Here is a 114,305-nt window from a genome sequence, read left to right as displayed (position 1 = left end):
TAAATTTAAGACTAATGGCAAGCAAATACCTTTGATCCCGTTAAATGGACAAAATGACTTTATCTTTGAAGATGATGAACTTGCTTTCTTTCCTGGGCAACTATCACGTATTGCGGATTTATATAACGGCGGAATGGATGTACCGGAAATAGCTGATGCGGAGGATAGGACGATTAAGGAAATATTGCTTGCATTAATTGATCTGGCTTATAAAGAACAAATCACTCGACCACTTGCTTATATCTATTGAAATTAGTAACGAGAGATACCTTATTTAAAGAGATTAACAGATTCGAGACTAGATATACTCATAAGTGTTAAAACGTCTCAGAAATGGCTTATTTTGATTGGAGGGATTAGGTGAAACAAAAGATATTAGATGCTGGATTGGCTGTTTTGTTGGTTGGGGCTGTTATTGCAATGGTTTACATGGCTAATGCGGTGAAGGAAGTGCATGCGGAGAATGAGCAGTTAAAGCAGGAAAATGCTGATTTGCTATTGGATAACATCAATTTGGAAATTGATTTAGATAACATTACTGATGCTTATTGGCAGTTGAGTAATCGGTTGGAGAGGAATCAAACAGAATGAAATCCATTGAATTGTTTGCAGGTATTGGAGGAGTTAGTCTTGCTGCTGAATGGGCAGGTATTGAGACAGTTGCATTTTGTGAAAGAGAGCCATTCTGCCAGAAAGTGTTACAGAAACATTGGCCTGATGTACCGATATTTGATGATGTGAAAACATTTAATAAACAAGCATTAATTGATGGAGGTGTAGACGTTGGAACAATTGACATTATTTCCGGGGGGTTCCCTTGCCAGCCTTACAGTATTGCCGGGAAGCGAAGAGGCACGGAAGATGACCGCGACCTCTGGCCAGAAATGTTTAGGATCATCGAAGAAATTAGACCCATTTGGGTTGTTGGAGAAAATGTTGCTAACTTCGTCAACATGGAGCTCGACAGAACGCTTTCTGACTTGGAAAGCATCGGTTACACCGGGGGGGCGTTTGTTATACCGGCTGCAGGTGTCGGTGCCAAACACAAAAGGGAACGAACCTTCATCGTGGCTTACTCCAACGACAGCAGATGTGTACACCGACAAGCTGAAAAGCAGTCAGCAGAAAGAGGGGAGCATGCACAGTGTGAACCTATCACAATCTGCGCAAATGTGGCCGACACCAACTGCGAGCGATGCATGGAATACGAGAGACAGCAGGAAGAGATTCAACAAGGAGGGAACCAAGAATTACAACGAGAAGAAGGCGAAAAATCCTTCCTGCAACAATTTATATACAGCTGTAACGAAATTATGGCCGACTCCAGTTGCAAGGGATTATCGGGGAGCAAGGACACCGGAAAAACTAAAAGAAAAGGGACGCAGCCTGAACAACAGTCTGCCAGACGCTATCCGGGCGGAGACTACTGGGCAATTGAACCCGATGTGGGTCGAGTGGCTAATGGGGTTTCCGATCGGGTGGACAGAATTAGAGGATTAGGAAATGCAGTAGTACCACAGCAAATATATCCGATATTTAAAGCAATAAAAATGATACACGAGGAAATGATCTAACCTCATAAATGTTCGAGGAATTAAGCTAACTAAGGAGTGAATTGTGATGGATGAAAGACTGGAAGAATTTTCAGATTATATCAATAGTGGTAATGGTATTCCGCGCCACAGAATTACTCAAGAAAATTTAAAGTGGCTTATCCAACAAGCTGAAAAGGCACAAGCTCTGAAAGAAGATAACGAACGCTTAAAACAAGAAATTCGGGGTTATTCATCACAGTTATTTTATTTAACAAGCAGATGCTACGTGATAGCTCATGAAGGCAGACATTTAACCAATAAAATGATGGAAGGTGGAGAATAACAATGGATGACCAATTAAAATCCATCATCGAATGGAGAAAATCTATATATGAGCGTGCCCATCAAGGAAAACTGGTCAGCTTTAATATTGATCCAGATGATTTGAAGTATTTGATTGATAAAGCTAAACAGGCTGATGCATGGCAGTTCGCTTTTCAGCTGAGAACAGATAAAAACAGAAAATTATACGCACAAAGCAGGCAATATAAACACGGACTTATCATTGCGCGTGGATATATAAATAAGATTCCGTTTCCGGATGAACACACAAAAGGCATCCTGCAAGATATTGATGATGCATTAAATGGGGAGCTACTCGATGATTAAAATCTGCGTCAGAGAATCCACTTATAAAAATAGTGAAGGCGATAAATTACAGGTGGTCGAGACGTTTAACAGCAAAGTCAAAAACTATGATTATATTATTTTTAAATAGGAGTGAATCAGAATGAATTTAGATGATTTAACACAACAAATCAGAGTATGGGCAATGAAAAAAGGACTGGATAAAGCAGCGCCAGAGAAACAGATGTTAAAAGTCACGGAAGAGATTGGTGAGTTAGCGCAGGGTTTAGCTAAAGGAAATGAGGAACAAATTATGGATTCCATTGGTGATGGTTTTGTTACTTTAACTATTCTTGCACAACAAAAAGGCTGGTTGATTGAGGATTGTGTTGGTCTGGCATATTCAGAGATTGCAGGCAGGGAAGGCGAGATGGTTAACGGTGTGTTTGTTAAAGAAAGTGATTTGCAATGAATAAAAAACGACAAGCCATATGGGATAAATCTGGCGGTAAGTGTTGGTACTGTGGTAGTGATTTACCGGAGAAAGGATGGCATGCAGACCATTTTGAACCGATACAGCGTAACTGGTGGGATGGAACATGTGAGCATCCAGAGTTGGATACAGAAGATAATAAAGTGCCGGCATGTGCTTCCTGCAACCTCAATAAGCATTCAATGCCATTGGAAAGCTGGCGGAAGATTATTCAGGGATATGTTTTTAGTTTAAATAGAGATTCGACTCAGTACAGGCTGGCTAAGCGCTATGGATTGATACAGGAAACAGATGTAAAGGTTACATTTTGGTTTGAAAAGCATGGATGCGAAGAAGGGAAGCCCTTTAGTGAGGAGTGATTGATATGAGCATGAGAGCCGTTAGCAGAGTGAGACACGCCGATAAACGAAAATGTCTGATGTTGTGTATCGATAAAGAGCGGTCGGGGTTTGAGTGTGTGCGCCCTATCGAGTATATAGGCTCACACGAGAAGGTTTTTAACAAGAAAGGGCAATTTATCGCGACGATTGAAGATGGCTATTACGAGGCCGTTTATGTGAAGGAGAGAGGGTGATGATTAAATTCGTAATTCCATTAAAGCCTGTTCCGGCCGTCAGAATGACTCAAAAAAGCATGTATGCTAATAAATACGCTAAGCGTTATCTCCAGTATAAAAAGCAAGTCTCCTGGATAGCTAAGGCAAGCATGAAAACGCAGCCGATTGATGGGGATGTAGGTGTTAAATTAACACATTATGCGCATGGTAATAGGGCTGATATTGATAACCTATTCAAGGGAGTAACAGACGCTCTTAACAAGGTCGTATATAACGATGACAGGCAAGTCAAGCACATGGAATCTAGTATTATAAAGTGTGGAAAAGAGGAAGAACGCACAGAGGTTGAGGTGTACAGATTGGAGGGTGTTAAGTGATGGAAATTATATACGCTCATCCGTGGTGGACAACTGTTTGGATAATATTAATCGTTATGGGCATTTCAATAATTAAGGAACAAGGGTGATTGTGTGGAAACAAGCAAAGTAGAAATCAATCTGAGGGAAGATGCTGTTCTTGTGGTGAAGAACGGTGAAATAGAAAAAGTACCAAAGCCAGACAGCGGTTTCGGGGAGACGAGTATTACGTGGCAGAACGGAAAGATTCATGCCAAGAAGGTTAGTTATACGATGAAATGAGGTGAATATATGAGGTTTATTGAAGCGCTCTGTTTATATCGCCATTTCAAAGGCGGATTATATTATGTTATCGGCATTGCAGGAGACCATGAAACATTTGACGAATTTGTTGTTTATCATTCTATTGAAGGCGACTGTGAAATGTTTATAAGACCAATAAATGACTTTTTATCAGAAGTTCCAAACGGTAGGGAAAATCCGACAATGCAGAAATATCGATTTGAACGGATTGAAAAGATATAAAGAAATACAAGCATAACTAAATAACAAGCTACTGAAACAATCAGGGCAGATTTGGATTTGAGGGAATCCAGTCTGTCCTTTTTTATTTGAGGGGAGTCGGTGAAATGTACAAAATCCTATGGAAAATAAGCCCATACAGACGCGACAAACGCACGGGAGTATTAAACCCTGTTAGGCCTAGTAAATACTACAAAGAACTGCTGAGAGGGGCTGGAATTAATGAATAACAAGCAAATCAAAACTGAAGTGATAAATGACCGAAAAATGGTTTGGTGGAGTGAAGAAATATACGGCGGAGAACTAATGGGTATGAGGATGTTAAGAAAGAAATCATTAAAAGAAATGGAAAAGGTAACAGGTGTTCCGGCAGATAATTTAAAAGTAATAGAGAAAGATGATGCCGTTCCTGCCCCTCCACCAATAGCAGGGATATATATGCAATATTTATCGTGCACAACGCATCACGTCAATCAATTCAGAGAGATACTGAGTGGAAAAAAAGAAACATTCAAAGAAGGCAGGTATATCAGTGCCAATTTAAAGAAGCAAGTATATGAGAAATGCAGCAATAAGTGCACTTCTTGCGGAGCGAACGATAATCTTCATATTCATCACGTGAAAGAATTTGCGAAAGGTGGTACCACGGATATAGATAACCTCATCCTGTTATGCCAAGGTTGTCACGCTGATAATCACAAAGATAACAATGCTTATTACATGCTGAAGAAAGGTGCTGAATCAAATGAATAAGCACGAAATACATGAAACAATTAAAAATTATCGTTGGATGATGAAATTGCTGATTAATAAACGCCTGGAAAATGTTGAACAAACTAATACTCTTGTATCTAAATACGGTATCGAAGCGACTATGCCCAAAGCGCAAGGAAGTACTAGTGACCCTGTTTATCAAGAAATAATAAGGATGGAGAAGCACGAAAGGAAAACGAAAAAAATAAGAAATAAAATCATTTTGATTCAAAAGCACTCTGCAGCAGTTAAAAATGAGCGTGACCAATTAATACTTGATGAATTGTTGGACGGCAAACCCTTAAGAGAGATTGCGATTGAAATGGATATGTCTTTATCCGCAGTTAATCGAAGAAAAATCAATATAGTTAATCAAATATATTCGTCGATACAAGCGGAACAAATGGCACAAACGGAACAAAAAGAAAGAATTTGTAACTAGGAAATCCTTTACTGTAAACTGGATGGCAGGTGGGACAGGTAGGGATACCCTGGTTGTTCCGCTAAATAAAATAAACATCGGTTATGTATGAGCAGGACGGTGTTTACCTATATCTTATTGAGGCGCATTTCCTGGTGAGGGGAGTGCGTCATCTTTTTACAAAAATACATAGAACATAACGTCAAATATCGGGAGGGAGTGCTTATGTGATGGCAAAAGGAAAATACGCTGAATGGATAACAGAAGAAGGTTTAATCAAAATAGAAGGTTGGGCAAGAGACGGTTTAACTGACGAGCAAATAGCTTTAAATATGGGTATAGGTTATTCCACTTTACAAACATGGAAAAAGAAATATCAAGACATTCAAGACTCCTTAAAAAAAGGTAAAGAGGTAGTTGATCGTCAAGTGGAAAACGCGATGCTTAAAACAGCTTTAGGATTTCATTATCAAGAAGAAATGGTAACCCAAGAAGGCGAAGTGGTGGAGGTCACTAAATACAATAAACCTAATACTACGGCGCAAATATTCTGGTTAAAAAATCGCAAAGCAAATGAATGGCGAGATAAACAAGAAGTTGAGCAGACTAATAAAAACATCGATATCACTTTAGGTGATTATGATGACACAGATTAACATCAATATTCCAAAACCGCATAAGGTGTTTAACAAAAAGATTTATCAAGTGCTTTTTGATTACTCTCATTTTACAGAAGTGCATTATGGTGGTGCTTCTAGCGGTAAAAGTCATGGAGTTGTCCAAAAAGTAATCCTTAAAGCATTGAAGTCGTGGAGCGAACCCAGGAAGATACTGTTCACCAGAAAAGTGGCTGCAACCATTAAAGATTCTATTTTTGAAGATGTAAAATCATGTTTAAGTGATTTTGGAATACTTGATTACTGTAAAATAAATATGACTGATTATCGAATTGAGTTGCCTAATGGAGCAGTGTTTTTATTTAAAGGGATGGATAACCCGGAGAAAATAAAATCCATCAAAGGCATTTCTGATGTCGTGATGGAAGAAGCAACAGAATTTAATTTGGAAGATTACACACAACTTACTATCCGTTTGAGAGAAAGAACTCATAAAAATAAACAATTATATTTAATGTTCAACCCTGTCAGTAAACTCAATTGGGTATATAAATATTTTTTTGAAAATGAGCCGTCAGATGATATAGCCATTATTCATTCTACTTATACAGATAATAAGTTTTTGGACGAAACCGTGTATCGAACCCTTGAAAATCTTGCAGATCGTAATCCTGCTTATTATCGCATTTATGCTTTAGGTGACTTTGCGACATTAGATAAATTGGTGTTTCCTAAATTTACAAAGAAAATCATAGACAGAGAAGGCATAAGACGGTTGCCTTCTTTTTTTGGACTTGATTTCGGTTATGTGAATGACCCGAGTGCTTTTGTGCATTTAAAAGTGGATGTGGATAACAGAAAACTGTACATCCTGGATGAATACGTGAAGAAAGAAATGCTAAATGACCAAATAGCAGAGGTTATAAAGAATTTGGGATATGCAAAAGAAAAAATCATTGCTGATAGTGCTGAAAAGAAAAGCATAGCAGAGATTCAGCAACGGGGGATTAATAGAATCATCCCAGCCAGAAAAGGGAAGGACAGCATCATGCAAGGGATACAATTCATACAACAGTTTGAAATCATTGTTGATGAAAGGTGCTTCAAAACGATTGAGGAACTGGAAAACTACACATGGAAAAAAGATAAGCAGACCAATGAATATGTCAATGAGCCGGTAGATACCTATAATCATTGTATAGATGCTATTAGGTATGCCTGTGAACCAATCAGGCCAGTGAAAAAAGACAAGCGAAAAAAGTACGAGGCGTTCAAAACGCTTGGCTTGTAAGGAGGTGCGCAAATGAAAGTAAATGAGTTTGAAAAAGGGTTAGTTTCTACAAGATCTGTTAAGCGTTTTTCTAAAGAATCCAACATGCATTATACGTACAGAGGCATTAATGCATTGTTAGATAACTTGGATGACTTATCAGAAATGATACAGCATCATCAGCTGCATCAACGTCCGCGCTTGGAGACATTACAGTCGTACTATGAAGCTGAAAATACAAATATATTAAGGCCGAACCGCAGGCGCGAGGACCATTTGGCAGATAACAGAGCCGTTCATGCATTTGGTGAGTACGTATCTGGATTTATTCAAGGCTATATGGTGGGTATTCCTTTAAAAACCAACTATCCCATTGATTCAGTTGATGAACAGCTGCGGGAGATTAATAGAGTAAATGACGCGGATGAGCATAATAGTGAGTTGGTACTTGACCAATCAATCTATGGCCGGGCTTATGAATTGCTATATCGTTCGCAGGCAGATGAAACAAGGTTCACAGTTTCAGAAGTCCAGCATACATTTGTTATTTATGATGACACGGTGGAACAGAATCCGATAGCTGGTGTCAGATATCTATACAATGCTTTTTCCGAGAAGACGACTGTTTATTTATATACAAGCAGCGTGATTAATTCCTATGATTTAAGAGAAGATTACAGTCTGACTTTATTAAGCGAACAGTCACATGCTTTTGATGGCGTGCCCATTATCGAATACAGCAATAATCGTTTTCGTCGTGGAGACTTTGAAAAGGTGCTGTCATTGATTGATTTATACGATGAAGCTGAATCTGACACAGCAAACTACATGACAGATTTTAATGATGCCATGCTGAAAATTACAGGCAATGTGGATATAGACGCGAACGACGCCAAACAGATGAAAGAACACAATTTAATATTGTTACAGACAGAGCCGGATGCAGAAGGGAAACAGACTTCTGCTGACGCGGACTACATCTATAAAAAATATGATGTGCAGGGAACGGAATCGTACAAGGATCGAGTGAAAAATGACATTCATATGTTTACGTACACGCCGAATATGGACGACGATTCCTTTTCCGGAAATCAGTCCGGCGAAGCTTTGAAATATAAATTGTTCGGACTGGAACAGAAAAGAGCCACAAAAGAAAGGCTGTTCAAAAAATCCTTACGTGAGCGATACCGTTTAATTAATAATATTATGACGCTTGCGAGTGAGGGTAGCTTTGAACCAAACAGCATTTCTATTACGTTTACGCCGAATCTTCCGAAGTCTATTAAAGATGAGATTGACTCTTTCACAAGTCTTGGTGGTGAGTTATCCGATGAGACCAAACTAAGCCTGTTGTCATTTGTGGAAAATCCGCAAGAAGAGATAGCTAAGCGTGAAGAAGAACGGAAACAACAGCGACAGACTTCAAGTTATATGGAGGTAGAAAGTTGAGGGATTGAATTATGGTCATAGCGTTTCAAATTGTATTATTAATCGTAATAGTTTTAGGCTTCATGGGTGTAGTTGGTGAAAAGCAAGACACTAAACTTAGAAAAAGTTTAACAGCTGTCAGCATAGCTGGAATGGCTTCATTTATTATAAGCGTCTTGTGGTTATAGGACGGTGATATCAAATGTCATATTGGCAAGATCGTGAACGTGAAAACATCAAACAGGAGCAAATGAAAGACGAGGAAATTGTGAAGGAAATACGCCGAATTATCAATGTGGCTCTGCGCGAGGCGGAGAAGGAAATTCAAAGCTTTTATGCAAGGTATGCTGTTAAGAATAAACTAACTCCTGCAGAAGCTAAAAAGCGGGTTTCTGAAATGGATGTACAAGCTTTCCAGGATACTGCTGCAAGATACGTCAAAGAAAAGAATTTTAGCGATAAAGCGAATCGAGAGCTGTCCACCTACAACACGAAAATGTATATCAACCGCCAAGAATTACTGATGATGTATTTAAATGCGCATCTTGTTGCAATGGCAAATGATATAGAGACTACCTTTCAGGAATACCTGGAACAGGCCGGGATTGAGGAAGTGGCAAGACAGGCAGGTATATTAGGTGCTGATATGGTTATTTCCACAGAAACGCTGCTATCACTCGTTGGCGCTTCATTCCATAGTGCGACATGGTCCTCACGAATTTGGGATGACATGGAGAAACTGCGTGATGAACTAGATACGATTATGAACAGCACCATTATCCGCGGTGTTCATCCAGATAGATTCGTACCAGATATACGGGAGCGTTTTGATGTTACCACTTTTGAAGCTAGAAGGTTATTAATTACAGAAACAGCTAGGGTGCAGGCAGGGGCTCAGAAGCTAAGTTATGAAGCCTTGACCAAGGATGACCCGGAAGCTGAATATGAATTCATCGCGATGATGGATGGCCGTACCACAAAGACATGCAGAAGTTTGAACGGTAAGAAGTTCAAAGTGAAAAATATGATGCCAGGCATTAATGCTGAGCCTATGCATCCTTTTTGTAGGTCGAGTACGGTGCTGCTTGCAGGAGCATGGAGAGAAGCTTTCTTTGCAGAACGGAAAGGTAAATACACTTTATAGGAGTGGTTAATTTGGATAAAACAGAAAAATATCTAAAGTCAATTGACAATAGCTTGAAGCGTATCGCCAATGCATTGACAGAGAATAATACTGTTACAAAAGATACTCCAATTATAAAAGGAAAACCACCAGATAATAACATAGAAAATGTAAAGCCTTCTGAGGCAGAAAAGTAAGGTGGTCCATCTATCTCCTAGCTACAGGTAGTAGCCTTTGTAAATGATGGAAGGAGGGATAACATGAACTTTGGAGAAGCATTTGAACAAGTGAAACAAGGTAAAGGCATGAGATTGCCACAATGGAGTGATGATGTCGTAATTCGTGCTCAATTTCCGGATGAGCATAGCAAAATGACTGCACCGTATTTATACGTTGAAAGTCGTTTCGGTAGGGTGCCGTGGAAAGAAACAAATATCGAATTATTTTCAGAGAAATGGGAGGTAGTAGAACATGCCTAAACATCATATCATTTTGTCTGAAAAAGACATTGCAAGGATAATAAATGGAGAAGAAGTATCGGTCGAAGTAAAAGGCGAGGTGGTAATAATTCGTCAAAGTTACTTGAAGGATATTGCTGCCGATATGCTCATTAGAACAAACAGAGTAATGAATACAGCATCGAATACGTTTGAATATTAACCGCACCTAGCAGACAAGCGTTAGGTGCTTTTATTTTGCCTAAATATAATACTGTGTGGGCGTTAATTATTAATTGAATAGTTTTATAGGGATAAGCACTGGACGGGCTGTGAAAGGACTGTACGGGGCTTGTTTTTATTTGATGAAAGATTGATAGGCAATGACTGCATGGGATTAGGAGGATATGAAAATGTTGAAAGAAGATTTATTGAAATTGAACTTACAGTTTTTTGCTGACAATCCGGAAGATGACCCAGAAAATAAAACGGATGACCCTGAGGATAAGGATAATCCGGAAGATAAATCTGGTAATAAAGATACTTTCACAAAATCCGAGGTAGACAGTCAAGTCAGTAAAGCCGTCGAAACCTTCAAGCAAAACCAGGAGGTTAAACAGCAAGAAGCTATCGATAAGGCTGTTAAGGATGCCCTAGAAGAGCAGAAACGTCTCTCTAAACTTTCTCAAAAAGAACGAGAAGAAGAACAGCTAACTCAACGTGAAAAGGATATTCAGGAACGAGAAGCAAAGATTAAACGTTCTGAATTACGTTCTGAGGCAGTGGATGACTTACAGAAGAAAGAACTGCCTTCTGATTTTGCTGATTTCTTACTTGGGGAAGACGCAGAAAAAACGTTAGAGAACATCAATAAATTTAAAAAGGCGTTTGATGATGCTGTGAATGGTGCTGTTAAAGAAAAATTACGCCAAGACACACCACCAGCTGGCAACAGTGGAACGTCAAGCAATAAAATACCTTCTGTTGCTAAAATAGCGCAGGAAAACAGATTAATTAAATAGGAGGATGAAATCAATATGAAAAAAGAAAAGCTATTAAATCTTAACTTACAGCATTTTGCTGAATTTGACCCGGACAATGTGCTGTTGCAAGACGCGAAAAATGGTCAAATCCCAAAGGAACAAGGAACATTAGTGCTGAAAGACATCATTTCCAATTCTGTCATGATGCAACTTGCGCAGTACGAGGAAATGACTAAACAGGAAAAAGAATTTCAATATCTCGCTGAAGGCGTTGGAGCTTACTGGGTTGGTGAGGGTGAAGTCATCCGTACTTCTAAACCACAATGGCTCACTGCAAAGATGACCGCCAAGAAATTGGGCGTTATAGTACCGGTGTCGCGTGAGTTTTTGCAGTACACACTATCTGACTTCTTTACGCAAGTGCGCCCATTAGTCGCAGAAGCATTTTATAAAAAGTTCGATGAAGCGACTATTCTTGGAGTGGACAATCCGTTTGAACAATCATTACAGGATTCTATTACAGATGCAGGACATGTAGTGCAAGGTGGAATTACAAATGAAAATTTCTTTGATCTTTCCGATTTAGTGAATGAGGACGGCTTTGACATTAATGCTTATGTATCAAAAAAGCAAAACCGTTCTGCATTACGCCGGATTGTTGATGGTTACGAGCAAGAGGACGGAACAATCACAGACCCGGTACGCTTGTATAGCCGTAGCGGAAATACGTTAGACGGTTCACCAGTAGCTGATTTAGACTCTGCCGAAATGGATAAAGGTGAGTTGTTCGGCGGGAACTTCAATTATGTTCGATATGGCATTCCGTACAACTTGAGCTATGCCATTTCTGAAGAAGCACAATTATCTTCCATTGTGGATGAAAACAACGAGCCGATTAATTTATTCGAGCGTGAATTGATTGCAATCCGTGCCACTATGGATGTTGGTTTCATGGTTCTCAAAGATGATGCATTTGCTAAAACCGAACCAGGCAATGGCGGTGAAGATGGTGGGGAAACTCCCTAACGAACCCCAACCAATTGGGGAAGCCGCCATTGGAGAAACATTTCAAATTGGATAGGAGTGATTAAGTAATGGCTACGAAAGCAGAATTGAAAGAGCGATTAGTAAAAGGCCACGTCATCACGGAGCAAGATGTGCAGGACTTGATAGACGTTGCTGGAGAACAGGGTCCTGAGGGTCCACAAGGCGAACAAGGACCTAGGGGTGAAAAAGGTAACAAAGGAGCTGTTGGTGAGCAAGGTCCAGCGGGGGCAGATGGAGAAGATGGGTTTCCGACTGAAACACAATGGAATGAACTTATTGCCCGCGTCGATACGCTTGAAGGCAATACGGAGGGTGAATAATTATGGCTAAAGGAAAACCTAGCAAAGGTACGAAAAAAGACGGTAGATTGAAAAGTAATAAGAAAAAGTGATGTGATTCCATGATTAAAAATAATGTAAAAGCCATTTTAGGCATTGATGATACATTACAGGATAAAGTCATTGATATCATTGTCAAAAATGTTCAGTCACATTTAAAAATATGGCTGAAACAACATGCGGACTTGGATAACATACCTTCTGAACTTGATTTTATTGTGGAAGAAATGGCAATCAGTCGTTTTCAAAAGTTAGGTTCAGAGGGTATGGCATCTGAATCCGTGGAAGGACGTTCTGTCACTTACAATGAGGATGACTTTCTGCCTTACCAGGGGATTTTAGAAACTTATATTCCACATAAGGAACGTCGGGGGAAGGTGTTTTTCCTTTGAATTATACAGATAGAATCACCTTACACGAATCCAGCGGCAGGCAGTACACTCCGGAGACGGGAAAGACGGAAATTGTTGTAGATGAGGGCGTCACTTTACCTTGTAACGTCTCTGCTGTCAGTTTAGATAAGACAGAAGCCGTCTTTGGTTCATATAAAAGAAACGTTGCAACAGCAAGGCTTCAAAGGCCATATACAGGCGTTGCTGATAAGGCAGTGATAGGCACTCAAAAATATAACATTCTCCGGCATGTACCTCACAGGTCAGAGAGTGTTTTTTATTTAGAGGGTGTGAGCGAATGGACTTAGATGGATTTGATGACTTATTAAAAAACCTTGATAGAATGCATGATGATATTGACGACGACGTTGGTGAGGTTGTTAAGAAAAATACGATTGAAATGACTCGACAAGCCGCCAAGAATGGCCAACAGCGATTTAATAAAGGGTATGCAACTGGCTATACGGTTCGTAAATTAGATACAAACAGGGTGAATAAGATGCACTACAAAACACTGTCGCCATCTGAACATAGTGGCTTTATTGAATGGGGCACTCGTTTTATGGAAGGAACAATGTTTTTGGGCGACTCTTTCTTGAAACAACGCCCGCAATTCTTATCAGACCTTGAAAGATTGGTGGAGTGATATGCAGGCACCAGATATACAATTATTTAATGCTGTGTTTAGTAAATCACTGGCATTGGGATACACCACGATTGATTACTCGCATACGAAATATGACGGTCCGTATCCATTCGTGCATGTGGGAGAAACCACAGACAATGATATTGTGGATAATAAGCAGGTTATCACTGCTAATCTAGCACAGACCGTGCATGTATGGAGTTATGCAAATAATCGGGCCAGACATTCCGAAATGGTTTTCGCGTTAAAGCAGGCATTAAGAGGTTTGTCAAAACTAGAAAACTATTATCTGCGATACGACACACTTAATGCGAATACAATCTATGACAATTCCACGGATGATGACTTGTTACACAGCATTATTACAGCAGAATACAGAATTTCTTAAGCACTCTAATGAGTGTTTTTTTAATGTAAAAAGGAGGACAAATAAATGGCTAAAATAGCAAATGGCGTACACAAAGTGCTATATTTCCGTAAGCTTGGTGAAGCGTCAGAAGCAGCTAAGCTAGTTTTTCAAACAGAACACAGTAAATCATATTCCCGTGACAGGGAGTCCACACCAACAAAAGATGGAGCGGTGCAAGGTTCTGCAGCACTGGAAGATGAAGTATCAGTAACTGCATTGCAGTCTGTAAAAGACCCGACATTTACAATGCTGGAAGACTCTATTGTGGAAGACTATCCAGTAGAAATGTGGGAAGTAGACCTTGCAGATCGTGATAGTTCTGAGGGTAGCACAAAGTTCGGAGCTGAATACAGACAAGGGTATATCAGCGAATGGGAAGCTACCAACGGTTCAGAGGACAATCCGGAAGTTGAAGGAACTTTCCTAACATCAGGTACCCGTCAAAAAGGTAGAGTGACTTTACCTGACGGAGATATTGAAACGCTGAACTATGTTTTCCATGACATTTTGGCTGATGACCCGGCAGATGATGGCCTGGCTTCAGATGATGAAGAGGAAGACGAAGGTGGCGGAGAAGAAACACCCTAGTCAGCCCCTGCCAATAGGGGAAGCTACCATTGGACAATCATTTAAATTAGGATAAAAGGGGCTATTTTGCCCCTTTTTTTAATATAGGAGGAATTTTATATGCATATTACATTTAACGGACGAGAAATTGAATTATCTTTTGGATTACGTACATTAACAGAAATTGATAAAGAATTAGGGTTTGAAATTGAAGGTGCGAATCTAGGTGAAGGCTTAGAAATGCTTGTACCTAAATTACAATCCGGAAATATCATCGGTCTTTCCAAAGTAATTAAAGCTGCATCTTCTCATGACAAGAAGTCGCCTAAAACTTATGAAGAGTTGGAAAAAGTATTGGATGACATTGCCGAAAAAGAAGGTTTTGAAGCGTTTGGGGAACAGGTCATTGAAGAGTTGGGAAAGCGACCTATGACCCGAAATCTAGTTCCGGACGATCTCAAGAAGGAACCGAAAATCAAAGCAGTGGAAACAGCAGAGACGGATTAACTTATAACGAGGTTGTCATTTATGCATTACGAAAGCTCGGCATGAATCGATTACGTGATGTAGAAATGATGACTTTATCGGAGTTTCATTACAAGCGGTATGCACAGCAGTATAAAGAAATTGATGAATTACACAATATGCATTTATCTGCTTTTTTAAACAGAAACGTATCCGCAACGAAAAATGTCGGTACTGAGAAAAAGCCTAAAGAAGAATATGTATATGAAAATTTCGAGGACTTTTTTGATTATGAGAAGGTATTGAAACAGATTGATGAAGACTTTACCAAACGAAAAGAAAAAACAGAGTCAATCAATGATCAGCCTTCTCCGGCAGAACTTGCTATGAACCTGAATAGAAAGGAGTGACATGATGGCCAATTACAGTATAGAGGCGGAGCTGAAAGCAAATGCTAGTAAATTTAAACGGGCAATTGATACAGCACGAAAAGTAACCCAAAAATTCAAAAGAGAATCGGAGTCCGTTGAAGATACAGAACTGAACGCTGATACAAAGTCTTTTAATACGAATATAAAAAAAGCTAAAAAGACATTGGATAATTTCAGCAAAGAAGATGCGACAGTAGATATTGATGCGGATACGAAACCATTTAATAAATCGGTAGAAACCGCCAAACGAACTGTAGAGCGCTTTGATAAAGGAAAATCTGAAAAGACGATTGATGCAGACACAAAGCCTTTACAGCGTAATATCCGTAAAGCCAGGAAGATGATGCAAGCTTTTACTAAGTCGAAAAATACTGTGAACGTAGATGCTGATACGTCAGAAGCAACCCGTAAAATGGGGATGCTCCAAGCCGTTAAACAAGCTCTTGAACGACGGGTCAATATTCCAATTCGAGCAAAAGCGAAAAGTGCTTTAGCAAGCCTAAAATCATTTGGAGACATGAATAAGAAAGTATTCAACACAGCTGAATCCGAAGTACAACGATTCCAAAATGCCATTAAACGGATGGCAAACTTTATGCAGTCATTCGGAACCGTCACTCGGAGCATGGTTGGCGGAATCGCGATGGCATTTTCATCTACATTAGTGCCAATCATTGCATCCTTAGTTCCGGCTATCATGGCGGCTGGTAATGCTATCGGCGTATTGGGAGGCGGAGTTTTAGGATTAGGAAGTGCTGCCACGTCTGCCGCCGCAGGGTTTGGTCCTTTTGCTGTCCTGATGGGCGAAGTGGCCAGTCGAGCGATCGGCTTGGAACAAAACCTTAAAAAAGGCGGTGAAGCATTTAATAAATTGCCGGGCTACATGCAGGCGACGATAGAGGCTATTAGTGAATTCAAAAGCGTTTGGAAAGATTTCCGTACCGAATTTTATGAGCCGATATATGGAATCTTTACAGCATTTATGGAAGGTGCAACAGATGCACTGAAACAACTTAAACCTGCCGTGGCATCAACTGTGGGTGCGATGGAAAACCTTGCGAATTCATTTAAAGAAGCAATTAATGGCAGCGGCGCTCAAGCGTTTTTTGAATGGATGGGGAATACAGCAGGATTTTATGTAGAAACCTTGGGAAAAGCAATTGGCAATCTGATTGCCGGCTTCGGAAACATGATGGTGGCGTTTGATCCACTCGCGAAATCAATGTCCACCGGTTTCTTGGAAATGACCGAAAGTTTCAAGGAATGGACGGGTGGGCTAAGTGAGTCAAAAGCATTTCAGTCTTTTGTGGATTATGTAAAAACTAACATGCCAACAATCAGAGGTATATTTGGCGACGCTATTAACGGAATTATCAACCTGTTTGTTGCGTTTAGTGATAACAGCGAAATTATATTTAATGCATTAGGACAGATGATGAAAAGGTTCCGTGAATGGTCATCTACAATAGCGGAATCGGACGGGTTCCAGAAATTTATCCAATACGTGCAAGAGAATGGCCCGAAAGTAATTGATCTGATAGGTAACGTTATTCAGTTTATTATAGACTTGGGCGTTGCACTAGCTCCATTAGGTTCCAAGATGCTAGATCTAGCAAACGGATTCCTTGAATGGGCTAGTTCCATGATGCAGAACAACCCAATTATAGGTAAATTGATTTCACTTGGTACGTTACTAGGCGGAGCTTTACTAGCTTTACTGCCATTTATCACGATGGTTGTCACTGCATTTTCCGGATTCATCAATATACTTACTACAGTTGGACCGTGGATATTAAATATCGGCAAATTCTTGTTACGTTTAATTAATCCGGTCACTATCGCAATATCAATTGTAATCGCTCTGGCAACTGTCATATACCAGAACTGGGATAAGATTAAAGCTGTTACCCTTCAAGTATGGGGAGCAATTAGCAACTTCTTATCTACCACATGGGAGAAGATAAAGAGCATTGCTTCAACAGTTTGGGGAGCAATTACGAATTTCTTCAGCTCAGTATGGGAAGGAACGCAAAATAAAGCTTCCGCAGCATGGACTGCAATTACTACATTTTTATCCAGCGCATGGCAGTCTATTAAAGAAATAGCTACAACCATATGGACTGGAATTGTCGATTTCTTTGTTTCAGTATGGGACGGAGTAAAAACAAAAGCAATTGCTGTATGGACAACCATAACTTCTTTCTTATCATCTATTTGGCAAGGTATACTATCGGTTGCTATTCCAATATTCCAAGGCATTGCAGACTTTATTCAAGGTGTATGGACATTTATAAGTACAACTGCTAGAGCAGCGTGGAATGTTATTAAAACTATTTTAGTTTCAGTGTGGAACGGAATTGTTTCGATTGCGATACCAGTTTGGAATAAATTGTCTACGTTCTTCACCGAACTATGGAACAAGATTAAGGAAGTTTCAACAACTGTATGGAACTTTATTAAGACAGTCCTCACAACTGTGTGGAATGGTATCGTTGCGATCGCTACGACAGTATGGAATAAGTTGTCGACATTTTTCACAGAGTTATGGAACGGGATAAAAACTGTGGCTGTAACGGTGTGGAATGCTATCAAAGCTGCATTGATGACAGCATGGAATATATTAGTAACTGGTGCAACAACGGTTTTCACTGAATTGAAATCCTTTTTCACGGAATTGTGGAATGGAATAAAATCTGTTTCAACGACTGTGTGGAACACAATTAAATCAGTACTGACAACCATTTGGAACACGTTGGTTTCTATCGTTTCCCCGATATTTAATGGCATTAAGTCATCAGTAACAACAGTGTGGAACACGATAAAAACCGTATCCAGCACAGTATGGAACGGGATTAAATCAGTCCTTACAACTGTCTGGAATGGAATCAAAAGTATCGCAACCAGCGCATTTAATAACGTTATGAATGTTGTGTCCACGGTATGGAATACGATTAAATCTATTTCAAGCGCTGTATGGAATGGAATAAAATCGGTACTCACTTCCATCTGGAACGGGATCAAAACACTGGCAAATACGGAGTTCAATGGAATTCAGGATTTGATATCTACCGTTTGGGATATCATCCAATCCGTTTCTTCTGCAGTGTGGAACGCTATAAAAGGCGTACTGAGTTCCGTTTGGAATGGAATAAAATCCGTCGCAACAAGCGTATTCAATTCCGTTAAAAGTTTCATATCGGATACCTGGAATACAATTTCCAGTGTGACATCATCAGTGTGGAATACGATTGTATCGACTGTATCAAGCGTGCTAAGTAGTATATGGGATACGGTAAGCAGTATATTTAACAATATTCTAAGTACAATCAGCAGCGTTATGAATAGCGTCTGGGATACGATATCAAGCATTTGGGATAGCATCAGCTCTACTGTATCGGACGTTGTTAGTTCTATTTTCGATACGGTGTCTAATATATTCAGTGATATTATAGACGCAGTGAGCGAAGCTATGGATTCCGTTTTTGATACGATTTCAGATATCTGGGGTAACGTGATGGACTTTTTCGGAGAAGTTGACTTATTCGACGTTGGAACGGATATCATACAGGGATTAATTGACGGTATTAAAGACATGGCTGGAAATGTCGTTGATGCTGCAAAAGGCGTTGTAGGTGACGCTGTTGAAGGTGCTAAAAATCTATTAGGGATTAACTCACCATCCCGTGTATTTCGTGGATTCGGTATCAATACCTTTGAAGGGTATATCAAAGGTATTGATAGGATGAAAGGTAAAGTCGCCAATACCAGTGCGGGTATGGCATCTGTGGCAACGAAGTCATTTAATCCAAAGATGGACATGAAATCATCACAGATTAGTTCCAGCTTGAAAGGCATAAAGCGAAATGCTACTGCTCAAGTACAATCTGGAGTAAATGCAAATGTAAATGTTAGAAGGCAGCCTATTGAAATAAACGTCTATGATAACAAAGAGGGCGTTAGGGCATATGTCAATGAACAGAACGCAGTAGAAGCAACCATAAGGAGGTTTTAATCGATGGATGCACAAATCATAAAACAGAATGGAGATTCTTTTAATTTTGAGGATTTCGGTGTGATAGTCAAAGATTTTATCGTGTCATCCATACCTATAGAACCTCAATATGGAGAAGTTGAAGGCACAGACAGGCGTGTTGATTATGGATCAACATATGGCGTGAGAACCATAAAAGTGCCATTCATGGTTCGAGCTAGAGATTATCATGACTATCCATTATTACGAGATTTATTGTTTGAAAAAGTGTTGGATAAAGAATCTTATTATATCAGAGAGCGTAGGCGGGCAAAGCAGCTTGCTTACGCTTTTGTTGATTTGAATGAACCTGCAAAGATGGACGAATCTACAAACAATAAATTTATCGGAGGAAAAATATATAAGGTCCGTTTACAAAATACGTTTGAGTTAGAACAAATGGTATATGACGGTGAAGGTGAATTGGAATTCGAGACTACGGAATTGCCGTTTGCTGAATCCATTGGAACTACTGCGGATATAGACACAGGAAATCTAATCTCTTATGCAGACTTGACTGTAGCAAGCCATTATGATTTTTGGTCTACTATAGGCGATACGAGTTTTTCATCATCAAGTCCTGTAAGTTATGAAGGTTACGATAAATCATTTTTACGAGTCTCTGTTCCATCTGCTCCGCTTGGTGATAATCGAAGAATTCGGACTAGATATAATATCCATCTCATTAAAGGCAAGGAATATAAATTGTCTTTTATTGGTGCAACATCTGATTGGTTAAGTAGTGATTTTAATTATACAGGTATATTAAGGTCAAACGGTACTTTTACTAGTAGGCTTTCATTAGACAAAATAGCCGTTGGGAGTGCAGATATCAGTGGGTATACTAAGACTGTCTATAAATACACGGCAACATTTATCCATGAGGATGACACTGGGGAACATGCATTGATGATTGGTACGAAACAAACGTCAGAAAAAGGTGCTTATTTTATCGTTGCAGAGCCTTCCATTAAAACAGGAGGAATTGGTATAGATGATGGGTTGTGGGGATACGGAATGGGATTGTTATATGACAATGAATCAATGTCTTTTACCCATAACGCTAAAGAAAAAACTCCCTTCCGTATTTATAACGCCGGGAATGTACCAATCCATCCATTTGAACAAGATTTGAAAATGATAATTACAGATGTAGTAGGCAGTGATGAAATGTTTCAAATCACAAACCACTCTAACGGCAGTAGAGCAAGGGTTAACGTACCTTTAAACTCGACAGACACTGTTATCTATGACGGCCCTGACGTTACCAGAAATAATCTAGCGTTTTTGAGGGATACACGAAAAGATTTTGTGGAATTATCACCGGGGTGGAATACTTTAGAAGTCTATTATTGTAAGAGTGCAAGAGTATCCTTTGATTTCCCTTTTTATTATAAGTGAGGTGATTACATGATTGAAAGAATAGGAAGTCCGTTAAACCGGGATGAATTAGAAAAGATTAATAGTAATTTTGAAAAGCTTGATAAAATAGATTATAAAATTATGCAAGACTTTTTATCGGCAGACCCGACTAGGTTGACACCAGGAGTTAACGGGATTGTAAAACCGACAGAATTGGATACGAGGAATCTTAATAATTATGGAATTAACTTCCGGGCAGGTGTTAACGGCATTATTTATAAAGTATCTATTTACGCTAACCGAGCTGGACAATTAGGAGTAGGATTAGCGGAACAAGAGATGAACAGCGAAGCTACTGCGGAACTGTATTATAAAATCGTTGATTTAAGACGCGGATGGAATGAGGTAGAACTCAATTTCCCGGTGGAACAACAAAAACGATACACAATTTTTAGGAGAATCGTAGCGGAATCTATATTAAATGCAGGTGTTACCGTCTTCCCCTGGAATGAATACCCATTTGAAAATAACGGACTAGAAAATTTCGCGGGTGGTATGTTTTTAGATCAGTCTAATATGTCGAGACACTATTCTACGTTTTTTAATATTCGAGTTATAACCAGTATTGCACAAGTCTATAAAATTGCGAATGATAGTGTAAAGCCTCCACAGCAATTTTACGTTGGGAATAATCCTCCACAAGACGCTCAGTTTTGGTTTAAACCGGTAGGTGAAGATTGATGGAACTATTAAAATCGACAGTAACCTATGCCCATCCGAAATTACGTATTGACGACTACTGGAATCGAGGTATTACCGGTCAAGGTGTAAAAGTCGCTGCTATTGACGACCCCATCTACGAGCATGAGGCGCTCCCTATTGTTGATGGAATGGCCTGCGGACCTTTAACAGCGTGGAAAGGAACCAGCGAGCACCCTACGCATTGTGCAGGCATTGCTTGCGCTAAGAACTTGCAAAACGGACAGCCTGCTGGAGTCGCGCCAGATGCAGAATATTATCATATACGGATGTTTCTTCGGACTTACGGCGACCGTATTAAATCGCTCGTCGAGGCGATAGATTATAGCCTCGAAAAGGAAGTAGATATATTATTTATGTCTATCCATATCGCAGAAAATAGCATCAATTACGATGATGGTAGAGGTAGCTCGGCCGGAACCCCTAAACACCTTCGGATAAAAATGCGCGAAGCGTTCTTTAAGGCGTATAAAAACGGACTTATTATCGTAGTTGCAGGAGGAAATCATAACGACGGAAGAGGCGAAGATAATATCGAATTTGAGGAATTACTTCCGAAAATGCCAAATGTTATCACAGTTGCTAACCTTACTCCAGTTAATACAAGACGTGAAGCGAGCGGAGTCGGGAAATGGGTTGATGTTGCAGGATATGGCTCTTATATTAAATCGACTATAGTTAACGATAATTACGGAAAACTGTCTGGAACTTCTATGTCAACGCCTCAGATAGCGGGAATAATTGCATTGTACAAACAGCTATTCAGTGACCTACCCTCGCAAGAGATTATTGAAAAAGTCTTCGACAATTGCGAAAAGGTACCCGGACTAAATTCGGAGCAACAAGGCAGAGGCGTACCAATGCCGCCCGCTGAATTATACTCTTTGCCGATATTAGATGAGGCGAATAATCAATTCAGACGCTATACCGACTATACGTGGCAGGCAACAGAAGCATACGCGAAAAAAGATGGAAAATGGATAGAAACGGAGGCGATGGGTTATGTCTAATGCCTTAAATGTAAGATTAATTAACAATGTAACATCCATTGCGCAAGGTGATAATGCCAGTACAGTTATTGTCGAGCTGCTAGACAATAATAAGCTTATAATGCCATATCTTAATGGCAGGACTGCGCTTGTGAACTTTATCAATTCAAAAAATGAAATTCAGTATCAAACTACGTCACCGGTCTTTGACAGTCGTATTGAGTTTAATATTGATGCTGTCATTCCAGCTAATAAATATAATGTAGAGATTCGAATAGAGTATGATGATGCATCTTATGTATTTCCTTCTAGTGTTAATTACACGCTACGTATCAATAAAAGTGCCAATGATTTTTATAATGTCGCCATTAATATAAATGGATTAGATGTCGTCGCTAATGAAGTTTATCAAAAGTTAGAAAGTGATAACCCAGGGTTGTTAGAGCATGTTGGTCGGAAAGATAACCCTCATCAAGTCACAGCGGAACAAATCGGGTTAGATAATGTGACTAATGTGCAACAAGCTCCTAAGACAGATTTTGATAATCATGTATCAAATAATGATGCGCACGTGACAGTTGACGATAAGAAACGCTGGGATGATAAGGCTACACAGACTGATATAGACGAAAAAATTGGTGATTTAAATTATGTGACACGACAAGAGTTTTCGGGTCACGTTGGTAGTGGAGATATGCATTTTTCTGATGGAGAAAAAGCGAAGATGCAATCGGATATTAATGACAAGGCAGGTTCGGGGCAGCTTAAAAATCATGTTGACGATAAAAGTAATCCTCATAACGTCACTAAGACACAGATAGGATTAGGGAACGTTAAAAACGAGGAGCAAGCTACTAAGACAGAACTGGATTCACTGAAAGATACCGTGGAAAGTATACCTCGAGAGCCTTCCGAGGATATTTCGCTAACTTTAACAAGTGGCATCGAAGGTGCTGATTTTTATGGAACTCTGGCATTCATCCGTAATAACGTAGCATATATGACGTCCATGCTAATCTTGCCAGAAGAAGGTAGTTTAAGTGGGACACCGGTTGTTGTCAGTGGCGTTCCAAGCGATAAAAAATTCATGACTACGTATGGAGTGGGTACTAAAGATGCGGGGGCAGGAGATTTAACACCAATTCAACTCTCAGTCAGTTCAAGCGAAAGTGCTAATGAAATTTTAATTAATACTCATGATAAAGAACATGGTACCGCGAATACTTTTTCTGTAGCAGTCCCCCTCTTGGATAAATAAGAAGAAAGGAGGTGCTCCATGTACGTCAGAGACTTAAATAACAAAGAATATGTTGTTATGGCAACAATCGAAGTAGACCATGACTTAAATAGTGATAAAATATTAACGGCTGATTTGGAGTATAACAAACCAAATAGCCGTTTTTTAATGGATTTAGCAGAGTTGTGGACGTTGGTTGATGATGACGAAACAGAATGGAAGATAGTTGCTGTACAAAAGCAGGGAGAAGGCCAGCACATTAAAGCGCAAATACGTGCCATCCCGAAGTTCTTTGACGATTTCAATATTTCCATCGTACATGATTTGCATAGTGGTTCGATGACTGCGACACGAGCATTAAATATCATCTTTGCTGACAGTGGTTATGATTACGTGTTAAATGGTGATTACTCTGCATCAGAATGGGATAATTTTGGTGGTGGTACGAAACGTCTCAAAATGTTCCAAGATTGGTTAAATCGCTATGGCGGGGAGTTTCAACCACCAGTAGGCAATACTGTTTTCATCGACGAACAGGTTGGAGAAGATAAAAACATCATGTATCGCCATCGCCTAAATGCCTCTAACATTGTTTATGATGTAGATGCTTCTGAAATGTATACCTATATTAAAGGTTATGCAGATTATGAGGGCGATAAACAAGCTGGGGATTGGCAAGATGCAAAATTGACAGGTGATTATACTTCTCCGTTAGCAAACATTCTTGGTATTCGTGAATCGGAACCTGTTAAAGATGGTCGGATACGTAATGAATCTACGTTACACGAGAAAATGAAAAAGACTGTAGACGAATCTATTAAAATCAGTGTTACTGCTGATATTCACGATTTACGTAAGCAAGGATATCCTATTGGCCAGACAAATGTTGGCGATAGGGTGTTTTTAATTGATGAACGAATTGGCTTCAATGAGGAAGTTCGGATTGTTAATCAGAAGGAAACAAAAAATTGGAAGGGTGAAATTATCGCTCTTGATATTACTTTTGGTAGTCAAGACATTGTTAAGCGTCACCAGTCCAAAATGAACAATGCCACAAATGCCATTAATGATGTTTTAGAGGGTAAACGTAAACTGCCGATGAATGCTTTGAACAATGAGGTAGCTCAAGTAACCAACGCTCTGCTTTCTGCACAAACTGAATTGGAATTTGAAAACGGCATTATCGCACGTGACCCGAACAATCCAAACTTGGTTGTTGTCTTGAACAGTGCAGGTTTAGGTATTTCACAAGATGGCGGTAGGACGTTCCGTAACGCTATCACTGGTCGAGGCATTCTTGCAGAACATATTTTGGCTGGTACGATTACAGCAGGCGGAAATAGGCGGATTGATATCTCTGACGGTCGCGTTTGGAGCTATGTTGGTGATAAGTTAACGATGAACTTTGGTAGGTATGGATTAGATTTTTATCACTATGACCAAAATACTTTATTCACAGCTTTTACAGTTGGATACATCGAAAATACAAACATCCCAATCTTAAGCATGCATATGCAGCGAGAAGGAGCACTTTCTTTAGGTGTGACAACAGAGGGTTATGGTCGTTCTAGCCTGAGAATTATAAACGAGACTAATAACAAAGAGACAATTGTTTCAGGAACTTACAGTAGCGGTCAATCCAGTCTAGGGTTATTTTCATCTGCTAGATTATGGGAAGACTTAAATGAAACGTATAGGCATAATCAGGCATCGATACGATTGCAAACATCTAATCATTCAAATATTCAATACTACGGTAGAAGTGGATCCAACAGTACATTTGAGGTTCTGTATAACCACCGAGAAGGTGCTACAAAACGTCTTGTTGCTGACAGTAGTAGCGTATGGGTGAATCGTTTGGATGTTGGGTCAACATCAACAGTTCGTGACTACGGGGATGCGGTATTCATCGGAACAGATAATAACCGAAACGGTATCCGCATATTTACAGATGGTGAAGTTGCAATGGTCGCTGATGGAGTAATTAGACACAGCTTTTACCCTAATGGGAAAACTGGACACAGAACTTAACAAGGCAGGTAAGAAATGAAACAGATTAAGGATTATTTTCCATACCTTGAAAGGTTGTGGTATTTATTTATTAAAACTGAAAGAGGTTTATTTTATGGGGTTAGTGATGCACTAGCCTCTTTTTAATGTCTAATTGTAGTAGGGGGTCGAGCATGTCAGATGAAGGCTACAGTAATAAAGAATTACACAAGCTCATAACACACATGAGTAATGATTTCACTGAGCTACGTACCGAAATGAAACAGACCAGAGAGACTATAAAGAAATACAATGGTCTGAGGGAAGAACTTGCGAAGCTACAGAAGGAGATCATTTATATGAAAGCAACAGGAGTAGGGAAAAGTAAGACTCTAGAAGTCATCCGTCAATGGGGCGGGTGGCTTTTTGGGTTGGTTACGCTGATTGTCTTACTAATAAATCAATTTTAAGGAGAGGGTTTTAATGAAAGAGACTTTAAAAAACATCGATAACAAATGGATACGATTAATTGTGTTGGCGGTAGTTTTTATTAATACTGCAGGAATGGTTTTAGGTTATCAAATTCTGCCTTTTGATAATGAGCAGATAGCTGCAGGCATTACCGTTGGGGCGTTGGCATTAAGTGAAACCTGGAATCACTGGAAGAATAACAGCTATACAGGAGAAGCACAGGAAGCTGACAGGATTTTAAAAGCGTCAAAAGATGACAAGAAAGCAAGGCGTAAATAAAGAGTAGCTGCAGCTACTCTTTATTCTATATAAAAATTATTTTAGGAGGAATTTTATTATGGCAAAAATTTATTTAGACCCAGGACATGGCGGAACAGATCCAGGTGCAGTTGCAAATGGATTACAGGAGAAGGCTCTTACACTATCTATTGCTCTGAAAGTAAGAAACATTTTAAATCGTGATTATACAGGTCACAGTATCCGTATGAGCCGTACAACAGATAAAACAGTTTCACTGGCTGCACGCACCAATGATGCAAATAGTTGGGGTGCTGATTACTTTGTATCTATTCACATCAATGCCGGTGGAGGTACTGGCTATGAAGACTACATTTATAACGGCAGTGTCTCCAATAACACGGTAACTTATCGCGACAGAATCCATGAAGAAGTTATGAAGCAAGTTGACTTTAACAACCGAGGTAAAAAGCGCGCAAACTTGCATGTATTACGTCAATCTTCTATGCCCGGTATTCTAACGGAGAATGGCTTTATTGATACAACTGCTGATGCGAACAAATTAAAATCAGATGCTTACCTTGACCGCATTGCCCTTGGACATGCTAATGGCATTGCTAAGGCGTTAGGTCTTTCTGGTGGCGGTAATAATGGAGGGAGTAACCCTGATCCATCTGGTGACATTGATGTGGATGGAAAATGGGGTAACAGTACAACACGAGCGCTACAGGAAGCGTTGAATACTCCGGTTGATGGTTTTATCAGTAAACAACCTAGAAACGCTGTAACCCAAGCATTGTATGGTACTACGGTGCAATTTGGTAGTGGTGGAAGTAATGTGATTGTAGCATTGCAAGAGAAACTCGGTGTAAATGCGGATGGAAAGCTTGGACCAGCAACCATCAAGGCATTACAAAAATATCTTGGTACTACGCAGGATGGAGTGTTAAGTCGCCCATCAATGGTAGTGGAGGAGATGCAAAGACGTTTAAATACCGGTACATTTTAAGCATAACAAAAGCCCTCACTTAATTGTGAGGGGCTGATTTATTGAATACGTAGTGATAAAATTTTAATCGAGATTCGGCATCCATAACGTCAAAAAAGGTGTCATCCGGAGTACGAAAGTCATTGGAAATCTTTCGGTGATCACTATTGGTTACAACAACACTGAATTTGCTCAGTCTATCTAATAATCTTGCGTCGTTTTCTATACTATCTGGAGCATCTATAATATCGGGGTAGTCAGTTTCTGCTCTAATCCAATCGCCACTCTCTAAAAAATATCCGTTAATAGTTCTCCTGTTTATATCTCTTGGAGTGAAGTAGAAGAACTCCCAGTTATAGTGGTTACATATGTAAGTTAAAAACCGGGCTTGTTTTGGTGGGGCATCCATATTTCTTAGCATACCGACTTTCATATTAATTATTCCTCCTCTTTTTCCTTTTATTTATTCTATATAGTAACATAGTAACTTATTTTTTCATAAATTAGCACAAAAAAAGAAGTGTAGTCATTTATGCAAAAATAAGTTATCATAACCACTAATAGAAATTTATTTATCAGAGGTGATGTTGTGGCTTTGCAAGAGCTAATTGATTTTTCTAGTTACATATTGAAAAAAAGCAATCAGTCCATTCAATTATCTATTATTATCCCTGTATTTAATAGAGAAGATACTATTCAAGGTTGCTTGGATAAATTAAAAAATATCACATATAATAAAGAAAATTTGGAGATTATCATAGTAGATGACTGCTCAACGGATCAAACTTTTGAGGCACTTTCTGCATATGAAGTTGATTTTCCGAATCTCTCTCTTTTACGTAGAAAAGACAATTCTGGTGGTGCATCATTACCTCGAAATGATGGAATGAAAATAGCTACCGGAAAATGGATTCTATTTCTTGATTCTGATGATTATATAACTTCACATGCAATAGCAGATGCGATGAAAGTAGTTGAAACCAGCCCTAAAACAGATATGGTTTGTATGCCCTATTTTAGAAAGGAAGGAAGTAAACGACCAATCAGCAGGTCAGCCTTCAACTATTCTCAAACAATTACAAATCTTCATTTTCTGCAAACAAAGTTATATAACTCTTTAAATGCTGTAGGAAAAATGTTTAAAAGAAGTATCATAGAAAATTACAACATATCTTTTCCTAGTCATATAAAAGTAAGAGAAGATAATTGGTTTATGATGAAAATTTATAGCGTTTCTGATAACATTGCCATTTTAGGAAATCAAAAGAGCTACTACTTTATTGGTGAAAAAGATGAGGCATCTTTATCAAGAGGGAATACTCCTCCCAGGGATGCTGTGAAGATTTTTATATCCGTATACGATTTTATCCAAGCATTACCTATAAAAGATGAGCAAAAGTATGATTATCTTACGTTATACTTGAACCGATACTCAAATATGATTAAAAGGGGAAAACACGCACCTCTTAGATTTTTTGAACATACAAAAGAAACATTGGAGATACTTTTGAATAACCCTTTACTCTCTGGAGATGCTAAAAACTTTATTCAGGATTTGTTTCATGGTAAATATAATATTGTAGATAAAGAGAGTAGTATATAGAACAACTTCACGTTTTAGGACTTTACATGCTTAAATATGATAGGCTAATATTAAATTGTAGAGTTATGTTAATCTAATACCTCCATCTTTAGTATTTGAGTATCTATAGCTCTACAATTAGACGTCCGGTACCACACGGGCGTCTTTTATTAACTATTTACACGGACTCTCTTATGAGATAAAATTACGGCATAGGGACGCAAAAGGAGTCATCACCCTTTTCCTAATTCCATCCTTTATATGATGTGTAATTGTAAGATTAGGAGCTTGCTGTTTATATTGCAGGCTCCTTTTTATGTTAAAAAATAACAGTACACTTGTTCTTATTTATGTGATATATTTATATTATAACCAGAACAAACATTCGTCAAACGACAATTTTTGGAGGGATAATTATGACTGGTTTCTTAACGCGTGCTATGGACAGTAAAGAGAAAATTATGATTTATTATATGGATTCTAAAGGAAAAGTAAGTCAACGAATCATTAGAGTGGTGGATATAGATGACGATAAAGTGTTGGCATATTGCTACTACCGTAAACAGGTCCGTAGCTTTAAATTGGATAATATATTGTCTTGCGGCTATATCAAAAGGAGCGTTGGAGCGTGAAACCTGTTTTGGATTTAGATCAGTTAGAGCTTAATGGAATTAGAATACATGATGCGCATAAAGAGGGAACAGAGGTTAGAATAAAATATTTTAAAGACAATCAATTGAAAGAGATAACATGTAATATTATTAAATCAATGGGTATATGGGATATGGATATTAAATGTTCTAATATTGACGGAAGGATAGAAATACCTTTCAATTGGATAGTACAGGTGGAGCCTGTTTAAATTAAACATTTTGCACGGCATCCCGATTAAAAATGATGTTGGAGCGTAATTATGTTTGTGGTAATATAAGGATAAAATACATAGAAAAGGGGAGAGTAGATTGAAAAAATTCTTGTTTTTATTGGTATCATCACTTGTCCTACTCTTAGCTGCATGCGGAGGGGAAAGCGAAGAAGGAAACAATGAGGAGTCAAGAGGAACTGATGCTTCTGCAGAAGCATCAAGCGCAAACGAATCGGAAGAAGAAAATACCGAAGCAAGCAATGAAGTATTCGAAAATGAAGATTATAAGTTTGTTTTCGGTGAAGCAGAGCAATTAGAAGGAATACGAGGAAATCAAGTTTTAGCTATAGAAATCGAATTTACAAACAAAAGTGATGAAGCGCAAAGTCCTTGGAGTGCATCCACGGTTGTTTTAGATCAGTCAGAAGTGTCAGATGTAACGACGGAATCTGTCATGGGAGCGAATGGAGAATTGCCAGAAGATTATAAGGAAGACTTATACAGAATGGATACTGAAATTAATAGCGGCGAGACAGTAGATGCTATTTTAGCTTTCGAAATACAAAATCCTGGTTCAGAAATTCAAATAGCGGATAGTGTTTTATCAGAAGAGGATATTACATTCGAACGGGTTTATGAAACGGAGTAAGAGAGGGAATCCCCTCTCTTTTTTTGATGTGTAAAAAATGTGTAAAACGAAATCAATTTTTATATTATCTTATATTATTCTAATTAAAACGAAAAAGAGAATAAACGGCTTTATATCAACGTTCATCCTCGTTTCCAGTATTTTTAAATCATCTAAATTCAACCTAATTTTAGCGTGGGATGGTTACGAACCACGTTATGCAACGCCTATCATAACAGTATTCGACAGGGAAAACAATCGGTTGATACTGGAAAACGTTTTTATCCAATCAGTAAAATAGTGGACGAATGAAGTAGATAAAAGTAGAATAGAAGCAATCTGAAAAAAAGACGGTGAACATACTCATGGAATATATTTTATTAATCGTAGGTTTTATCTTATTAGTAAAAGGAGCGGACTGGTTTGTAGACGGTTCTGCAAATATATCCAGGCTCTTGCGTGTTCCTCCGGTATTAATTGGGTTAACCATTGTTGCTTTGGGAACCAGTGCGCCGGAAGTGACCGTTAGTATTATTGCTGCAATTCAGGGAACGGCAGATGTGTCTGTCGGGAATGTCGTCGGCAGTAATATTTTTAATATAACGATGGTTGTTGGTATTGCAGCAGTTATCTTTCCGCTTCAAGTGAAAAATGAAATGATTGTGAAGCAGATTCCTTTTACCTTACTGGCTTCCTTAGCTTTATTAGCATTAGCTGGGGACGTGACATTACAAGGATCTGCCGAAAATATACTTAGCAGAAGTGATGGGTTTATTTTACTCTTGTTCCTGTCCATTTTTATGTACTATATTATCGAAGTAGGTTTAAAAAGCAGGAAAGAAACGAAACCGGTCGGCGACTCGAACGTAAAGTGGGGAAAAAGCACCCTTATTACGGTGATTGGTGTTGCAGCCATCATAATAGGCGGGCAGTTTGTTGTGAATAATGCAACAGAAATTGCACTGTCATGGGGGATGAGCGAGGCCTTAGTCGGTCTGACTATTGTTGCTGTCGGAACATCACTCCCGGAACTGGTTACATCGATATCCGCAGCAATGAAAAAAGAAAGCGAAATTGCCATGGGGAATGTGGTTGGCAGTTGTATCTTTAACATATTATTTGTTTTGGGTACCACTTCATTAATATCTCCGCTGTCGATTAATCCGATTATTTTTACAGATATCTGGATTATGATTGTATTGACGATTTTATTACTTATCTTTTCCAGAACAGGATTTCGAATTGGGCGGAAGGAAGGCTTCATTCTTTTCCTGATGTATGTCATTTATATGATTTACATTATTATGAGAAACTAAAAAAAGTAGGAGAAACGATGAAGGTTTCTCCTACTTTTTTTAGTTAGCATACCAGTTTGCGGCAGCTTTTACTTCGGTCATGGTGAGTTGATGTCCATTACTCTCCCAATGAATATCAGCATTAGCGCCAGCATCTCTGAGTAACTGTTGTAGTTCTTCCGCTTCCTCTGGCGGACACATCGGATCGTTATCTCCAGCAGCAATAAATACCTCTGTCCCCGTTAAATCCGGGAGGTCAATTCCTTTTCTAGGAACCATTGGATGGTGAAGAATGGCCTTTTGCAAGGAGTCTTTATAATGGAATAAAAGACTTCCGGCAATATTTGCGCCGTTGGAATAGCCGACAGCCGTCACTTGCTTCCGGTCAAAACCAATTCTTTGACTTGCTTCATCGAGAAATTCATGTAATTCTTCTGTTCGTTTGATCAAATCTTCTTCATCAAAAACGCCTTCTCCCAAACGGCGGAAAAAGCGGGGCATGCCATTTTCCAATACATTCCCGCGTACGCTCAAGACATTTGCATTGGGGTCAATAAGATCCGCTAAAGGTAATAAGTCACTCTCCGTCCCGCCTGTTCCATGTAAAAGGAGCAGGGTAGGCCCATCTGGACTGCCTTTGGCTTCGTATACATATTTCACAGATTTTCATCCTTTCTTCACCATAAAATTCATTTTCCTGGCTTCTTTATAACTAACTATTCTTTTTCACTGGCTTTGTAACCGACTTTTTTTAATACGTCAATAACGGTCTGTTTATCACTTTCCGAAATACCTTGAAACAGTTCTTCAATCACCTGTTGGTGTTTTGGGAAGATATCATCCATGATTTCTGTCCCTTTATCCGTAATTTCTAAATAGACTACTCTGCGATCATCCGAACAATTGACCCGGGCCAGCAGCTCTTTTTTCTCCAATTTATCAATCACATACGTTATCGAACCGGTACTGATTAGTACAGATTCCGAAATGTCCCGGATAGTCTGTCTGCCTTTATGGTACAGTGCTTCTAAAATAGCAAAATCAGATGAACGCATACCATGTTTCTTTATATCCTTTTTTGTGACTTCTTCCAAAGCTCGGGAAGCCTTCATGGTAATGACAAAAGATTTCAATGATAAATTCTCAGCCAACATTCTCACCCTTTCTTTCGATATATATAAACTTCTTAATTAAGATATATTTAATTAAATAATAATGAATTTTAATTAATTTGTCAATGTGACAGAAAGAGAAGCTGGAATGATGTTTTATCTTAGCAAAAAAGTATAGTACTTCATAAGAACATGGTTTTAACCAGTTTTAATGAACGATTCCTGTTTTTCTACTGTAAACCTAATCCGCTTCATCCATCTTGATTTTAATCATTTGCATCCGTTCATTGAAGAGGGATGGATAGGAGAGAAAACCAAGCATAATACTGGTTACAGCAGCTGTTGTCAATAATAGGAAAAGAATTAACAGCTGGAATTGGACTGCTTGAATCGGATCAGCCCCAGCAATAATTTGCCCGCTCATCATTCCCGGCAATTGAACGAGTCCAATTGTTTTTTGACTTTCAATGGTGGGAATCAGACTCGCTTTTATAGAGTGGATTAATGGCAAGTGGATAGCTTGCTTCGGTGTGCCACCCAATGAAAGCAGTAGCTCTGTTTCTTTTTTCTGCGTTTGGATTTCTGCTGTAAAACGGTTCAGAAAAAGAATAGAAAGCACCATCGAATTACCAACTATCATTCCGCTGATGGGAATGATGTATTGTGCAGTTGGAGGGGTGATTTGAAATCCCAGCAGAATACTTTGCGTCAGTACTTCAATAAAAACAAATGTGAGAATCAGCTTCCATATAATCCCCTTGATAGATACCCCTTTTTTCTGAGCATTATGTGTTGCTGCTCCAATCATGAGAGCAATCATAAGGATTATAAAAAGATAGCTTTCCGATTCAAATACAAAAGTTAAAATAAAACCGACGGCAATGAGCTGGATAATCGAACGAATGGTTGCGATGATGGTGTCTTTTTCTAATCCAAGATGTAATGTTTTGGAAAGTGCTAAGGGAATGAGGACAAAAATAAGTGATAAGCCGAGAGTTAGATAACTCATTGCGATACCCCCTTCACAAATTCCTGTACACGAGAATCAGCAGGGTTTTTCAATATATCTTTTTTACCTGCTTCAATCAGCTCGCCGTTCATCATAATCCACGTATAATCCCCGATATGTAATGCTTGTTCTAAATTATGGGTAATCCAAGCAATCGTTACCGCATACTGTTGATTGATATGCTGGATTAAATGTTCGATATCAGATGTAGATACACGATCAAGGGAAGAGGTAATCTCATCCAGCAACAATACTTTTGGACGATTGACAAGTGTACGTGCTATTGAGACTTTCTGCCTCTGGCCACCTGATAGATCGGTTATGTCCCGGTTGAGAAAAGAATCATCTAATCCTACTTGTGTCAGTAAATGTTCTGCTTCTTCCTGTTCTAATTGTTGGTTTTGCAGTGTTTTAGGCATAGCCAGGTTTTTATAAACGGTACCGCGCAGCATTGTTGCATCTTGCAGGGCAATGCCGACAGTGCGTCGTAACGTTGTCGGTTCCATGGTTTGAATATTCTCTCCAAAAAGGTGAATATCTCCGCTTGCAGGAGAAATCAGTCCATTTAACAAGCGAAAGATGGTCGTTTTTCCAGCTCCGGAAGGGCCGATAAAAGTGGTGATTTTTCCTTCAGGGAGAAAGCCGGACACATCTTTAATAATCGCTGACCCTTCATCGGAATAGTTGACATGAGTTAGCTCCATGGCTGCTTTATCGGTTCGTTCATTTGCTTTCTGCATGATTAGGTTCCTTTCTGAAATAGTGTATAAGGCGCAGCAGGAGAGGAAAGCTCTCCCGCTGAACAAACCTTATTTTAGAGGATGTTCAAAAAGTCCAACAAAAATGACACGGCGAATTTCTGCGTTGACGAGATTTTTCCGATACTCACGTATTTTAAAGCATACGCTCCGTTCGTAAAAATCTCGTCGCCTTGAACTTCTTGGTCCTTTTTATCGTACTTTTTGAACACGCACTTTTATCATTCCTTTTCCTGATTTAATAGAGCCCGCTTTTGCTGAAGCAGCTTTTGGAATTCTTGGTCTAATTCATCCGAAGGCTCCAGGCTGAGTCTGCTTAAGATTTCTGTTATTTTTGTTTCTATTATCATTAACTGCTGTTCCGTTGAATCTTCTTGGGTTTCTTTTTCCACCGGTTCTTCATGAAACTGCTGCAGGCTTCCATGAAAGAAAGTAAGCTCCTGATTATCTATTTCAATCATCCTGGTGGCGATGTTTTCGATAAACTGCCGATCATGGGATACCAATAAAATCGTACCTTCATAAGCCTGCAGGAGGCCTTCCAATGCTTCCACAGCTTCAATGTCCAGATAGTTGGTCGGCTCATCGAGAATCAACATATTGATATCACTGACAAAAAGTTTTGCAAAGGCCACTTTGACGCGTTCTCCGCCACTGAGCACGTGAACAGGCTTAAAGACATCATCACGATAAAAGTGTAGTCTGGCTAAGACGGTTCGGATGAGCGTTTCTTCCTGCTTAGAGGTTTCCTTAACATTTTCAAGAATCGACTTTTCCGAATCTAATGTAGATAGATCTTGTTTAAAATAACCAATCTTCACAGACGGATTCAAGGTGATACCGGCATCCCCCTGCATTATTTTTTTCAAAAAGGTCGTTTTACCTGCGCCATTCGGTCCGATAATGCCGACTTTATCTCCACCTGTTATATTTAAGTTTGCTTTTTCCCATAATTGTTTTCCGGGAACCTTGCCTTCTACATCCTCTATCCGCAAAATAATTTTTTGCTGTAATCGCTCTTGATGGGGAAGTGCCATTTTGACAGGAGGTGTTTCTCTTACTTTTTCCACTTTTTCCAGATTGTCTAACCTCGTTTCCAACGCTTTGGATGTTTTCTGCAGCTTTTTTTGTTTTTTGGCAAAGTAAGGTTTCGCTCCTTTAGGATTTTCCTCCGTTGAACCGATTTTATTCTTCGGTGTTTTCGTTGCTCGTTGTGCTTTCTTTTCTTTTTGTTCTATGGCACGTTCCAGTTGTTCTTTTTTCTGCAGGTAATGCAGATAATCCTGGCGTTGTTTTTCGATCTCTTTTTCCTTTTGCTCTCGGTAGGCTGTATAATTGCCTGAATAAATATGGAGGCTTTCTTCATCTATTTCCCAAATTTGCTGACACAATTTATCTAAGAAATGGCGGTCGTGGGAAACAATTATCAACGCTCCCTGCCAATGAGAAAGCTGTTTTTCGAGCCATTCTATATGAGCTGTGTCCAGATTGGTTGTCGGTTCATCGGCAAGAAGCAGGCCGGCTTGTTTCTGCAGAGCTTCTACAAGGTAAGCCTGTGTTACTTCGCCGCCACTTTTCTGCTCTCTTTTCTCTTTTAACTGCGGTAATAAGGAAACCGTCGTATCTATTTGAATCGTTCCTTGTTCCGGCTGCAGGTTGCCGGCAAGCAGATGAAGCAAGGTTGTCTTTCCAGAACCATTTTTTCCAACTAAACCAATACGGTCTTTTGCTTGAACAGCCAGATGTTCAATAGAAAATAAAGTTTTTTCTTTTATACTATGCTCTATATGATGCGCTTCTATAATTGTCATAAAATCATCTCCCTGGTTATGCAAAATGAATAGGGAGGTCAACCAAATAAAAAACCCCTATTCTTTGTTCAGAACAGGGGTCGCCTAAAAAGAAATAAGGATGGTAGAGGATGTTTAAAAAGTCTCCATTTGGTTCCTTTTGAACATGTCTAACAACACTTATTTCATACGGGTATCACAAGCATAAAGGCTAATCCTGTTCTGAAATCGTTCGATAAAAGCATGACAAACAGCACAGCCTTCCAGCTGTTGTGATGCTTTTATGGAATTCATTCTTTAAAAAAACAGGATTAATACTTCATGTTCTCTTTGTTCACCCTTTCGATATTTATTGATTATAGTATAACGGAAAAAGCAGTGTTTGTCATTAAAAGATGGATTCATCTTTTGAATTTTTTAATAAGATGGATATTTATCGCTGCGAAGAAAAAAGCCCGGACAAATTTGCATTCTAGTAATAGAATACGTAACCATTGTCCGGGCTTTTTTTATGAATATCATAGCGCTCTTGGCGGCTGATGTATCGGGTTTTCCTGTATAGCATCTTTAATCAAACAATTTCCCCGCCCATGCGGAATGCACATAGGTGTTCCGAAGATTGGGTCGCGGGCAATGTTACAGCTCATACGGAAGACGGCAGAAACAAGGTCTGCTGAAATAGTATCTTCCGGTTTGCCTTGAGCGTATACTTTTTTATCTTTTATCGCTATAATATGATCTGCGTAACGGCTTGCCAGATTTAAGTCATGCAATACCATAATGATAGTACGACCGTCTTTCTCGTTTAGTTCAAACAGAAGATCCAGTACATCAATTTGATGCATTAAATCAAGGTAAGTCGTCGGCTCATCCAGCAGAATAATATCTGTATCCTGAGCGAGGGTCAACGCAATCCACGCACGTTGGCGCTGTCCGCCTGACAGGGAATCAACAGATTGATCTTTTAAATCAGCCATATTTGTATCTTCCAATGCTTTTTGCACAGCTTCTTCATCTTCTTGCGACCATTGCTTCATCATTTTTCGATAAGGATGCCTGCCTTGCTTAACCAGCTCATAAACCGTTAATCCCTCTGGGCTTGCTGGTGCTTGCGGCAAAATGGCTAGATTTTGTGCGACATCTCTCGTTCGCATTTTAGCAATATTTTGCCCGTTTAAAACAACAGAGCCTTGCTTTGGCTTTAATAAACGTGCCAAAGAACGTAATAATGTTGATTTACCACAGCCGTTTGGACCGATAAAAACAGTAATCTCCCCTTTAGGGATGGAAATATCTAATTCATCTATGATTATCCGGTCACCAAATCCAAGTGTTAAGTTACTTGCTGTTAATGAGTTCAATGTTAAAACGCCTCCCCAGCCTAAAAAAAGGTGCGTATAGAATACTACTTTTATTCTAGCTCTCCAACGAATAATAGTCAATGATAATCGTTTTCAATTAGTGGAGAAGAAGGTATTCCAAATAGGGCAACATGGCTGTTGCACTCGGATTACATGACAAAATCAACAATAATTTGAACAGTAAAAAAGGCACAAAACAGCGTTTGCTGCTTTGTGCCTTTGAAAGACGTCTTATTTAAATAAATCAACAAACATATCTATCGTCTTTTCTGCAGCTACAAAACCATTGTTGGTCCAGTTACTTTCATCTTCTATATAGTATACTTGATCATTTTGAGCCACGTCGGTGTTATTCCAGACATTGCTGTTTTCCAATGCTTGGATTCCTTCATCCTCTTCATTTCCTAAAATTATCAAATGATCGGCATCTATTTCCGAAAGTTTCTCTAAGGAAATAGGGTTCCACGCTTCTCCGCCTTGTCCAAGCTCTTCTACGATGTCAGGAACTTCCACGCCCATTTCATTGTAAATCATGGTTGCAGTGTGACGATTTTCTTCAAATAAGAAATACTCACCGCCTGTCACCCACATCATTGCGACGCTTTCGTCACCTAATGTTTCATCAAGTTCTTCCTTAGCCTGATTTACCTTTTCATCATAATCTGCTAAGGTTTGTTCCGCTTCTGCTTCTTTTCCGAGAATTTCTCCAAATTTCTGTAAACGTACTTTCCAATCATTTTCCTCTTCTTCGGATAATACATAGGTTGGCGCAATTGCTGCGTAATCATCATAAGAACCTTCATAATTATCTAAGGTGTGATCCAAAATAATAAGATCTGGTTCGATGCTGAGAACTTGTTCCAATGGCAGCGTCCATTCAATGGTGTCTACATCGGCCAAGTCTTCCTCTAAATAGTCCTGAATACTTTCACCGATTGCCCATTTCGCAACTGGAGTCTCGCCAAGTGCTATTAATGTATCTTCATTGTAGGGAGCAAGAATTTTTTCCGGATTTGCCGGGACGGTCACTTCTCCCATATCGGAATCAACAGTCATTTCCGAAGACTCATCGGTATCGCCGGAACTATCTGAATCATCTGAACTGTTATCATCATTATTGCCACAAGCAGCAAGAAATAATAAAGTGATAAGTATGAGCATAAATAAGTAATTTTTTTGCATGAATTTGTTCATTGTTTTTTCTCCTTTTATGTTATAATAAACATCTACCGATAATGATAATCACTTTCAATTAGAAAGTCAATATGCTATTTTACTCGAAAATGTTAATATGGTATTTGATATTTTAAAAGAAAACTTAGGAGTATACAAGTAATGAAATTCTTTTCACGTTCTTCGAAAATAACAAAAGGATTGATAAACATCATCGGAGTTAGCCTTGTTCTTTTTTCGATTGGCATGTCTATCTCTTATGGTGCAACAAAAGTTGATTTACATACGGTTTGGCAGGCAATTTTTCAATTCAGTGAAGGAGTGCAGGCGCATCAGGTTATTTGGGAACTGCGGATTCCGCGGGCATTAGCTGCTGTATTGGTAGGTGCGTTTTTAGCTATGTCTGGAGCAGTGATGCAAGGAATGACGCGTAACCCGCTTGCATCACCATCCATTATGGGGGTAACAGATGGAGCGGCCTTTATGCTGGTGATTATATTAGCGTTTTATCCGGCTGCTTCCAACATTGGATTAACGTTTGCTACCTTTATCGGAGCTGGAATAGCAGTAACCCTGGTATTTTTGGTCGGCTCTTTTTCCAGCAGCGGATTAACACCGATTAAGCTGGCGCTGGCTGGTGTTGCAATTGGAACGTTATTACGCTCTATTTCTTCTATTCTTTCGCTGCATTTTCAGTTGGAGAAAGATATGGGCTTTTGGCTTGCAGGCGGATTGGATGGTGCAGACTGGAATGCTGTAACCATTCTTCTCTTTGCCGGAGTAGTAGGAGTGGTTTTGGCATTAACTATTTCGAAGTCTATCACTGTCCTTAGTTTAGGTGATGATTTATCTACGGGGCTGGGTCAAAATAACACGCTGATTAAAATTACGGGCATCGTGGTGGTTTTAATATTGACCGGTGCTGCTGTTTCTGTTGCTGGTGCTGTCGGATTTGTCGGGCTGATTATTCCGCATATTACCCGGTTTATTATCGGAACGGATTACCGCTGGATTATACCAACTTCAGCAGTGTTTGGCGCTTTATTGCTTGTGAATGCAGATCTTATTGCACGGATGATAAATGCCCCATTTGAGACACCGGTAGGTTCGATTACATCTATTATCGGTGTGCCATTCTTCCTCTATTTAGCCAGAGGCAGCGGGGGTGATAAAAAATGAACGCAGTAGAGAAGCAAAAGCGGCTTCGATTTTGGATGATTATCGGCATACTTATTATTGGAATGATTATTATTTCCTTTGTCAGTTTGAACTTGGGAGCTATTTCCATTTCCCCGAAGGAAGTAATACAAACATTGATGGGGCAGGGGACAGATAGACAGGAACTGGTATTATTCAACTTTCGGATGCCAGGAATTATATTGGCTCTATTAATTGGAGCAGGTTTAGCTGTTTCCGGAACCATTATGCAGGGAATCACGCAGAATGGCCTTGCAGACCCAGGAATTTTAGGCATTAATTCAGGGGCAGGTTTTGCGATTGTTGTATTCTTATATTTCTTTCAAGGAGCTATCCCGACAGACAGCGCCTTAAACAACTATATGCTGCCTTTTGTTGCTTTAATTGGGGCGTTTACGGCAGCTGTTTTGATTTATACGATTGCTTGGAAAAGAGGAGTCACACCCATTCGGCTTGTTTTGGTTGGAATTGGAGTGAATGCGGCATTTGGTGCTCTCATGACAATTTTACAATTACGAATGGATCCGCAAAATTATCGGCAGGTAACGATTTGGTTGACAGGAGAGATTTGGAACGAAAACTGGAATTTTGTTTTTGCATTATTGCCATGGATGCTGATATTGATTCCAATTGCGATGAAAAAAGCAAGAAACTTAAATGTCTTTCACTTAGGAGACGATGTTGCTTCCGGCCTCGGAACACATGTAGAAAGAGAACGGGGACTCTTGTTATTAATTGCTGTCGCATTAGCAGGTGCAGCCGTAGCAGCTGGCGGTGCAATTGCCTTTTTAGGACTGGTTGTTCCGCATATTGTCCGTAGACTGGTCGGTCCGCTGCATCATTATGTGATTCCGATCTCGGCTTTATTGGGGGCATTTATTTTAGTCACTGCAGATATGATTGGAAGTAATATATTGGCACCGACAACGATACCTGTGGGAATTGTTGTTTCGATTGTCAGTACACCTTATTTTGTTTATTTACTGATGAAAACCAATTAAAAATAGAAAGGAGCTCGCGTAACTATGAACGAGGAAATATACGATGTCACGATTATTGGTGGTGGACCAGCTGGTTTATTTTCAGCTTTCTATAGCGGAATGCGGGAAATGAAGACAAAAATTATAGAATATCTTCCTTATCTCGGCGGAAAAGTGCCTTATTTTTACCCGGAAAAAGTGATCCGTGATATCGGTGGAATTGCACATGCTACCGGAGAAGAAGTAACGGAACAGCTTGTGGAACAGGCAATGACATTTGATCCGGAAGTGGTGTTAGGCGAACAAGTTGTGGATATGGAGCGAATGGAAGATGGCCATTTTCAACTTCTGAGCAGCAACGGAAATATGCATTATTCAAAAACAGTTATACTGGCAACCGGTTTTGGAACATTGCATTCCGTGAAGCTGGATCATCCAGAAGCGGTCTATTACGAAGAGAAAAGCTTACATTATACAGTCAGAAAGCTGGCGGATTATTATGATAAACATGTTCTTATTTCTGGCGGTGGTAATAGCGCGGTGGACTGGGCGTTAGAACTTGAAAACATCGCCAAAAGTGTCACGCTCATTCATCGCCGTAACCAGTTTAAAGGGCTGGAAAGCAGTGTGACCAAATTGAAAAACTCCCGTGTGGATATAATGACACCATATGAAATAAAAGCATTGCATGGAACGGACGGGCAAGTTGAAAAGGTGATACTTACCCATTTAGAGGACGAAACAAAGGAGAAGGAGATAGAGGTCGACCGATTAGTTGTTAACCATGGATTTCAAATTAACCTCGAGCCAATCACCACATGGGGATTGGAAATGATAGATGGCATGATTGCGGTTGATTCCAGCATGCAGACATCTGTGGAAGGCGTATTTGCTATCGGTGATATTGCACATTATCCAGATAAGCTTGGATTAATTGCCGGGGCATTTAATGAAGGACCAATTGCTGTTAATCATGCGAAAAAAATCGCTGACCCGGAAGATCCCGTGAAGCATTTATTCTCTACAAATTATGCTGGATTTACCGGGGAAGTATAGTGTAAGGAAATGTCTTTCATTTAAAAAGGATAATAAACTAGCCGTTAAAATTGCTTTCTTACATTGACAAAATGGTTTAGCGAGTATACAATTTCCCCATTAAAGTAACATTACAATCTTATAATATATACTTATCCAGAGCGACTGAGGGACAGGCCCAATGACGTCCGGCAACCTCTTTATGAAAAGAAAAGGTGCCAATTCCTGCAAAATAATGCATGTTTATTTTGGGAGATAAGGCGAATGTAAAAACAGCCTTTTTCCTGTGGAAAGAGGCTGTTTTTAATAGATGCATCAAAAAGATTTGGTAAATAACAAGGAGGATAGATTTCGGAAAGTGTTAGAAATAGCAAACATACATACTTAAAAGCAAGAGGAGCATAAATATGAAGAAGAATCACGATAAAGAAAAGAAAAAATTATTGGACCGCATTCCGCATCCGCTGGCGTTGTTATTTTTTATTGTTGTTGCTGCAGCTATTTTAACTTATATTATTCCATCTGGATCGTATGAACGGGAAACCATTGATGGGACAAATCGAACAGTTCCTGATTCATTTGAATATGTAGAGAATAATCCAGTTGGTATTATGGATTTATTTACTGCAATCCCTGAAGGATTCCGGGAAATGGCTGATATCGTCTTTATAACCTTTGCGGCAGCCATGATGTTCGGCCTTTTGGAAAAAACGGGAATGCTTGAAAACACAGTTGGTACACTGGTTCGCAAAGTCGGATTAAAAAGACGTTTCCTTATTGTTGCTATTATGACATTTGTGTACGGATTTTTTGGAATGTTTGTCGGGCTTGAAAATAATATTGCCCTTATTCCAATCGCTGTTTTATTAAGTGTTTCCATAGGCGGTGATGCTGTACTCGGTGCGGGTATTGGAATAGGAGGAGTACTTGTCGGATTTGGTCTTTCTCCATTCAACCCCTATACACTAGGGGTAGGACATCGAATAGCAGAAATGCCGCTATATTCAGGGTGGGTTTTAAGAAGTATCCTGGTGATTGTCGTTTTATCTTTATTAGCCTATTATAATATTCGATATTTTAAAAAGATATTACAGGATCAGAAACATAGTTTGGCACATGGTATTGATACACAGGATATGAAACTGAGTCAGCCGCTTGAATCCTATCGGATGCGTAAAAAGGATATAGCAATGCTGCTTGTGGTGATTGCAGGATTTGTTTTGATGCTGACAGGAATATTTATGAATGACTGGTATATTAATGAAGTTGCGGCGATATTTCTCATGATTGGGATTACCTGCGGGATTATTGCAGGTATGAATGCCAATCAAATTGCGGAAGCTTTTTCAAAAGCACTTGAGCCCAGCGCATTAGCAGCTATTTTGATTGGTGTTGCCATGGCGACCCAAGTGGTCATGAACCAGGGGAATATCAGCGATACGATTGCTCATGGCCTTGTTTCCGTCATGGAAGGTTTACCGACTACGCTGGCAGCTGTATTCATGACCATTTCTCAGTCGATTATTAATATTTTCATTCCAAGTGGCAGCGGCCAGGCATTAGTTACATTACCCATTATGATTCCTGTTGGGGACATGTTAGATATTACACGGCAAACAACCATTTTGGCATTCCAAATCGGCGATGGTATTACCAATATATTTTCACCGACCTTAGGCGGTTTAATGGCGATGCTCGGCTTGTGTAAGGTGCCTTATGGCAGGTGGATTCGTTATATTTTTCCGTTTGTCATAATGGCTCTTGTTGTGTCTTGGATTGCTTTGGTGATCAGTCATTTAATTGGCTGGGGCGGACCGATTTAAGCGGTTTTTAATGGTATAGAAATAAAGTATTTTAGGGTAATGAAAATTCCTTATAATCAGAAGTTGGCAGATACTTGTCATTTGTTGATTATAAGGATTTTTTATAAATATTTTTGAAAAAGTTTGAGAAACTTCTCCCGGTCTTCTTCGGTTAATGCTTTTGGGCCTTTGGTATGTTTTCCGCTTCGTCGCTCTTTCGCACTTAAATAACGGGATTGCAGCAGTTGGTCAATATTATGATTCGTATAAGCGAACCCTTTATGATGCAGGACATGGCATCCTTTTGCCAGCGCGAGAGAAGCAAGTCCATAATCCTGCGTTATTACTATATCTCCTTTTTCCACAAGCTTCATAATCCGGTAATCTGCAGCATCTGCACCGGTATCTACATAAACGGTCTCCACCCAGTCCGGATATTCTTGTAATGAAAAATGGGAGATACTTGTAACCAGAATAACCGAGATATTCTTTTTCCCTGCTTCCTGGATAATTATATTTTTGACAGGACAGGCATCAGCATCGACGTAGACTTTCATTGCTTCACTTCCTTTATTTACGCTTTTTAATATATTGTAGCAGATTGTTGAAGAACTTGTCTCATCCACTGGAATTCCCTGCGAAAACCATGTAAGATATAAATCACTATTTACCGTGAAAAGGAGTTTGCATGTATGCATTATGTGATTGAACAGATGAAGCCGACAGATTGGGAACAGGTTTTGGAAATCTATTATCATGGCATGGAAACACAAAATGCGACCTTTGAAATAAATGAACCGGATTGGCAGACTTGGGAGGATTGGAATCACGACCATTTATCGGAATGCAGGTTAGTTGTCCGGGAGGGTGAGCATATGCTCGGCTGGGCGGCGTTATTGCCTATCTCTGCCAGAGAAGCTTATCAGGGAGTGGCCGAGGTAAGTATTTATCTGCATAAAAACAGCATGGGAAAAGGTATTGGAAAAAAGCTGATGCTGGCATTGATGGAAGCAAGTGAAGAAGCAGGGATATGGACACTGCAATCGGAAATCTTTCCAGAAAATACAGGAAGCCTGAAATTGCATGAAAAGATGGGTTTTCGACGGGTTGGGGTTCGTGAAAAGATTGGACAGATGGAAGATGGCAAATGGCGAGACGTTGTACTTGTAGAGCGCCGCAGTCCGCATGTAGGATTAGACTAAGGAGGAATGTATACATGGAAATTCAAGTCAACGAAGAAGTATTGGAAGGAAGAAATGTGGAAGTAACAGAAGTGAATCATAAGAAGCAGGTTGCCTTTTCCTTTGATGTAACCAGTGAAACATATCATGATGTGACTTCACTGCTCTATAAAAATGATTTTGACGTGACTATTCCTGAAAAATCCTTGTCTTTTTCAGCGACCATCTTGGAGTACGCTACGTCCACAACAAATTTATATGAAAAAGGCAATACAAGCGAATTTTACTTAAAGCTGCGTGAAAAATAAAGATACAGGTATGGAGAGGACGTGCAAAATAGTGGAGGAACCGATGCTTTTAATGTTTCCAGATCAATTTGAAACAGAACGATTAATCATTCGCGCTCCGAAGCCAGAAGATTGGAAGCCGATTTATACGGCAATGCAGGCATCTATCAATGAGTTGAGACCATGGCTGCCGTTTGCGCGAAAAGAACAGACAGAGATAGGTGTTCAAAAGACAACAAAAGAAGCTTATCTGAACTTTCTTTCCCGGGAAGATTTACGATTTCACGCCTTTGACAAAGAAACGGGAGAATTTGTGATTTCTACAGGGCTTCACCGTATCAATTGGGATGTACGGAAATTTGAGATTGGTTATTGGATTGATACAAAACATCGTGGAAATGGCTACGTCACAGAAGTAGTAACAGGGTTGACCGCTTTTGCATTCCGGGAGTTGCGAGCAAATCGTGTGGAAATCCGTTGTGATCCCCAAAATATGAAAAGCAAAGCAGTGGCGGAACGAGCCGGATTTGAGCTGGAAGGAATCTTAAGAAATGATGTTATAGAAGAAAATGGGGAACTGAGAGATACCTGTGTTTTTGCAGTGATTGAAGAGCCTAAAAACTGATGAGGAATAAGGGTGAAGGAATGAAGCGAGTAACAGTAAAACAAGCCTATGTAAAAAATATCAAACAGCAAAACCCATTGATTTTAGAAGAAGCGATTGAAGGGGCTCAGAAACTTCAGGAAGGAGAAATCATTGCGCTGTACACGCAGCAGGGAGAATTTCTCGCACAGGCGTATACAGGACGCCAAAATAAAGGGATGGGCTGGGTGCTGACATGGAAGCAGACAGACACGATCAATCAGGCTTTCTTTAAACAGAAGCTTCTCACTGCAATGAATAAACGACGTTCTTATTATCAAGACGAGGAAACAACGGCCTTTCGTATGTTCAATGGAGAAGGAGATGGAATTGGCGGCTTAATCATTGATTATTTTGACGGATACTATGTGATGCAGTGGTACAGTGAAGGAATTTATGCGTTTAAAGACTGGGTTATCCAAGTTTTTGATGAGCTGGGTGATTATCAGGGAATTTATGAAAAGAAACGTTTTGATACAAAAGGACAGTATGTAGAAGATGATGACTTTGTTAAAGGTGTAAGAGGAGAATTTCCGCTGATTGTGAAGGAAAATGGCATGAACTATGCTGTTTATCTGAATGATGGAGCGATGGTCGGTATTTTCTTAGATCAGCGTGAGGTTCGAAAAGCATTGCGTGATAAATATTCCAAAGATAAGCATGTATTAAATACCTTTTCTTATACCGGTGCTTTTTCCGTTGCAGCTGCATTAGGCGGTGCAGCCAAAACCACCAGTGTTGATTTAGCAAAACGCAGTAAAAACAAAACGATTGAGCAATTTAGTGTGAATGGTATTGATTTTGAACAGCAGGATATTATCGTGATGGATGTATTTGATTATTTTAAATATGCAAAACGGAAGCAATTATCATTTGATGTGGTGGTTCTTGATCCTCCCAGCTTCGCGCGTTCTAAGAAGCGAACATTCCGGACAGCGAAAGATTATCCGGAACTGATTGAAAATGCGATTGACTTGCTGGAAAAAAACGGTGTCATTATTGCTTCCACGAACACGGCTTCATTTGGCATGAAGAAATTCAAAGACATGATTCAGCGCGGTTTTCAGGCGAAACAAAAGCAATATACCATTCTGGAAGAGTTTTCGCTGCCTGGTGATTTTGCAGTAGATAAGCATTTTAAGCAGGGAAATTATTTGAAAGTAGCGGTGATTCAGGTGAAAGGATGAGCTGCTCGCCTTTGAAGTATATTTTTCGTTGGATAAAATAAAAAACAGCCAGAATTCGTATGAACATGCGCGTTTTGGCTGTTTTTAATATGTTATTAGCGAAACAATCAATAGCCAATCATCCGAATGATAATGCATTGTTTCTCTTTCTATAAAACGAAAATTCATATAAAAAATAAAAAAATCTTAAAAAACTGTTGTATAATTATTCTTTTTATTGCATAATAATACGTAATTACTTTTTGGAAGGAGTGTACGTTCATGACCGTAGATCAAATCCAATCTCAACATCAACAGTTAAAGAACAGAGACTTTTTAACACTTGCAGACTATACAAAAGACGAAATTGAATATTTAATCGACTTGGCAGATTATCAAAAAAAGCAAAGTAACGAAGGCATTATTTTTGAACCATTAAAAGGGAAAACATTGGGCATGATTTTTGAAAAATCTTCTACTAGAACGCGTGTATCTTTTGAAGCGGGAATATATCAACTTGGAGGATTAGGGATTTTCTTAAACTCGAATGATATTCAACTTGGCAGAGGAGAAACCATTGCAGATACGGCACAGGTGTTATCCGGCTATTTAGATGGTATTATGATTCGTACTTATAATCAGGATGATGTGGAGGAACTGGCCAAACATGCTAGTATTCCTGTCATCAATGGTTTAACTGACCTTTACCACCCGTGTCAGGTATTAGCTGATTTACAGACGATAAAAGAAGTCAAAGGGGTGCTAAAAGGACAAAAAATCGTTTATATCGGTGATGGTAATAACATGGCGCATTCTTTAATGATTGGTGCTGCAAAAATGGGGATGCATATTGTTATCGTAACACCGGATAATTATAAGACGGAGGAACAGATTACCGAAACAGCGAAACAATTTGCATCTGAACATGGTGCGACGATTGAATGGAGTAATGATCCGGCTGAAGCTGTGAAGGATGCTGATGTGGTTTATACAGATGTATGGGCTAGCATGGGGCAAGAGGCAGAACAGACGCAGCGTGAACAAGCATTTCAGAAGTTTCAAGTGAATGAAGCACTGCTCGTTCAAGCAAAATCGGATGTTACCTTTATGCATTGTCTGCCGGCGCATCGTGGTGAAGAGGTATCGGCAGAAGTGATTGACGGAAAGCATTCCGTTGTCTTCCAACAGGCTGAAAATCGTCTGCATGCTCAAAAAGCTTTGATGACAGCTTTAATGGGCTAGGGCTAATACAGCGTGGATAAAAGAAGCAGGAAAATCTGTTATGACGGATTTTTCTGCTTCTTTTATTTTTCCATATCTTTTATCCATACATAAAGAAGTCTACGGAGTGACACATTGCAGGATTTTTTACTGTGAAAAGTTGAAATACGAAACAGGATAACGTAAAATTTTTCAATGGTATTTATTTCACGAATGAAGCTGTAAAACAACGTCAGAAATAAAACGTTTCAATTCCGTTAAAAAAGGAAACGGAACAGGATGGGAGGAGATTGAAATGAAAAAATCACTGCAGATTATCGGGTTACTATGTATGTTAGCTATAGTCAGCGCTTGCCAATCTGATACAGAGCAAGAAGTAAATCATCAGGATAATGAAAGCGAGGAAACAGCACAGGAGAATGAATCAGACGTAGCCGGCGATGTTTCTGAAGAATCGGAAGACGAATCGGATCATGAAACAGCTGCGAATGAGGGTGCAAGCGCCAATTACCAATACGAAGAGCAGGAAATAATTGAAGAACAAATAGAGGAAGGCGAATATGATGTTGTGGTTGAAACAGATAATCCAGGATCCCGCGTTATGTTTTATGAAATAGACGGGGAAAAATATTATAAAACCGTCTTTGTGAAAGATGAAAACCGCTTAAAAATTATTGATATCCAAAAGGACGATGAGCAGGGTCTGGTTTATAATGAAATCATATAAAAATGTGCAAGCGTCTCCCATATGCGCTTGCACATTTTTTGCCCCATATATTATATCATTCTATGAAATCGAAACCCCTTTTGTATCAATCTTTAACAGTTTTACTTGATAACCTTCCAGCTGCTTGGTCATTTCCTGTTTCACTGTTTCTCCTTTTCCTTTTGGCACAAAGGACAGCATGGTTGGTCCGGCCCCGCTTAAAGCTGTACCAAATGCTCCAAGCTCTTTTGCTTTGTCGCGAATCATATCAAAATGTGCAATCAGTACCTTGCGAAAAGGCTCATGAAATAAATCATGTTCGAGCATTTTTCCAAACAGTACATAATCCTTGGAGTAAAGTGCAGCAACTACCAAATTACTCATTGCACTTGCCCTTGCCGCGTAATTGCGTTCATATGTATCTGGCAGGCAATCTCTGGCAACTTCTGTTTTCAGCTCTACTTCCGGAATATATGCAATTAAATCTAATTCCATATCATGTAAACGGGCGGAAGGGATATCATGTTCCAGCATGGTGGAAATCGTTAATCCTCCAAATATCGCAGGAGCAATATTATCAGGATGTCCTTCCAGCTCCGTTCCAAATGCGAGCTTTTGCTCATCGGTTAATTGAAGATTTCCAAGCTGATTAGCCAGTTCAATCCCTGCAACAATAGCCGAAGCACTGCTTCCTAAGCCTCTGGCCAGCGGAATTTCACTTGTTTCCTGCACGCTGCAAGGAGGTAGCGTTACCCCGTATCGTTCTGCCACCTGTTTGGAGATATTCCAAATAAAATGATTTTCTGCTGATTCCGAAGAACCGTGTGCAAAAAAAGCGTGTTCGTCCGAATCTGTTACGTCCAAATGAATATACAGGCCTAATGCCAGGCCCATGGAGTCAAAACCAGGGCCCAGATTAGCACTGCTTGCTGGTACAGAGATGCGAAACGGCATCATGATGTTATCATCTTTCCTAAATAATCAAGGATAGCTGTTTCGTCATTTGGAAGCGTGACAGGATCAATGGTTAATTGGTCAATAGCCGTTTGCGGATCTTTTAATCCGTTACCGGTTAATACAGCCACAACTTTACTTCCTTGTGGAATCGTACCTGCCTTCACCTGCTGAATGACACCAGCGATGGAAGCAGCAGACCCAGGCTCTGCAAAAACACCTTCTTTACTTGGCAGCAATTTAAATGCAGACACAATTTCATCATCTGTGACAGAACCAATCATGCCATCTGATTCCTGCCTTGCTTGAGCAGCAAGATCCCAGCTGGCCGGATTGCCAATGCGTATTGCTGTAGCCACTGTTTCCGGCTCTTCCACCACTTCATTTCTAACAATAGCAGCTGCACCTTCTGCTTCAAAACCGAACATTTTTGGAAGGGCAGTTCCTTTTGAAGTGTGGTATTCTTTAAAGCCTTTCCAGTAGGCGCTGATATTTCCTGCATTACCAACCGGAATTGCCAGAATATCCGGCGCTTCATCCAGTTGATCACAAACTTCAAACGCTGCTGTTTTCTGACCTTCCAAACGGTATGGATTGACAGAGTTTACCAGTGTGATCGCTGATTCCTCACTAATCTTGCGGACAAGTTGCAATGCCTGGTCAAAATTACCTTCTATTTCGACAATCTCAGCGCCGTACATCACAGCCTGAGCCAGTTTTCCAAGGGCAATTTTTCCTTTCGGGATAACAATAATCGCACGTAAACCTGCACGCGCCGCATACGCAGCAGCAGAAGCAGAGGTGTTTCCGGTGGACGCACAAATAACAGAGTTTGAACCTTCTTCTATTGCTTTAGCAACAGCCATCACCATGCCGCGGTCTTTAAATGATCCGGTTGGATTTAAGCCTTCAAATTTTCCATATAGTTCAATTCCCAGTTCCTTTGATAGATTTGGAAAATGAAAAAGAGGGGTATTCCCTTCAAATAATGATAAAGCGGGTGTATTATCTGTGACGGGTAGTAAGTCACGATATTCTTCAATGAGCCCTTTCCAAGCCATCTTATGCATCTCCTTCTACTCTGTAGTAGCTTTTTATCTCATTTACTGCATCAAACGATTCCAACTGATGCAGTACTTGTTCAAATTGGTAATATGGTGTATCATGTGTCACTAAAACAATTTCAGCAGAGTCTTTTTCATCTACAGGTGTCTGCAATATGCGTTGGAAGCTAATGTCCTGTGCATGAAAAATCGATGAAATTTCGGAGAACACGCCAGTCTTATCTGCTACACATAAGCGGATATAATATTGACCATGCTGTTTCTCTTTTGGACGGAGTGTTTTTGGAAATTGCATATCGTTGGACTGTTTTCCGGATACGCCCAGGCGCATTGCTTTAATGGCTGCAACAACGTCGGATAAAATCGCTGTCGCTGTTGGCAGGCTTCCTGCTCCGGGACCGTAAAACATCGTTTCCCCGACGGCTTCCCCATAAACATATACCGCATTATATTCATTTTTAACACTTGCCAGCGGGTGATTTTTAGCCAATAGAGTAGGCTCTACGCTCACTTCTAATTCATGATCGAAAAAGTTGGCAAAACCAATAAGCTTCATTGTATATCCCAGCTGTGCAGCATAACGGAGGTCTTTTAAATCAATACCATGAATACCCTCGATAACAACATCCTGTAAATCAACAGGCGTAGAAAATGCCAACCGGCCGAGGATAGCCATTTTTCGGGCAGCATCTAACCCCTCTACGTCTGAGGTCGGATCTGCTTCCGCAAAACCAAGACGCTGTGCTTCGGCAAGAGCATCTTCATAGCTGACGCCTTCCTCATCCATTTTCGTTAAAATATAGTTGGTTGTCCCATTGACAATCCCCATGATTTTTTGAATATGGTCCGAGGATAACCCCTCATTAATTCCGCGTAGAATGGGAATACCGCCGGCAACGCTTGCTTCATAATAAAAATCACAATGATTTTTTACTGCCGCTTCCTCTAATTCTGGACCATGCACAGCTACTAAATCTTTATTAGCCGAAACCACGTGTTTTTTATTTGAAAAAGCTTTTAAAATATATTCTTTGGTATGGTCAACTCCGCCCATCACTTCAATGACAAGGTCAATATCCGGGTTTTCCAGCACATCGTCGGAATTTGTTGTTAAAATGCTTTCATCCACATCAATATCCCGTGCTTTTTCCATATTACGCACGAGTACTTTAACCACTTCGACTTTACAGCCTAATTGGTGCGCTAATTTTTCCTGGTGATCTTCAATCAGGTGGATAACGCCTGAACCAACAACACCGAGACCTAATAATCCTACTGAAACCTTATCTTCCATCTTATCACCTCTACGCTTCTATTGTATATTTAATTTATTTAAACATGAAACAGGAAGTAAGGCAATAGTGAATTTTTAGAATAGACTAGCGTCTGTTTGATGATAACGCTTTCTTTGCGTGCGAATAAACGAATAAAAAATCGTCGAATTTTGAAAAGCTATTGATAAAATGGATGCGTACTCCGGACGTTTCCATGTTTTTTTCATATAATAGAAAAAAAGGGGACGTATCGATGCGCATCTATCATCTTGGAGCATTATTTATGATTTGTTTAAGTTTGGGTGTCAGTATTGGGTACAGTTTTGGCAGAACAGAAATGGGGGCGTTTGCCGGTCTTGTTTTGGGGATCATCCCAATTGTCATTTACAGAAGAGCTGTTATAAAGAGGGAGAAAAACGTGCGTAGTGAGAAACAAAAAACATCTTATATATGAACGTTATGTTGTTTCGAACAACAAATAAAATGAAAAAGTACCGCCGGAAGCGTAATGAAAAAGTCACGTCCGGCGGTACCTATAGAGACATATAGCGTAATCTACCCGGTTTTGTCCGGATAGATGCATCTTTAATCTGCGGTAACCGGCGGGCGCTTGTATCCTTTAAGTGCTATGCAAGCTGTAATCAGACCTAAAACGACAATTGCTCCGCCGACGTAGGCATTCTTATCCACACTGGCCTGTTCAATGACAATACTGCCTGCAAACGATCCGACAGCAATTCCTAAATGCAAAGCAGAATTATTTAAGCTGACCAGGATACTTGAATTTTGCGGAGATGTCTCAATCAAATAACTCTGAACAGGCGGGGAAACAGCCCAGCTGAGCATCCCCCATAAAATTAGTACGACAAGAAATAAGACAACGTGGAATGACGAAACAGGTATGATTAAAATCGTAGCCACGAATAAAATAACCGCAGTGAGAATCGTTCGTTTTGGTCCGAACAAGTCAGATAATGTCCCACCGGCTCCACCACCGCTGACAGCAGAAATACCAAAGATCAGGTAAACAGCACTTAACCAAATACCATCCAGCTCCATAAAGTCTTTTACAAATGGATTTAAATAGCCATATAACGTGGTGTGTCCAGCTAATACAAAAAATGTCGTCAACAATATAAAAAGAATCTTTGGGTTCCGAATCAATTTCAACTGTGTTGTTATCGGTAAAGGCTTTTCTACAGAAGGAATGGGCTGCATAAAGAAACGCACACATATAATAGAAGCAATTGTTAAAAAAGCAATGAGCACAAATGGTGCACGCCAGCCAAATGATTCACCGAGTATTAAACCAAATGGGATACCGAAAACCAGCGATCCGCTCACTCCCATGCTTACGATGCCAATAGCCCGTCCGCGGTAAGCAGGTTTTACAATCGAGGAAGCCATCATGGTACAGAGGACAATTAATAAGGAAGCACTTGCTGCAGAAATAATTCTGCTAATAAAAATCATCGTATAGTTCAGACTAAAAATAGCAAGTATATTTCCCAGTAAAAAGATGAATAAAGAAATAATCGTCAACTTTTTTCGTTCCACAGAGGCGGTTAAATAAAGCAAAATAGGAGAGGCAATCGCGAAAACGAGTGAAAAAATGGTAATCAATAAACCTGCTTTTCCTAACGATACACCTAAATCAGCTGCAACTAAATCAAGAATACCGCCAATAATTAATTCAACCATTCCAACTACAAAAGAAATGGTCATCAATAAATATACACCTTTATTCATAAACAACACGCCTTATCTATAATTATCTTGTCATCGATCGTTTTAAAACACTATTTACAATAATAGCCTAAAGTAAATAGCTAGCACAAGTGTTTTTCGTGAAATTTTAATGAGAATTCCACATTTTTAAAGGAAAAAAAGGTACTTATTTGTTATACTTATATGTATCGCATGAAAAATAAGGAGGCGTTTTGGGTGAGTAATAAAGCAACACTGGAAAAAGATGCAATGAAGGTTTTAAAACAGACGAGCAGAACATTTTATATCCCCATCAAATTGTTGAACAAAACGTTGCGGAAAACGGTTGGTTCAGCTTACCTCTGCATGCGTGCTGTTGATGAAATAGAGGACCACGAGGAAATGGATGCGGAAGTAAAGCAGCATTTATTAATGGAGACAAGCCATTTACTGAAGGAATCGGTATTTAATCGAAATGCGTATGAACAATTGGTAGCTCCATATGAACAAGAATTGCCGGAAGTCACATTACGCTTAGCAGACTGGATTGCATTCTGCCCGGATGATATAGAGCAGAAAGTAAAAGATTCAACAAGTGAAATGGCAGAAGGAATGGCAAAATGGGTCGGTAAAGATTGGGATGTGCAAACAAAGGAAGATTTAGATGAGTATACATATTATGTTGCAGGCCTTGTTGGCGTGATGCTGTCTGATATTTGGAAGTGGTATGATGGCACGGAAACAGACCGCGACCTGGCAATTGGTTATGGGCGTGGATTGCAAGCTGTGAATATATTACGCAATGTCGATGAAGATGCGGAACGTGGTGTCGGATTCTTCCCGAATGACTGGTCTAAAAAAGAAATGTTTGCGTATGCAGAAGCGAACCTGCAAAAAGCAGATCAGTATATGACGCAAATCACTACGAAAAATATCCTGCTTTTCTGCCGGATTCCGCTGGCACTTGCCCATAAAACATTACAAGCTTTGAAGAGCGGCAAAGAAAAAATGTCCAGGGATGAAGTGGAAGAAACGGTTGATAAGATTATTAATTCCTAAAATTAGAATGAAAACATCGCATTATTTAAACACGATGGGTTTGCTAACTCAACTGGTTACCCAAACGTTCTTTTTCTTTGGCACAACAAAAGTGTTTCAAAAGTTTGTTTTCCTTCAATGGAGAAAATAAAATAGAGCAATAAGAAGGCTCCTTCTCAGGAAGGAGCCTTCTTATTGCTTACCTTATTCCTCTTTCATATTGCGTAGGCGGGGTGACCTTATGCGTTAACTTTTTCTCTGCGTGCAAACCCCAATACGGATCAAGAAGCATACCTCTTGCAATGGCTACAAGTTCTGCATCTCCATTGGTAATGGTTGCTTCTGCCAATTCGGGGTTACTTAATTTTCCAACAGAGATAACTGGAATATCCAATTGGTTTTTAAATGCGCGTGCAAAAGGAACCTGATAACCCGGCGTATTTTGTGGTTTACGTTCCCCGGGAGGTCCTTCTCCGCCGCTTGAAATGTGAAAAACATCTACACCAGCTTCTTTAAAACGTTTTGCCATATTTATCGCGTGTGGTAAATCATAACCGCCATCTATATATTCAATGGCAGAAATACGCATGATTAGCGGCATATCTGCAGGCATTACCGTTTTGACCTCTTTGATGATTTCTTCTCCAAACAGTGCCAGATCTTTTCCATACGCATCTGTACGATTGTTGATGCTTGGTGACATGAATTGATGCAGAAGATAACCATGCGCACCATGCAATTCGATGGTATCAAACCCGGCTTTTACCGCTCTTTCAGCAGCCTGTTTGAATTGCTGAACAATTTCTTTGACCTCTTGATTCGTTAAAGCTCTTGGTGGTTTAAGTTCTCCATTCTTCGTTTCCTCTGGTAAAACTTCTACAGGTATATCAGAAGGTCCTACCGGCTGGTTAGCATCTTCTGCTTTTCTGCCCGCATGCGCGATTTGAATTCCGACTTTGGTCCCGTACTTTTTAATTTCATTAATAAGCTGTTGATAGTGCGGTATTTGTTCATCTGACCATAGACCGAGGTCTTCATTGGTAATTCGTCCCTCGGGAGTAACGCTGGTCATTTCCATAATAATGAGGCCCGTTCCTCCAACTGCTCTGGAGACATAGTGAACAAAGTGCCAATTATTTGGAGCACCATCTTTTTTCGTGACGGAATATTGACACATCGGTGACATAACAATACGATTTTTCAGTGAAAGATTTTTAATCGTATAAGGGCTGAATAAATGACTCACATAAAAACTCCTTTTCCTTTTTTATTTGCGTGTGCATACATATAATATAATTTGTGTTATAATAAAGTCAAACCATAAGATTAGAAAGGGTTATTAGAATGAATTATAATGAGTTGTTTTATGCTTGGATTAATTTGACCAAATATCATGACCGTATACTGAAAGCAATGGATTTTACACTTCAAAATCAATACCAATTAGGAATAAAAGAATTTTATCTTATGTATTATCTGGCACAATCAGAGCAAAAAAAGATGCGCTTATCTGAATTAGTTCCCAAGGTAGGGCTTAGTCACAGTGCTTTATCACGCTTAGTTACAAGACTGGAACGATATCGGGGAGAGCCATTAGTGGAACGTCAGAAAGATGCCAATGATAAACGATCAGTTGATATCTTGCTGCTCCAAAAAGGAGAACAATATATTCAGGAGATGCAATCGCTGATGAATGAAAGTTTACAGCAACAAATGAGCGAGAAGGATATGCAAAATATAAAAAGGCTTGTTGAATAAGAAGACGATAACTGGTTTCCAATGCAACAGACGAAGCGTTTACATTTCAAAACCTTTGTTGCTTGACTTTAAAATAACGTGGATTTAACATGTATGCACACGCAAATAGTAGAAGGTAATCGATGTTTTGATGTATGAAATGAAAGGAGCGATTATATCATGGCAAAGGTAACACGCGGTATGGACCACGTAGGAGTGACAGTACCTGATGTGGAAGAAGCTACTACATTTTTTAAAAAAGCTTTTCATGCAAACATTTCCTATGATAATAAAAAATTAGGTGATGAACCGCAGCAGGGAGATACTGTTGAAAAAACATTAGGGCTTAAAAAAGGCGCGAAAGTTATTCATATACGTATTCTTTCTTTTGATAATGGTTCCGGTATCGAACTTTTTCAATATAAAAACACCGAACAAAGAGAACCTGTGATAGCTTCTGACCTTGGTGTGCAGCACATTGCATTCTATGTTGATGATATTCAGGAAGCAGCAAAACAATTTGTGGAAGCAGGCGGTGAATTATTAACAGAACCAAGAGAACTGTTAGGCGATGTAGAAAAAGGAACAGGGAAGTTTGTTTATGGCCGTGCCCCGTGGGGCATGCTGATTGAGTTAATAAGCTACGATCCAAATCAATTGCATTATCCGGAAGATAGTGAAGCAAAAAGATTTACACCATAAAAATACATGCATATGTACCACTTTCGTTTGAATCTTATATGGAGTGCAGTTTTGTTTTGATAACTATGCGCTTCAAAGTATATAAGAAGGATATGTTTTACTTTAAATACGAAACTTTCGCCGTTTAAAAAGTAACTTCCATTTCATAGGAACAGGGGCTGGCAAAGAAAAGAAGATAACGTGTAAGGCGACCGCTACGGCGGACCGTTTTGCTTTCCTAGGGGCACGCTCTTCAGCTAACTTTTGCCAAGAAGAGCACTTGGCAAAAGTAGATCTTCAGATGGTGCTGATCCCTCAGGAGTCAAAACGGTCCGCCTCCGCTAGTAGGATATTCTATGCGGTGATATAGTTGAACCAATAAAGTTAAATCAGACAGAACACATTTTTCGTGGTGCATGATTAAAAGGTTCAGCATCTTGTTCAAAAAATAGAAGGATGATTTAACGAAAAGCAAGCATGATAATAGAGAGTATATTCATCCTGGAACAGCAAGGTTTATATGCTTATTCTTAGGTGCGAAAGTTGAGTTAATAATAAATAGGAGTGTGTTAAAAATGACAAAAGTTGCTGTGTTAGTAGGATCATTACGAAAAGAATCTTTTACCAGGAAGGTTGCCAAAAATGTCATGGACCTATTTCCGGATAATGTTGAAACAGAAATTATCCCGATTGGCGATTTGCCATTATACAATCAAGACTTTGACGATGAGGGCAATCCTCCTGCGGTTTGGACAACTTTCCGAGAAAATATGAAAGGGTTTGAGGCTGTTTTATTTGTAACGCCGGAGTATAACCGTTCTGTTCCTGGTGTATTAAAAAATGCCATTGATATTGGCTCCCGTCCTAAAGAGGATAGTGTCTGGAATGATAAACCAGCAGCAATTATCAGTAACTCTCCTAAAAATTTAAGTGGATTTGGTGCCAATCATCATTTGCGACAATCGCTTGTATTTTTTAATATGCCTGTCGTTCAACAGCCGGAAGCTTATTTGGCGAATGTTGCAACGTTGTTGGATGAAGACGGAAAAATCAATAATGAAGATACGGTTCAATTTCTGCAGTCTTTTGTAGATGCCTTTGTCGACTTAATAACTACTTTTCAAGCAAAATAAATAAGATGAGGCATACGAAGACTAAACGAACTGAAAAATAGTTCCAATCGTCCAAAGAATGATTGGAACTATTTTTTTTACGTCAACAAGCTCATTTTCTGAGATTTTTTTATTTTCGGGATTGAGAAGGGTTTAAGAATATTTAATAAGGGTATACTTCAATATTCAAAGCTATTCGCTGAATAGATACTTAAATTGATAGTTGTGTTGTTCGCAACACGAAACTATAATATAAAAATATGTGTTTAAAAAACAAGTGAGAGGATGAAAGTTTGTCAAGTATTTAGGAAGTGCTGACTTTCATTCCAGTTTATAATATCATTTCTATGCTGTTATAGACACTTACACAAAACAGGAGGTAAAATGTGAAGTCAAAGAAGGGGAAAGGTTTAGATTGGCCGGTCTTTTATATCAGCGGAGGGTTTTTAGTTCTATTTATCATTCTATCAATAATTAACAGTGATATGGTGGATAATGCAGTGAATACGTTATTTACCTATTCTGCTGATTGGTTCGGCGCTTATTGGCAAATACTTTTATTCCTTAACTTCGCTATCGGCTTGGGATTAGCCGTATCAAAGTACGGAAAAGTAAAATTAGGAAAACAGGATAAACCGAAATACAGTTATTTTGGCTGGGTAGCTATGATATTAGTTACATTGCTGGCTGCCGGAGGAGTTTTTTGGGCGGCTGCAGAGCCGATGTATCATTATATGGACACACCACCTTTATTCGGTGGAGGACAATTTAACTTTATAGAAGGCGGATTTGCTCAAGCATTTATGCACTGGGGTTTTCTTGCATGGGCAATTCTTGGTACCTTAGCTGTTATTGTGATGATGTATGTTCACTATCAGAAAGGGTATCCTTTAAAACCGCGGGGATTATTATACCCTATTTTTGGAGATAAGATTTTTGAAAAAAGTGTTATTGGTACAACAGCAGATGTTTTTTCTATTATTGCAACTGCAGCAGGAACCTTGGGGCCATTAGGATTTTTAGGTCTGCAGATTTCTTATGGATTAAATCATTTATTTGATGTTCCGAACACATTAACAGTCAGTATTATTGTCGTGATTGTTTTAGTTGCTATAGCAGCAATTTCAGCAGCAACGGGAGTAGACAGAGGGATTTATCATTTAAGTAACTGGAATGTGCAATTTACCATTCTGCTTGGTGTTATTGTTCTAATTATTGGACCTACTATGTTTATTATTGATGGATTTGTCGGAGGTACAGGTGTTCATATCCAAAATATGTTTGAGATGATGTTTTATCGTGGAGATGGCGAATGGCTTTCCGGATGGACACTTTTCTTCTGGGCATGGTTTATTGGTTATGCGCCGATGCTTATCGTATTTATCAGCCGTATTTCCAGAGGAAGAACGATTCGTGAGCTTATTATTGCGGTGTCTGTTGTAGCACCATTGGTAACGAATTTTTGGTTTTCCATTGTTGGCGGAACCGGGATTTTCTTTGAAATGCAAGATGGAGGCTCGGTTTCTGGACCATTAGCAGAAGGCGGTATGCCGGCAGCAGTTATGGCAATTACAGATCAACTGCCGATGGGAGTTGTGATGGGCGTTGCATTCCTGTTGGTATCTATCGTATTTGTTGCTACAACAGCGGATACCATGTCTTATACAGTATCTGCAACGTTATCCGGACATGATAATCCGAGTCGCTGGTTGCGTGTTGTCTGGGCTATTCTTTTTGGTGCTTTTACGGCAGCAATTCTTTCCATTGGAGAAGACAGTATTACATCGATTCAGAACTCGATTGTTATTTCCGCAGTGCCGGTATCATTATTGATTCTGCCGCCACTGTGGAATGCACCGAAAATTGCTAAGAAAATGGCACTTGAACAGGGACTTGTCTGGCAGCGGGAAATGCGCAAAAAAGTAGACAAAACATATAAGTAAAACATATAAAATGGACAGGGAAGGCAATGCCTTTCAGCTGTCCATTTTTTAGTGTGGGAAATAAACATATTACATGCATTGAAAGGATTCAATGCTATTTAAGTCCATTCCGAAGTAAACCCAACGGAATCCATTCCAGCGAAAACCGGCAATCGAGTTTCTTCCTAAGAACGTTGGGAATGCCCAGAAACCTCTACCATGATTTGGCCAAATATAGGTGAAACGGAACATACAATGCCTGATACCGCCTGGATCTACTGCGAATGTTTGCACCTGTTGTTTTTGCGGTACAAAGTTAGGTGGCGGTCCCATTGGAGGCTGGCTGTTCATTCCGCCCATTGCTGCCGGATCGGGTTGCTGTCCATAAGGTGATTCGTTATTTCCATTTCCCGGCGCATTAGGAAAAGACGGTGCTGGCGGCCAATTTGGAGGAGGTCCTCCGTTTCCATTTCCGTTTCCATTTCCATTATTGTTTGGAGGTTCTGGAAATAAATTTTCTTGAAGTTGTTCTGTAATAAAATCCTGAAATGGAAATCCATTTCCGTTTTCTCCTCCATTTGGTGCCCCAGGAAAAAAGTTGTCAATCCGTTCTGGGGCGGGATGATTTTGCTGGCCGTGTTGAGGCGGCAGGTTATTAACGGGTTGCTGTTCCGGATAATAGCTGCCCGGTCCACCCGCTCCCCCGTTTGGTCCTTCTGTGAAAAAGCCATTGGCGTCATCATATTGTGGCGCTGGCTGGAAATAGTTATTTAACATCTGTCCGGGCAGGTTATTCTGTTTGTTTTCCGCTCCGTTTGGATGCTGTTGTGGTCGAAAATGATTCATTATTTTCCTCCTCTGCCTTCATTCATACTCTGGAGCAGTATATGAGGCATTTGCCTTGTTTGCGCCTCTTTGTGAGCAGAATGGGCTGAATAACTAGAAGGCAAAAAGGAAAAATGTTCATTATAATTTATCTACAGCATCTTGAATGTTCTGTGCTTCTGTAATCGCCGTAATAAAGGAAACACCATCAACTCCTGCTTCAATAGCAGAGTGAGCATTTTCTACATGAATTCCGCCAATCGCGACAATTGGAATAGCTGGAAATTGGCTGCGGATGGTATGAATCCACTCCAGCCCGACAACTTCTTTTGCATCCTCCTTTGTAGAGGTGGCAAAAATGGGACCGACACCAATATAATCGACTAAATCAAGCGGGCTCTGGTCGAGTTCTGCTTGTGTAGATATGGATAAACCAATGATTTTATCGGGAAACTTGGCACGGACTTCTTGTACTGGTGTATCATCCTGTCCGACATGTATGCCATCTGCTTCCAGTTTCGCGGCTAACTCTATATGATCATTCACGAAAAAAGGGACTTCATATTTACGGCATTGTTCTCTTAAACGTTTGCCAAGCTGCAGTTTTTCCTCCCCATTTAATGATCCGCTTCCTTTTTCCCGAAATTGAAATGCAGTAATACCGGCAGCGAGCGCCTCTTGTAACACAGCTTCCGGATTTCTGTGACAATTTTGACTGCCCATAATAAAATATTTTCTTAAGCTATTTCGATTCCATGTCATTATTTGAACCTCCATTCAATTGTTTCGGTGTACAAGATAAAGCATCAATAAAATTGGGCAGGAAAGTTCCTGAGCCTTTGACATCCGGCTGTTCTGCTGCATGCTCTGCAGCGAGTCCATAAAAACAAAGTGCTGCACGGAGCTGTTCGGACATATCATAAGAAGTAGTAAGGCAAGCCGCAATAACCGAACCTAATAAACATCCGGAACCGGTAATCGTTGCGAGAAGCGGGTGCCCTGTCTGATTGTAAATAAACTGTTGATTTGCATAAATCACATCTGTTTTTCCAGTGATCACAATAGCAGTATTAAATTTTTTTCCGGCTTTTTCGGCAATTTCATCTATATTACCTTCACCGACAGAATCAACACCGCGCATTTGGATTTCTGTATCAACTAAGGATGCAATTTCGCCCGCATTCCCTTTGATAACGGTTGGACGTACTTCTTTTAAAATTCTTGCGACTGCTTTTTGTCGAAATGGGGTAGCAGCCACACCAACAGGGTCAAGAACAACCGGGATTCCTTTTTGGTTGGCAGCTTTTCCTGCTGCAATCATTGCAGGAACTTCCGTTTCTAAAACCGTTCCGATGTTTAAGACGAGTGCATCTGCAATATTTGCCATATCTGCGGCTTCTTGCAGTTCTTTTGCCATCACCGGGCTGCCGCCAAAAGCTAACAGGCCATTTGCGCTGAAGTTGACGACAACCTGATTGGTTAAATGATGAACAAGCGGTGTGTTGTTTCTGGCTTGCTGGATAATATCAGGATTCATGAATAATCTCCTTTCCTGCATTTTCCCGGATAGCCCAGTGGTTTGTCGGGCCATTTCCTTCCCCGAGTTCAAATGATTTTGAAATGGCAGCAGTAACAAAGGATTTGGCATGCTTCACTGCTTCTGGCAGCGGATAACCTTTTCCTAAATAAGCAGCAATAGCGGCGGAATAGGTACATCCTGTTCCATGCGTGTTTTTCGTGTCAATACGTTCGGAAGCATAACTGTGCATTTTATTTCCATCATAAAGAAAATCAATTGCTTGTCCTTTTAGGTGGCCACCTTTTATTAATGCAGCATCGACACCATATTCGTGAACGAGATATTCTGCCGCGCTTTTCATATCTTCCTCGGTTGTAATGGATAACCCGGTCAGGAATTCCGTTTCTGGAATATTTGGTGTTACAAGCGTTGTTAAAGGGAGAAGGTATTGTCGTAAATAGTTACGACCTTCTTCATCTATTAGAGAATCTCCGCTGGTAGCGACCATTACTGGATCCATTACATATGGAGCATCAACCTGTTCTAATTTTTTAACGATTAATTCCATCATGGGCTTGCTTGCAATCATTCCTGTTTTTACCGCATGAATCGGCATATCTTCTATAATGACATCCAGCTGATCCTCAATCATAGAAATTGGCATATGCTCTACGGAACGGACCCCTGTGGTATTTTGCGCCACAACGGATGTAATCACGGACATCCCATAAGTTTTCAGTTCTTGAAATGTCTTTAAATCAGCTTGAATACCAGCACCTCCGCTAGGATCTGTGCCGGCAATGGTTAATGCACAACGAACCGACTTCATTATAAAAACCTCCTTCATAGAATTAAAGATTTATTTTGTTAAAGAAAATTGCCGTGCCGGGATACGGCTGACTAACAACCACCCGATCAATGCACCGGAGACACTGCTTACAATAAACGGCGGAATAAAAGCAAAAGCCCCTGCAGAACTTCCCATAAGCAGGTTAGCGATAGGAACAGCAAAGAAGGAACCAATTATTCCTGTACCAATGATTTCTCCTAAAGCTGCCATCGGATATTTATACGTTTTTTGATACAATACCCCAGCAACAAAAGCTCCAATCATCGCTCCCGGAAAAGCAACCAGTGTCCCCAATCCTAAAAGGTTCCTGAGCAGACTGATCATCAATGCGACAATCACCGCAGGACCTGGACCGAGCATAATGGCGGCAATCACATTAACGGCATGCTGGACAGGATAAGCTCTGGCAACACCGGCAGGAAACCAGAGTAACTGCGAGCCAATCGTTCCAATAGCTACCAGTACGGCCATCATTGTTAGTAAGCGTGTACGTTTTTTCAATCTAATCATCTCCTTTTACTTAGGAAAATGAAAAGGGAACTACTTTGTAAAAAAATAAAAAAATCAGGCTTTGTCGGGAAGCCTGATTTGGTATACTGAGAGTAATCATAAATGGATTGACTACTTCCCTACGCTGGTATTAACCAGATCAGGTTTATAAGAGTCGGAAAGTGAGCATGCTTTCCTCTCAGCCCGCCATGTTGGGCTCCCCTAGTAGTTGCTTTTCATCATTTTCTTTGATTCTACTGTATCAGAGATGGAGCAATTTGTCATGAATGAATCATCAGATTACAGGCTGATCTACAGGAAAAGTTATTAGTAGAAAGAGGTTAAAGCATGTTAAGAATAAATGGTATGGAATATCGTCAGGGAGACCAAATATTATTTCCAAAGATAGATATCGAAGTAAAATCTGGAGAAATAAAAGCTGTTCAATCCACCGTTAATATTCGTTCGGTATTACTGCAGATGATTATCGGAAAAGAAAACGTTCGAAGTGGATCGATTCAGATTCAGCATCAGACATTACAAGCGGACAAACAGAAATATTTTTCATCGTTAGGTATTTGCTGGTATGAAGAAGAGGTTTATGAACGGCTGCAAGTGCAGGAATATCTAAATTTTATAGGTTCTTTATTTCAAAGCAAGGCGTCAATCAAAGAAGTTCTTTCGCAAATTCAACTGGAAGAAAAAGCAAAATGGAAGATACACCAGCTCAATCGTTCCGAAAAACGGCGTGTTCAGTTTGGAAGAATATTCATGCAGGAATCAGAAGTTGTCATTCTTGAAGAGCCGGAAGTAAATATAGATTTAGAAACCAAACGTGTTCTGCATCAATTTGTCGAATTGATGCAGGAGCAGCAAAAGGCGGTACTGATTTTTACAACAAGTACGGAGAGTGCCATCACCATTGCCGATACTGTCTATCGCTTGGATGAACAAGGAATCCGTCAGATAGAAGTGGAAACGGAGGGAAATAAACGTTCAGAAACCATAGAAACAGATGGCACGGAAACAGCAGAAGAAGCGGTTCAAGTAAAGCAAACTTTTCAATTAAATAAAATTTCCGCAAAAGTAGAGGATAAAATTATTTTATTTGACCCGCAGGAAATTGATTATATCGAAAGCCAGGATGGACAATCCTATCTATATACCCGTGGAGAAGGATTTCCGACAGGCCTTACCTTAAAAGAATTGGAACAGCGCCTGTCTCATCAGGGATTTTTTCGCTGTCATCGCTCCTATATAGTGAATCTTCAAAAAATAAGAGAAGTGATTACATGGACAAGAAATAGCTATAGCTTGTCTCTTGTTGATAAAAAAAGTTCGGAGGTCCCGTTATCAAAATCAAAGTTAAACGAGCTGAAGGAATTATTAGGGGTAGAATAAGTACAATTCAACATACCATATACTCCATTCATCGAAAATATACTGCGTTGTTGTTGAAAAGTGGCTATTCTATAGTCACAGGCAACTTAACTGATACAGGAGGTTTTTGGAGTGGAGAATATGATTGAAGTGACATCTTTAGAAAAGATTTTTGGCAATAAACAAGCGTTACACGATGTATCCTTTCAGGTGAAAAAAGGAGAGACATTTGGTTTTCTAGGGCCCAGTGGTTCAGGGAAAACAACAACAATAAAAATTTTGACTGGACAAATGAGGCAGAGCGGAGGTACGGCGAATGTATTTGGGGTGCCTGTTTCAACGTTAAATACACCTGCGTATCGAAAACGCTTTGGTGTTGTGACAGATAATAGTGGTTTATATGTGAGACTAACCATTTATGATAATTTAAAGCTTTATGCAGATCTATACGATACGCCTTATAAGCGAATTGATGAAGCATTGGAAGCAGTTAATCTAGGAACAGAGAAAAAAACACAGGTTTCTAAACTCTCCAAAGGTATGACACAGCGCGTATTACTGGCAAGGACACTGTTGCATAAGCCGGAGTTATTATTTTTAGATGAACCGACATCCGCCCTAGACCCTGCTAACTCTAAACATATTCATGATGGCCTGAAAGAACTGAATCGACAGGGAACGACCATTTTTCTGACCACCCATGATATGGAGGAAGCAGATCACCTATGCGGTCAGGTAGCCTTTTTAAATAAAGGGATTGTCCAGCTTTTAGATGAACCGAAACAACTAAAGAAACAGTATCGGGAAGAGATCATTGGTATCGAATTAAAAGATGGGCGGCAATTAGAACTTCCACTTCAGGCATCGAGTGCTGAGGAAATTCAACAATTTATTTCCCGGGAAATGGTGGAACGTATTTATACAAAAGAACCAACATTAGGAGATATCTTTGTTGAAGTAACGGGGAGGGAACTAGTATGACATTTTCTGTGAAACGTTTTATAGCTATTTTTCAAAAAGATTTGAAGGATTTATATCGAAATATGTATGTTTCATCCACAGCATTATTCCCGCTTCTTTTTGCTGTTATATATGGACGGATGGACAATGTGGCAATAGAGATGTATTTATTTGTCATCAGCATGTCGCTTGCTTTAGTAGGTACTTTCTTGCAGTGTGCGATGATAGCGGAAGAAAAAGAGAAAAATACATTGCGCGGTCTGATGCTTTCTCCGGCAACATTGACAGAAATATTAGCTGGTAAAAGTGCGGTAACTATTGCTATTACCGTCGTTATTATGGGAATCAGTATGTTTATTATGAATTTCTCTTTTTCAGGCAGAGGCATCTTAATTGCAGGAATTATTCTTTCCCTTCTTTTCTTTATCGCTATAGGGACATGGATGGGCTTGATTACAAGAAGTGTCCTCGAAGCATCTGTCTATATTCTTCCGGTCATGTTCATATTTGGGATGGGAAATATGTTTATTGTATTTGCAGATCAGTATAGCTTCTTGCAAGTACTAGAATATACCCCGGGACTCCAGCTGCAGGAAATTGTACAATTGGAAGATGCAGGGGCAGGATTTGCAGAGTTATGGAAGCCATTTGCAATTATTGGAGCCTGGACCGTAGCAGCATGCTTGTTAACTGTTGTAACATTTAAGAAGCGGATGATGGATTAAACAGGCAAAGAATGCAGGAATAAATATGTTTCATTAAAAGTAAAGTCATTTGCAGAGTGAAAGGAGCTCTGCAAATGACTTTTTTACTTATAGTAAAAAAATTGCATTTATTTATTATGTGATGTAATGTATAATTAACAAATGCAATTTATACATTACATTTTGTGAAGTAGGTTGGATAATGAAAAATAATGTGAAAATAACACGTATAAAAACATCGATGACACAACAACAACTGGCGAAAAGAGTTGGTGTAACAAGACAAACAATTGGTTTGATTGAGAAAGGGGAGTACAACCCTACGCTTCAACTTTGTATTTCGATAGCAAAAGAGTTGAGTAAAACATTAGATGAATTATTTTGGGAGGTAGAAGATCAATGAAAACATGGATATCTTTTTTGATGCCGGATGATGAATATAAAGAAAAGAAGCTGCTATACTTTGTAGCTGAAGGAGCAGTCGTACTTGTGCTTTTTCTTGGCATGATGCTGATTATTAATCGTTTTATTGCCCTAGACGTAGATTTTATGCTATTTGCAGGTATAGCAGTATTTCTATTTTATACGTTAGCTAGGTATATACTGTCTGGGATGGAATATGCCGAGATTGCGACGAAAACACAATATAAAAGAGAAATAAAAGTCCTTATATCCAGGTCAGCTTCATTTACTATCACTTATGCGATACTTTATCTTATTTATACAATCATATCCAACAATGCAAGCTGGTATGAATTTCTAATAATGGGGATAAGTGTAGGTGTCATTTTCTTTTTAATTAACCTTATTTCATTAAAATGCTCGTATAAAAAGAATAAAGAATTATTGTGAAGGTTATTACAATAATATGTAGAATCATATATTATTAATGTATATGTGTGTATGCTATAGAAGTTATCGAAGGAGGCGATAGAAGTGATTCAAATCTTTGTAAGAAAATATCGTTTGGAAAATATAGTATTTCCTGTGCTATTTCTTTTCGGAATTGTAATTATGTGTTTAAATGTTTTTTATTACTTAAACTTTGATGCGAGTATATGGAATTGGAATATGGGAATTGGTGTTGCGCTGTTTGCTTATGCTTGGTACCATCTGTTTTATAAAAAGTAATCACGTCCTGTCATCATTTGTAAAAGCTATTTTTGAGCCAATCTCGATTAGCTCACGAAGTAGCTTTTTATTTTGTTAATGGAATAATATAGGGGAGGATTACTGCTTTATCGCTTATTATTTTGATTTCTTCCTTTCATATATCGTTTTAATGTAAAGTGAAAAATAAAAGAAGGTGGCAAATATGAATATTGAAATAAGAAATGGAAGCCTCCAAGATTTTCAAGAGGTTATGCAAATTATCAACGATTCACGGAATAAACTGGCTGCATCTGGGTCGCCGCAATGGTCCAATGAAGATGCTCCCAAAGAAGCAGATATCAAAAATAAGATAGAAAAAGGAAATAATTATGTTTTTACAATTAATCAAACAATCATTGGTACAGCAATCATAGCAGATGAAGAAGAACCAGCTTATTCATCCATACGTTATGGTGGTTGGGATACATCGCAAGGAGGTTATGCGACCATTCATAAATTTGCTATCAATCCAGAGATAAATGGAAAAGGCTATGGAAAAACGTTTCTAAAACTGCTGCTACTTTTATGTAAAGAAAAAGGGTTATCTGAAATACGGATTGATACCCACCCTCAAAATCGAGCCATGCAACAAGTTATTTTATCAGCAGGGTTTGCGTTTAAGGGAATTATTCATCTGCCGTTTGTAAATGGAGAGAGATATGCGTATCAATTATTTTTATCATAATGGATGATAAAGAAAGTATGCTTCAAATTTTGGATACAGATGACATATATAAAGTGAAACTGGCAGGGAGTTTTAATAAGCGGCATCATACGTATATTTTTCTGTTAGAATATAGTTATGATACAGGTAAAAGGGAGATAAAAATATGACCTTACAACAATTAAAATATGTCATTGAAGTAGCAAGAAGCCGCTCCATTTCCAAAGCAGCTCAAGCCCTGTTTATCAGTCAGCCAAGCCTGTCCAATGCGTTGAAAGAATTGGAAAAAGAAATCGGTGTTAAAATCTTTTCACGTACAAATAAAGGGATTCATGTGACGAAAGAGGGTTCGGAATTTTTAGGATACGCCAGACAAGTGTTGGAGCAGGCTGAATTACTGGAAAATCGTTATTCCAACAATGCAGCACCTCAGCATCATTTTGCCGTGTCTGCCCAGCACTATGCGTTTGCAGTCAGCGCTTTTGTCCGTCTGCTAAAAGATTATGACAGGGATGAATATGACTTTACATTCCGGGAAACAAGGACATATGAAATCATTGAAGACGTCAAAAATTTAAATAGCGAAATCGGTATTATGTATATGAACGATTTTAACGAGCAAATCATCCGCAAATTTTTAAGAGAAGGGAATTTAGCCTTCCATCGTCTATTTGAAGCAACACCACATGTGTTTATCAGCGGGGAGAATCCACTTGCGGAAAAAGATTATATCACGTTGGAAGATTTAGAGCCATACCCTTATCTGCTGTATGAACAAGGAGATTACAATTCCTTTTATTTTTCGGAAGAGATATTAAGCACGCTGACCCGTCCCAAAAATATTCATGTCCGGGACCGGGCGACGATGTTTAACCTGCTGATTGGACTGAACGGCTATACGATATCAACAGGAGTTATCAGTCAAAAATTGAATGGCGATAATATTATTGCGGTACCTTTGAAAGTTGATGAAGTGATTCATGTTGGTTATATTGTTCATAAAGATATGGAGCTTAGCCCGATGGCGGAAACCTATATTGCGTACTTGCAGTCCAGTATTGAAGAAGAGAGAAAAAGTTTACCGTAATGGATATAGACAAAAGCTATACTAAACGATAGATTTTAGGTGTTATCTGATAATAGGATTTCCATGATAGACTAATCTCAACCAATGAAACGAAGGAGAGATTAGTAATGGCAGTGGCAAGTAAAGAAGGTATACGTACCGAAACACCCTTCCGTTTTGATAATGTGGGAAGCTTCCTGCGTCCGGAAAAATTGAAGGAAGCTCGTAAAGCATTTGCAAAAGGAAGTATTTCTGAGCAGGAGTTAAAAGCAGTTGAGGATGAAGCGATTAAAGATTTAATCCAGAAACAGAAGGATGTCGGGTTAAAAGCAATTACAGATGGAGAGTTTCGACGTTCCTGGTGGCATCTCGATTTTATGTGGGGCTTGCAAGGGGTAAAAAAACAGGAGATCGACCAAGGCTATCAATTTAAAGGCGAAGAAACACGTGCAGAAACAGCTCGTTTAACAGGAAAAATCAGCGGCGAACATCATCCTTTTGTCGAGCATTTTCAATTCGTTCAGCAATTTGCGGATGAAAAGGCAGTGGCGAGACAGACGATTCCTGCTCCGGCGCAGTTTTTATCAGAGCTGCAACGCCCGGAAAATGTGGAAACGACAAAGCGCATTTATCCAGACTTAAATGAATTAGTAGAAGATATTGCATCCGCTTATCGATCGGTTGTGAAGGATTTATACACAGCGGGATGCCGGAATTTGCAGCTGGATGATTGCACATGGGGCAGGCTTGTCGGTAAAAACCATTGGACCAGCCGTGATGATGATTCGAATATAGAGGAAGTTGCTTCGCTATATGTGAATGTAAATAATAAAGTAATTGAAAATCAACCAGAAGATTTAATTATTACAACACATGTGTGTCGTGGAAACTATCATTCAAAATGGTTTTCATCCGGTGCTTATGATGCAATCTCCAAACATTTATTTGGCAAAGAAAAAGTAAAAGCATATTACTTAGAATTTGATACCGAACGGGCAGGCGGATTTGAATCATTAGTCAATGTAAGTGATAACAAACTTGTTGTATTGGGATTATTCTCTTCGAAGCTACCAGATTTGGAAGATAAAGCTCAAATTAAAGAGCGTATTGAAGAAGCTTCTAAGTATGTCCCGATTGAACGTTTATGCGTCAGTCCGCAATGTGGCTTTGCATCAACGGAAGAAGGGAATATTCTTACGGAAGAGCAGCAATGGAATAAGTTGCGTTTAGTAAGAGAAGTTGCTGAGGAAGTTTGGGGAAAATAATAGGATTCATTTTTTGAGCTAACGAAGGCGACAGAGGCGAGTCCTGTTTAATCCATTTTCAATAATTGCATTCTTTTTAAAGATATACAGAAAAGGAAGCGCTGGAGAAGCGCTTCCTTTTCTGTATGTGTGCCAGGCATGTGCACATTCTCTAGGGTTAAAGTCCCGAATCACGAAGGCAGTAGTAGTGGTTAGCTCAAGACAAGGGTGTCTGGGGGTGACCCAGAATCTGAAGGAAGTCGGCGGCAAACCCCCGCCCTTAGGAACACAAACTTCATAGAAGGCTAGATGTACTTGGGTGAGACTGCATAACAAGTCAAAGCCCTTACTGCCAAAGGGTGCATAGAGTAAATGAAGAAGGGATATGGGGAGGAAGAGTGTGTACTTACCCTGGGAGGTCTGATAGAAATGCGGTACACATGCCGTAACTGAACATGCGAATGTTCACTGAACTATCAGAAGTCAGCCGAAGCCGTAGTACCAGATAGTTCTAGAATATCTGGGAAGGGCTGAATCATTTAAGGAGAATTGCCACTTCGCGTACGCAATACTCGAAGAAGCAGAAACATGAAACCTTCCTAATGGAGGAAGCGGTGAATCCCGCGGGGGACATTAGAAGGGCTGAGAGACATTGCCACACAAGAAGAAAGGACAATTCACGCAGGAGTTAGATAACATGTTGGAACAAATTCTAGCACGAGAAAACCTAATGACAGCTCTGCATCGTGTAGAGCGCAATAAAGGAAGTCACGGAGTTGATGGAATGCCCGTACAAAACCTACGAGCGCATATCATGGAACACTGGGCTTCTATTCGGGAGCAACTAGAAACGGGTACCTACTACCCTCAACCAGTTCGCCGTTACGAAATCCATAAAGAAGGCGGCGGTATGAGGAAACTGGGTATTCCCACCGTGTTAGACCGTTTTATCCAACAAGCCATCGCACAAGTGCTCACCACGATATATGACCCGACCTTCTCGGAAAATAGCTATGGCTTCCGCCCAAAGCGTCGAGGTCATGACGCTGTAAGGAAAGCCAGGGCATATATGAAGGACGGATATCGCTGGGTGATTGATATGGATTTAGAGAAATTCTTCGATAAAGTAAACCACGACCGTTTGATGCGGACGCTAAGTCGGAGGGTCAAAGACCCGAAAGTCCTTCAGCTTATCCGCAGATTCCTGCAAGCAGGAATCATGGAAGACGGAGTGGTACATCCGAATACAGAAGGAGCGTCTCAGGGCGGACCGTTAAGTCCGCTTCTCTCAAACATTGTCCTGGATGAACTGGACAAAGAGTTAGAGAAAAGAGGACTCCATTTCGTGCGCTATGCGGATGATTTTCATATTTATGTCCGTTCGAAAAGAGCAGGACACCGAATAATGGAAAGTATCACCAACTTTATAGAGAAGAAGATGAAATTGGAAGTCAATAAAGAGAAAAGTGCGGTAGACCGCCCATGGAAACGTAAATTCCTTGGATTCTCATTCACCTTTCATAAGGAAAATCCCAAGATACGGATTGCGAAAGAAAGTATCAAACGTTTCAAGCGACGAATCCGAGAATTAACGTCTCGAAAGAAATCAATGAATATGGGGGACAGAATAGAGAAACTGAATCAATATCTCGCAGGCTGGCTGGGATACTACCAGTTAGCAGAAACACCTACGATATTCAAGGAACTCGACGGATGGATTCGAAGACGTCTACGAATGATACGTTGGAAAGAGTGGAAGAAAGTGAAAACGAAACACAAGAATCTCGTGAAACAAGGAATCAAGAAAGGAAAAGCGTGGGAATGGGCAAACACAAGAAAGAGCTATTGGCGAACCGCCAATAGCCCTATCTTGCATAGAGCGCTTGGTGACCAATACTGGTCAGAACAAGGTTTGAAGAGTCTAACTAATAGCTATCTAACGAAGCGTTGGACATAAATGAAACCGCCGTATACGGAACCGTACGTATGGTGGTGTGAGAGGTCGGAGGTTAGTCACCTCCTCCTACTCGATTATTTATACGGCTGGAATGTAACATGCTAGAATCGTTTTTCGTCTTGGATGTTGTCATCCTTGTCTCTGATTTCCACCTTGCTTGGTGTATTTTCTTTCGCCATTTGCTCTGCAGCAGCAAGCGCATCATCTTTTGAGGCATACGTTTCTTCCGGTGCGACATTTTCCAGTTTTACAAACCAACTTGTTTCATCTGCATTCGGTGTGACACTAAATGTTTTCATTTTGCTCAACTCCTTTATAACGCGGTTATGGAAAGTTTTCCCTTAGTTGGAGTGAGTAAAACATGAACGAAAGTCAAAAGAAAAATTCCTCCGTACTTGTCAGTTTTAACACGACAGGGAAAAGGCTAATAATAACAATACTTCCCAAAATCAGCCAGCTGAAAATAAACCATACTGGTATATTAAAAAAGTTTAGAAACAGGGCTGCTAAAGGAATTAGGATTAAAAGTGAAAATTGTATTCTTGATTTTTTAGTGGCGTATTGTTTCTCCCCGCAATGGGGGCAGGTATATGCAGTATCCAGGGTTGTAGTTGTTTTCATTGTTTGTTTCCACGTCCATTTTTGGTGGCAATGCTGGCATGTTGGCAATTTCATCACTCCTCGAAGTAAAACATTCTAAAGGACATGATAACATATGCAGGAATTTGTTTTTACTTTGAAATCGGTGCATTTTTTCTTTGGTAAACAGTAGTCTGGTCAGGTAATCAGGGTTTGACATCATCGAGGTTTATTCAAAAATTTTTGGCTTTTCAATAGTTATCTCCGTAAGTCAAGATGAACTTGACGATGGACAAAAGGAAGGATACCATAACCTTAGACATCTCTGTCTGATTTTAGTTAGAGTTGGGTACCTTCCATTACGAAAAATAATACGATGTCATTTCTGTCTATCAAACATAATCAAAGCAGTTATTATTTGATATATGTATCGATATATTTTTGTGAGAGACAAATTCTCTTAGAAGCAAGCAAAAAAAGGAAATAATAATATAAAAAAATATCGTGTAAATATGCACAATCTCATGTATCATGTTCTTATATCAACATAGAGGAGTGTTTTGAATGAGTGGAGAAATTATCGTTTTTTCCGGTTATGCGGGCGCAGGCAAAAATTCTATCATAAATGAGATATTAAAGAAATTTAAGGAATTAGAATATATTCCTTCCGTTACAACAAGAAAAATGCGAGAAGGAGAAAGTTCCGGGAATCCTTACTATTTTTTTGATTTAGATCAGTTTAATGAAGCAAGAATCAATGGAAAATTTATTGAAGCAGAAAATATTCATGGAAACTGGTATGGGACAATCAAAGACAAGTATGAAGAGAGTATGAATAAAGGTCATAAGATTATTAAGGATATTGATGTGAATGGCGCCATTCGATTTAAAGAATTGTTTGGAGACAATGTGTATTTAGTATTTGTCAAGCCTTCAAATGATAAGGATGTTATCGATCGAATGGTGAAAAGAGGGGATTCTAAAGATGATATCGAAAAAAGAATCGAAAGAATTGAATATGAAAAATCCCTCGAAAAGTTTTTCGATACGACAATTATAAACGATAATTTGGAAGAAGCGGTGAAACAAGCAGAAAAAGTGGTTGGAGAGAGAGTTCATAGATAATCAAAAATGGATATATTTCCATTACAAATCATCATTGATTTTGTATTCCCCGCTATAAGTGTGATTCATTTTAAAATTAAAATGATCGCCTTACATAATATATGATAGCAGCAATTTAAAATTGGCCTTTCTTCAGGGCGCCTTACTAAAGATGGAGAAGGAAAATATCATAAAACATGAACAATCTCCGTTTACTTTTTAAGAAACGGGGATTTTTCATAGCATAAAGGAGAAATGGTATGGTTTCTATTCCCAAAGAGCTAGAGCGATGGATTATTTCTCATTTTGAACAAAAGGCAGTTATTCATGATGTTTATTCATTGAAAGGCAGTACCACAGCTACAATGTATACGATTGTTCTGCAGCTGGCTGATGAGAAAATAGAGCTGGTATTACGTCAATATGAAGAGAACAGTTTTACGGCAAAGGATATCAAACAAGAGGCGGACAGCTTAAAAGAAGCAGCATCCTTATCTATTGAAACACCGCAATGTATAGCTGCTGACCCGAATGGAGAAATTATCGGCGATTCGCTTCTTGTCATGAGCAAAGTAGCTGGAAAAGTAGATATATTGCCAGTTAATCAAGGTATATGGCTGCATGCGCTTGCGGAAGCATTAGCGCAAATCCATCATCATTCGATAGAGCGCTTTCCATGGAAGCATGAACGTTATCAACAAGCAGAGAAAATAGAAGTGCCAATCTGGTCAGGTAAACCAAAAGTATGGCAGGCATTAAAAGAGGTGGCAATGCTCCCGGAGCCGGCGTATACGCCAAAATTTATTCATCGGGATTTTCATCCGACGAATGTATTATGGATAAATAATAAAGTTAGTGGTGTGGTAGATTGGGCTAATGGCTGTCTCGGGCCCGCAGGTATTGACGTGGGGCACTGTCGTTGGAACCTCGCTATGCTTTATAGTGTAGAAGCTGCAGATACTTTTTTATCTGCTTATCAAAAGAAGATGAGACATCCTTTTTCTTATGATGTGTATTGGGATATTGTTTCCTTAATGGACGTTTTGGAAGGGCAGCCGGAAGTGTATCCTGGATGGGAAGTCTTTGGGAAAACGGATATAACGGTTGAATTGATGACGGATCGGATGGATGGTTATGCGGTTTCGTTGTTAGAAAAATTCATGGATAGGAGAGTGTGAACATGGAAAGGGTAGATGTCGTTTATGCACTTATTTTCGATGAAATAGAAGCGAAGATGCTCATGGTAAAGAATATAAAGCATGATGATTGGACGATGCCTGGGGGAATGGTTGAAGCGGGGGAAGTCTTATCAGAAGCAGTTGTCCGAGAAGTGAAAGAAGAAACGGGATTAACGATTGAACCAGAGGGTCTTCTTGCTGTAAATGAAGCATTTATGGAAAAATACAATCATCATGCCATCTTTTTTACGTTTGAAGCGATGGTAGTTGGTGGAGACATTGCAATACAGGATACGGAAACAATTGCGGATACTGCATGGGTAAGTATAGACGAAGCAGATAAAAGGATGCCTTACCATGAAGCGGGGATTAGAAGTTTATTGGAAAGGGCTGTTCCTTATGCATTTCAGGGTGTGGAGAAATAAATTTGTTTGCAATCCTATAGAATGGATTAAAACCAAAGAGCAAACACTTGCTGAAATGCCAGCTAGTCACACCATTGAAAGGTATGCATATGTGGATTATGAAGCATTTGAAACAAGAGATAGGACGTATTATTTAATTGAGAATTATATGGAGTAGTATATCCAAATGCGCGGCAAGATATATCTCTTGTTCTTCATACTCGGCATATTGAAGTGGAATTGGCCGGCGGTCTGATTATAATGAGGCCTTAGTAGTTTGATTTATTGACCTAATATGTAAATGACAACATAGCAGAATAAAGAAGACTAGTAGTTTAGATGGGTGAAAATTCATGAAGCCTTCAATAAAATCGTTTAAAAGATATTTAATAGGAAATATAATAATTGCGACATTGTTAATAATAGTAAACTATATTAATTATCAAAGTAATGATTCCTCCATATTTACTGTAGTAAATTTTTTGTCTTCTATATCCATGTAGCATTTTCCGCAATAGTATTATCGTTTTTCATGAATGAAAAGACTAGTATATTTTGGGGTGAGGATGATGAAACGATTAGAGAAGGCAGCGGGAATAACCGGCTTTCTTTTAGGATCAATGACAGTATTGATGATTAGTTTGATACCATTTTTATCAAATTTCGGATTGAATGTGACACGCTGGACAATTGGGGCGTTTGGCTTTCGTCTGTTTCAAGGAGATGGAGAAGGATGGGTGACGACATTATTAACAAGTTTCTTTTCCAACGCTTTTATCAATGGTCTGCTTTCTTTGAGCTTACTTCCTGTTTTTGTAAGCGGGTTTTCGTTGATTTTAGCATTAATTGCCCTAATTCAACGGAGTCAATATTCTAGAAAGCCTGGTTTTCTCTATATGATAGCAGCAATCTTGTTGTACCTGTTTACGTTTGGCGCAGCTATAATCCCTTCCATTTGTTTCTTCATTGCAGGCAGCATTGCTTTTTTCTGTTTCTATCAGCAAAAAGAGGTGAGGACTAGTTTATCACAGAGAACTGCCCGTAAAACGCCCGTCTCCAAATAAAGAGAGAATAAATTTATTTAGGCGGGAAGTAACGGGCGCTAACTCCCTGAATCACTTAGGCTCCTTCAGCGGGAGAAAAGCAACAACTCCTACTGAAGGAAGTTTCGTTTTATAACATCATTTTAAACGTTATTTCAGAAAGAATTATTTGCTGAGGTACGCAAATTTTCCTATAAGCTCCCGCCTTTTTAAAAACCTCCTCCATTAATCAAAACAGAATATAAGACAAATAAATCACAACGGTTACGGTGATGATACTGAAAAGAGTTGAAAATAAAACGATTTGTGCATGCAATTCCGGCTTGATTTGATATTCCATTGCAATCGTTGATGTATTTCTGGAGGTCGGAAAGGAACTAGCGATAAATAGCGATTGTGCAACAACGCCATCAATATGCAGCAGATAGATAACAGACAATGCTAATAACGGCCCCATCACCAGTCTTCCAATCAAAGACCACGTGATTACCCGATGGAAAAAATGCAGCTTAATGTTAGCTAATTGTGCTCCGAGTAATAGGAGTGCGATGGCAACAAAACCATCCGCGAGCTGATCAAGCGGTATCATAATAGCTTGTGGAATCGTTATGGAAAATAACTGAAATAGCACACCTAATAGAAGTGCATGAAATACAGGCAGCTTTAAAAAGGATTGCATAATGCCTCTGATTGTTTTGGTTGCTGATAATAAGTTATATATCCCGTAAGAATACGTTAAAAGATTTTGGAAAATCAAAATAAAAACTTGAACAGAGAAGCCGATGGGATTTTGACTGAAAACCAATTGACTTACTGGCAACCCATAATTGCCGGAGTTCATTAATGAAATACTGTTTTTTAGAGCTGCACTTTCCCCCCTATCCAACTTCAATATTTTTGAAATAATATGACTCACGACAATCAGAATCAAACTATACAGGATGACATAGTTGATGATTTGGACAACAACGTCCATTTCAATATGAATCTGATAGATATTTACAAATACAGCTGCGGGCATGAGGCAATATGTAATCAGCGTAGATAATTGTTTCAGATGAAATTGAAATTTCCGTTGCAAAACAACGCCGACCAGCGTCAATATCAATATGGGTACGATGACATCTAATAAAATAAAAATAAACATTGCTAACCTCAATCTGACTAGTTCATCATAGGATAAATGCTCGGTAGTAAATATGAATTTATCCTATCATAGAAAGAAAAATAAGGAAAATACCAAAAAATTATCTTTTTGGATAAGTAATAGTTATATATGGAAAGAAATGACCGTATTAATTGGTTCTAGTAAAAAATGGGGAATTGAAGTGAAATGTACTTCATAGAAAATGTGATTCAAATTCTTCATTTTTATATTCATATCAACGAGAAAGAATCTGTTTCTTTTCAAGATACGGAAAAAGCTTCAATGTGTTATGATAAAGAAAATACGAAGTGGTGGTGATTTTGTGGGATACATTGAATCTTTAGAAGAGCTTATGAAGCGCATAGAAAATATGGATAGAGATAATTCCGTTTTTCAGTTTTCTATCGCCGGTAAGGGAAAATTCACCCTCGTATTGCAGGAGGAAGAAGAAGATTCCATTAAACTGGATGCGGAAAAAAATCCTCAACTTAAACAGATGATTCAGGAAAGTAAAAATGAATATAAAGAGGGCAAAGGAATGTCAACTTCTGAGTTATTACGTTCATTTTCTGTAAAGGATTTCGAATAGTGGGTACCCCAAATATAATTTGACTGCCGACTGTAAGAAAAAAACTGTTAGAATATAGAAGTACACATTTCACAGCAGAAGAGACACAGGAATTTATTGTGAAATTGATTATAGATATTGAGGAATTTCTAAAATATGAAATTGTTGGTCAAACATATGTAGAAGAATTTGGTGTTTATAAAGGTTTATCACGGATTGTTATTAGGAAATTCCGAGTGTATTATGAAAAAGATAAAAATGATATTATCGTCCTTGCTGTGTTATTTCCTGGAGAAAAATAAATAGAATCATTTCCTTGTGAATATACTGGTAAAATTGACAAGGAGTGATTCTATTTTTTAGAAGTAATCCAAAAAACGAGATACGAATAGGCATTATAAAACGAAACTTCACGCAGTGGGAGTTTTACGGACGGTTCTCCGTGATAAATTAAAAACGCAGCTTCTACATTCATATCTTACTCTTATGATATAAAACAGACGCTTAGAAGTTTTAGTAACGTACTAAAGAAAAAATAGGTACACTGGGGTGCAAGACACTATATGATGAAATTACAAGTTACAACATTCGTTTTAATTGGAGGTATTATCGGCTTTTTCACAGATGGTATCATGATAGGTGCCGGGGCAGGGGCGCTTATTTTTATCGCTTATCGAATGGAGCAGTTTTTGGAGATTGTTCGTCAAGGATAAGTGATAAAGAAAAGAAGATTTATATACATAAAACCCAATCTTGCAGAAATTTTCTTTTCGGAAATTTTGAATAAAGGGGAGAGCAGTTATGACACGAAAGCGGATTCTTTTGACCATAATTGGTATGATTTTTGTGTTATTAGCGGGAACGATACTCTATGGTGTTCTGAGAGATGATGATCCGTATCGCTATTTTACCGGACTTGGAGAAGAAATAAGTGTGGCTCCGGATGATTCGCAAATTGCTTTTTCGTACTATGTAGACGGGGAAGAAGCTGTTTATACAGCCAATCCTGATGGTACGGGTGTGGAGAAAATAGCCGATGCAGCTGATTGGAAGGATAGTAGCCCGGCCTATTCGCCGGATGGACACAAGATTGCTTATTTAAGTGAAAATCCAGAAGGTATGAACATACTTCAGGTGATGAACCAGGATGGAAGCGAAGAAAAACAACTAACAGACAATTCCATTCACGTGATGGACAGTGTTTTTTCCAATGACGGGGAAACCCTTTTTTTCGTTGCAATCGACGCAGAGGGATTTAACCAGGGAGCGGAATCGGAATCGAGCGCTGGATTTGATTTGTTCTCCGTAAAGACAGATGGGAGCGCTATAGAAAACCTGACAGACGCCGATTATCCTTCTATGGATCACCTTTCCCTTTCTCCTGACGGGCAGATGATTTATTTTAGCGCATTTGATGGAGAGAAAGAACAAATCTTTTCCTACTCTTTGGAAGACGGTACGGTAAATGAAAGTCCATCTGTTGTTTCGGAAGAGATAGCAAACTCTCAAACTTTTAATAAACCGCAATTGTCGCCGAACGGGGAACAGCTGGTATTCACAGACGTATCGGAGGAAACGCAAGAAAGCTCCCTTTTCGAGTATGAATTGTTTTTATTGGATATGGAGACACAGGATGTAGAGAGATTAACAGATTTGGGAACAGCGGTAGACTCGCCAGTATTTTTTCATGAAGAAAATAAAATCGCATTTTTGGAAAATACAAACTGGTCATCAGAACCGGCTGAGTATCAGTTGATGACGATTGATACAGTAACTCATGATATAGAAACGATCGAACTGGATGCACCTCAATCAACAGATAATCATCAGTTGATGCAACTGCTTGATCGAGCAGTGAACAGTTTAACGCTTGCGATTCTGTATACCTTACTGATTAGTCTGCTGAGTGTTTACCTGCTTCATTATGCTGGGAGAGCGTATCTGGCCTCCATCATCAGTTTTTCGATTGCTATTATTGTATTTGCAGCTAGTTTTGCAGTAGCTGCAATTGGAGATCCTTGGTTTGGCATCGGACTTGGGATGCTGGCTGCAGGAATTTTTGGCTGTTCGATAATCGTTTTATTATTTATACTGATTTATAAACAATTTGTTAAATAAATATTTACGAATTTACGAGGTCAGATGATAGGATGACCATTGGTAAGGTATACACCTCAATCATGGAGGGAAATTAATGGATAATAGAATAAAAGAATTAACGGATATGACAAAAAAGAAATTTGGTTTGGCTCATTACTATTTAGAAAGATATACAATTAACCGGCATGTGACGCTTTCTGGTGAAACAGTATACACCTTAACAATGGAATGGCTTCCAAATCATACAGAAAAGCCAGAGGACGATACGAATCCGGAGGGCGCAGCGGTAATTGAAATGAATGTCCATTCCCGGAAATTTGTCAGTGCTATTTTTGTGATGGATAAGACTTTTGCGGAAAATGGAATTTGTTTTGCAGGTCTTGGAAAAGATGCGATGATAAATTGGATGGAAAAAGAAACTGGATTAATGTATGGAAATCAGTTGGCGCTTCATAAAGAAGAGGAAGGCAGGCTTCTGTTTAAAACAGTAATGGATGATGGAATAGAGATTTCGCCATCTGGCTATGTGGAGATAAAATATAACGAAGCAGGGGAGCTGACTTTTTTTACTGTTCATGGGCAATTTCCTTCGAACGCATTGATTAGAAAAGAATCTTATACACTCTCTTTTGATAAGGTAGAAAATATAGCAAAGGAACAATTAAAGCTGATTGAATTTCCTTCATATGAGCAAGAAAAAAGAGTTCCTGTATACGTCGTAGAGGAAGTGTTTATCACCAATTCCCAAATGACGACGCTGCCATTTGAAGTTGGTGATGGAAGCTCTTATCTGAACATGGATCAAACGGTTTATTTCGATAACACAGTTAAAAACCCAATTGAAATAAAAGAAATAAACTGGACGGAAGAGGTAACGGCAGAACAAGCATTTGTGCAGGAGCCAAGCCCGGATGCTTATCCAATTACCAAAAATGAGCAAGAGAAGTGTATACAGGCGGTGAAAGACCTGTTGCTGCAGGAATATCCCGATGATTCAGGAAATTGGATACTTAAAACATTGCATCGTGATAAAGGATATATTTATGCGATATTACGGACAAATCAACTGGACAAGCAAGTATTTCAAAGAAAACTCACTGTTATCATTGATGCAGCCAGCTGTCGAGCTGTCAATTATGTAGATAATAAATCCATGCTTGATATGTTTGACCAATTTCAAGCGGCGGAAAAGCCTGTGATTGATAAGGAAGAAGCATATCAAAAATTGAAAACATTATATGAGTTAAAGCCTTATTATGTCTATGATTTCGAGCAAAAACAATATATATTATGCGGCAAAATAGATTGTCAGTATGGCGTGCATGCAAGCAGTGGAGAGGTTATTGCGTTAAATGAAGTATAAAACTTATATGATAATAAGATGAAAAGGATGTGTCATAATGAAAGCAGTTATTTTTGATTTTGACGGGACACTTGCTGATACGTTGCCAGTTTGTTTTCACGCGTTTCAAGCTGTATTTAAGGAATTTGACAACAGGATACTTACTTCCGATGAAGTGAAAGCAATGTTCGGTCCATCCGAAACGGGAATTATCAGAGAAAATTTGGCAAACGTCAATCATGAAAAAGCAATTGAATTATATTATGAAAAATACAATGAAAAGCATCGGGACCTTGTTGTGGAGAACGAGGAGATGAACGATTTGCTTCGATTTTTAAAAAGTGAAGGATATACATTAGGGATTGTAACTGGAAAAGCACGCAGAAGTCTGCGTATATCGTTAGATTGTCTGAATATGCATGATGTATTTGATGTGATGATAACCGGAGATGATGTGACAATACCCAAACCACATCCAGAAGGTTTGAATGAGGCTTTGGCACAGCTGAACGTAACAAACACGGATGCTGTATTTTTAGGCGACAGTGATGCGGATATTCAGGCTGGGAAAGAAGCTGGCGTATATACGATTGGCGTGCATTGGCTGCCGAATTATCAGGCATTGGAGTTTAGTGTTCAGCCAGACCAGATGGTAAGCAGTGTAAATGAATTCATGCAATCATTAAAAAAAGGAAGCTTCTAAATGAAAAATAATACGATATTTCTAATGGGCATGTTAACATTCGTATTCGTTATATTGACTGCATGTGGAAATGTAACGGAGGATTCGGATGTTGCGTCCAATCACATGTCATCAGATAATGATGGGATGCAAAACGAAAATGACAATGTACCTGGACAAGAAAGTACACAAGATTCATCACTTACCAGCCCAGAAACAGAAACGAATTTCTTTGAAGATTGGGAAGGAAAAAAACAAGGTGAATCAGCGGAGGAACAGAACCAAGAAGAGCCTTTGGAAGAATATGTTCCCAATGAAGATGATGTTGTATACAGTAATAATGAGTTGAAAAATAAAGATATCCTTGAATTGTTTATGGAGACTGCGGGAGAAAATGGACAAGATAATGAAAGTGAAATCAGAGTGGTGAAGGATGAAGGAGACCAAGGTGTACTGATTTATGATTTGAAGTCAGGATATGATAAAAGTGTTGATCAGGCATGGATTATGGTTAATACAGATTTGAGTCATTATAGAGCCGCAGACGATGAAGTGCAAGATGTTTTTAATACGGATCAGCAATGCGGATATATGTCAAAAGATGAAATAGAAGGAAATTATAAATTACATGAATGTAAAACGCATTGGGAATACAGGTTAATTCCTACTGTGGACGATAATGAAATAGATTAATTTGTGCAGAGGAAGCGTATTTTTGCTTCATTATCTCATCTCAAAAAAGACCGGAGTATGTTAACTTCGGTTTTTTTGTTGAGAAAATGAGTCATACACTCGACTCGCACGTTTAGGATTAATTCTTGTATGTTAAAATAGGGTAAACAGAATTATACAATAATTAACGAAAAAGGAAGGGGATTAACATGGATGTAAGATTTCCAATTGGAGAATTAGAAGTTCCAAACGAAGTAACTTTAGAAAATGTTCAAAAAGACTTAAAAGAAATAGAAAATTATACGAGTCGTTTAAGAGAAACAGTCGACACATTAAATGAGGAGGAATTAAGCAGAACGTATCGTGATGGCAGCTGGACAGTTCGTCAACTTGTTCATCACATTGCAGATTCTCAGTTGAACATGTATCAACGCTTGAAACTGGCTTTAACAGATGAAAATCCAGCAGTACCAGCTTTTGATCAAGACAAGTGGGCGCATGAACCGGATACAAGTCTGCCTGTAGAAAGTTCTATTAAAATGCTGGAAGGTATCAATGAGCGCATTGTAGCTTTAGGAGATAGCTTAACGAAAGAGCAATTAGATCGCGTTTTTACTCTCCAGCAAAGTGATGAGATAACAGTTGCAACAAAAGTAGCGAAATTAGCCTGGCACGAAGAACATCACTTGGCTCATATAAAAATTGCGTTATCAGAATAATACAATTATCCCGTTGCCATAAACAATGAGAGCCCGTAACCTAAAAGTACGATTGCTTATTTTAGAATTTTATCTGGTTTCACGTTTTTGAAGATGAGGTTACTCATACGGAGCAAATCCGGTGACTGAGGAGAAGAGTGAAAGAAAATTTGTAATTAATTTAAATAGTGAAGCCTGAAAAGTAATCGGACCAACCTTCCCATTGTTCAATTAACGGATGCGATTGCTAAAATTATTGAGTCCGAATCGAGATATATTGTAAAAACTTATTTAAGAGGGGATAAATAAAAAAATGGGTTTTTTGAGTAAAATAGCAGAGGTATTTAGTAGCGGAAAAAATGAAGGAGAAATAGATAAAGATTTGATAGACTTTTTAGAAGATGAATTGAATTTTGAAGATAAGAATGCAGGAATATACAGGGTGGACTTGAAGGATACAGAAAGACTTAAAAACATTTTAAGTAATTATGATTTTGAGCATAAAGGCGTAGATGAAGACGGCGCTGTTATAATTGATGATGGTGGAGGGAGCTTTAAAATAAAGGAATCAGAAGATAAGCTAGAGATATTAGATTCCTGAGTGAGATTATCATCTAAAAGTGTTGTTCGTTAAATAAATGAGCGCGATTGTCGAACCTTTTCACAAAAAAGAATCCATTTTGATTAACCTTTTTTCAAAATGGATTTCTTTTAACTTATGGTCCAAGCTTTTTGCTAAAAGCTTGAACATTTCCTTTCTTAAATTCATAAAGAAGTATACCTAGTATGGAAGGCAATACAATCATCCACAGTAAATCAATAACGATGGAAGCGGTGTCGAAATCGGCATTAATGTTTGCAGTTGTTTATGCAAGCTATCTAACACTTTAATTCCCTTCTGATATTTAAATATAGTATAAATCTAACCGCTATTCATTTCTATGCAATAATAGGAAGCGTACTTTTTGATTAATGGTTGTTCAAATTACCATATGAAATGAACATAATTTTGTATGTTAAAATTAGATTAAAAGACTGATTTTAAATACCTTTTATAACATAAACGGATTAGATTGTTGTACAAAAACAAAGGGGAGTATTTATGAATCTTGGAAATGAATATTTGAAGATTGTACTAGAAAGATTTGAGAGCGTGAAAAGTCTTGGAGATAATACAATAAGCCAATTATCAGAAAAGGACATACACTGGAAATTAAACAAGACTTCAAATAGCATTGCAATTATTGCAAAACATTTAAGTGGAAATATGGTATCTAGATGGTCTGACTTTTTAACATCAGATGGAGAGAAATCTTTCAGAAATCGTGACCAGGAATTTAAAGATAACATCTCTTCGAAACAAGAAATGATAATTATTTGGGAAAAAGGATGGAACACGCTTTTTGATACATTGAATGGGTTAGAAAACCAAGATTTATTAAAAAATATAACCATTCGAGGTGAGAAACATACAGTGCTAGAAGCAATTGAAAGGCAAATGGCTCATTACGCTTATCACGTTGGCCAGCTTGTTTATATTGGTAAGCAATTAAAAAGTGAGAATTGGGAAACTTTAAGTATCCCTAAAGGAAAATCAGAAGAGTACCTACAGCAGAAGTTAAAAAAACATCGGTCTTAAAATATTAGGCTTTCATCTTGTAGAGTGCATTTGTGAAACAATAAGAATATAAAAAAGTGTATATGGCAGGTAAAGATAGCATGAATTATAATTTTAATTAGATTAGAAGGGACGTATTATGATGACCAATAGCTATACAGCATTACGGGATAATATTCAATTTCAATTTAGTATTTCTAGACAACTTCTCGAATACCATCTTTCCTCATTAAGTCAGGATGAATATATGTGGCGTTCGCCTAATAGTGGACTGTATATTCAAGAAGTAGATGGAAATTGGTATGCTGACTTACCGGAAACGGAAACGTATGATATTGGTACACCAAGTATTGCTTGGACATTGTGGCATATCACATTTTGGTGGGAAATGGTTTTTAATCATTCTTTTGGTGATGGTACGCTAACCAAAGAGGATATCAATGTTAATGAAAATGTAGAAACCGTCAAGTCAACGATCAACTCTCTGATAGAAAGATGGGAAAAGATATTATCAAATGTAACAGAGGAAGAGTTAAACAGTAAACATTACAGTAAGTTTCCATTTAATAATGAGGTAGAATTTCATAAATTAGCCTCTTGGCTAAATCTCGAATTAATGAAAAATGCTTCTGAAATTGGCTATGTTAGATTTGAATATGCATCATCTGATAAATAGAAAAGAGCGACTAATATCATCATATGCACTTGAAATTTTTAGGATAAACAAAAAACACGCTTGCTCATTCTAAAATTAGAATAAACAAGCGTGTTTTTTAAAATGGAGCTGACGGGATTCGAACCCGTGACCCCTTGTCTGCCAGACAAGTATTCTCCCGCTGAACTACAGCCCCGTTATAAAATGGCTCATGGGTAAAAATCAACCCAACAATAAACATTATATACTGTTCGCAGGTTTGTATCAAGATTTATATTAAAATAATTTCGTTTGGAAATAATAAAAGAAAAGTGTTCGTTATGTATCAAAATGGTATAATAATAAAAAAGTAATCAAAGGGAGCGATGGTTATGCGGCAGGAAATAGCTAAAACAGTAGAAGATTTTCTTGTTGCGAAATTTCATCCAGCATTTATTTTGATTTTTGGTTCTTATGCAAAAGGCACTACGCATAAAGAAAGTGATTTGGATATTGCATTTCAGTGTAAAGACGATTCCCCGCCAGCTTATGATGTATTCATGGCAGCCCAGGAACTGGCTGATATATTAAAAATAGATGTTGATTTAATCAACTTAAAAGATGCTTCAACGGTATTTCAAGCACAGATATATAGTACAGCGCTGCTCATCTATACAAATGACAGGAATTATTTTTATCAGCAAAGAATGACGGCTCTAAGTTCTTATGTGAAACTGAATGAAGCGCGTAAACCAATTTTAGACAGGATTAAAGAAGAGAGGTCTGTGTATGGCGAATAATAATGATGTTATTTTTAATAAAATAGCAGTGATTGAAAGATGCCTCCTTCGTGTGAAAGAGGTTTATGATAAGAATGCGGAGAATTTACAAGATTATACGAAGCAGGATTCTATTATTTTAAATATTCAAAGGGCTTGTGAGGCGGCTATTGACTTAGCGATGCATATTATTTCAAAAGAAAAATTGGGCTTGCCTCAAACGAGCAGAGATGCATTTGATATATTGCAAGCGCATCATATTATTAGTCAACCGATTGCAAGCCAATTAAAAGCGATGGTAGGTTTTAGAAATATTGCTGTACATGATTATCAAGCGCTTAACCTTGATATAATGGAAGCTATTATAGTGAATCATGTAGATGATTTTATCACTTTTACAAAAGATGTTTTAGCCTATCAACATAAAAATACAAATGAATAACGAAATTTGAAAAATAAGCTTTCTATCTATGAAGAAGGCTTATTTTTTTCTCCTGAAATTCTCGAATGAATACAAGAACACCTCTATGAATTTATGATAAAATAGATAGACGCTGTTGAAAATCAGACAGCAAAAATAATAACCCGATTTAACCATCAGAGGAGAATCCAATTTGAATAAACAAGATATTGCAGATATTAAGAAACAATTCAAAGTAAATAATGATTTATTAAAGATACAGGATATTTTCAATGTATATATTATGAAAGAATCGAGTGAAATCTATCATTATGAAAGTACGCCGTTTGAAATGCTGGAGGATGAGCAGAAGGATTTGTTCATGGCGAATTTTAAAAAGGTGCTGACAGGGCAGCTTGACCAGAAGCTGTTTGAATTAAAATTTCAGCGGGATGTGGAAGACAGCAGTCAGCTTATCCTGCATAAGGCGATGCTCTCGAATGACACAGAGGAATGGAAGTCGCAAATGCTGGAAATTGTGGCGAAAATGTTGAAGGATAAGCAGTATGAAATGGATATTGTGATTACATTTATTCATGGGGAATATGCAAAACCTACAAAGCGGAGTAATGAAGAGTCTGAGGAAAGCGGAAGGGACAGGGTGTATTCGAGTCCGTTTATTTTATGCAGTATCAATAAAACGATGGATCCGAAAAAAGAACTGCTTTTTGATTATGTGGAGAAGGAGTTTAAATATCATTTTGTGGTAGATCCGGTGATTAATTTAAAACAACCGATCGGCGGTTTCTTATTCCCTGCTTTCACAGGTGGTGCTGCAGATGTGAACCATGTGCTCTATACGGCGGCGAAACCATTTGAGCTGGATTATCATTTTATTGAAGAAGTGCTGAATGCGGAGGAAGCAACCACAGCTGAGGATGATAAGGTCGTATTCGAGGAAATTGTCAAAGATGTTGCAGGAGAGCAGATTAATACGAACACACTTGCGAATGTATATGATGAAATTCAACGCGTGGTGGAAGAAAACGAAGAACCGGATGCACCAAGGCTGGATTATAAGGACGTAGAGCAAGTGTTAACCAGCAGCGGTGTGGAGGATATCGATTCTGAAAAAGTCGAGTCCGCTTTTAAAAAGGTGATTGACGATGAAAAATATGAGTTAAAGGCTACCAGTGTAGTACCGAAATATACATCAAAGTCGATTAAAATTAAAACAAAGGCAGCGGATATCAAAGTATGCCCGCAAGATTTGCGTTATGTCCGCCAGACAACGCTGAACGGGAAGCTCTGTTTGATGATTGAAGTGGAAGAGAACACGGTGATTGAAGGATTTGAAATGATTCCGGAAGCGATATTCCATAAAGTGGAAGAGGAAGAATAACTGGAGAAGTCTCTTAGCCGACACATGATGGCTGGGAGACTTTTTCAAAGATGTAAAAAAAGAAAGCTAGGTAATTATATTTGTTGCATTTACAACAAAAAGCAGATGCTTTACAATAAGAGCAATTATCATTTTTATTAAACGCAAATAGATTCAGAGAGGGGAACAGCAATGAACTGTAAAAAAGTAACTGAGGAACAGGATTTACAGAAAGTTTTTGAGATTCGAAAAGAAATTTTTGTAAAAGAGCAGGAAGTGGCGGAAGAAGAGGAATTTGATGCATTTGATTCGCTGGATGCGGATTGCGATCATATTTTAGTATATTACGATAACCAGCCTGTGGGAACAGGCAGAGTGAGAACAGTAGAAGGTGTCGGGAAATTAGAGCGTATCTGTATTTTGAAGCCTTATCGTCAATACGGACTTGGCAAGGTTATCGTACAGTGCTTAGAAGACATCGTGCAGGAACATGGTTTGCCGCGCGCGAAACTGCATGGACAAACGCATGCAGAAGGTTTTTATCATAAATTGGGCTATGAAACAGCTTCGGAGGAATTTATGGAAGATGGGATTCCACATTATTTGATGGTGAAGCAGTTTCGTTAACACTTTACATATGACGTCACACCCGATAAGGAGGAAGCATGCAACAAAAGGTAGAAAACAAAGGGGTTATTATCGTTACACTGGCAACAGCGTTTTTATTAACGTTTTGCCAGTTTCTATTGATTACATCTTATCCGGCGATTATGAACGAATTTCAGATTAATGCCACGGAAGTACAATGGCTGACGACGATTTATTTATTAACAACGATTGTATTTATTCCGTTGACCGGTTATTTATCGAATCGATTTTCAACGAAAACGCTGCTCATTTTTGCACTGCTTTGCATGGCTGCCGGCCTTGTTGTTGGTGCATTTTCGCAAAGTTTTATACAACTGATTCTTGCCAGAGCTATTCAAGCAGTTGGGACAGGTGTGATACTGCCTGTGATTCAAACAATTTTAATTACAGTATTTCCTAGATCGAGAAGAGGGTTTGCTCTCGGATTGCTCGGGGGTGTTATTAATGTCGCGCCGGCAAGCGCACCATCTTTGACCGGGATGATTATTGATGTTTTTCATTGGCGTATGCTTCATTGGTTTATGCTGCCGTTGGTGCTGATTCTTTTGGGATGTGCGGTATTCTATATGAAGGATGTGCTGCAAAAACAGGCCGCGCGGTTGGATATTCTCTCTGTGATACTTTCGGCAGGGGCTTTTTCTTTATTTATTTTTAGTATCAGTAATATCAGTACTGCCGGAATGGATTTCTATGTCGTGATTTTACCATTCTTCATCAGTGTTATTTTATTGTATCTATTTGTACGGCGGCAATTGGCGGATGATGTTCCGGTGCTCAATGTCCGTCTATTTCAAAACCGGACATTTTTGTTAACTGTCGTGCTTATTTTTATGGATATGATGCTGTTATTATCGGCAGAAACAATCTTGCCGATGTTTGCCCAGAACGTTCTGGAGACAAGTGCCTTTTTATCTGGCTTTTTATTGGTTCCTGGTACAATTTTACTTTGTATTGTCTCAGTGGTGTCGGGAAATTTATATGACCGCTATGGGGGCAGGGTTTTGGCTGTTGCTGGATTTGCCTTTACACTGCTGTCCTTGGTGCTTATGGCTACGGTGCATATCGACGGTTCCCCATTTTTAATCATGATTTATTATTGTTTCTTTATGATAGGTTTTGGTTTATCACTGATGCCGTTGGTTTCTGTCAGTGTCAATGTTCTCGATGAAAAAGAAATGGCCCATAATTCAGCGATTGTGAATACGGTCCGTCAACTAGGGATGGCTTTTGGTGTTGTGATTCTGACAACGATTATCAGTGTAACAACTGCCGTTATGGATGCGCCGGAACAGGTAGGAACCTATTGGGGGACGACGTATGCATTGATTATTATGGCTGTCACAGCATTGCTTGGTATGCTGCTGTCCATTCGAATCCGGGAGAAAAAAGAATAGCAGGATTTCAATGAAAAAGCATAAATGTTGAATGGATCGTATTTATGCTTTTTAATGGTTCATAGAAACTGTTTAAGCTGGAAAGGGAACGTGTTTATCATGAAATTAAGTGTATTAGATCAATCCCCGATTTCCATGGGGCAAACACCGGAAATGGCATTGCAGCATACATTGGAGCTGGCAAAATGGACAGAAGAACTCGGTTATCATCGTTATTGGGTAGCGGAACACCATAATACAAATGGACTGGCTATTTCAGCTCCGGAAATTGTGATGGCGCGAATTGCTTCTGTCACAAATCGTATTCGTGTAGGTTCCGGCGGGATTTTGCTGCCGCAGTATAGTGCTTATAAAGTCGCTGAGATTGGGAAAACATTAGCGGCATTTTTCCCCAATCGAATCGATATTGGTGTGGGGAATTCTCCTGGAGGTTCACCACAGACAAGAGCTGCGCTGATAGATAGTCCAAGCGGGAGTTTAACTGAATTTCCTCAGCAGGTTACTGATTTGCAAGGTTTTTTGCATAATTCTTTGCCACGGGATCATGATTTTCGTTTAGTAAAAGCAAGTCCACGTATTGAACAGGCGCCGCCGCTTTGGATGTTAGGACTGTCAGAGCGCAGTGCGAAACATGCAGCTCATTTAGGAGCAGGTTTTATATTTGGGCATTTTATCTATCCGGGAAATGGTGTAAAAGCACTACAAGCGTATCGGGATAACTTTACTCCTTCTGTGGATAGAGAAGAGCAAGCGTCGATGGTATGTATTTTCATTGTCTGTGCAGAGACGGAAGAAGAAGCGGAGGAGCATGCGCTGACGCAGGATAAATGGTTATTGAATGTGAGTAAGGGATTAGGAACCAAGGTAGCGTCTCCCGAGGATGTACGCAGGGAGGAAGAAAAACTAAGTGCAGAAGATAAAGAGATAATCAAAAAGAATAGAGAAAGATGCATTATTGGTACGCCGGAAACGGTAAAGCAGCAGTTACTCGAGTTACAGGAGAAATATCAGACGGATGAATTTATGGTCATCAATAATACGTTTGATTTTGAAGCTAAGAAAAAATCGTATCGTTTGTTGGCTGAAGCAATGCTTTAGCATCGTATTACTTTATAACATTCACTTTTCACAACAGTCAGGGGTCTTGATATGGAAAGAAACGTATGGACAGATCAACGTTATAAGACGGCCAATCGGGAAGCGTGGATTGGTATGGGTCTTGTTATTTTTAATTTTATCTGGTGGTATGGTTTTGCTTACGGGCTGGGAAGTAAGTCTCCAGAAGATTATCATTACATTTTTGGATTTCCGGCGTGGTTTTTCTTCAGCTGCATTCTAGGCTTTATTATCATGATGATCTTAACGGTATTCGTGGTGAAATTCTTTTTTAAAGATATGTCTTTGGAAACAGAAGAGGAAGAATAGCAGGGTGACATCCCAGCTTTTGAGCAGAGGAGAAAAAACATGAATTGGGAAGCGGTTGTACCATTATTTTTATTTATAGCGATTATTTTTATCATCGGGATTGGAGCAGGGAAATTTGTTAACCGTTCCGACTCCTTTTTACAGGAATATTTTCTGGGCGGAAGAAGCCTGGGTGGTTTTATTTTGGCGATGACGCTTGTCACGACGTATGGCAGTGCGAGCAGTTTTTTAAGTGGTCCGGGCACGGCCTATAACGAAGGGCTTGGCTGGGTGCTGCTATCGATGACACAGCTTGCTTCCGGTTATTTTGTATTAATGATATTAGGAAAACGTTTTGCGATTGTAACAAGAAAGTATAAGGCAGTTACGATTGTGGATTTTTTAAAGGAAAGATATCAATCCAAATGGGTGGTTATTCTTTCGGCAGTCAGTATTCTGATTTTCCTGTTCTCGGCGATGTCAGCTCAGTGGATCGGCGGGGCAAGACTGGTTCAATCGTTGACCGGGATATCGTATTTTACGGCGTTATGCATTTTTTCGCTAGCTGTTATCGTATATGTTGTCGTCGGCGGTTTTCGAGCTGTAGCAATCACAGACGGCATTCAAGGTATTATTATGTTTTTAGGAACGCTTATTTTACTTGTTGCCGTCATTATTGCAGGTGGCGGCGTTTCGCAAATTATGCATGATTTGACTGCAGAGAATCCCAATCTGATTACGCCATTTGGTGCAGATGGGAGCTTGACACCTGCTTATGTTTCTTCCTTCTGGATCCTAGTCGGCGTCGGTGTGGTCGCCTTGCCGCAAATTGCAGTTCGTGCGATGTCTTATAAAAATACAAAGGCGCTGCATCGCGGTATTATTATCAGTACGTTTGTGGTCGGTTTTATTATGTTAAATATGCATTTAATCGGTGTGTTTGGAAGAACTGTTATTCCTGGTATTGAAGTCGGGGATACAGTGATGCCGGAGTTGGCACAGGCTGTTCTGCCGGGATGGGTAGCAGGAATTGTTTTAGCTGCACCAATGGCAGCGATTATGACGACGGTGAATTCCTTGTTGTTGATGGTAAGTTCGACAATTGTAAAGGATGTTTATTTAAATTACGTGCGTCCAAATGCAAGTGATAAAACAATCCGTACATGGAGTATGGGTACAACTGCATGTATAGGGATAATTGTTGTTATCATGTCATTGCAGCCGCCGGATTTAATTATTTGGCTGAATTTATTTTCCATGGGCGGTTTAGAAGCTGCCTTTATCTGGCCGATTATTCTTGGTCTTTATTGGAAGAGAGGAACCAGGTATGGAGCGATTGCTTCGATGCTTACCGGTGTCATCAGTTATATTATCTTTGAAACAACCTACCCGCAGCCGTTTGGCATGCATTCTGTTGTCACTTCGATGGTGCTGGCTCTCGTTGCATATGTTGCAGGAAGTTTATTCATTAAAAAAGATGCAGTAGCAAGGTGAAATGATATAAAAGCGGACCGGGTTTGGTTTATACTTAAAAGAGAGCATTCTCCCGTTTTAAAATAAAGGGAAAACTTAAGCAGACAGTGTCGGAGGTGGATGATTATGAAAAAGCAGCGTCATGATGCATTGAAACCATTATCCCATCACCATCATCATGCATTGGTACAAGCGATGGCATTAAAGCAGGCTGGTACCGAAGAGACGGACCAATCTTTAGGGGAATCTTTCAGGAGCCTGGTTGACTATTGGGAAAAGGACGCAGTATCCCATTTTCGGGATGAAGAAGAAATTTTGCTGCCGCTTTATGATGCGTATGCGGAAGAACCGGAAACGGAGTTAATGAAAGAGATGCTTTTTCAGCATATGCAAATTCGCAGCCTTGTTTATGCTATTCGTGAAAACAGAGAAGATCCATATGATAAGATGCACCGTCTCGGGGAGCTATTAGAGAAAAATGTCCGGTTTGAAGAGAGAGAAGTATTTCCAGTTATAGAAGAAGCTATTCCGGATAAATATTTGCAGCGAGCCTACGGAGCATTTCATCGAGATTCTTACAGTGGTTTTTAAATGGAATGGAAAAAATACTGATTGCCGGCAAGTGTAGCCGCAGTCAGTATTTTTATGTTTTCTGGAAACCAGCAAAGCCGGTATATCCCTGTTCGTTTTGAAATACACAAGCTTCAAAAAGGGAATGGACGAATGAAAGAAAATGTTTTACGGAATGATTGGAGGTGAATAGAATACTAAAGAGACGATAAGGAGGAGATTTGATGGACCATTTAGCAATGGATACGGTGAAAAGAATTGCCACCTGGGGGAAAATTGTAGGGGCCACATCGATTATATTCGGTGCGATATCGGCTATTTTTAGTCTGGATGCTAATCCTGCCGGCATCTTTTCCGGCGTTGTTGCGATTATTACCGGCTATCTTTTTTATCAAACAGGCGTGGAGGCATCTAATATAATGTCTTCCAGCGATGTCACGGTGAATCATGTGAATAAATTATTGAGTAAATACGGGACATTATTATTAACTATGGGTATTTTAACCATTGCTTCATTGGTTTTAATGATTCCGGCAATTATTCTCTTAATGATGTAATGTTTGGGGAAAGGATTTTCCGATTTAATTGTAAAAAGGGATAGTGATTTTGTGGAGAAAATACAAATAACAGGATTTCAACCAGAAGATACAGAAGAAATGGTGGATTTATTTTATACTACTGTACAGACAATAAACCGTGCGGATTATAGTAAAGAAGCAGTTGCTGCTTGGGCTCCTGCAGAGGAACAGGAGTATGTATGCAAAGAATGGAAACATTCCCTTCTAGAAAATCAAACCTATGTTGCAAGGGAAGAAGGGAAGATTATCGGCTTTATTGATCTACGCGCCGACGGTTATTTAGACCGACTGTATGTACACAAAGACAGGCAGCGTATGGGCGTTGCTTCTGCTTTATGGATGAAGGCAGAGAAATGGGCGATGCAGGAAGGCATTCCGACAATCTGGACATTTTCAAGCATCACAGCAAAGGGATTTTTTGAAAGATATGGCTTTCAAGTAATGGAACCAGAAAATGTAGAACGAAACGGTGTTTTGCTGACACGGTTTCACATGAAAAAGATGCTGGTGGAAGGATGAACACCTCTATTTTCAATGAACTTGAAACAGAAAAAGGATATAGATGTTCGGAAAATATCATAAAATTACTTTTAATTGACCAGATGGCGATTATTTATCCTTAAAAAGTTAATAATCAGCTTTTGAAGACACTGATGAAGCGAATAGAAAGGGGAGCTTGAAATTAAAATTCAAGAGGTAGGATTAATCATTTTCATAGGGCTCATAGGACTTTTTATAGCTTTCATTTTATTCACTGATTTTAATGAAATCCTAAATTATTTATTGATATTCATATGTGTTATCACTGTTTCAATATTAAATAAAAAAAGAAAGAAAAGGGGCTGTTGCACAATCAGGAAACTGAGCGTGCAACAGTTTTTTTTGTATACACAAAAAAGCAGACCACAAAGGGTCTGCTCTCGTGTATTATTAACTTATGACTAATAAACAAATAATACAATTCAATTATACGCAAACTTCCGCTAACTATCAATTATATTTACCGATGGACGTGGAAGAAATGATTCCTTTAGATGATTCGGTCCGGCTCCACTGCCTCTTATGTGAAAGGATGGATTATAGAGAACTATTACAGGCATACTCTCCAAAAGGGAGAAAACCGGCAGTCGATCCAGTCATTCTATTTAAAGTCATTACCTACGCAGCTTCCCAAAAAATCTATTCTTCCCGAGGGATAGAAAAAGCTTGCCGCCGGGATATCAATTTTCGCTGGCTTCTTCAGGGGTATGCAGCTCCTGACCATGCGACCATCAGTCGATTCAAGCAAAAATATCTGACCGATACCGTGATGGAACAGCTCTTCTTTCAACAAGTCGTATGGCTCTACGAACAAAAAGCCATTACCGGAGAAACACTCTATATCGATGGCACAAAAATCGAAGCATATGCCAATCGGTATTCTTTCGTATGGAAAAAGGCAATCACCAAACATGAAGCGAAGATGTACGCCAAATGGCAAGCCCTTCTGGAACAGATCAATACGACGTACTGTCAGCTCTTCACAAGCCCCTATGAGACGTTTTTAGAAGATTTGAAAAAAGTGCTTGTTTTCCTGGAGAAAATACAGGAAGAAGAGAACATCACGTTTGTATATGGCAAAGGGAAAAGAAAAAACGTCCTTCAACGTTACCATGAACAAGTAAAGGAAATGCTTCAGCGCAAAGAACAATATGATGCTTCCAACGAAATTATGGGAGAGAAACGAAACAGCTATTCCAAAACAGACCATGATGCCACGTTTATGCGGATGAAAGACGATCATATGCGGAATGGCCAACTCAAGCCAGCTTACAATGTCCAGGCTGCCGTGGATGCGGAATTTATCGTTGGGATCAATGCGTTTTCCGATCGAAACGACACGACAACATTGATTCCGATGCTTCAATATTTAAAGGAGCACCTTCCTTTTACGTATCGCCATATCGTCGCAGATTCTGGATATGAAAGCGAAGAAAATTATGTGTATTTAAAGAAGCAAGAACAGATGGCCTATATCAAGCCGCAAAATCATGAGCGCAAGAAAAAAGCTTCTTTCAAAAAAGATATCAAATATCGGGAAAACATGACTTATGACAAAGGCACAGATACCTATACCTGCGCCAATGACCAGCAATTACATGCCATTCGAAACTACACGCGAACCTCGCAGACAGGCTACCAATCTCAAGTAACGGTGTACGAAAGTGAAGACTGTACAGGGTGCCCGTTCAAAGAAAAATGTACGAAAGCCAAAGGGAATCGCCAACTGCATGTAGCCAAGGAATTTCTGGCTTACCGGGAAACCGCGCAAGAAAATATTCTAACAGAAACAGGCACACTGTACCGTATGAATCGTTCCATTCAAGTGGAAGGAACATTCGGCGTGTTGAAGGAAGATTATCAACTGAAAAAGTTTCGTACGCGAGGAACAGGGAATGTACGAAACGAGCTATTGATTCTGGCATTTGGTTATAATCTTAATAAAACACATACAAAAATCCAAGCTAATCGCCTGAATCTTTATTATCATCCATTAAAGACCGCTTAAAAAATTTTAAAAAAGGTGAAGCTTATTTAACTGCGTCAAAAAACGATTGATTTTCCCTTTATCACCATAAATAAAATAATGAATCTTAAAAAGAGCAATCTCATATAGAAAAAAGAGCTGTCAGCAAATGCATAATATGCATTTTGCGACAGCTCCTTTTCAACCTAATCTTCCAGCATTTTTTAGATTTCCTTAGCTAACTCAATAAAGTAATCCAAGCTATCCGGATTAATTAGCGAACCTTTGTTAATCACAGTGGCAGCGTTCTGCCCCATCAGAATCTTTTTAACAGGAATTTCAACTTTCTTTCCATTTAAGGTTTGCGGAAGTTCTTTAACCTCATAAATATGCGTCGGCACATGCCTTGGTGAACAATGGGTCCGCAGCTGCTGTTTGATATCCTGTTTGATTGCCTCTGTCAATTCCCCTCCGTCTTTGACAACAACAAATAACGGCGTAATCGAATCGCCATTTCCTTTTGGTAAATCAATAATCAGACTATCTTCAACAGCTGTAACATAATCTGTCACACGGTAAATTTCACTCGTCCCAATGCGGATTCCGCCCCGATTAATCGTCGCATCCGATCTTCCATAAATAACAGCCGTATTTCTATCAGTTAGTTTGATATAATCTCCATGACACCATACGCCGGAAAAGGTGTCAAAATAACTATGATACATCCGTAACCCGGATTCATCATTCCAGAAATAAATCGGCATACTTGGAAATGGAGCGGTTAAGACAAGCTCACCGATTTCATTGGTTAACGCATTGCCATCCGCATCAAAGCTTTCTATTTTTGCTCCCAGTCCAGGGCACTGAATTTCTCCTGCATAGACCGGGAGAGTAGGAGATCCCAGTAAGAAAGCAGTACATACGTCAGTACCTCCGCTTGCGGAAGAAACATAAATATCCTCTTTTACATCGGTATAGCACCAGGCAAACCCTTCTGGAGAAAGTGGAGAGCCGGTTGAACTGATATTTTGTAAATGGGATAAATCAAAATCCTTTTTCGGCGACAGGTTTTCATTCATGGAAGATGTGATAAAGCTGGCACTGGTGCCAAGAACATTCATTTTTGTCTGTTCGGCAAGCCGCCACAACGAGCGTTTGTCGGGATAAACCGGGCTGCCGTCATAGAGGATAATTGTAGCTCCTGTCAGCAATCCGCCGACTAGGAAATTCCACATCATCCAGCCAGTTGTAGTAAACCAGAAGAACCGTGAGCCCGGGCTTAAGTTCATATGCAGATGCAGAGCTTTTAAGTGTTCTAATAAAATCCCTCCCTGGCTGTGTACGATAGGTTTCGGTTTTCCAGTTGTGCCGGAAGAGTATAGTATCCAGATTGGGTCATTAAAAGCCACTGGTGTATAAGTCAACTCCAAATTTTCATCACTCGAAGTTGCATCTGTCCAGGAAATAGGATGAACACAGTCATTAAAATCTGCCTCGTTATCTAAGTAAGGGATGGTGATAGTCGTTTGTAGGGAAGGAAGCACGGATTGCAGCTCCTTTACAACTTCCAATCTATTAAACTTTTTCCCGTTATACGTATAACCATCTACTGTAATCATTGCTTTCGGCTCAATTTGCTGGAAGCGATCCATGACACTTTGTGTCCCAAAGTCAGGGGAAGCGCTGGACCAGATGGCTCCTAAACTGGCTGTTGCGAGAAAAGCAACGATTGTTTCATAGATATTTGGTGCATAGCAGGCAACTCTATCTCCTTTTTGAATACCTTGCTTTACCAATGTTTTTTGAAGTGCAGCCGTATCCTGATACAGTTTTTCCCAGGAAATCTCCTGCAGCTTTCGATTTTCAGATGTATGAATAATAGCTGGACTGCGCAGTGATTTATTTCGAAATACATGTTCTGTGTAATTAATGGTGGCTTCAGGAAACCATTTTGTTCCAATGATTTGATTACCGGAACGCACCGTTCGATAAGGCTGGTGCGACTGGATGTTAAAATATTCCCAAATAGATTCCCAGAATGTATCGATATCCTCCACAGACCATTTCCATAAATGATGGTAGTCACTTGTCTGGATGTGTTTGTATTCTTGTAACCAAGTGCGGTAAGAAGTAATATTTGCATGTTCTACTTGCGTTGTACTTGGTTCAAATAGCAACGTACCTTCTTGTGTGTCCATTTGTAAACTCCCCCTTCAATTACTCCGATATTACTATTATAAGAAAACGCTTTCTGTACGTAAAGCAATTAAAATGGAAAATATATGATTCCGTAATTCCGCTCCAAGATAAAAATGTTTTTTCGTATCTTCCTATCATTACTAAACGAGTTGGGAGGAAGCATGTGATTTGCGCAGGAAAAGAATATATATAAAGAATATGTTTCGTTTGTGTCATGTAATTCCAAATCCCTTTGTTTTACGTAAATGTATGAAAAAGCTGGTTCAAACGCGAGTACTCTCTGAACCAGCTTTTATGCTTATAATGAAGTGTTTTATTTTGATTTTGCTGCCTGTGTCATTTGATGCCAGACAGAACCTTTTGCCTGCTCTCCGCCCTCAATACGTTCGAGCGCTATTTTCATTTGCATACGGACCTCAAACTCGGGTTCATCGTCTGCAGCTGCTTTCAGAGCAGAAATGGCAGATTCATCTCCAACTTCATATAAATACATAGCTCCGCGCCAACGGACAATCCGGCTTTTGTCCTTTAATGTTTCTATCATGTTTGGAATCGCTTCTGTAAAGCCCAAGTCGGAGATACAGTCGCCGGCAGTTCTTCTGACATTCACGGCTTTATCAGCTAATACTTCATATAATAATGGCAAGGCAGCTTTATCTTCCAGCATGCCTAAATATGCAGTTGCTAATCGGCGAATCGACGTTTTTTCATCGTGGATGGCCTTTTCCAAAAGGGCAAGGTCCTCCAATGTTGGATCCAGACGATCCAGTGCAGCATAACGTTCACGCCAATCCGGATTATCCAGTTTTTCTATCGGCACATGTTGATAGTAGTTCGTTACGTTGCCTGTACTTCCGTCCGTTTGCAAAGCCATTTTTACAAGTGTATCCAATCGATGCTGATCATAACTTGCTTTTAATTCTTCTACAACATCATGTCCGATTTCATCCAGATTTCCATAGCGCGGGTGCTGTTCTTCCCATTTTCGGTCCATAAGGACATTTTCAGATGCGGGGGAAGCTTCCATTACCGCATTGGAAAAACGTTCTGGCAGTCCAAAGCGTTCTTCTGTCTCTCCTTCTTGCAATTTTACTTGCATAGGGATACCTAAAAACATCTGAATAAAAACATGGACTTCCCCAAATGTGTCAGAAGGAGCTTCACCAGCATGAGATATTTCTTCCGTCTGATCAAAAGCCTCATCTGCTCCCAACACACGGCGAACTTGTGGCAGAAGTTCTTCCCAGGGTGTCTTAGGGTTTCGTCCCAACGCAATAAAATCGATGACACGGTAAATATTTTTAACCCCACCTAATGCGAACAGCTCCTGGACATATTTCGGAGCTTGGGATAAATCATCTTTGATGTTGTAATTATACGTCTCATCCGGAGGTAGCGTCTCATTTACATTGATTTTCATCGAATGTGGACTAGGTGTTGGTTCAATGGACATAATTTTCATTTATATAAATACTCCCTTAATGTTGATAGGCTTCCATCACTTTAATTAATTCACGCAGATAATCAGGTAAATCAGGCGGTCTTCTGCTGGAAACGAGGTGTCCGTCAGATACAACCGGCTCATTCACCCATGTTGCGCCGGCATTGGTCATATCATCTTTAATTCCCGGTGTACTGGTTACGGTTTTGCCTTCTAAAATATTGGCAGAAATTAATACCCAGCCGGCATGACAAATTTGACCGATAGGCTTATGATAGTCATTCATATGCTGGACAAAACGGATAACTTCAGGAAAACGACGCAATTTATCCGGAGCCCATCCGCCTGGAACCAGAATGGCATCATAATCTTCCGGATTTACTTCAGAAAAAGCATAATCTGATTCAGCAGGAACACCATATTTCCCAATATATTTTTGTTTGGCAGCTTGGCCTACTAAATCTACCACAGCACCTTCTTCACGCAAACGATGAACAGGGTACCACAGCTCCAAATCTTCAAAATCATGATCGACAAGTGCGATAACTTTTTGATTCTGTAAACGCAAAATAATCCCTCCATTCTGTATATGGTAAGTTTAACAGACTGGTATAAAAATGACGATTAGAAAGATTTTAGTGTAAACGAGAGGGCATGAAAAAAGCTGCTACGCTTTTTCCAGCGTAACAGCTTTTGAGCTTTTAATTATTTTAAAACATTTTCAACAGCAACATAGTCATAGTTTAAATCATTGGCAACTGCTTCATTTGTTACGTGTCCATGCATCACATTCACACCACTGGCAATTGGTGCGCTATTTTGAATAGCTTTCTCTACACCTTGTTTTGCAATATTCACTGCATATGGAACGGTAACATTCGTCAGCCCGACTGTTGCAGTACGCGGAACAGCGCCGGGGATATTAGCAACAGCATAATGAAGGACATCATGCTTCACATAAATCGGATCTTCATGCGTTGTAGGGTGATCTACTGTTTCAAAGTTTCCTCCCTGGTCAATCGCAACATCCACAATCACACTTCCTGGCTGCATTGCTTGAACCATTTCTTCTGTAACAAGTTTTGGCGCTTTTCTGCCGGGAATTAATACCGAACCAATAACAACATCAGAGGTTTTAACGGCTTCTTCAATATTTAATGGATTAGACATTAATGTTTGAATATTGGACCCAAACACTTCTTCTAATTCACGAAGGCGCTGCGGGTTCAAATCGATAATGGTTACATCCGCTCCTAGCCCAATTGCTACGTGTGCAGCGTTTGTACCAACGACGCCGCCGCCGATAATCGTTATTTTCCCCCGTTTGACACCAGGAATCCCACCGAGCAGAATGCCTTTTCCGCCTTTGGATTTCTCTAAATATTGTGTGCCGAGCTGTGTTGCCATGCGTCCAGCTACTTCGCTCATTGGTGTTAAGAGCGGGAGAGAGTTCCCCACAGCAATGGTTTCATAAGCGATGGCAGTGACGCCTTTTGCGACCAGTTCTTCTGTTAATCTCGCATCAGCAGCTAAATGAAGATAAGTGAATAATACTAAACCTTCCCGGAAATAGGTATACTCTGATTCGAGCGGTTCTTTTACCTTCATAATCATATCAGAGCGGTCCCAAACGCTCTTCGTCTCCGTGATTATTTCTGCGCCTGCCTGTTTGTATTCTTCATCTGTAAAGCCGCTTCCCAGACCTGCTTCTTTTTCAATCAGAACGGTCTGCCCGGATTGCACTAGATGAACGACTCCGGAGGGAGCCATAGCGACACGGTTTTCATTATTCTTTATTTCTTTAGGAACCCCAATAATCATGTTTATTCGCCCCTTTGTTTATCATGTATATTTATAATGATAACGCTTCCTTTGTGATATTTCATTATGAAAATAAATGAATTCAGTCTCTATCGTTTGTGTATTTGCACAAATGCTTTTGTTTACTTGACTTCAGCAAATTAAAGCGTCAATTTATCAGCTAATAATTCTAAATAAACCGCTATTTTTTGATGGGGATTTTTTAAATCAAGATGACTAATCTCCTGAATACGTTTTAAACGGTAATTCATGGTATTCGGGTGAATAAATAAATCCTTAGCTGTACGATGTACATTGGAATCATTCTCTAAATATTTTTCCAGCGTGTATAATAAATGACTTTGCTGACGTTTATCATATTGCTGCAGCTGATGAATGTATTTATTTGTATGATGACGCTTTTGGCGTTGTTCCTTCAACATATCCACCCATTGGAATATTCCTAAATCTTCATATAGAAAACAAGAAGCCAGTTCTGCAGGAAATTGTTTTTGTAATGACAGGCTTTGAAGGGCTTCTTCATAAGCCAGTGTCATATCTTTTGCGGAATCATAAATTTGACTTGCTGCTCCATGCAGAGAAGTCAGCTGCAGCTGTGTGCTAATCTTTTCCTGGAAATGTTCGATAAATTGATATATCTTATCCGATGTATCGTCCTTTTTCCATAAACGGATTAATAAAATTAGATCCTGATCGTCAAATAAGCGGAAAATCGTATTGACCTGCGTCATTGTTTCAGAAAGATAGGATGCATGCTTTTCAATTTGTGGTGTTATATTATCTTCAAAATGAAAAATCACGATCGCCAGACCATCTCGTAGTTTGATATTAAATTGTTTTTCATAAGACTGGACGGTATGGTTACTGACAAAATCTGCTGTTAACAGTTGCCAGAAAAAGTCTTTGTAAGCTTTTTCTGTATTCCTTCTATCAGGCAGTTTTTGCAAGATATATTTTTTTACTTGACGTGCCGCTTCCTTTAGTATCTCTAAATCATTTGCAGCATATTCTTTGATTCCAGTATGTGCCCAAATGAAACCTAATATTTCGTTCTTTTTCCAGATAGAAATAGCGATTCGATTCCCGAGTCCGATATCATGAATTTCAGGGATAACAACAGGCTGATCACTATCAATTAATTTTGGCATTGCACCGTTTTTCCATAGTCCATTGATGACTTTATCAGGGACTTTCCGGTTCATAATTGTGCCTATTCTTGCTTCATCAATATTTTCCGTATGTTTGCTGTAGGCCAGAACATAATGATTCGCGTCTTCAATAGTGACAGGGCATGCTAATACCTCGCTGATGGTATCAGCAAGATCGTCTAAATTAGAAAAGGGCTGTTGCAGTATTGCCATTTTATTCTTTTGCGTTTGCGAAGAATCCATAAAATGCACTCCTTTTGAAGAAGCATAGTCATTCGTATCAAAAAAAACGATTGTATTATTTTGAAAAAAATAAATAATTGGTATACTTGCTTTTTTTTGTTAAAAAAATTATTATTTCCCATAGGTTCTATTTTTATATACTAAAATAAAGTATCTATACCAAAATCTAAGATGGCTATGATTCCATAAATAAGTGAACGAGATGAGCGGTCGCTATTATCAAACTAGAACGTATTGGTCACCTATAGATTTGGATGAAGAGCCAACAAAATAAATACGCTATATTTATTTTAGTATATACATAAAAAGATTGCATCTAATACTTTTAAAAGCAAAGGGAATAAGGGGAGGAAAGCATGAGAAAATTGATGAGAATCTTCGTTATTGCAAGCGCATTCATCGGGGTGATTGTTGGTGCGGGATTTGCTTCCGGTCAGGAAGTACTACAGTATTTTACCAGCTTTGGAGCATGGGGGATTTTAGCTGCACTGGTTTCAACTGTTCTTTTCGCATATGTAGGGATGATGCTGGTCTGGCTGGGGAGCAGAGCGCAAACAACATCCTATAATAAAGTGATTTATAAGATAAGTGATTTTAAAATCATTGAAAAGATTTTCCGTTTTAATCTTATTGGGGTTATCATCGATGCCGTACTGGTCTTTACGCTATTTGGCGTAGGGGTCGTGATGCTTGCTGGCGCGGGAGCGAACCTGGAGCAACAGTTTGGTCTGCCTGGTGTAACAGGTGCTGTTTTAATGACCATATTGGTTCTCTTAACAGGTATGTTGAAAGTAAATAAAGTGGTTGGAGTGATTAGCAGTATTACGCCTTTCTTGCTTATCTTTGTTGTTATCATTTCTGTTTACAGCTTTATCACGATGGACGGTTCTTTTTCATCACTGGATAGTACAGCAAGAAGCCATGGACCTTTTTTTCCGAACTGGTTTGTAGCTGGCCTGAACTACGCAACGTTTAATACATCGGTTGGGGCGGCAATGGCTCTTGTGATGGGAAGTGCAGAAAAGGATAGAAAAACAGCTTTAATCGGCGGACTAGCTGGCGGATTAGGACTGGGTGCAATTATTATTCTCAGTTATTACGCTATTTTTGCCAAAATTGAAGAGGTAGGTCATTTCGAAATGCCAATGCTGGGTATAGTAAACAATATTTCACCAATATTAGGTACGATTATGGCGATTGTCCTGTTCGGGATGATTTTCAATACAGCAATCAGTATGTTTTTTGCTTTCGTTACCAGATTTGCCGAACAAGGAACAAAGAAATTTAATATTATTTTAGCGGCTGCACTGGTCGCTGGCTTTATACTAAGTTTTGTCGGCTTTACGGATTTAGTTTCTAAATTCTATTCATTGATTGGCTACATGGGGCTGGTATTGATTGTTGTTCTGATTATCACGCCATTTAGAATGAAACATATTCGTTTTGATGATAAGTAATTCATCAAATCATGTAAAGAAACCCGGGCGTCCATCAAAATATTGGATGCCTGGGTTTCTTTTACGCCAGCAGCTTAGTGAAACAGATTTTTCAGTTTAGCGACAATTCCTTTTGAATTATCTTCAGGATCTTTTTCCTCTTTCTGTTTTACTGTTGCTTGTACTATATCGTCAAGATAAATATGCTCTATATCTACAGCGTAGGGATAGGTGAGTACCAAGCCGATTTCCGTATCATTTTCCTGATTGCTTACGGTTGTGTGGGGAATCGATAGGTGATCGGCAAGTGCTTTTTCTTCTTTTAAAAAGCGATAGGAAATATTCCCGTTTAAAAGAAGTTTTGCCTTTTTATGTTGGTTTAACTGACGCTCTAATTCATCAAGTCCTTTATTAGACATCACTTCACCAATGGTTAAAACAAAGGCAACACGTTCACGTAACGTACCAAGATATATTTTTCGTTCACTTTCTTTTGGCAGCCGTGTTCCATACATTCCCTCTTGCAGGTAATCATCTACATTCTTTTTGTCCATCATATTTCATCCTTTATGTTCATGCTCTTTTCACGTCTTCATAAAACGAAACTTCATTTTGAAGAAGTTTTTACAGACGTACCTCATGATAAAAGCTTATTCTCCATCTAATGTACCCTATTGTGAGATATCAAGCAAAGAAAACCATCCCTATTTCCTATTTTTCTTTAAAAGGCCAAGAGAAATTTTAAGCAGCAGAGGAGACTTCTTTGAAGAAGCCTCTACAAAAGCTCTTCGATGGGAAGCGTTACCACAGCCAGTAACACTGCGATAAATATTGAAAAAAAATGATTCAAAATCTTACAGAAATGATTTGAAAAAATGTTAAGATAAGAATAGGTTATGTTATATATATTGCTGAAATGAGGGATGATTATGCAGTTGCATGCTAGAAAAACGATGAAGCTTCATCATGGTATTTCACTTATTGACGGTTTTGATTTTGGTGTGAGCGGCAGAACAGGGGCTTATATTATCGAATCGGAAGAACTTACCATTGTGGAAACAGGACCGAGTCCTTCTATACCTTATATCAAAAATGGGCTGGAAAAGATGGGATATACATTAGCAGATGTGCAACATATTATCGTGACACATGTCCATTTAGATCACGCCGGTGGAGCAGGACGTTTATTAGAAATTTGCCCGAATGCTACGTTATACGTTCACCCAAGAGGGAAGAGGCATCTTATTGAACCTAAAAAATTGGCAGCTGGCGCACGGGCAATTTACGGAGAACGTTTTTCGGAATTATATGATCCAATTATACCAGTGGATGAAGATAGAATCGTAGAGAAAACAGAAGGCGATACATTGCAAATTTCCGATGAACGGATCTTGGAATTTTGGGATACGCCGGGGCATGCCAAACATCATCTGGCAATCTATGATCCGTTAAGTAACGGTATGTTTACCGGAGACACAGCCGGCATTCAATATGAGCAGTTATCTCCGCATGGGGTGGACTTCTTTTTACCGACAACTTCTCCGAACCATTTTGATCCAGAGGCCATGAAAGCGTCCATACAGAGATTTCGAGATAAACAATTGGATTATATTTATTTTGGACACTTTGGGGAAACGGATTTAGTAGAAGAAGCCCTGAACCAGGTCGAATCATGGTTAGATCTCTTTGTGAAAGAAGGAGAAGCTGCCTTTGCAGAAGGGCAAGAGTATGATGAGATAGCAAAGCGTTTATTGAAACATGTTCAGTCAGAACTCCGTGAGCAGGGAATTGACGATGCGCATGAAGTGTATCAAATGATTAACGTAGATTTACAGTTAGATGCACTTGGTATGGTGGATTATTTACAAAAGAAATGACAGGGAATGGTAAGCCCTTTCTAACAAGGCCGAGGATAATGCTGTTGGTAAGAGAAAAGGAGTGCAGCAGCACTCCCTTTTCATCTTACTACATGAAAGAGAGGTATGGAGTACATGCGAAAAAAGATACGTATTATTGCTGTGTTTTTATTAGGTTTAATCATCGGGCTGTTTTTAATGCCACAATTATTTGAGGCGTTCGATGTAAGCTTTTTTTCATTTTTTGATTAAAAACCATTATTTATTGTCCACTCAAGTCTATCTCCAGGCTTACGGGACAATGGTCGCTGCCTAATCTATCTCCATGGACTTCCATGCTTTCCAAGTATTTTTCCAAGGTGCTGGAAACGATAATATAATCAATACGCCAACCGATATTTCTTTCACGGATAGTTTTCATGTAGGACCACCATGTAAAAATATCGTCTCGATCCGGATAGAAAAAGCGTAATGTGTCTATAAAGCCATTGCTCAGTATCCGCGTCATTTTTTCGCGTTCTTCCCGGGTAAATCCGGAGTTGCCATGATTTGTTTTGTCATTTCGCAAGTCAATTTCCTGATGAGCGACGTTTAAATCCCCACAGTAAATAACCGGCTTTTTCGCATCAAGCTCTTGTAAGTATTGAAACATTCTATCTTCCCACTCCAGACGCTCTTCTAAACGAGTTAAATCCCGCTTGGAATTGGGTGTATAGACATTGACGAGATAAAATGCCGGATACTCCAATGTAATGATTCTTCCCTCTGGTTCTATTTCCCCATCTTGAAAGCCATAAGAAACATGAAGTGGTTTATGTTTTGTGAAAATGGCTGTTCCAGAATATCCTTTTCGTTCCGCATAATTCCAATATTGATAATATCCTTCTAAATCCAATTCAATTTGTCCTGCCTGCAGCTTGGTTTCCTGTATAGCGAAAAAATCTGCATCTATTTCATGAAAGAAATCCAAGAACCCTTTTCGAACACAGGCTCTGATTCCATTAACGTTCCATGTAGCTAATTTCATCTGAAATTCTTCCTTCCTGTAAATATCGTACAGTTAGTTATTTTATCATATTTGGCTGGAGAAAGGATTTCTTTTGTATGGAATCATTAATGTATCATTAAAAAAATGGTTGTGTTTTTAGTGTATTATACATATAATACACTTATAATATGTATCAATGTATTAATACAGTAAACACTTATGCTAAGTAGAATGAGGTGAGAAATTGGATGGCTATCCAGTTTGATAAGCGTGAGGCCGTGTATATTCAGGTGATCAGGTATTTTAAAGAACAAATTGCCATTGGTGAAATGCAGTCCGGTCAAGAAATTCCTTCGCGCAGAGAATTAGCACAGCGATTAAAAATAAACCCGAATACCGTGCAGCGAGCTTATAAAGAAATGGAGGAAGAAGGCTTGATTTATACGGATGGAAATAAACGGAGTATGATTACAACAGAAATGAATCGTATTAAAGCTATTCGTGAAAGTTTAATCACAGAGGCAGTTAATCAGTTTGTAGGCCGTGTCACTTCTTTGCAAATTCCAAAGGATCAAGTTTTTGAGCTGATACAGTCAAAACTGGGTGATGTTGGTGAGGAGGAAGAGAATGATTAAATTGATAGATGTAGAAAAACGATATGGAAGAAAAACCGTTTTAAATGGGATTACTTTTGAGGCAGATAAGGGTCAGATTACTTGCTTAATTGGAATCAATGGGGCGGGAAAAACATCCATTCTGCAATCGATTATGGGATTAACTCCTTATCAAAAAGGAGAGATAACCATTGATGGTGAAAAATTGTCTCCAAAAATAATGGAAAAAATAACTTATATTCCCGATACAATGACGCTTTTGCCTAAAATGCGGATAAGGGATGCTTTTCAATTTATGAAAGATTTTTATCAAAACTGGAATGAGGAACGGGCAAAAGAAATTTTAGACTTTTTTAAGTTGAAAGAAGAGGAACGTATTTCCCAATTATCTAAAGGAAATACAGCAAAAGTCAATTTATTGATGGGATTGGCGATGGATGCAGATTATATCTTAATGGATGAGCCTTTCTCCGGCATTGATATCTTTAGCAGGGAACAGATTACCGATGTGTTTTCCAGTCACCTGGTAGAAGATCGCGGCGTTATTATCACAACACATGAAATTGGGGATATTGAGCATTTAATTGATAAAGCAGTGTTATTAACGGACGGTGTGGTAAAAAAAGAATTTATGACAGAACAAATAAGAGAGGAAGAAGGGAAATCTGTTATTGACGTGATGAGGGAGGTATATCAGGGATGAAGCTTTTTGGAAAACTGGTACATTTTGAATTCCGGCGGTTCTTACCAATCTATCTAAGTTTGCTTGCAGTTGTATTGTTGATACAGGCTGCCGGTGTTGTTATTTATAGTTCTATCATGAAATCTGAAATTACTGATAATGTGATCAAACATGGAATGTCCAAAGAACAGTATCTACAAGATTATGGTTATATTTCTATAGGGGATATTCTGACAAGTTCTATGTTTACCTTACCTATTATCATTGCAGCAGTAACCATATTTATTTACATTTTATTTATCTGGTACAGGGACTGGCTTGGAAAGAACACATTTATTTATCGCTTATTGATGCTGCCGGTGAAGCGTATACAGTTATTCTTTTCCAAAGCTGCAGCTATTCTTCTTTTTGTATTTGGATTGGTTGCTTTTCAAATAGTTATTCTGCCGGTTTTACAAACTATATTAAAATGGATTATCCCGGTTGATTATCGATTGGATCTAACCATTCAGGGTATATTAAGGAGTTTTGATTATTTTAAAATTTTGCTTCCGGAACATTTTGGTGATTTTATCGTTCATTACGGTTTTGGAACAGCCTTTGTCATTGTCCTGTTTACGATGATTCTCATTGAGCGCAGCTATCGTTTTAAGGGTGTGTTTATAGCCGCTTTTTACGGAATAGCAGGATTGGTTATTGTCTTCTCTCCGTATATTTTGCAATCCGCCATGAAGGGATATTTTTACGAAAATGAGCTGGTATGGATGCAATTTGCAGCAGCTGTTGTTTTTTCCGTAATATCTATTTTCTTCAGTAATCATTTGTTAAATAGAAAGATAAGGGTGTGATAGAGATGAACCATTTAAAACGCTATTCCATAATATATATTGCCATTCTTTTCATCTCTGTAATCTTCATGGCTTTTTATCTGATGGGAAAAGAAGAACTTCATTTTAATTGGAAAACAATATCTGGGGATGAAGCGGTAATGGAAGATGCTTTTATATTAGGAGATGGACAATATAGCTCTGGCGGAAGTATAATACCTGACATTTTTCAGTTATCAGTAGACGGATCACAACGGGTAGATCAGTCTAGCGGAATGATTTTTGGAAGAGGTTATCCAGATCTGCCAATAGAAAGATATATAGAACAGTATCCTGACTTTATGCGTGGGAAAAATCACTGGAGTGAAAATTTTACAGAAATGGAAAATCAGCTGATTTATGTTGATGAGGAAAAATTAGTTGGAGAGGATATGGAACAGAATAAGTTGGAAGTAGAACTACTAGATAAAGAAACGGAAGAAACGCATTCCTTTGATTTTGCTTTGGAAACTGAACGGAACATGTACGGAGTCCATTCCGTTACAGCTGATAACAACCAATTATATATTCAAGTATTTATGGAAAGAGAACAAGATGATACAGCTTATGATTTAGGTGACGAAACTGCTATTCTTGTCATTGATATGGAGACGCAAACGCTAGATGATATCAAATACCCTGAACAGAATGTGGATTCAAAAGAAGGGGCACATGCTTCTTTAGATTTTCAGGACAGTGGTTTGATTAATGGAGAAATGCATTATCTCTACACGTCTAATGAATATAAAGTAAATCAGCAAGGTTCCATTATTGAAGATGAAGATGCACCGCTTACGTATGAACTGCTATTGTATAATGTAGAGGATGATAGCTTCAAGACAATGGAGCTTCCGGGTGAAAATGGAATCGAAGAAGAATTACTCCGTATTTATGATAATGCTGTATATTCAGGGATGCGTGGCGGAGAAAATTATATGTTAACAAAATTTGATGCAAATTTAGAAGACCAGGAAGTTATTTTTGATGAAAGTGTATTAAGCGGAGATATGAATCTAAATCAAGAAGAAAGTTATCCATTAACAGAAATTCATGATGGCTACTTTTATATTGTGTCTCCTGCATTTTCTGAGCTTACAGTGACCGATATTTCCGTAAACGTGTTTGATATGGAAACCGGAGACAATGTATATCAAGGCATTATTCAGGCTGGTGACTCCGTGAATCAATATCAATATGTTAATTTAAATCAACTTGGATTTGAGGATTAATAAAAAAACGGGAGCTGTGTGTGGCATACAGCTCCCTCAAGGCATGGGTTGTTGTGATGGTTTGAATCAAGGACAACGTTGTCTAGATTCTAATATATTATATGCGGTCAGAAACTGGTTGTCTCGACACTTATATCAATGCAAACATACATTTATCGCAAAACAACAGCTAAAATAAGTCCAATTCTTTTATTGAACGGTGTCACCGATTAATTTTTTAATTTCCGATTGCTTTCCTTCTGCAAATAAGTGGACAATTTTACTGCCGACAATGACACCGTCACAATAAGCGGCTAAGTGCTTGGCCTGGTCTGGATTAGAAATTCCAAAGCCGGCCAGAACAGGAACAGAGCTGAACTTGGTTAATTTCTCCAGATAATGAAGCGTACTTTCCTCGTGCTGTGCACGTTCGCCGGTAGTACCACTAACAGAAACAGCATATAAAAAGCCTTCCGATTCCTGGGCGATTTTCTTCAGGCGTTCATCTGGGCTTGTCATTGCGGCTAAACGGATAAAGGCAATGGACTGCTCAGTAAGGGCAGCTGCAATATCTGTTTCCTCTTCCATAGGGATATCAGGAATAATAATCCCGTCTACGCCTGCAGTATCACAGTCTTTCGCGAATTGCTCGTACCCATAATTCCAAATCGGATTGATATAGGTCATCAAAATAATCGGGATGTTCCGAGTTTCTTTTTGTTTCCTTACTTCATCAAGAACCCGCTTTAATGTTGTCCCCTCTTGTAACGCACGCAGTCCGGCATCCTGAATCACAGGACCATCTGCTACCGGGTCTGAAAAGGGGATCCCCAATTCTATCGCCGATGCACCACATTCATCTAAAAACTGAATGCGTTCATTGATTTGGTCTATGCCACCATCACCAGCCATCATATAAGGAATGAACAGCGGCTTTCCAGTCGCTTTGATGTTATTTAATGTATTTTCTAATTTATGCTTTCCCATCGGAATCCTCCTCGAGCTTTGCTTTGACCTGTTCAACATCCTTATCTCCGCGTCCAGACAGGCAGATAACCAGTGACTGATCGGCAGACATTTCTTTGGCAAGTTTGCATGCATAGGAAACAGCATGTGCACTTTCCAGGGCAGGAATAATTCCTTCTAATTTCGCGAGTAATTGGAAAGCTTCTAATGCTTCTTCGTCTGTAATCGAAGGATAGGTCACCCGGCCGCTGTCACGCAGATGGCTGTGTTCCGGGCCAATTCCTGGATAGTCTAACCCGGCAGAAATCGAAGCTGCTTCCTGAATTTGACCTGCTTCATCCTGCAGTAAATACGTGAAGGTACCATG

The 114,305-nt window shown here is 39.2% G+C and carries 133 protein-coding genes, 1 tRNA gene, 1 pseudogene and 2 riboswitches (3 of these 137 cut by a window edge); of the genes and pseudogenes, 103 read left to right on the top strand and 32 right to left on the bottom strand.

Features of this window, described 5'->3' with window-relative positions:
- Nucleotides 1-3 carry the 3' end of a YopX family protein gene (locus tag B7E05_RS18420; RefSeq protein ID WP_080875572.1) on the top strand. Its footprint begins 384 nt before the window's first position, so 3 of the gene's 387 nt are visible here — the last part of the coding sequence; its start codon lies beyond the left edge, outside the window; the stop codon is at nt 1-3.
- On the top strand, nt 1-250 hold the 3' portion of the coding sequence (locus B7E05_RS18415) for a hypothetical protein (protein WP_080875571.1). 11 nt of this gene lie to the left of the window's left edge; 250 of the gene's 261 nt are visible here — the last part of the coding sequence; its start codon lies off the left edge, out of view; the stop codon is at nt 248-250. The genes B7E05_RS18420 and B7E05_RS18415 overlap by 14 nt, the downstream gene beginning before the upstream one ends.
- A 110-nt stretch (nt 251-360) precedes the next feature.
- Nucleotides 361-591, top strand: a complete 231-nt coding sequence (locus B7E05_RS18410) for a hypothetical protein (RefSeq protein ID WP_080875570.1) — start codon at nt 361-363, stop codon at nt 589-591.
- A complete protein-coding gene (locus B7E05_RS18405; protein ID WP_080875569.1) occupies nt 588-1,574 on the top strand; it encodes a DNA cytosine methyltransferase in 987 nt (328 codons plus the stop codon). Before B7E05_RS18410 ends, B7E05_RS18405 begins: the two co-directional genes overlap by 4 nt.
- A gap of 46 nt (nt 1,575-1,620) precedes the next feature.
- Nucleotides 1,621-1,878 (top strand): hypothetical protein, encoded by a 258-nt coding sequence (locus B7E05_RS18400; protein ID WP_080875568.1) that lies wholly within the window; start codon nt 1,621-1,623, stop codon nt 1,876-1,878.
- 2 nt (nt 1,879-1,880) lie between these two features.
- Complete coding sequence (locus B7E05_RS18395; protein ID WP_080875567.1) at nt 1,881-2,204, top strand: hypothetical protein; 324 nt, start codon at nt 1,881-1,883, stop codon at nt 2,202-2,204.
- Between the two features lie 121 nt (nt 2,205-2,325).
- On the top strand, nt 2,326-2,634 hold the full coding sequence (locus B7E05_RS18390; protein WP_080875566.1) for a MazG-like family protein: 309 nt from the start codon (nt 2,326-2,328) through the stop codon (nt 2,632-2,634).
- On the top strand, nt 2,631-3,014 hold the full coding sequence (locus B7E05_RS18385; RefSeq protein WP_080875565.1) for an HNH endonuclease: 384 nt from the start codon (nt 2,631-2,633) through the stop codon (nt 3,012-3,014). Before B7E05_RS18390 ends, B7E05_RS18385 begins: the two co-directional genes overlap by 4 nt.
- Nucleotides 3,015-3,228: 214 nt before the next feature.
- Entirely contained in the window at nt 3,229-3,588 is a 360-nt protein-coding gene (locus B7E05_RS18375; RefSeq protein WP_080875563.1) for a RusA family crossover junction endodeoxyribonuclease, read from the top strand.
- A 93-nt stretch (nt 3,589-3,681) separates the two neighbouring features.
- A complete protein-coding gene (locus tag B7E05_RS18370; RefSeq protein WP_080875562.1) occupies nt 3,682-3,849 on the top strand; it encodes a DUF3954 domain-containing protein in 168 nt (55 codons plus the stop codon).
- Nucleotides 3,850-3,858: 9 nt separating this feature from the next.
- Nucleotides 3,859-4,092 carry a DUF1653 domain-containing protein gene (locus B7E05_RS18365; RefSeq protein WP_080875561.1) on the top strand — a complete coding sequence of 78 codons (234 nt, stop codon included), beginning with the start codon at nt 3,859-3,861 and terminating at the stop codon, nt 4,090-4,092.
- A 219-nt stretch (nt 4,093-4,311) separates the two neighbouring features.
- The gene (locus B7E05_RS18360; RefSeq protein WP_080875560.1) at nt 4,312-4,842 is read left to right on the top strand and encodes an HNH endonuclease; all 531 of its coding nucleotides are present in this window, start codon (nt 4,312-4,314) and stop codon (nt 4,840-4,842) included.
- Nucleotides 4,835-5,284 (top strand): hypothetical protein, encoded by a 450-nt coding sequence (locus B7E05_RS18355; protein WP_080875559.1) that lies wholly within the window; start codon nt 4,835-4,837, stop codon nt 5,282-5,284. The genes B7E05_RS18360 and B7E05_RS18355 overlap by 8 nt, the downstream gene beginning before the upstream one ends.
- A gap of 209 nt (nt 5,285-5,493) precedes the next feature.
- On the top strand, nt 5,494-5,919 hold the full coding sequence (locus B7E05_RS18350; RefSeq protein WP_080876363.1) for a helix-turn-helix domain-containing protein: 426 nt from the start codon (nt 5,494-5,496) through the stop codon (nt 5,917-5,919).
- A complete protein-coding gene (locus tag B7E05_RS18345; RefSeq protein ID WP_080875558.1) occupies nt 5,906-7,171 on the top strand; it encodes a PBSX family phage terminase large subunit in 1,266 nt (421 codons plus the stop codon). The genes B7E05_RS18350 and B7E05_RS18345 overlap by 14 nt, the downstream gene beginning before the upstream one ends.
- Nucleotides 7,172-7,183: 12 nt before the next feature.
- Nucleotides 7,184-8,599, top strand: coding sequence for a phage portal protein (locus tag B7E05_RS18340; RefSeq protein WP_080875557.1), 1,416 nt, complete (start codon nt 7,184-7,186; stop codon nt 8,597-8,599).
- Nucleotides 8,600-8,780: 181 nt separating this feature from the next.
- On the top strand, nt 8,781-9,722 hold the full coding sequence (locus tag B7E05_RS18335; RefSeq protein ID WP_080875556.1) for a minor capsid protein: 942 nt from the start codon (nt 8,781-8,783) through the stop codon (nt 9,720-9,722).
- Nucleotides 9,723-9,733: 11 nt separating this feature from the next.
- The gene (locus tag B7E05_RS22240; RefSeq protein ID WP_179134578.1) at nt 9,734-9,898 is read left to right on the top strand and encodes a hypothetical protein; all 165 of its coding nucleotides are present in this window, start codon (nt 9,734-9,736) and stop codon (nt 9,896-9,898) included.
- A gap of 63 nt (nt 9,899-9,961) precedes the next feature.
- Nucleotides 9,962-10,180, top strand: a complete 219-nt coding sequence (locus B7E05_RS18330) for a Thoeris anti-defense Tad2 family protein (RefSeq protein WP_080875555.1) — start codon at nt 9,962-9,964, stop codon at nt 10,178-10,180.
- Nucleotides 10,173-10,361, top strand: coding sequence for a hypothetical protein (locus B7E05_RS18325; RefSeq protein WP_080875554.1), 189 nt, complete (start codon nt 10,173-10,175; stop codon nt 10,359-10,361). Before B7E05_RS18330 ends, B7E05_RS18325 begins: the two co-directional genes overlap by 8 nt.
- A gap of 190 nt (nt 10,362-10,551) precedes the next feature.
- Entirely contained in the window at nt 10,552-11,160 is a 609-nt protein-coding gene (locus B7E05_RS18320) for a DUF4355 domain-containing protein (RefSeq protein ID WP_179134577.1), read from the top strand.
- Between the two features lie 15 nt (nt 11,161-11,175).
- On the top strand, nt 11,176-12,147 hold the full coding sequence (locus tag B7E05_RS18315) for a phage major capsid protein (RefSeq protein WP_080875552.1): 972 nt from the start codon (nt 11,176-11,178) through the stop codon (nt 12,145-12,147).
- A gap of 68 nt (nt 12,148-12,215) precedes the next feature.
- Complete coding sequence (locus B7E05_RS22235) at nt 12,216-12,488, top strand: collagen-like triple helix repeat-containing protein (RefSeq protein ID WP_080875551.1); 273 nt, start codon at nt 12,216-12,218, stop codon at nt 12,486-12,488.
- Nucleotides 12,489-12,568: 80 nt separating this feature from the next.
- The gene (locus B7E05_RS18305) at nt 12,569-12,898 is read left to right on the top strand and encodes a phage head-tail connector protein (protein WP_080875550.1); all 330 of its coding nucleotides are present in this window, start codon (nt 12,569-12,571) and stop codon (nt 12,896-12,898) included.
- Nucleotides 12,895-13,206, top strand: a complete 312-nt coding sequence (locus B7E05_RS18300; RefSeq protein ID WP_080875549.1) for a hypothetical protein — start codon at nt 12,895-12,897, stop codon at nt 13,204-13,206. Before B7E05_RS18305 ends, B7E05_RS18300 begins: the two co-directional genes overlap by 4 nt.
- Nucleotides 13,197-13,544: an HK97-gp10 family putative phage morphogenesis protein gene (locus tag B7E05_RS18295; RefSeq protein ID WP_080875548.1), complete on the top strand. Its 348-nt coding sequence runs from the start codon at nt 13,197-13,199 to the stop codon at nt 13,542-13,544. The genes B7E05_RS18300 and B7E05_RS18295 overlap by 10 nt, the downstream gene beginning before the upstream one ends.
- A gap of 1 nt (nt 13,545) precedes the next feature.
- The gene (locus tag B7E05_RS18290; protein WP_080875547.1) at nt 13,546-13,932 is read left to right on the top strand and encodes a hypothetical protein; all 387 of its coding nucleotides are present in this window, start codon (nt 13,546-13,548) and stop codon (nt 13,930-13,932) included.
- A gap of 45 nt (nt 13,933-13,977) precedes the next feature.
- The gene (locus B7E05_RS18285) at nt 13,978-14,541 is read left to right on the top strand and encodes a phage major tail protein, TP901-1 family (protein ID WP_080875546.1); all 564 of its coding nucleotides are present in this window, start codon (nt 13,978-13,980) and stop codon (nt 14,539-14,541) included.
- A 99-nt stretch (nt 14,542-14,640) separates the two neighbouring features.
- Nucleotides 14,641-15,027 carry a tail assembly chaperone gene (locus B7E05_RS18280; protein WP_080875545.1) on the top strand — a complete coding sequence of 129 codons (387 nt, stop codon included), beginning with the start codon at nt 14,641-14,643 and terminating at the stop codon, nt 15,025-15,027.
- Between the two features lie 41 nt (nt 15,028-15,068).
- A complete protein-coding gene (locus B7E05_RS18275; protein ID WP_080875544.1) occupies nt 15,069-15,395 on the top strand; it encodes a hypothetical protein in 327 nt (108 codons plus the stop codon).
- Nucleotides 15,396-15,399: 4 nt separating this feature from the next.
- Entirely contained in the window at nt 15,400-19,428 is a 4,029-nt protein-coding gene (locus B7E05_RS18270; protein WP_080875543.1) for a hypothetical protein, read from the top strand.
- Nucleotides 19,429-19,431: 3 nt separating this feature from the next.
- The gene (locus B7E05_RS18265; protein ID WP_080875542.1) at nt 19,432-20,847 is read left to right on the top strand and encodes a phage tail domain-containing protein; all 1,416 of its coding nucleotides are present in this window, start codon (nt 19,432-19,434) and stop codon (nt 20,845-20,847) included.
- A gap of 9 nt (nt 20,848-20,856) precedes the next feature.
- Nucleotides 20,857-21,549, top strand: coding sequence for a hypothetical protein (locus tag B7E05_RS18260; RefSeq protein WP_080875541.1), 693 nt, complete (start codon nt 20,857-20,859; stop codon nt 21,547-21,549).
- Nucleotides 21,549-22,577: a S8 family peptidase gene (locus B7E05_RS18255; RefSeq protein ID WP_080875540.1), complete on the top strand. Its 1,029-nt coding sequence runs from the start codon at nt 21,549-21,551 to the stop codon at nt 22,575-22,577. Before B7E05_RS18260 ends, B7E05_RS18255 begins: the two co-directional genes overlap by 1 nt.
- Nucleotides 22,570-23,814, top strand: a complete 1,245-nt coding sequence (locus B7E05_RS18250) for a hypothetical protein (RefSeq protein ID WP_080875539.1) — start codon at nt 22,570-22,572, stop codon at nt 23,812-23,814. The genes B7E05_RS18255 and B7E05_RS18250 overlap by 8 nt, the downstream gene beginning before the upstream one ends.
- Before the next feature lie 18 nt (nt 23,815-23,832).
- A complete protein-coding gene (locus B7E05_RS18245) occupies nt 23,833-25,824 on the top strand; it encodes a phage tail protein (protein ID WP_080875538.1) in 1,992 nt (663 codons plus the stop codon).
- A 152-nt stretch (nt 25,825-25,976) separates the two neighbouring features.
- Nucleotides 25,977-26,252: a hypothetical protein gene (locus tag B7E05_RS18240; RefSeq protein WP_080875537.1), complete on the top strand. Its 276-nt coding sequence runs from the start codon at nt 25,977-25,979 to the stop codon at nt 26,250-26,252.
- A 13-nt stretch (nt 26,253-26,265) separates the two neighbouring features.
- Nucleotides 26,266-26,532, top strand: coding sequence for a phage holin (locus tag B7E05_RS18235; RefSeq protein WP_080875536.1), 267 nt, complete (start codon nt 26,266-26,268; stop codon nt 26,530-26,532).
- 58 nt (nt 26,533-26,590) lie between these two features.
- Nucleotides 26,591-27,127 (top strand): annotated as a pseudogene (locus tag B7E05_RS22705) (N-acetylmuramoyl-L-alanine amidase); the annotation flags it as partial.
- A gap of 391 nt (nt 27,128-27,518) precedes the next feature.
- Here B7E05_RS22705 and B7E05_RS18225 read toward each other — a convergent pair.
- The gene (locus B7E05_RS18225; RefSeq protein ID WP_080875535.1) at nt 27,519-27,911 is read right to left on the bottom strand and encodes a hypothetical protein; all 393 of its coding nucleotides are present in this window, start codon (nt 27,909-27,911) and stop codon (nt 27,519-27,521) included.
- A gap of 156 nt (nt 27,912-28,067) precedes the next feature.
- On the opposite strand from B7E05_RS18225, the gene B7E05_RS18220 reads away from it, so the two are divergent.
- The 5 genes from B7E05_RS18220 to B7E05_RS18200 all read left to right on the top strand — a co-directional run bounded on the left by B7E05_RS18220 (nt 28,068) and on the right by B7E05_RS18200 (nt 31,869).
- Nucleotides 28,068-29,081 (top strand): glycosyltransferase family 2 protein, encoded by a 1,014-nt coding sequence (locus B7E05_RS18220; protein ID WP_245833158.1) that lies wholly within the window; start codon nt 28,068-28,070, stop codon nt 29,079-29,081.
- A gap of 395 nt (nt 29,082-29,476) precedes the next feature.
- Nucleotides 29,477-29,692, top strand: a complete 216-nt coding sequence (locus B7E05_RS18215; RefSeq protein ID WP_080875534.1) for a hypothetical protein — start codon at nt 29,477-29,479, stop codon at nt 29,690-29,692.
- On the top strand, nt 29,689-29,922 hold the full coding sequence (locus B7E05_RS18210) for a YolD-like family protein (RefSeq protein ID WP_179134576.1): 234 nt from the start codon (nt 29,689-29,691) through the stop codon (nt 29,920-29,922). Before B7E05_RS18215 ends, B7E05_RS18210 begins: the two co-directional genes overlap by 4 nt.
- Nucleotides 29,923-30,022: 100 nt before the next feature.
- Nucleotides 30,023-30,574, top strand: a complete 552-nt coding sequence (locus B7E05_RS18205; protein ID WP_179134575.1) for a DUF5067 domain-containing protein — start codon at nt 30,023-30,025, stop codon at nt 30,572-30,574.
- A 344-nt stretch (nt 30,575-30,918) separates the two neighbouring features.
- Complete coding sequence (locus B7E05_RS18200) at nt 30,919-31,869, top strand: calcium/sodium antiporter (RefSeq protein WP_080875531.1); 951 nt, start codon at nt 30,919-30,921, stop codon at nt 31,867-31,869.
- A 39-nt stretch (nt 31,870-31,908) separates the two neighbouring features.
- Here B7E05_RS18200 and B7E05_RS18195 read toward each other — a convergent pair whose 3' ends face one another.
- From B7E05_RS18195 to B7E05_RS18165, 7 genes are all read right to left on the bottom strand, one after another.
- Nucleotides 31,909-32,508: an alpha/beta hydrolase gene (locus B7E05_RS18195; protein WP_080875530.1), complete on the bottom strand. Its 600-nt coding sequence runs from the start codon at nt 32,506-32,508 to the stop codon at nt 31,909-31,911.
- Nucleotides 32,509-32,564: 56 nt separating this feature from the next.
- The gene (locus B7E05_RS18190) at nt 32,565-32,999 is read right to left on the bottom strand and encodes a MarR family winged helix-turn-helix transcriptional regulator (RefSeq protein WP_080876361.1); all 435 of its coding nucleotides are present in this window, start codon (nt 32,997-32,999) and stop codon (nt 32,565-32,567) included.
- A 202-nt stretch (nt 33,000-33,201) separates the two neighbouring features.
- Nucleotides 33,202-33,969, bottom strand: a complete 768-nt coding sequence (locus B7E05_RS18185; protein WP_080875529.1) for an ABC transporter permease — start codon at nt 33,967-33,969, stop codon at nt 33,202-33,204.
- Complete coding sequence (locus tag B7E05_RS18180; RefSeq protein WP_080875528.1) at nt 33,966-34,709, bottom strand: ABC transporter ATP-binding protein; 744 nt, start codon at nt 34,707-34,709, stop codon at nt 33,966-33,968. The genes B7E05_RS18185 and B7E05_RS18180 overlap by 4 nt, the downstream gene beginning before the upstream one ends.
- 239 nt (nt 34,710-34,948) lie before the next feature.
- On the bottom strand, nt 34,949-36,538 hold the full coding sequence (locus tag B7E05_RS18175; RefSeq protein WP_080875527.1) for a Vga family ABC-F type ribosomal protection protein: 1,590 nt from the start codon (nt 36,536-36,538) through the stop codon (nt 34,949-34,951).
- Between the two features lie 497 nt (nt 36,539-37,035).
- Nucleotides 37,036-37,878, bottom strand: coding sequence for an ABC transporter ATP-binding protein (locus B7E05_RS18170; protein ID WP_080875526.1), 843 nt, complete (start codon nt 37,876-37,878; stop codon nt 37,036-37,038).
- Between the two features lie 231 nt (nt 37,879-38,109).
- Nucleotides 38,110-39,072, bottom strand: coding sequence for an iron-hydroxamate ABC transporter substrate-binding protein (locus B7E05_RS18165; RefSeq protein ID WP_080875525.1), 963 nt, complete (start codon nt 39,070-39,072; stop codon nt 38,110-38,112).
- Nucleotides 39,073-39,213: 141 nt separating this feature from the next.
- On the opposite strand from B7E05_RS18165, the gene B7E05_RS18160 reads away from it, so the two are divergent.
- The 4 genes from B7E05_RS18160 (at nt 39,214) to B7E05_RS18145 (ending at nt 44,086) form a co-directional block, all read left to right on the top strand.
- Nucleotides 39,214-40,230 carry a FecCD family ABC transporter permease gene (locus B7E05_RS18160; RefSeq protein WP_080875524.1) on the top strand — a complete coding sequence of 339 codons (1,017 nt, stop codon included), beginning with the start codon at nt 39,214-39,216 and terminating at the stop codon, nt 40,228-40,230.
- On the top strand, nt 40,227-41,249 hold the full coding sequence (locus B7E05_RS18155; RefSeq protein ID WP_080875523.1) for a FecCD family ABC transporter permease: 1,023 nt from the start codon (nt 40,227-40,229) through the stop codon (nt 41,247-41,249). Before B7E05_RS18160 ends, B7E05_RS18155 begins: the two co-directional genes overlap by 4 nt.
- A gap of 24 nt (nt 41,250-41,273) precedes the next feature.
- On the top strand, nt 41,274-42,284 hold the full coding sequence (locus tag B7E05_RS18150) for an NAD(P)/FAD-dependent oxidoreductase (RefSeq protein ID WP_080875522.1): 1,011 nt from the start codon (nt 41,274-41,276) through the stop codon (nt 42,282-42,284).
- A gap of 128 nt (nt 42,285-42,412) precedes the next feature.
- A riboswitch (SAM riboswitch) is annotated at nt 42,413-42,525 on the top strand.
- A 145-nt stretch (nt 42,526-42,670) separates the two neighbouring features.
- A complete protein-coding gene (locus tag B7E05_RS18145; RefSeq protein WP_080875521.1) occupies nt 42,671-44,086 on the top strand; it encodes a YfcC family protein in 1,416 nt (471 codons plus the stop codon).
- A gap of 101 nt (nt 44,087-44,187) precedes the next feature.
- Here the strand turns inward: B7E05_RS18145 and B7E05_RS18140 are convergent, their stop codons facing one another.
- On the bottom strand, nt 44,188-44,622 hold the full coding sequence (locus tag B7E05_RS18140) for a YaiI/YqxD family protein (protein WP_080875520.1): 435 nt from the start codon (nt 44,620-44,622) through the stop codon (nt 44,188-44,190).
- A 135-nt stretch (nt 44,623-44,757) separates the two neighbouring features.
- On the opposite strand from B7E05_RS18140, the gene B7E05_RS18135 reads away from it, so the two are divergent.
- The 6 genes from B7E05_RS18135 (at nt 44,758) to B7E05_RS18110 (ending at nt 49,290) form a co-directional block, all read left to right on the top strand.
- Nucleotides 44,758-45,267, top strand: coding sequence for a GNAT family N-acetyltransferase (locus B7E05_RS18135; RefSeq protein WP_080875519.1), 510 nt, complete (start codon nt 44,758-44,760; stop codon nt 45,265-45,267).
- Between the two features lie 14 nt (nt 45,268-45,281).
- Nucleotides 45,282-45,554 (top strand): DUF3219 family protein, encoded by a 273-nt coding sequence (locus tag B7E05_RS18130; protein WP_080875518.1) that lies wholly within the window; start codon nt 45,282-45,284, stop codon nt 45,552-45,554.
- A 43-nt stretch (nt 45,555-45,597) separates the two neighbouring features.
- Nucleotides 45,598-46,158: a GNAT family N-acetyltransferase gene (locus B7E05_RS18125; protein WP_245833157.1), complete on the top strand. Its 561-nt coding sequence runs from the start codon at nt 45,598-45,600 to the stop codon at nt 46,156-46,158.
- Between the two features lie 20 nt (nt 46,159-46,178).
- On the top strand, nt 46,179-47,363 hold the full coding sequence (locus B7E05_RS18120; protein WP_143833256.1) for a class I SAM-dependent rRNA methyltransferase: 1,185 nt from the start codon (nt 46,179-46,181) through the stop codon (nt 47,361-47,363).
- A gap of 261 nt (nt 47,364-47,624) precedes the next feature.
- Nucleotides 47,625-48,584: an ornithine carbamoyltransferase gene (argF, locus tag B7E05_RS18115; RefSeq protein WP_080875516.1), complete on the top strand. Its 960-nt coding sequence runs from the start codon at nt 47,625-47,627 to the stop codon at nt 48,582-48,584.
- Between the two features lie 274 nt (nt 48,585-48,858).
- The gene (locus B7E05_RS18110; RefSeq protein WP_080875515.1) at nt 48,859-49,290 is read left to right on the top strand and encodes a hypothetical protein; all 432 of its coding nucleotides are present in this window, start codon (nt 48,859-48,861) and stop codon (nt 49,288-49,290) included.
- Between the two features lie 60 nt (nt 49,291-49,350).
- Here the strand turns inward: B7E05_RS18110 and thrB are convergent, their stop codons facing one another.
- The 3 genes from thrB to B7E05_RS18095 are packed head-to-tail and all read right to left on the bottom strand — an operon-like array spanning nt 49,351 to nt 52,581.
- A complete protein-coding gene (gene thrB, locus B7E05_RS18105) occupies nt 49,351-50,226 on the bottom strand; it encodes a homoserine kinase (protein ID WP_080875514.1) in 876 nt (291 codons plus the stop codon).
- A complete protein-coding gene (gene thrC / locus B7E05_RS18100) occupies nt 50,223-51,284 on the bottom strand; it encodes a threonine synthase (protein WP_080875513.1) in 1,062 nt (353 codons plus the stop codon). The genes thrB and thrC overlap by 4 nt, the downstream gene beginning before the upstream one ends.
- A gap of 1 nt (nt 51,285) precedes the next feature.
- Complete coding sequence (locus B7E05_RS18095; protein WP_080875512.1) at nt 51,286-52,581, bottom strand: homoserine dehydrogenase; 1,296 nt, start codon at nt 52,579-52,581, stop codon at nt 51,286-51,288.
- A gap of 233 nt (nt 52,582-52,814) precedes the next feature.
- Here B7E05_RS18095 and B7E05_RS18090 point away from each other — a divergent pair, with 233 nt between their 5' ends.
- Nucleotides 52,815-53,015, top strand: coding sequence for a hypothetical protein (locus B7E05_RS18090; RefSeq protein ID WP_080875511.1), 201 nt, complete (start codon nt 52,815-52,817; stop codon nt 53,013-53,015).
- A 131-nt stretch (nt 53,016-53,146) separates the two neighbouring features.
- Here the strand turns inward: B7E05_RS18090 and B7E05_RS18085 are convergent, their stop codons facing one another.
- Nucleotides 53,147-54,310: an MFS transporter gene (locus tag B7E05_RS18085; protein WP_080875510.1), complete on the bottom strand. Its 1,164-nt coding sequence runs from the start codon at nt 54,308-54,310 to the stop codon at nt 53,147-53,149.
- Nucleotides 54,311-54,505: 195 nt separating this feature from the next.
- On the opposite strand from B7E05_RS18085, the gene B7E05_RS18080 reads away from it, so the two are divergent.
- On the top strand, nt 54,506-55,327 hold the full coding sequence (locus B7E05_RS18080; protein ID WP_080875509.1) for a squalene/phytoene synthase family protein: 822 nt from the start codon (nt 54,506-54,508) through the stop codon (nt 55,325-55,327).
- 178 nt (nt 55,328-55,505) lie between these two features.
- Here the strand turns inward: B7E05_RS18080 and B7E05_RS18075 are convergent, their stop codons facing one another.
- A complete protein-coding gene (locus B7E05_RS18075) occupies nt 55,506-56,552 on the bottom strand; it encodes an NADH:flavin oxidoreductase/NADH oxidase (protein ID WP_080875508.1) in 1,047 nt (348 codons plus the stop codon).
- Between the two features lie 98 nt (nt 56,553-56,650).
- Between B7E05_RS18075 and B7E05_RS18070 the strand changes: the two genes are divergently transcribed.
- From B7E05_RS18070 to B7E05_RS18055, 4 genes are all read left to right on the top strand, one after another.
- Nucleotides 56,651-57,064 carry a MarR family winged helix-turn-helix transcriptional regulator gene (locus B7E05_RS18070; protein ID WP_080875507.1) on the top strand — a complete coding sequence of 138 codons (414 nt, stop codon included), beginning with the start codon at nt 56,651-56,653 and terminating at the stop codon, nt 57,062-57,064.
- Between the two features lie 159 nt (nt 57,065-57,223).
- Complete coding sequence (locus B7E05_RS18065; RefSeq protein WP_080875506.1) at nt 57,224-57,745, top strand: VOC family protein; 522 nt, start codon at nt 57,224-57,226, stop codon at nt 57,743-57,745.
- Nucleotides 57,746-58,299: 554 nt separating this feature from the next.
- A complete protein-coding gene (locus tag B7E05_RS18060; protein WP_080875505.1) occupies nt 58,300-58,857 on the top strand; it encodes an NADPH-dependent FMN reductase in 558 nt (185 codons plus the stop codon).
- Nucleotides 58,858-59,222: 365 nt separating this feature from the next.
- Nucleotides 59,223-60,779, top strand: coding sequence for a BCCT family transporter (locus B7E05_RS18055; protein WP_080875504.1), 1,557 nt, complete (start codon nt 59,223-59,225; stop codon nt 60,777-60,779).
- Nucleotides 60,780-60,848: 69 nt separating this feature from the next.
- Here the strand turns inward: B7E05_RS18055 and B7E05_RS18050 are convergent, their stop codons facing one another.
- The 5 genes from B7E05_RS18050 to thiW form a co-directional block, all read right to left on the bottom strand.
- Complete coding sequence (locus B7E05_RS18050) at nt 60,849-61,604, bottom strand: hypothetical protein (protein ID WP_342745011.1); 756 nt, start codon at nt 61,602-61,604, stop codon at nt 60,849-60,851.
- A gap of 120 nt (nt 61,605-61,724) precedes the next feature.
- Nucleotides 61,725-62,345 (bottom strand): thiamine phosphate synthase, encoded by a 621-nt coding sequence (gene thiE, locus B7E05_RS18045; protein ID WP_080875503.1) that lies wholly within the window; start codon nt 62,343-62,345, stop codon nt 61,725-61,727.
- Nucleotides 62,326-63,120, bottom strand: a complete 795-nt coding sequence (gene thiM, locus B7E05_RS18040) for a hydroxyethylthiazole kinase (protein WP_080875502.1) — start codon at nt 63,118-63,120, stop codon at nt 62,326-62,328. Before thiM ends, thiE begins: the two co-directional genes overlap by 20 nt.
- Entirely contained in the window at nt 63,110-63,931 is an 822-nt protein-coding gene (thiD, locus tag B7E05_RS18035; protein ID WP_080875501.1) for a bifunctional hydroxymethylpyrimidine kinase/phosphomethylpyrimidine kinase, read from the bottom strand. The genes thiM and thiD overlap by 11 nt, the downstream gene beginning before the upstream one ends.
- A 30-nt stretch (nt 63,932-63,961) precedes the next feature.
- Complete coding sequence (gene thiW, locus B7E05_RS18030) at nt 63,962-64,426, bottom strand: energy coupling factor transporter S component ThiW (protein WP_281252509.1); 465 nt, start codon at nt 64,424-64,426, stop codon at nt 63,962-63,964.
- Nucleotides 64,427-64,561: 135 nt separating this feature from the next.
- Nucleotides 64,562-64,675: riboswitch (TPP riboswitch) on the bottom strand.
- 114 nt (nt 64,676-64,789) lie between these two features.
- Between thiW and B7E05_RS18025 the strand changes: the two genes are divergently transcribed.
- The 10 genes from B7E05_RS18025 to ltrA all read left to right on the top strand — a co-directional run bounded on the left by B7E05_RS18025 (nt 64,790) and on the right by ltrA (nt 73,568).
- Entirely contained in the window at nt 64,790-65,842 is a 1,053-nt protein-coding gene (locus tag B7E05_RS18025) for a LytTR family transcriptional regulator DNA-binding domain-containing protein (protein ID WP_080875500.1), read from the top strand.
- A gap of 111 nt (nt 65,843-65,953) precedes the next feature.
- Entirely contained in the window at nt 65,954-66,802 is an 849-nt protein-coding gene (locus B7E05_RS18020; RefSeq protein ID WP_080875499.1) for an ABC transporter ATP-binding protein, read from the top strand.
- The gene (locus B7E05_RS18015) at nt 66,799-67,506 is read left to right on the top strand and encodes an ABC transporter permease (RefSeq protein WP_080875498.1); all 708 of its coding nucleotides are present in this window, start codon (nt 66,799-66,801) and stop codon (nt 67,504-67,506) included. Before B7E05_RS18020 ends, B7E05_RS18015 begins: the two co-directional genes overlap by 4 nt.
- Before the next feature lie 181 nt (nt 67,507-67,687).
- Entirely contained in the window at nt 67,688-67,888 is a 201-nt protein-coding gene (locus tag B7E05_RS18010) for a helix-turn-helix transcriptional regulator (RefSeq protein WP_080875497.1), read from the top strand.
- Nucleotides 67,885-68,337, top strand: coding sequence for a hypothetical protein (locus B7E05_RS18005; protein ID WP_080875496.1), 453 nt, complete (start codon nt 67,885-67,887; stop codon nt 68,335-68,337). The genes B7E05_RS18010 and B7E05_RS18005 overlap by 4 nt, the downstream gene beginning before the upstream one ends.
- Nucleotides 68,338-68,421: 84 nt before the next feature.
- Nucleotides 68,422-68,616, top strand: a complete 195-nt coding sequence (locus tag B7E05_RS18000) for a hypothetical protein (RefSeq protein ID WP_080875495.1) — start codon at nt 68,422-68,424, stop codon at nt 68,614-68,616.
- A 184-nt stretch (nt 68,617-68,800) separates the two neighbouring features.
- Nucleotides 68,801-69,322, top strand: a complete 522-nt coding sequence (locus B7E05_RS17995; protein WP_080875494.1) for a GNAT family N-acetyltransferase — start codon at nt 68,801-68,803, stop codon at nt 69,320-69,322.
- 145 nt (nt 69,323-69,467) lie between these two features.
- Complete coding sequence (locus tag B7E05_RS17990; RefSeq protein ID WP_080875493.1) at nt 69,468-70,388, top strand: LysR family transcriptional regulator; 921 nt, start codon at nt 69,468-69,470, stop codon at nt 70,386-70,388.
- Between the two features lie 107 nt (nt 70,389-70,495).
- Nucleotides 70,496-71,632: a 5-methyltetrahydropteroyltriglutamate--homocysteine S-methyltransferase gene (locus B7E05_RS17985; RefSeq protein ID WP_080875492.1), complete on the top strand. Its 1,137-nt coding sequence runs from the start codon at nt 70,496-70,498 to the stop codon at nt 71,630-71,632.
- A 676-nt stretch (nt 71,633-72,308) separates the two neighbouring features.
- A complete protein-coding gene (ltrA, locus tag B7E05_RS17975) occupies nt 72,309-73,568 on the top strand; it encodes a group II intron reverse transcriptase/maturase (RefSeq protein WP_080874617.1) in 1,260 nt (419 codons plus the stop codon).
- 101 nt (nt 73,569-73,669) lie between these two features.
- Here the strand turns inward: ltrA and B7E05_RS17970 are convergent, their stop codons facing one another.
- Both B7E05_RS17970 and B7E05_RS17965 read right to left on the bottom strand, forming a co-directional pair.
- The gene (locus B7E05_RS17970; RefSeq protein ID WP_080875491.1) at nt 73,670-73,867 is read right to left on the bottom strand and encodes a DUF2188 domain-containing protein; all 198 of its coding nucleotides are present in this window, start codon (nt 73,865-73,867) and stop codon (nt 73,670-73,672) included.
- Nucleotides 73,868-73,940: 73 nt separating this feature from the next.
- Nucleotides 73,941-74,237: a TIGR04104 family putative zinc finger protein gene (locus B7E05_RS17965; RefSeq protein ID WP_179134573.1), complete on the bottom strand. Its 297-nt coding sequence runs from the start codon at nt 74,235-74,237 to the stop codon at nt 73,941-73,943.
- Nucleotides 74,238-74,711: 474 nt separating this feature from the next.
- Here B7E05_RS17965 and B7E05_RS17960 point away from each other — a divergent pair, with 474 nt between their 5' ends.
- The 4 genes from B7E05_RS17960 to B7E05_RS17940 all read left to right on the top strand — a co-directional run bounded on the left by B7E05_RS17960 (nt 74,712) and on the right by B7E05_RS17940 (nt 77,897).
- A complete protein-coding gene (locus B7E05_RS17960) occupies nt 74,712-75,272 on the top strand; it encodes a guanylate kinase (RefSeq protein WP_080875489.1) in 561 nt (186 codons plus the stop codon).
- 239 nt (nt 75,273-75,511) lie between these two features.
- Nucleotides 75,512-76,429: an aminoglycoside phosphotransferase family protein gene (locus B7E05_RS17955; RefSeq protein ID WP_080875488.1), complete on the top strand. Its 918-nt coding sequence runs from the start codon at nt 75,512-75,514 to the stop codon at nt 76,427-76,429.
- A gap of 2 nt (nt 76,430-76,431) precedes the next feature.
- Complete coding sequence (locus B7E05_RS17950; protein ID WP_080875487.1) at nt 76,432-76,854, top strand: NUDIX hydrolase; 423 nt, start codon at nt 76,432-76,434, stop codon at nt 76,852-76,854.
- A gap of 548 nt (nt 76,855-77,402) precedes the next feature.
- On the top strand, nt 77,403-77,897 hold the full coding sequence (locus tag B7E05_RS17940) for a hypothetical protein (RefSeq protein WP_080875485.1): 495 nt from the start codon (nt 77,403-77,405) through the stop codon (nt 77,895-77,897).
- A gap of 208 nt (nt 77,898-78,105) precedes the next feature.
- Here B7E05_RS17940 and B7E05_RS17935 read toward each other — a convergent pair whose 3' ends face one another.
- Nucleotides 78,106-79,023, bottom strand: coding sequence for an AEC family transporter (locus B7E05_RS17935; RefSeq protein WP_080875484.1), 918 nt, complete (start codon nt 79,021-79,023; stop codon nt 78,106-78,108).
- Nucleotides 79,024-79,312: 289 nt separating this feature from the next.
- Between B7E05_RS17935 and B7E05_RS17930 the strand changes: the two genes are divergently transcribed.
- The 11 genes from B7E05_RS17930 (at nt 79,313) to B7E05_RS17885 (ending at nt 87,379) form a co-directional block, all read left to right on the top strand.
- Entirely contained in the window at nt 79,313-79,612 is a 300-nt protein-coding gene (locus B7E05_RS17930) for a hypothetical protein (RefSeq protein ID WP_342745010.1), read from the top strand.
- Between the two features lie 98 nt (nt 79,613-79,710).
- A complete protein-coding gene (locus B7E05_RS17925) occupies nt 79,711-79,893 on the top strand; it encodes a hypothetical protein (protein ID WP_245833155.1) in 183 nt (60 codons plus the stop codon).
- A gap of 261 nt (nt 79,894-80,154) precedes the next feature.
- Nucleotides 80,155-80,304 (top strand): hypothetical protein, encoded by a 150-nt coding sequence (locus tag B7E05_RS22230; RefSeq protein WP_179134572.1) that lies wholly within the window; start codon nt 80,155-80,157, stop codon nt 80,302-80,304.
- Between the two features lie 88 nt (nt 80,305-80,392).
- Nucleotides 80,393-81,709, top strand: coding sequence for a TolB family protein (locus tag B7E05_RS17920; protein ID WP_080875481.1), 1,317 nt, complete (start codon nt 80,393-80,395; stop codon nt 81,707-81,709).
- Nucleotides 81,710-81,785: 76 nt separating this feature from the next.
- Nucleotides 81,786-83,054: a hypothetical protein gene (locus B7E05_RS17915; RefSeq protein ID WP_080875480.1), complete on the top strand. Its 1,269-nt coding sequence runs from the start codon at nt 81,786-81,788 to the stop codon at nt 83,052-83,054.
- A gap of 37 nt (nt 83,055-83,091) precedes the next feature.
- On the top strand, nt 83,092-83,736 hold the full coding sequence (locus B7E05_RS17910) for an HAD family hydrolase (RefSeq protein WP_080875479.1): 645 nt from the start codon (nt 83,092-83,094) through the stop codon (nt 83,734-83,736).
- Nucleotides 83,737-84,408 (top strand): hypothetical protein, encoded by a 672-nt coding sequence (locus B7E05_RS17905; RefSeq protein WP_080875478.1) that lies wholly within the window; start codon nt 83,737-83,739, stop codon nt 84,406-84,408.
- A gap of 188 nt (nt 84,409-84,596) precedes the next feature.
- On the top strand, nt 84,597-85,106 hold the full coding sequence (locus B7E05_RS17900) for a YfiT family bacillithiol transferase (RefSeq protein WP_080875477.1): 510 nt from the start codon (nt 84,597-84,599) through the stop codon (nt 85,104-85,106).
- A 292-nt stretch (nt 85,107-85,398) separates the two neighbouring features.
- Nucleotides 85,399-85,686, top strand: coding sequence for a hypothetical protein (locus B7E05_RS17895; protein ID WP_080875476.1), 288 nt, complete (start codon nt 85,399-85,401; stop codon nt 85,684-85,686).
- 501 nt (nt 85,687-86,187) lie between these two features.
- Entirely contained in the window at nt 86,188-86,724 is a 537-nt protein-coding gene (locus B7E05_RS17890; protein WP_080875475.1) for a DUF1572 domain-containing protein, read from the top strand.
- Nucleotides 86,725-86,842: 118 nt separating this feature from the next.
- Entirely contained in the window at nt 86,843-87,379 is a 537-nt protein-coding gene (locus tag B7E05_RS17885) for a DinB family protein (RefSeq protein ID WP_245833153.1), read from the top strand.
- A 103-nt stretch (nt 87,380-87,482) separates the two neighbouring features.
- On the opposite strand, the gene B7E05_RS17880 is transcribed toward B7E05_RS17885, so the two are convergent.
- Nucleotides 87,483-87,554, bottom strand: a tRNA-Ala gene (locus tag B7E05_RS17880).
- Between the two features lie 175 nt (nt 87,555-87,729).
- Between B7E05_RS17880 and mntA the strand changes: the two genes are divergently transcribed.
- From mntA to B7E05_RS17820, 12 genes are all read left to right on the top strand, one after another.
- A complete protein-coding gene (mntA, locus tag B7E05_RS17875) occupies nt 87,730-88,137 on the top strand; it encodes a type VII toxin-antitoxin system MntA family adenylyltransferase antitoxin (protein ID WP_080875474.1) in 408 nt (135 codons plus the stop codon).
- The gene (gene hepT / locus B7E05_RS17870) at nt 88,127-88,558 is read left to right on the top strand and encodes a type VII toxin-antitoxin system HepT family RNase toxin (RefSeq protein WP_080875473.1); all 432 of its coding nucleotides are present in this window, start codon (nt 88,127-88,129) and stop codon (nt 88,556-88,558) included. The genes mntA and hepT overlap by 11 nt, the downstream gene beginning before the upstream one ends.
- A 172-nt stretch (nt 88,559-88,730) precedes the next feature.
- Nucleotides 88,731-89,918 (top strand): DUF4317 domain-containing protein, encoded by a 1,188-nt coding sequence (locus B7E05_RS17865; protein WP_080875472.1) that lies wholly within the window; start codon nt 88,731-88,733, stop codon nt 89,916-89,918.
- A gap of 171 nt (nt 89,919-90,089) precedes the next feature.
- Complete coding sequence (locus B7E05_RS17860) at nt 90,090-90,524, top strand: GNAT family N-acetyltransferase (RefSeq protein WP_080875471.1); 435 nt, start codon at nt 90,090-90,092, stop codon at nt 90,522-90,524.
- Between the two features lie 38 nt (nt 90,525-90,562).
- A complete protein-coding gene (locus tag B7E05_RS17855; RefSeq protein ID WP_080875470.1) occupies nt 90,563-91,939 on the top strand; it encodes an MFS transporter in 1,377 nt (458 codons plus the stop codon).
- Between the two features lie 96 nt (nt 91,940-92,035).
- Complete coding sequence (locus B7E05_RS17850; RefSeq protein ID WP_245833291.1) at nt 92,036-93,037, top strand: LLM class flavin-dependent oxidoreductase; 1,002 nt, start codon at nt 92,036-92,038, stop codon at nt 93,035-93,037.
- A 51-nt stretch (nt 93,038-93,088) separates the two neighbouring features.
- Nucleotides 93,089-93,364: a YhdT family protein gene (locus B7E05_RS17845; protein ID WP_080875468.1), complete on the top strand. Its 276-nt coding sequence runs from the start codon at nt 93,089-93,091 to the stop codon at nt 93,362-93,364.
- A 39-nt stretch (nt 93,365-93,403) separates the two neighbouring features.
- On the top strand, nt 93,404-94,837 hold the full coding sequence (gene panF / locus B7E05_RS17840; protein ID WP_080875467.1) for a sodium/pantothenate symporter: 1,434 nt from the start codon (nt 93,404-93,406) through the stop codon (nt 94,835-94,837).
- Between the two features lie 105 nt (nt 94,838-94,942).
- A complete protein-coding gene (locus B7E05_RS17835) occupies nt 94,943-95,407 on the top strand; it encodes a hemerythrin domain-containing protein (protein WP_080875466.1) in 465 nt (154 codons plus the stop codon).
- Nucleotides 95,408-95,610: 203 nt separating this feature from the next.
- A complete protein-coding gene (locus B7E05_RS17830; RefSeq protein WP_080875465.1) occupies nt 95,611-95,943 on the top strand; it encodes a DUF5362 family protein in 333 nt (110 codons plus the stop codon).
- 3 nt (nt 95,944-95,946) lie between these two features.
- Nucleotides 95,947-96,483, top strand: coding sequence for a GNAT family N-acetyltransferase (locus B7E05_RS17825; protein WP_245833150.1), 537 nt, complete (start codon nt 95,947-95,949; stop codon nt 96,481-96,483).
- Between the two features lie 418 nt (nt 96,484-96,901).
- Nucleotides 96,902-98,512, top strand: coding sequence for an IS1182 family transposase (locus B7E05_RS17820; protein ID WP_080875464.1), 1,611 nt, complete (start codon nt 96,902-96,904; stop codon nt 98,510-98,512).
- Between the two features lie 182 nt (nt 98,513-98,694).
- Here B7E05_RS17820 and B7E05_RS17815 read toward each other — a convergent pair whose 3' ends face one another.
- From B7E05_RS17815 to B7E05_RS17795, 5 genes are all read right to left on the bottom strand, one after another.
- Complete coding sequence (locus tag B7E05_RS17815) at nt 98,695-100,668, bottom strand: acetoacetate--CoA ligase (protein ID WP_080875463.1); 1,974 nt, start codon at nt 100,666-100,668, stop codon at nt 98,695-98,697.
- 314 nt (nt 100,669-100,982) lie between these two features.
- Nucleotides 100,983-102,131, bottom strand: coding sequence for a conserved virulence factor C family protein (locus B7E05_RS17810; RefSeq protein ID WP_080875462.1), 1,149 nt, complete (start codon nt 102,129-102,131; stop codon nt 100,983-100,985).
- A gap of 16 nt (nt 102,132-102,147) precedes the next feature.
- On the bottom strand, nt 102,148-102,678 hold the full coding sequence (locus B7E05_RS17805) for a type 1 glutamine amidotransferase domain-containing protein (protein WP_080875461.1): 531 nt from the start codon (nt 102,676-102,678) through the stop codon (nt 102,148-102,150).
- Nucleotides 102,679-102,815: 137 nt separating this feature from the next.
- Nucleotides 102,816-103,931: an alanine dehydrogenase gene (ald, locus tag B7E05_RS17800; RefSeq protein ID WP_080875460.1), complete on the bottom strand. Its 1,116-nt coding sequence runs from the start codon at nt 103,929-103,931 to the stop codon at nt 102,816-102,818.
- Between the two features lie 140 nt (nt 103,932-104,071).
- Nucleotides 104,072-105,322 carry a PucR family transcriptional regulator gene (locus tag B7E05_RS17795; RefSeq protein WP_245833148.1) on the bottom strand — a complete coding sequence of 417 codons (1,251 nt, stop codon included), beginning with the start codon at nt 105,320-105,322 and terminating at the stop codon, nt 104,072-104,074.
- 365 nt (nt 105,323-105,687) lie between these two features.
- On the opposite strand from B7E05_RS17795, the gene B7E05_RS17790 reads away from it, so the two are divergent.
- Nucleotides 105,688-106,779 (top strand): YkvI family membrane protein, encoded by a 1,092-nt coding sequence (locus tag B7E05_RS17790; RefSeq protein WP_080876354.1) that lies wholly within the window; start codon nt 105,688-105,690, stop codon nt 106,777-106,779.
- A gap of 74 nt (nt 106,780-106,853) precedes the next feature.
- Here the strand turns inward: B7E05_RS17790 and B7E05_RS17785 are convergent, their stop codons facing one another.
- Complete coding sequence (locus tag B7E05_RS17785; RefSeq protein ID WP_080875459.1) at nt 106,854-107,312, bottom strand: YueI family protein; 459 nt, start codon at nt 107,310-107,312, stop codon at nt 106,854-106,856.
- A 381-nt stretch (nt 107,313-107,693) separates the two neighbouring features.
- On the opposite strand from B7E05_RS17785, the gene B7E05_RS17780 reads away from it, so the two are divergent.
- A complete protein-coding gene (locus B7E05_RS17780; protein ID WP_080876353.1) occupies nt 107,694-108,635 on the top strand; it encodes an MBL fold metallo-hydrolase in 942 nt (313 codons plus the stop codon).
- Between the two features lie 241 nt (nt 108,636-108,876).
- Here B7E05_RS17780 and B7E05_RS17775 read toward each other — a convergent pair whose 3' ends face one another.
- Nucleotides 108,877-109,641 (bottom strand): exodeoxyribonuclease III, encoded by a 765-nt coding sequence (locus B7E05_RS17775; protein ID WP_080875458.1) that lies wholly within the window; start codon nt 109,639-109,641, stop codon nt 108,877-108,879.
- 209 nt (nt 109,642-109,850) lie between these two features.
- On the opposite strand from B7E05_RS17775, the gene B7E05_RS17770 reads away from it, so the two are divergent.
- From B7E05_RS17770 to B7E05_RS17755, 4 genes are read left to right on the top strand one after another with little or no spacing between them, the layout of a single operon-like run.
- Complete coding sequence (locus tag B7E05_RS17770; RefSeq protein WP_080875457.1) at nt 109,851-110,237, top strand: GntR family transcriptional regulator; 387 nt, start codon at nt 109,851-109,853, stop codon at nt 110,235-110,237.
- A complete protein-coding gene (locus B7E05_RS17765; RefSeq protein WP_080875456.1) occupies nt 110,230-110,919 on the top strand; it encodes an ATP-binding cassette domain-containing protein in 690 nt (229 codons plus the stop codon). The genes B7E05_RS17770 and B7E05_RS17765 overlap by 8 nt, the downstream gene beginning before the upstream one ends.
- Entirely contained in the window at nt 110,916-111,746 is an 831-nt protein-coding gene (locus B7E05_RS17760) for a hypothetical protein (protein ID WP_080875455.1), read from the top strand. The genes B7E05_RS17765 and B7E05_RS17760 overlap by 4 nt, the downstream gene beginning before the upstream one ends.
- Before the next feature lie 5 nt (nt 111,747-111,751).
- On the top strand, nt 111,752-112,993 hold the full coding sequence (locus B7E05_RS17755; RefSeq protein WP_080875454.1) for a hypothetical protein: 1,242 nt from the start codon (nt 111,752-111,754) through the stop codon (nt 112,991-112,993).
- Between the two features lie 189 nt (nt 112,994-113,182).
- Here the strand turns inward: B7E05_RS17755 and trpA are convergent, their stop codons facing one another.
- Nucleotides 113,183-113,959 carry a tryptophan synthase subunit alpha gene (gene trpA / locus B7E05_RS17750; RefSeq protein ID WP_080875453.1) on the bottom strand — a complete coding sequence of 259 codons (777 nt, stop codon included), beginning with the start codon at nt 113,957-113,959 and terminating at the stop codon, nt 113,183-113,185.
- Nucleotides 113,946-114,305 carry the final stretch of a tryptophan synthase subunit beta gene (gene trpB, locus B7E05_RS17745; RefSeq protein WP_080875452.1) on the bottom strand. The gene runs 852 nt beyond the window's last position, so only the last 360 of its 1,212 coding nucleotides appear in the window; the start codon falls outside the window, past its right edge — the gene reads right to left on this strand; it ends in the stop codon at nt 113,946-113,948. The genes trpA and trpB overlap by 14 nt, the downstream gene beginning before the upstream one ends.

Origin of the sequence: Oceanobacillus timonensis, assembly GCF_900166635.1 — a bacterium.
GTDB classification, from domain to species: Bacteria; Bacillota; Bacilli; order Bacillales; family Amphibacillaceae; genus Oceanobacillus; species Oceanobacillus timonensis.
This window is presented reverse-complemented; position numbering and strand designations above follow the sequence as displayed.

Excerpts from the sequence above, each read along its gene's own strand:
- B7E05_RS18405 (WP_080875569.1), top strand. The coding sequence starts at position 588 with ATGAAATCCATTGAATTGTTTGCAGGTATTGGAGGAGTTAGTCTTGCT.
- B7E05_RS18400 (WP_080875568.1), top strand. The coding sequence starts at position 1,621 with ATGGATGAAAGACTGGAAGAATTTTCAGATTATATCAATAGTGGTAAT.
- B7E05_RS18395 (WP_080875567.1), top strand. The coding sequence starts at position 1,881 with ATGGATGACCAATTAAAATCCATCATCGAATGGAGAAAATCTATATAT.
- B7E05_RS18390 (WP_080875566.1), top strand. The coding sequence starts at position 2,326 with ATGAATTTAGATGATTTAACACAACAAATCAGAGTATGGGCAATGAAA.
- B7E05_RS18385 (WP_080875565.1), top strand. The coding sequence starts at position 2,631 with ATGAATAAAAAACGACAAGCCATATGGGATAAATCTGGCGGTAAGTGT.
- B7E05_RS18375 (WP_080875563.1), top strand. The coding sequence starts at position 3,229 with ATGATTAAATTCGTAATTCCATTAAAGCCTGTTCCGGCCGTCAGAATG.
- B7E05_RS18365 (WP_080875561.1), top strand. The coding sequence starts at position 3,859 with ATGAGGTTTATTGAAGCGCTCTGTTTATATCGCCATTTCAAAGGCGGA.
- B7E05_RS18360 (WP_080875560.1), top strand. The coding sequence starts at position 4,312 with ATGAATAACAAGCAAATCAAAACTGAAGTGATAAATGACCGAAAAATG.
- B7E05_RS18355 (WP_080875559.1), top strand. The coding sequence starts at position 4,835 with ATGAATAAGCACGAAATACATGAAACAATTAAAAATTATCGTTGGATG.
- B7E05_RS18350 (WP_080876363.1), top strand. The coding sequence starts at position 5,494 with ATGGCAAAAGGAAAATACGCTGAATGGATAACAGAAGAAGGTTTAATC.
- B7E05_RS18345 (WP_080875558.1), top strand. The coding sequence starts at position 5,906 with ATGACACAGATTAACATCAATATTCCAAAACCGCATAAGGTGTTTAAC.
- B7E05_RS18340 (WP_080875557.1), top strand. The coding sequence starts at position 7,184 with ATGAAAGTAAATGAGTTTGAAAAAGGGTTAGTTTCTACAAGATCTGTT.
- B7E05_RS18335 (WP_080875556.1), top strand. The coding sequence starts at position 8,781 with ATGTCATATTGGCAAGATCGTGAACGTGAAAACATCAAACAGGAGCAA.
- B7E05_RS18330 (WP_080875555.1), top strand. The coding sequence starts at position 9,962 with ATGAACTTTGGAGAAGCATTTGAACAAGTGAAACAAGGTAAAGGCATG.
- B7E05_RS18325 (WP_080875554.1), top strand. The coding sequence starts at position 10,173 with ATGCCTAAACATCATATCATTTTGTCTGAAAAAGACATTGCAAGGATA.
- B7E05_RS18320 (WP_179134577.1), top strand. The coding sequence starts at position 10,552 with ATGTTGAAAGAAGATTTATTGAAATTGAACTTACAGTTTTTTGCTGAC.
- B7E05_RS18315 (WP_080875552.1), top strand. The coding sequence starts at position 11,176 with ATGAAAAAAGAAAAGCTATTAAATCTTAACTTACAGCATTTTGCTGAA.
- B7E05_RS22235 (WP_080875551.1), top strand. The coding sequence starts at position 12,216 with ATGGCTACGAAAGCAGAATTGAAAGAGCGATTAGTAAAAGGCCACGTC.
- B7E05_RS18305 (WP_080875550.1), top strand. The coding sequence starts at position 12,569 with ATGATTAAAAATAATGTAAAAGCCATTTTAGGCATTGATGATACATTA.
- B7E05_RS18295 (WP_080875548.1), top strand. The coding sequence starts at position 13,197 with ATGGACTTAGATGGATTTGATGACTTATTAAAAAACCTTGATAGAATG.
- B7E05_RS18290 (WP_080875547.1), top strand. The coding sequence starts at position 13,546 with ATGCAGGCACCAGATATACAATTATTTAATGCTGTGTTTAGTAAATCA.
- B7E05_RS18285 (WP_080875546.1), top strand. The coding sequence starts at position 13,978 with ATGGCTAAAATAGCAAATGGCGTACACAAAGTGCTATATTTCCGTAAG.
- B7E05_RS18280 (WP_080875545.1), top strand. The coding sequence starts at position 14,641 with ATGCATATTACATTTAACGGACGAGAAATTGAATTATCTTTTGGATTA.
- B7E05_RS18275 (WP_080875544.1), top strand. The coding sequence starts at position 15,069 with ATGAATCGATTACGTGATGTAGAAATGATGACTTTATCGGAGTTTCAT.
- B7E05_RS18270 (WP_080875543.1), top strand. The coding sequence starts at position 15,400 with ATGGCCAATTACAGTATAGAGGCGGAGCTGAAAGCAAATGCTAGTAAA.
- B7E05_RS18265 (WP_080875542.1), top strand. The coding sequence starts at position 19,432 with ATGGATGCACAAATCATAAAACAGAATGGAGATTCTTTTAATTTTGAG.
- B7E05_RS18260 (WP_080875541.1), top strand. The coding sequence starts at position 20,857 with ATGATTGAAAGAATAGGAAGTCCGTTAAACCGGGATGAATTAGAAAAG.
- B7E05_RS18255 (WP_080875540.1), top strand. The coding sequence starts at position 21,549 with ATGGAACTATTAAAATCGACAGTAACCTATGCCCATCCGAAATTACGT.
- B7E05_RS18250 (WP_080875539.1), top strand. The coding sequence starts at position 22,570 with ATGTCTAATGCCTTAAATGTAAGATTAATTAACAATGTAACATCCATT.
- B7E05_RS18245 (WP_080875538.1), top strand. The coding sequence starts at position 23,833 with ATGTACGTCAGAGACTTAAATAACAAAGAATATGTTGTTATGGCAACA.
- B7E05_RS18240 (WP_080875537.1), top strand. The coding sequence starts at position 25,977 with ATGTCAGATGAAGGCTACAGTAATAAAGAATTACACAAGCTCATAACA.
- B7E05_RS18235 (WP_080875536.1), top strand. The coding sequence starts at position 26,266 with ATGAAAGAGACTTTAAAAAACATCGATAACAAATGGATACGATTAATT.
- B7E05_RS18225 (WP_080875535.1), bottom strand. The coding sequence starts at position 27,911 with ATGAAAGTCGGTATGCTAAGAAATATGGATGCCCCACCAAAACAAGCC.
- B7E05_RS18215 (WP_080875534.1), top strand. The coding sequence starts at position 29,477 with ATGACTGGTTTCTTAACGCGTGCTATGGACAGTAAAGAGAAAATTATG.
- B7E05_RS18200 (WP_080875531.1), top strand. The coding sequence starts at position 30,919 with ATGGAATATATTTTATTAATCGTAGGTTTTATCTTATTAGTAAAAGGA.
- B7E05_RS18185 (WP_080875529.1), bottom strand. The coding sequence starts at position 33,969 with ATGAGTTATCTAACTCTCGGCTTATCACTTATTTTTGTCCTCATTCCC.
- B7E05_RS18180 (WP_080875528.1), bottom strand. The coding sequence starts at position 34,709 with ATGCAGAAAGCAAATGAACGAACCGATAAAGCAGCCATGGAGCTAACT.
- B7E05_RS18175 (WP_080875527.1), bottom strand. The coding sequence starts at position 36,538 with ATGACAATTATAGAAGCGCATCATATAGAGCATAGTATAAAAGAAAAA.
- B7E05_RS18165 (WP_080875525.1), bottom strand. The coding sequence starts at position 39,072 with ATGAACAAATTCATGCAAAAAAATTACTTATTTATGCTCATACTTATC.
- B7E05_RS18160 (WP_080875524.1), top strand. The coding sequence starts at position 39,214 with ATGAAATTCTTTTCACGTTCTTCGAAAATAACAAAAGGATTGATAAAC.
- B7E05_RS18155 (WP_080875523.1), top strand. The coding sequence starts at position 40,227 with ATGAACGCAGTAGAGAAGCAAAAGCGGCTTCGATTTTGGATGATTATC.
- B7E05_RS18150 (WP_080875522.1), top strand. The coding sequence starts at position 41,274 with ATGAACGAGGAAATATACGATGTCACGATTATTGGTGGTGGACCAGCT.
- B7E05_RS18145 (WP_080875521.1), top strand. The coding sequence starts at position 42,671 with ATGAAGAAGAATCACGATAAAGAAAAGAAAAAATTATTGGACCGCATT.
- B7E05_RS18140 (WP_080875520.1), bottom strand. The coding sequence starts at position 44,622 with ATGAAAGTCTACGTCGATGCTGATGCCTGTCCTGTCAAAAATATAATT.
- B7E05_RS18135 (WP_080875519.1), top strand. The coding sequence starts at position 44,758 with ATGCATTATGTGATTGAACAGATGAAGCCGACAGATTGGGAACAGGTT.
- B7E05_RS18130 (WP_080875518.1), top strand. The coding sequence starts at position 45,282 with ATGGAAATTCAAGTCAACGAAGAAGTATTGGAAGGAAGAAATGTGGAA.
- B7E05_RS18125 (WP_245833157.1), top strand. The coding sequence starts at position 45,598 with ATGCTTTTAATGTTTCCAGATCAATTTGAAACAGAACGATTAATCATT.
- B7E05_RS18120 (WP_143833256.1), top strand. The coding sequence starts at position 46,179 with ATGAAGCGAGTAACAGTAAAACAAGCCTATGTAAAAAATATCAAACAG.
- argF (WP_080875516.1), top strand. The coding sequence starts at position 47,625 with ATGACCGTAGATCAAATCCAATCTCAACATCAACAGTTAAAGAACAGA.
- B7E05_RS18110 (WP_080875515.1), top strand. The coding sequence starts at position 48,859 with ATGAAAAAATCACTGCAGATTATCGGGTTACTATGTATGTTAGCTATA.
- thrB (WP_080875514.1), bottom strand. The coding sequence starts at position 50,226 with ATGATGCCGTTTCGCATCTCTGTACCAGCAAGCAGTGCTAATCTGGGC.
- thrC (WP_080875513.1), bottom strand. The coding sequence starts at position 51,284 with ATGGCTTGGAAAGGGCTCATTGAAGAATATCGTGACTTACTACCCGTC.
- B7E05_RS18095 (WP_080875512.1), bottom strand. The coding sequence starts at position 52,581 with ATGGAAGATAAGGTTTCAGTAGGATTATTAGGTCTCGGTGTTGTTGGT.
- B7E05_RS18090 (WP_080875511.1), top strand. The coding sequence starts at position 52,815 with ATGCGCATCTATCATCTTGGAGCATTATTTATGATTTGTTTAAGTTTG.
- B7E05_RS18085 (WP_080875510.1), bottom strand. The coding sequence starts at position 54,310 with ATGAATAAAGGTGTATATTTATTGATGACCATTTCTTTTGTAGTTGGA.
- B7E05_RS18070 (WP_080875507.1), top strand. The coding sequence starts at position 56,651 with ATGAATTATAATGAGTTGTTTTATGCTTGGATTAATTTGACCAAATAT.
- B7E05_RS18065 (WP_080875506.1), top strand. The coding sequence starts at position 57,224 with ATGGCAAAGGTAACACGCGGTATGGACCACGTAGGAGTGACAGTACCT.
- B7E05_RS18060 (WP_080875505.1), top strand. The coding sequence starts at position 58,300 with ATGACAAAAGTTGCTGTGTTAGTAGGATCATTACGAAAAGAATCTTTT.
- B7E05_RS18050 (WP_342745011.1), bottom strand. The coding sequence starts at position 61,604 with ATGAATCATTTTCGACCACAACAGCATCCAAACGGAGCGGAAAACAAA.
- thiE (WP_080875503.1), bottom strand. The coding sequence starts at position 62,345 with ATGACATGGAATCGAAATAGCTTAAGAAAATATTTTATTATGGGCAGT.
- thiM (WP_080875502.1), bottom strand. The coding sequence starts at position 63,120 with ATGAATCCTGATATTATCCAGCAAGCCAGAAACAACACACCGCTTGTT.
- thiD (WP_080875501.1), bottom strand. The coding sequence starts at position 63,931 with ATGAAGTCGGTTCGTTGTGCATTAACCATTGCCGGCACAGATCCTAGC.
- thiW (WP_281252509.1), bottom strand. The coding sequence starts at position 64,426 with ATGATGGCCGTACTGGTAGCTATTGGAACGATTGGCTCGCAGTTACTC.
- B7E05_RS18025 (WP_080875500.1), top strand. The coding sequence starts at position 64,790 with ATGTTAAGAATAAATGGTATGGAATATCGTCAGGGAGACCAAATATTA.
- B7E05_RS18015 (WP_080875498.1), top strand. The coding sequence starts at position 66,799 with ATGACATTTTCTGTGAAACGTTTTATAGCTATTTTTCAAAAAGATTTG.
- B7E05_RS18010 (WP_080875497.1), top strand. The coding sequence starts at position 67,688 with ATGAAAAATAATGTGAAAATAACACGTATAAAAACATCGATGACACAA.
- B7E05_RS18005 (WP_080875496.1), top strand. The coding sequence starts at position 67,885 with ATGAAAACATGGATATCTTTTTTGATGCCGGATGATGAATATAAAGAA.
- B7E05_RS17995 (WP_080875494.1), top strand. The coding sequence starts at position 68,801 with ATGAATATTGAAATAAGAAATGGAAGCCTCCAAGATTTTCAAGAGGTT.
- B7E05_RS17990 (WP_080875493.1), top strand. The coding sequence starts at position 69,468 with ATGACCTTACAACAATTAAAATATGTCATTGAAGTAGCAAGAAGCCGC.
- B7E05_RS17985 (WP_080875492.1), top strand. The coding sequence starts at position 70,496 with ATGGCAGTGGCAAGTAAAGAAGGTATACGTACCGAAACACCCTTCCGT.
- ltrA (WP_080874617.1), top strand. The coding sequence starts at position 72,309 with ATGTTGGAACAAATTCTAGCACGAGAAAACCTAATGACAGCTCTGCAT.
- B7E05_RS17970 (WP_080875491.1), bottom strand. The coding sequence starts at position 73,867 with ATGAAAACATTTAGTGTCACACCGAATGCAGATGAAACAAGTTGGTTT.
- B7E05_RS17960 (WP_080875489.1), top strand. The coding sequence starts at position 74,712 with ATGAGTGGAGAAATTATCGTTTTTTCCGGTTATGCGGGCGCAGGCAAA.
- B7E05_RS17955 (WP_080875488.1), top strand. The coding sequence starts at position 75,512 with ATGGTTTCTATTCCCAAAGAGCTAGAGCGATGGATTATTTCTCATTTT.
- B7E05_RS17950 (WP_080875487.1), top strand. The coding sequence starts at position 76,432 with ATGGAAAGGGTAGATGTCGTTTATGCACTTATTTTCGATGAAATAGAA.
- B7E05_RS17940 (WP_080875485.1), top strand. The coding sequence starts at position 77,403 with ATGAAACGATTAGAGAAGGCAGCGGGAATAACCGGCTTTCTTTTAGGA.
- B7E05_RS17935 (WP_080875484.1), bottom strand. The coding sequence starts at position 79,023 with ATGTTTATTTTTATTTTATTAGATGTCATCGTACCCATATTGATATTG.
- B7E05_RS17930 (WP_342745010.1), top strand. The coding sequence starts at position 79,313 with ATGATAAAGAAAATACGAAGTGGTGGTGATTTTGTGGGATACATTGAA.
- B7E05_RS22230 (WP_179134572.1), top strand. The coding sequence starts at position 80,155 with ATGATGAAATTACAAGTTACAACATTCGTTTTAATTGGAGGTATTATC.
- B7E05_RS17920 (WP_080875481.1), top strand. The coding sequence starts at position 80,393 with ATGACACGAAAGCGGATTCTTTTGACCATAATTGGTATGATTTTTGTG.
- B7E05_RS17915 (WP_080875480.1), top strand. The coding sequence starts at position 81,786 with ATGGATAATAGAATAAAAGAATTAACGGATATGACAAAAAAGAAATTT.
- B7E05_RS17910 (WP_080875479.1), top strand. The coding sequence starts at position 83,092 with ATGAAAGCAGTTATTTTTGATTTTGACGGGACACTTGCTGATACGTTG.
- B7E05_RS17905 (WP_080875478.1), top strand. The coding sequence starts at position 83,737 with ATGAAAAATAATACGATATTTCTAATGGGCATGTTAACATTCGTATTC.
- B7E05_RS17900 (WP_080875477.1), top strand. The coding sequence starts at position 84,597 with ATGGATGTAAGATTTCCAATTGGAGAATTAGAAGTTCCAAACGAAGTA.
- B7E05_RS17895 (WP_080875476.1), top strand. The coding sequence starts at position 85,399 with ATGGGTTTTTTGAGTAAAATAGCAGAGGTATTTAGTAGCGGAAAAAAT.
- B7E05_RS17890 (WP_080875475.1), top strand. The coding sequence starts at position 86,188 with ATGAATCTTGGAAATGAATATTTGAAGATTGTACTAGAAAGATTTGAG.
- B7E05_RS17885 (WP_245833153.1), top strand. The coding sequence starts at position 86,843 with ATGATGACCAATAGCTATACAGCATTACGGGATAATATTCAATTTCAA.
- mntA (WP_080875474.1), top strand. The coding sequence starts at position 87,730 with ATGCGGCAGGAAATAGCTAAAACAGTAGAAGATTTTCTTGTTGCGAAA.
- hepT (WP_080875473.1), top strand. The coding sequence starts at position 88,127 with ATGGCGAATAATAATGATGTTATTTTTAATAAAATAGCAGTGATTGAA.
- B7E05_RS17860 (WP_080875471.1), top strand. The coding sequence starts at position 90,090 with ATGAACTGTAAAAAAGTAACTGAGGAACAGGATTTACAGAAAGTTTTT.
- B7E05_RS17855 (WP_080875470.1), top strand. The coding sequence starts at position 90,563 with ATGCAACAAAAGGTAGAAAACAAAGGGGTTATTATCGTTACACTGGCA.
- B7E05_RS17845 (WP_080875468.1), top strand. The coding sequence starts at position 93,089 with ATGGAAAGAAACGTATGGACAGATCAACGTTATAAGACGGCCAATCGG.
- panF (WP_080875467.1), top strand. The coding sequence starts at position 93,404 with ATGAATTGGGAAGCGGTTGTACCATTATTTTTATTTATAGCGATTATT.
- B7E05_RS17835 (WP_080875466.1), top strand. The coding sequence starts at position 94,943 with ATGAAAAAGCAGCGTCATGATGCATTGAAACCATTATCCCATCACCAT.
- B7E05_RS17830 (WP_080875465.1), top strand. The coding sequence starts at position 95,611 with ATGGACCATTTAGCAATGGATACGGTGAAAAGAATTGCCACCTGGGGG.
- B7E05_RS17820 (WP_080875464.1), top strand. The coding sequence starts at position 96,902 with ATGACTAATAAACAAATAATACAATTCAATTATACGCAAACTTCCGCT.
- B7E05_RS17815 (WP_080875463.1), bottom strand. The coding sequence starts at position 100,668 with ATGGACACACAAGAAGGTACGTTGCTATTTGAACCAAGTACAACGCAA.
- B7E05_RS17810 (WP_080875462.1), bottom strand. The coding sequence starts at position 102,131 with ATGAAAATTATGTCCATTGAACCAACACCTAGTCCACATTCGATGAAA.
- ald (WP_080875460.1), bottom strand. The coding sequence starts at position 103,931 with ATGATTATTGGGGTTCCTAAAGAAATAAAGAATAATGAAAACCGTGTC.
- B7E05_RS17795 (WP_245833148.1), bottom strand. The coding sequence starts at position 105,322 with ATGGATTCTTCGCAAACGCAAAAGAATAAAATGGCAATACTGCAACAG.
- B7E05_RS17785 (WP_080875459.1), bottom strand. The coding sequence starts at position 107,312 with ATGGACAAAAAGAATGTAGATGATTACCTGCAAGAGGGAATGTATGGA.
- B7E05_RS17775 (WP_080875458.1), bottom strand. The coding sequence starts at position 109,641 with ATGAAATTAGCTACATGGAACGTTAATGGAATCAGAGCCTGTGTTCGA.
- B7E05_RS17770 (WP_080875457.1), top strand. The coding sequence starts at position 109,851 with ATGGCTATCCAGTTTGATAAGCGTGAGGCCGTGTATATTCAGGTGATC.
- B7E05_RS17765 (WP_080875456.1), top strand. The coding sequence starts at position 110,230 with ATGATTAAATTGATAGATGTAGAAAAACGATATGGAAGAAAAACCGTT.
- B7E05_RS17760 (WP_080875455.1), top strand. The coding sequence starts at position 110,916 with ATGAAGCTTTTTGGAAAACTGGTACATTTTGAATTCCGGCGGTTCTTA.
- B7E05_RS17755 (WP_080875454.1), top strand. The coding sequence starts at position 111,752 with ATGAACCATTTAAAACGCTATTCCATAATATATATTGCCATTCTTTTC.
- trpA (WP_080875453.1), bottom strand. The coding sequence starts at position 113,959 with ATGGGAAAGCATAAATTAGAAAATACATTAAATAACATCAAAGCGACT.